Raw genomic sequence first — 111,550 nt, forward strand, 5'->3', positions numbered from 1 at the left:
CCAACGATACGCGGCGAAATACCGAACAGCAATCCCTTTGAAATCAACAAGTTACCTGCCCATGCCCGCGCCGTTGCTGGGGAAGCGAACCGTCACTTTTGACACTGAAATCAAATGGACCCCTTCACGTCTGCCAAAGGTGCGGTGGTGAGACACATGTCGGGCCGTTGAAGGGTGAGCATCCCAAGGCCCGCGATCAAGACTGAATGCCTCGTGATCTGCCAGTCGGATCGCCACTCCGCCTGCCGTGTTCGAGCGAACTTGCGAGCTTCTTTGACGGTGGGGCAGAAGAGCAGGGCGTCGCGCAACTCCGGTTTGTGCGGCATGAACTTGGCAGCCTCGTACCAGTGCACGAGCGAGAGGTAGACCTGCTGCCGCCGCGCTTCACTGCCCGCAGGCTTTGCCCACGGACCAAGAATTGGAGTATTGAGTAGGTCCTCGAGCGGCCGCATTCCGTCCACTGTATGGGCGTCCACCACAGGCAGTGCCCGAATCTATGACACCGGTGAGGTGCGTTGGCGAGCGAACTGGTGCCGTGGTGGACGCCATCCTTTGACCCTGGCGCGACTGGCATCCAGAATCGCGCGTACTGGGCATCACTGCCTTGCGCTGGTCCTGCACCAGCACTCACCTTGTCCTCCTCACTGCGAAGCCGTGACGGGGATCTCAACGCGGCAAACGCCGCAGCCGCTTCGCGCGAGCCCTACGGGCCGTCGTGAGCCGCGGCTTTCCACCACCACAGAAAAATCAGGGAACGGACATGGCACGAAACCACTTCGCCATCGAACCGCCCGGAAGGATCCGGATTTCCATTCCGGGCTACAGCCCCGAGGACAACCTCAAGGAACAAGCCAAGCGCAGAAGCGAAAAGCGGAAGCGCCAGCAGCGCCGCGACGAGGCCGCGGCCGCCGAAGCGCGAAAGCGACAGGAGGCGGCGGCGCGTGAGCGTCTTCAGCAGTCGCAGTCGCCGCCTCTGGCCGGCGATGACGACGTGGAAGCTCTGAGCCGCGCAGCTTCACAAGCCGAGGAAGCCTTCTCGCGTGACCTCGCCGCTGCGTTCAGTGATCCCAAGGAGGTTCGTCATGCGAATGAATGAACCTGGCCGCTGGCCACACGGGACGCCCGAACGGCTGGCCGAGTACGAAGAGTTGATGCGATCGGGACTTGCCGTCGACGTGACCCACAAGGCACCGAAGTGGTTTTCCGGTCCCGTGGCGATCGAGGCGAGCTGCTACGACCGGCTGGTCGCGTGGCATGCCGAGGCACAACGGCGACTTCGTTTGCATCTCGATGAGGCACAGCGTTTGGTGCACATGCTGGACGCGAGCGGGATTGCGATCACGTCGACCGGCGGCTGCTTCATCTGCAAGGCCGTTGACGCTGCTGGGCGGGACGTTCAACCCGAGCGTCACGTCCTCACATTGACCAACTATGGCGGGCCATCCCAGCCTGCTTGGTTGATCCACGGATAGGGGCGCATCTCCTTCCCGGCAACTACGGGACTTCTTCGCTCCGGCGAAGAAGTCTTCTTCAAACGGTCACGGACCTTTTGAAAAAGACAGTGCGCGCAGCGCGCTGCCTCGTTACCTCAGGCCCTCGCGCCTGAACCGTCGTTCCGCGTAAAGCGGACCGACATCTACCAACCCCCTTGCGGCGACAGCGCGCTTCCCGCAAGGGAGGCACCTGTCGCCGCTTTTTTTCTTTTCCCCTAAGGAGAGCGATGACACGAGTGAGAGATCACGCGCAGGAACGAGCGGACGCCGCCTGGCTCTGCGGCCTGACATTGGAGGACTTCGAGCCGCCCTCGGCTCCGACTCCGGTGGCGCAGGTTGCCAGGGCAGTTGCGGCCGTGACGCTGGACCTGGCCGACGCCCGCACAAGCGGGGAGATCGGAGACGTACTTGGCGACGAGCCGAGCTACGAGACGGAAGCGGACTTCGCCGGCGCCGCCTTGGCGGCCTGGGACGGAACCATTGAAGCAACGGACTACGCAGAACGCAAGGTCCTGTGGCCGCTGTTGGATCCGTCGGAGTACGCGCCGTCAACGTCGGTGACGAAGCGCATCGAAGACAACATCAGCGCCATCCGCCTCATGCAGGCCATGGTGCAGGAGAAGCGGACGCCTACGGCGGCCGAGATGGCGCAGCTGCTGCGCTACTCGGGCTGGGGCGGTGTTGCGCGCGTTTTCGGTGCCGACGGCTCGAAGGCGCAGCCGCTGGCAGAACTGCGCGAGCAGCTGAAGGCCTGCGTGGGCGAGCGTGAGTACGCCGCGCTGCAATCCAGCGTCAACACGGCGTTCTACACGCCGCCTGAACTGGTGCGTTCCATCTGGCGCATGCTGCAGCACCTTGGCTTCGAGGGCGGCCGCATCTGTGAACCCGCCGCCGGCGTGGGACATTTCGTGGCCAACATGCCGCCGGAGATCGCGCGCAAGTCGAACATCACGGCCGTCGAGGTCGACCCGACGAGCGCCGCGATTCTCGAGACCGCGTTCGCCCCCTTTGGGTTGCAGGTGCAAGCCTGCTCCCTCGAAACGGCGAAGCTGCCAATCGGCTTCTTCGACCTTGTTGTGGGCAACGTGCCATTCGGCAACTTCAAGAGCAACGACGCGACCAAGGCGCCCTACGCGCAGTGGTTGATTCACAACTGGTTCCTGGCCAAATCCATCGAGATGGTTCGCCCGGGCGGGCTTGTCGCAGTCATCACGACGCAGGGCACGCTCGACAGCCAGACCGATGCGCACCGCAGGTGGCTGAGCGCACATGCGGAGCTCGTTGCGGCGTTCAGGCTGCCGACAATGGCTTTCGAGGCACACGCCAAAACCGAGGCCGTCGCCGACATCCTGGTGTTCAAGCGCCGCGAGATTCCGGATTTCGCAGCGTTGGCTCCGTGGTGTCAACTCGGCACCGCGGAAGCGGAACTGTTCGCCGCGGGAGAGTCGGTCTCGGTCTACTCTTACAGCCGCCAGACTGGCAGCTCGGGTCAGCAGCGCCAGACCATCAACCGCCATTTCCGCGAGCATCCAGCATCCGTGCTGGGCAAGCTGAAGTGGACGAGCACGCAGCATGGCGAGGTTGCCAGACCGGTGTTCGACGGTTCGATGGAGGCCTTGTGCGCGCAACTGGATGCACAGGTCGACCAGCTGCCGTCCGACATCTACCAAGCTGGAAGCGACGCCACCGAGTCCGTCCCTACGGCACCCATGGCGCGGTATGCGAACACGGAAGACGCCCGCCCGGGCGCGTTCGTGGTATCCCGCGGCCGCATCTGCGTGTCGGAAGGCGACGAGCTTCTGGATGTCGACGGGCTCTACACCGGCACCGCGCGCAGGCGCCTGCTGGGAATGATCGAGATCCGGGATGCCGCTATCGCGGTGATCGAGCATCAAGCTCGCTCGGAGGACGACGGCCCGCTGCACGGATTGCAACAACGGCTCAATCGCGCTTACGACCACTTCGTGGGACAGCTCGGCGCGCTGAGCACCAGCGCGAACAGCCGTGTCATGAAGGGAGACCCAAACTGGCCGTTGCTGCTCGCGCTGGAGATCTACGACGAGGAGTCCGAGACGGTTACCAAGGCCGACATCTTCACGAAGCGGACCATCGGTGCGCCGAACATTCCGTCGAAGGTGGACACCGCCAAGGACGCGATGCTCGTGAGCCTCTCGTTGTTCGGGCGGATCGAGCTGGCTGACATGGCGAAGCGTACGGGCTTGCCCGTGCGTGAGGTCCTGGACCAGCTGCGCGCGGAAGGGCTGGCCTACCGCGATCCGTCACACGGCCGCTGGGTGCCGGCAGACGAATACCTGTCCGGGCACATTCGCGAGAAGATCGCGCAGGCCCGTGCAGCAGGACCTCAGTATGCGGCGAACGTCGTAGCGCTGGAAGCAGTGTTGCCGGCGGACTTGGGCCCGAAGGACGTGGAAGCACGTCTAGGCGCGCCCTGGATACCTTGCGACGTCATCAGCCAGTTCGCCCGCGAGCTGGTGAAGGACACCCGCAACGAGGTGAACGTCGACTTCGACAAATCCACGGCGACGTGGTCCGTCAAGACGCAGTATTCCCCGGAATACGTCGGCGACCGGACGTTGCAGACCATGAAGTGGGGCACCTCCAACCGGTGTGCCCTGACCCTGATCGAGGCGGCGCTCAACCAGCAGCCGCCCACCATCACCACAACGGTGGACAACCGCCAGGTGGTGGACACCCAGGCCACGTTCGCCGCGCGCGAGAAGTGGCAGGCCATCCGCGACGAGTTCCGCATGTGGGTGTACCGCGACGACGCGAGGCGAGACCGGCTGCTCAGGATCTACAACGACCTGTTCAACCAGCTGGTTCCACGCAAGTTCGACGGATCGCACCTGCACCTCCCGGGCATGAGCAAGGTGCTCACGCCGGCGGCGCACCAGAAGAACGCCATCTGGCGCATCCTGGTCAGTGGCAACACGCTGCTCGCCCATGCGGTGGGTGCGGGAAAGTCGCTCGAGATGATCGCGGCGGCCATGGAACTGAAGCGCCTCGGCAAGGCGCGCAAGCCTTGCCACGCGGTGCCGAACCATCTGCTGAGCCAGTACGTGGCGGAGGCGGTCCGCCTGTATCCGCAGGCGCGCATCCTGATGGCGACCAAAGAGGACCTGCACGGCGACCGTCGGCGCGCCTTCGTGGCGCGCATTGCGACGGGCGACTGGGACTCTATCGTGATGACGCACTCGACTTTCGAGAGGTTGTCACTCAGCCCGGACGTGCAACGCGGGTTCATCGACAGGATGCTGGAAGAGGCACGGACGATGATGTCGCTCACCGAGGACCGCGGCGCCAAACGCTCCATCAAGGAGATCGAAAAGCGCATGAAGGATCACGAGGCGCGAATCACGCGTCTGGTCGAAGGCGGAAAGGCCGACGACCTGAATGCCGTATGGTTCGAAGAACTTGGCGTGGATTGGGTCTTCCTCGATGAAGGCCACTACTACAAGAACCTCGGCCGCCTGAGCAAGATGCCCCGGATCGCCGGCTTGCCCAACGTGTCGTCGCAACGCGCTTTCGACGCATTCATGAAGACCCGGCTCATCATGGAGGCGCGTGGCGGCAAGGAAGAGGGAGTGGTTCTCGCAACCGCGACCCCGATCAGCAACTCGATCGCCGAGATGCACGTGATGCAGCTGTTCCTGCAGCCGGAAACACTGAAGCGCTTCGGGCTCTATGAGTTCGACGCGTGGAGTGCCAGCTTCGGTGAGGCAGTGACCGGAATCGAGCTGGCGCCGGATGGAAGCGGCTTCCGCACGGTGACGCGCTACTCGCGCTTCATCAACCTGCCGGAACTGATGTCCGTGTTCCGGATGGTGGCGGACATCTGCACCAAGCAGATGCTGAAGCTGCCTGTGCCAGCCGTGATGGGCGGAAAGCCGCAGGTGATAGTGGCCAAGCCCAGCGCGACGCTCAAGAACATCGTGGCCGAATTGGTCAAACGCGCAGACGACATCCGAAACCGGCGTGTGCGTCCCGAGAAGGACAACATGCTCGCGATCACCAACGACGGCCGCCGGGCCGCGATCGACGTGCGGCTGGTTGACCCCAGCCTGCCGGCGGATCCGGACGGAAAACTGGCGCTGTTGGCGCGCAACGTGCACCGCATCTGGCGGGACGGCGCGGAGCGCAAGCTCACCCAGCTCGTGTTCAGCGACATCGGAACTCCCGGAGCGCCCGGGTTCTCGGTCTACACCGAGATCCATCGGATGCTGATCGCGCTTGGCATTCCCGCAGGCGAGATCGAGTTCATCCAGGACCACGACAGCGACGCCGCGAAAGCGAAGCTGTTCAAGCGTGTGCGCAATGGGCTCACGCGAATACTGCTCGGCTCGACCGCCAAGATGGGGACGGGCACGAACGTACAACGTCTGCTGAAAGCGGTGCATCAATGCGATGCACCCTGGGTGCCGGCGGCCGTGGAGCAGCGTGATGGGCGCGCCGAGCGGCAAGGCAACGAGAACGACGAGATCGAGCTGTGGCGGTACATCACCGAAGGCTCGTTCGACGCGTACAGCTGGAACCTGCTGGACGTCAAGGCGCGATTCATCGAACAGGTGATGACCGCTGACCGCGGCCTGCGCAGCGTGGAGGACATCTCCATCACCGCGATGACGTATGCGGAGCTCAAGGCGGTTGCCTCGGGCAACCCTCTCGTCATGGAGAAGGCGACTGTCGATGCGAAGGTGCAACGGCTGGCCATGGCCTACGGCGAATGGGAAGACTCCCGCTGGAGGATGGGACACCGAAAGGCGAACCTGCAGCAGCGCTTGGCGTGGATCGACAGCAACGTCGGTCTCGTCGAGCAGGATGCCAAGCTGGCCGAGAACTCCTCGGCCGCGACACCGGTATCCGCCAGCACTCCGCTGGTGGGTGCCGCGATCGCGGCTGCAGGAGAGTCGGCAGAGGCTATCGGGCTCGCTTTCCGCGAGGCCGCGAAGCAGCGCTACCAGGGCGACTTCGCGCAAGTGAACGGGTTCGGATTGTCGATCTTCGTGCCGTACCTGAAGGCGCCGGCGGAGCTGGTGGTCCGGGCGCCCCACTCGGGGCTCACGGTCACGGTGGACCGACCGAACATGAACGACGTGGTGGGCGTCGGGCGGAAAACGCTCGACACGATCAGGGCGATCGCCCAGGACCCCGCGAAGCTGCGCGACGAGAAGACGAGGAAAACCTCGGAACTCGCCAGCGTCGAAGTCCTGATGGAACAGGAGTTCGAGCATCGTGATGAGCTCGCGCAAGCGCGTGCGCGTCAAGCCGAGATCGAGGCGCAGTTGGACCTCGACAAGTCAACCACGGGCAGCCAGGAAATGGCAGCCGAACCCGCCTGATATGGCGGCATCTCTTTGAAGGCCTCCCGCTTGCGCGGGAGGTTTTTTTTTGGCCGGAGGGCTGGCGGCCGAGCGTCTAAGCGCCGCCGCCAACGCCGTCGAAGAAGTACGGCGGCAATCGGACCGTGAGTCCGCCTTGCGTCACCTGAATCTTGGCCAGCAGCGCCGCGTCGATGTCACTGTTCTCGAGGTCCATCCAGAACCCGTACACCGTGCCGTCCTCTGACGCTTCTTCGTGGATCTCCACGTCGACGAGCTGCTCCGCTTCGCCGAGCGAGAGGTTCAGTTCGTCGGCCAGTGCCTCCGCGAGGCTGCGGCTGGGCGGCTCCTGCTCGCGCCGATAATTGGGGTCGAGGCTGGCGCTCGTGACCTGGTAGTCGAAGCTCCAGAGCGAGTAGCCGGACCTTCGGGTCGAGAGAACGGCTTCGACGTCGATCCGGTGACCGACATACGGCCGGTCGCGATCGATCTCAAGCGACACGTGACCCTCGACCTCTTCGTCGAGCACTTCACCGGTGCCGGGAATGCTGGCCAGTTCCACGCCGATCAGCGGCATGTAGATCTCGCTCAAGCCTGCATGGTTGGCCGACGTCATCTCCCCGGTGACAGGGCCTCGGTTGACCGTTGCCTGGTCCACGAAGTCCTGGACTGCGTTCAAGAGTGAGTCGAGCGAGCGGTGCACTCGCACGCCGGGCAGCTTCGCCACCAGCGCATTCACCATGACCTTGGCGACTTCATCGCTGGAGACGCCCACGGCGAGCTGTGCCACGCGAGCGTCGAGCGTAGCCATGTCGATGACGACGTGAGCGTTTCGCTCGCCGGTCAGATCCCCGTCGCTCGATGCTTGCAATGCTGCAAGCGACTGAAATCCCAGGGCTGCGGCAACCAGCTGCTGTGCGTGGCCGAGCTTGATCGGATGGGGTGAGCCCGCGGTGGCGGTGCGGATGGCGTGTGCAACGCCGGAAATGTCAAACTTCATGCGAATCTCCAAATTCGGCACGGGTCGATCGAGCGCTTACTCGTCCCGCGCCCTGCGGAGTGCATGGGTTTGGAAAAGGAAAAGCGAAGGTAACCGGGTTGCTAGTCGCCTAGCGTGTCTGGTATGAGCCGCTCGAAGCTCAGGCGGACGCCTTGAGCGACATTTTACGCCTGTACTACGCAGCCGGGACTGCGGCCGAATTTCGCCTCCACCGTCTCGCGCAGGCGGTGTATTTGTCACAGGTTTTCTTGGAGTGGCGCTGCGTCGGTGCCCGACAATGAAGCCCTCCCAACGTCCTTCCCCAAGGACCTTGAATGCTGCCCTCGGGTGGCATTTTTTTTTGGGCGATGCGGCCGCGAGCGGGTCGAACGCGATCGTTTGCCTCACGCCGGCAGCGTCGCTACAGTCGTCGCACGTCTCCCCAGTGGAGCGGACAGCAGCTGCTGTCATTTGACCTGTCGGCGTGTCGCCTCACGGCGACCCCCGGCACGGCGACCGCGCATAGCCGCGGCGTCGACCTTCCCCGGTGCCTCGGCCGCATCCCTCGTGGGTTGCGACGCCACGCATCGGAATCACCATGTGGTAACCACCGTCTGCTCGCGCTTGGCGCCGGCGGACCGTAGCCACACAACCCTCGCGGGGCACAAAGCCCTGGGGGGCGAGTGCTCCGCTCACAAGGAGCACTTTTTGAGACAGCATCTTCAGCTGCTCGCGCGTTCGCCCGACATCTCTTCGATCTTGGCCCTGCGAAGCCTGGCGCCATGCGAATGGGGCGAATTCGAGTCGACCGACCGCGAGCCTCCTGTCACGGTTCGAACCGAAGGTGAGGGCGTCGAATCCCGGCGCATGCTCGTCATCGGCGAGAGCGTGGTGGTCACGACGCGCTGCGTCGGCGACGACGTGGAGATCTCCGTCACCAACGCACAGATGCCGGACGATCTGCGCGCGGTGCTGGCCGCGGCTGGCATCCCTGCGCTCGCACATGGGCGGCCGCTGCGGATCTGCGCCGAGCAGTTCTTTACGCGGCTCTGTACGCTGGACGCCGGCTGGGTGCTCCTGCGGCGGATTCGCAATTGCACGGGACCCGACCAGGCTGTGTCGATTGCGGTGCAGGTGCTGAACCTGGGCCTGCGGTGGAACCAGAACCAGGCGGCGATGTGCAACCGCGGAGAGTCGCCAGCCAGCCTTAAGGTCGCGCGAGCGCTGCAACAAGAGTCCGAGGAATTGCTCAAGGAGCATTCCGGATGGATGACCTCGTTGCGTCTGCTTGACGATCCACGGGGCGCCGCAATCGAGATCGGCACGCGCGGCTTCGATCATCCTTGTTCGTCAGCGGCGCTCATCTTCGATTGGCGACCAGCGCCTTGCGCGTCTGGCGAGCCCGTTCCCGTCGTGCGACACGGAAGCGGCCGGTATGCAATCCGGCCGACGAAACTGAAGCCTGCCGTGCTCGACGCGCTCAGTGCGGCCGTCGTGAGCGGCCACGAAGTGCGGGTGGTGCAACGGCTATCGAAAGCGCTATACGCGAACGCGAACGACGTGCTGCAGACCTTGGGAGGAGAATGGAGTAGTGCCAAGCAGGCCCACGTGTTTCCTGGGTGTGCCGCTACCGCGTTGAACAGCGTGATGGCCTCGGGTGAGCTTTACCGCCGCGAGGACTTCGAGTTTTTCTGGACAGCCGAGGAGACTGCGCGGCGCGTGATCGCGTTGGCGCGGCTGAGGCCCGGCATGACAGTGCTCGAGCCGAGTGCCGGTGACGGTGCGCTGGCGCGTCCCGCTGCCGACATCGTCGGAAAGCAAAACGTGAGCGTCTTCGAACTCATGCCTGAGAACGTGAAGCGGCTGCGAGAGCAGGGTTTCGCGATCGACGCCCCGGTGAACTTCCTGGCCACGGAGCCGACACCGACCTACTCGGTAGTGATCATGAACCCGCCGTTCTCCGGAGGCCGGGACATGGCGCACATCCAGCATGCGATGCGCTGGCTGGTACCGGGTGGGCGTCTGGTCGCGATCGCGTCGACCAGCTGGCGGACGCAGAGGTCTTCCAACGCGGAGCGGTTTCGGACTTTGCTTTCGGAACTGGATGCCGATGTCGCGGAGTTGGATCGCGGAGCGTTCAAGGAAGCGGGCACTGACGTGCCCACAACATTGATCGCGTTCAACGTGCGCGGTGCTCCGGTCGGTCCGGAGTTGTCGCTGCCCGCCGCGCGTGTTTCCGCACGGTTGGCACCGTCGCCTACGGTCTCCGTGGCGGCGCAGCTCGAGTTCTTCTAACAGGCTGCCGGCGGGTCATCCGCGCGCAGGCAGGATGAAAGTTTGACGGGGCCCCGGCGTGATGCCGGGGCCCCGTTCCCTTTTCAGCTGAGAGACGGCGAGACCGTGATCAGCCAGCCGTCGTGAACGACCACGTGCGATCGAACGGAACGCGACCCGACGCATCGGCAGCGGACCCCTTGAAACGGACGGTGTACCGCGTGTTGGCTTTCAAAGCACCCACAGGAATCAGGTAGACCTCGCTGGCCTGCAGGAGCGGCGCTTCGCGGTTCGTCACCTGCACCGTCGGCACGGCCGCACCCACGTCGTCGGCGAGTTGGAAGCTCTCGACGGAAACGGTGCTGCCCGGGCGCGCCTGGAAACTGATCGGGAAGCCTTTCACCGCGATGCTGGGTGCAGGATCCGGTGCTTCGCCTTCCATCGTCGCGGCCACCGCCGTTTGACCGTTGGCCGGATAGATTGCCGACCACGTGAGGGGCAGCGGGCTGGCGGTCGTGCGCATGCCGGTGTTGTAGACGCACACACGCAGCCGGAAGCCGTTCGAGTCGGTGACCTGATCGCTCACGCCGACCCCGATGTTCTCCACCTGCGGATTGAGCAGGCCGGCGCGGTGAAACACCGTGGCAAGCAAGCGCGTCACGCAACGCGGCACATCCGGCTCGTAGCTCGGAAGCACACCGTACAGCGAGCCGGAGACCTCCGAGACGAAATAGTCGCTGCGATAGCCTGCCGTCTGCGCGCGCGCGGAGGGCGTCGTGCCGGTGAAGCCCGCGGTCCCCGGCGTCTGGTAGTGCGCGGTCAAGGTGCCATCCGGCTGCGTCGTGTAGAGCACAGCATTGGCCATGCCGCCGGTGTAGTAGTTGGCCAGCGAATAGCTCGCCTGAGACTGCGCCGCGGCGCTGAGGGATGCCACTTCCACGGCGTCAACACCGCCGGAAGCGCGGCGCGCGACGTTGATGCCGTCCAGCGTCGCAGCCTTCCACGCGTCGACGCAGCTGTTGATGACCAGATGGCATCGGAACACCTCCAGCGGAGCGACCGCGATGACCGCGTTGTTCGTCAGCGGCCCGAGCAGGTATACCGTGCCATTCGCGACACCGAGGTAGTTGCCCGGCCACTGGTAGTGGCGGTACTCGAAGGGACTGGCAACGCCGTCCGTGGACGGCCCGTAAAAGTGCGCGCTGTATGCCTTCTCCGCCCAGTTGAAGAAGGCTTGGGCCGTGATCTGCGTCGGGGCGGCGGCCGCCCGAAGAGGTTGCTGCTGCGCGAGCGGCGCGGGCCGATCCGCTGCGGCGGCGGATTCGGGTTCACCCCCTCCGCATGCCGTCAGGCCGGCCGCGAGGCAGGCGACCGCAACGAAGTCTCCTGCGCGGCGCCACGCGGGCGCCTGACGACGGTGTCGTTCTTGCACTATTCCATCCTCCACTGATTCGATGAATTATCGGGTAGCCGCAATGCCAGACCGTGATCCTAGCTTCGCACGGAAACGAGTTCGTGCAAGTGGCCGCGAGACGAGGTTGTTGCTCGCGTTGGATGGCGATACTGCATCTGGAAGGAGACCGGCAAACTTCCGGTGCCGGACGCCGCATTTTCTTTCAGGCGGCTGCACGACTTTGGTCTTGACCCGTGCACTTCTTCCCGTAGCCTGAAATTCAGGAGGCACGGAATCATCCATGAACGGCATTGACGGCAACACCCTCGACAAGATCGCACAGGCCAGCGAGCTCGTGATCAGAGCTGCTGCGGTTCTCGGCACTTTGAGCGACGATCAGCAGCGCGCGGTCCACGCAGCCACCCAGGGTCACCTGCCGCACTCGCTGGCGGGCTTCCTGCGCCATGCGCGCAAGCTCTCGCCGGCGGTGGAGGAGAGCCTGCGGACGCACCCCCCACTCGGGCTGCGCGAATTCTGGTACTAGCTTGCGGGCGTCTCGCCTGGCGCCGGGACCACGACGTCCAGGCCGTTGGCAGCGAGCACGCACAAAATCTCGTGCAGATCGGCATCGTCGTGATCTTTCGTGTGCGGCGAATGCCCGACGACGATCTTCGGTTGCGCGCAAAGCTCGAGCATCACCGTCTGGTTGGGTCGCGAGACCCGCCGGGCCCGAATCGGTCGAGCAAGTGACTTGAGATGGCGCAGCGCGTCCCCTCCCGTCGCGACCTCCGCCGTGGGCGAGTTCACGCGCACGAATACGCGCGTGCGATTCACCGCGCGCACGGGATCACGCAAGAACAGCACCGTCTCGTCGTCACGCAGTCTCATTCCTCATCATCCTTTGGGCGGTTGGGACCGAGGCTGCAGCGCATCGTCGGTCGTGCGCTCGCGCACGGACATGCCGATCGTGCCGGTGGCCAGCCGCCTGCAAATTTCCTGCACCGCAAAGTCGCGACTCGCTCCTTTGACGTCGACGGGCACCCAGACACGCAGCTCGTCGTCCACCAGGCTCGCCTCCAGCAGCGGCAGGCCCGCAGCCGTATACGGACCAATACCGTGAAGTTCACGCCGCCAAGTAGAAGTCGCCGCCTGGGCGGGCGCGTCGAGCCGGGCCCGCAGCTGCTTGCAGAAGTCGCGGGTGACCGGAACCGGTGGGAGCCGCTCAAGGTAGGCCAGCACGTCGCGCAGCAAGCCTTGGCCTGCGCGCAGTTCGTCCAGCGCCGCATTCAGGCGTGCTTGATCGGTGCTTGTGTCCATGGGGAAAGGTCGCGGGTGGGGTGTGCGCGGACAGCATACCGGCTCGCCAACCAGCACCCGGGCGTGGACCATGTCTCCCTGTGGGCCGGTAGGCGTGGCCGGGCCCGTGACGAGGCTTCTGCCGCAAGCGATCAATTTTCGTTCGTGCGCCCCGCGCGCCCTCGACGGAAGAGTGCCAGCCAATCCCATCTTTACACGCGGGCGCGTGCCCTGCAAACCGACCGTGGCGACTTCGACCTCCCTGCCTGATCGACCGGGCCCTTTTTCCCCCTTCTTCTCCCTTCCTCTCCCTACATCATGCGCCGCGGCGGAGCGGGCCGAACGGGGCTCCGAAAAATTCGAAAACCGTCATCAAGGGGGAGGCGTTTCGTCGAGTGGGCCGCATCCGCGTGTAAAGATGGGTTATGGGGTTGACGATGCTCATTTTCCAGCTACCTTAAGTACATGACAAATTCCAGTTGGCCGGTTGGCCAGGGCCGCATCGACATCCCCGCCGACGTCGACTACATCGCGTTGGTGTTCTCGCGCGACGAGGTAACTCAGGGCGGCGTGGGCCGCGCCGTCGACGATCTCCTGGCGCTGATTGAGGACGATCGCCTGCGCAGGCAACTCACCCACGGGGTGTTCTTCAGCTTCGAGGGATGGGACGCGGACCCGCGCCCCATCCACCAGATCCCGGAATGCCGGCGCTACTTCGCCGCGCTGCACCAGCAGTTTCCGTACTGGATGCACTTCCTGCTGCCCGAGCCGCGCATGTGGAGCGTGGTGCGGACTTTGCTCGTGCGTGCCGACACCGAGGGAATGCAGGAGGGCACCTCCGACGCGCGCGTGTCGATGGAGGAAACTCGGGCCATCATTAACAGCATGCTGCTGCCGCTGAACACGCTGCACGCCGACATGGGCCTGTCGATGCAGGAGCGCAACCAGATCTTCGACACCTCGCTGAAGGCGATCCAAGAATGCCTCAAGTAGCGGCGGACCAAGACACCAAGGTGCCCGCGGCGGCCGAAGTGTTCGAGAAATGGATGCAGAACAAGATGCGGCGCGACAAGGGCGGCTGCAGCCCCGAGTCCGTGCCGATCTACCGGGCCATCTGGGACGCCTGGCTGGCCTGGCTCACCACGCAGGACGTCGCACCCGGGCCCGGCGAAGCGTGGAGGCGAGCGCAAGCTGCCCACGTGCGCAAGTTCATCGAAGGACCGGCGCCGGCCGAGGGCAAACGCCGACGAGAGCCAAAGAACGAAGCGCGCATGGCGAACTACACGCGGCAGCGCTACTACAGCGCCTTGCGCGACATCTACGACTTTGCGTGTGACCGCAAGCGGCTCTGGTGCGCTGCGAATCCTGCGAACGGCGACAAGTTGCCTGAGGAACACCGCATCAACCTGCGCGACCGCACGTCGCAGGTGCTGCCGCCCGGCGTGCTGCCGATGCTTCGGGATCCTGAGCAGCTGGTCAAGCTGCTTCCAAAGAAGGCTGAAACCAACTGGTGGATCGACCGTGATCGGGCCGTGGTTGCACTGCTCGCCCACTTCGGCCTGACCAAGAGCGAGCTGATCGACCTGAAGGGCCACGATCTGAGGCGGCAGATGGGACGCGTGTACGAGCCGCACGAGCAGCTGAGGCTCGACGAAGAGCCGAACTCGATTCTCCTCAACGTGTATGCGCCCGATCGCACCGCCAAGCGCCTGGGCGCACCTTTCGAGCTCACGCACGAGGTGCTGGTGATGGTGAGGCCGTGGCTGTTGCAGCGTCGGCGGCTGCTCGCGGCGCAGCGCACGCGCATGATCGCCGGCCAGCGCTCCGCCGATCGCATGCCCGCGCCAGACGAGCAGCAACCGCTTTTTCTCGCCCGCATCCCAGCGAAGGAAAGTGGGTGCCTGCCCGCCATGGAAGGCAGCACCGTCTACCAACTCGTGAATCGCTGCCTCGGCCGCGCTTACGCTATGCCGGAGGTGTCGAAGCACCTCGATGCGGAGGCGATCGTGGCCATGGGACCTGGGATCGTGCGCAACTCAGTCATCCGGCACTGGATCGAGACGCTGGGCGCCGCACAAGCCGCGGTGCTGGCCGGTATCAAGGAGCAGCGCCACCTGCGACACCCGGACGCGGTCCCGGCCGCCGCGAGGCCGACTGCCAAGTCCGGCACGCCTCGCGTGGAAACGCCGCCATAGGCCCCCGCCCCCGGATCGCAGGCGGGGCGCTGCTTAGAATGCCCGCCATGCCGAACATCGCGAGCGCTCTCAAGGACGAAATCACGCGGCTTGCCCGCAAGGAACTTCGTGCAAGCACTGATACCCTGAAGAAGGCGGTGGCCACCTACAGGTCGGAGATCGCCGCGCTCAAGCGCCGCGTGGACCAGCTGGAACGCCAGCAAAAGCGCACGACGAAGGTAGTGGCGCGCGCGGTGCCGGCGGAGCAGCCGCGCGATGATGGGCAGCTGCGCTGGCGTGCCTCTGGTTTCGCCCAGCACAGGAAACGCCTCGGTCTTTCCGCGCATGAAGCCGGCACTCTCCTCGGTGTGAGCCCGCTGACGGTCTACAAGTGGGAAAGCGGCCAGGCCAGACCGCGCGCGCAGTACCTGCCGGCGATAGCGCAATTCAGAAGCCTGGGCAAGCGCGAAGCGGCAAGGCGTCTCGAAGAGCTTGCGGCCTAGTGCGGTCCGTGGCGGCTATCAAAGTTTCCGGATTCGCTTCCAGCGGTGCATCGCTGTGATCACGGTGTCGCCTTCCGCGACGACAGGCACCGTTCTGTTGAGCGAATCCCGATAGCGGCGCCACAGCGGCGCGGGGCATTCGTTTTTAAGGAACGGCAGCTCCTTCTTCGAGACGCGATACATGGCCGCGCGTCCAGTCGCCTTGATGGCCACGCCATGGTCCATCACCATCGCCAAGAGCGCGTCAGGAATGCCCCGGCGCTGCTGTTGTTCGACTGCATGCTTTGTCTGTCTCATCGTGCGTTTCCCTTCGGGGTGAACGCGACTTCCTCGAGGTCATCGAGATCGAGCGCGGCGAGCAAGGCGTCCGTCTCACGCACCAGTACCTTGTTGGCTTCGCTGCCTGGCACCTCTTCGTCCGCGAGGAAACAGCTCACCCCGTGGAACTCCTCAGGCATGGACAAGGCATACAGGCCGGTGCCATGCCGCTCACGCACCGCTTCGCGCAGGTAGTAGAACGGATCGCACATGGTGCTCGCGATCGCGCGCAGCGGGCTGACCTCGGTCGGCTCCAGCGCCGCATCGAAGTGCGATCCGGTGTAGTGGCTTGGCAGCTCGAAGTACTTCAGGAATCGCGGTGTCGACCGCAGGCAGACGAGCAGGTAGTTGATGAACGCGTCACGGACCAGGTTGTGCGCCTCGACGGCCGCATTCAAGTCAGCGGCGACCTGCTTGTCGACGACGATGTTTACCGGGCGTGTGCCCATGCGCTTGAGCTTGCCGGAGATGTAGGTGCGTGCGATCGACGTCAGCCGCTTGCCCTGAAGATCTTGGCGCAGGTAGGGGATCTCGCTACCGATGACCTGATTGAGGAAGGCGTCGCGCTTCAGGAAGCATCCGCGCATGTCCTGGTCGAACCGCTCGAGCAAGCCCTCCTGGATCTTGGCGGTGATTTTCGTGGTGCCGTCCACGGCTTCGTCGTGTGTGGTCTGTGCTTCTTCCATGGACACACGATAGGAGGGGTGATCTCGGTTTCGGTGCAAGTTGTAGCGGGTTGAGTTGCGCGTAAACCCTCGCGTCCTGCAGAGGACCCATACCTCTCATGGCTTCGCCGAACGGTGCTTCTCTTTAACCCTGCCGCTGCGTCTGCCGTGAGTTCCCTCCGCGAGCTGGTGTCCTGAATGTGGCCCGTGATCGTGTTCTAGAGCACCCTTTTCCAAACCGCCAAGGATTCCGCAGTCCTCTGCCGAGCGGCCATCCGAACAGCCAGCACGCAAAGCGCGCAGCTCGCCCTCGAGCACCTTGAGCTCCTTGATTCGGTTCACGATATGACCAATGTGATCGTCGAGCAACGCATCGACCTCCCCGCAGCTCTCGGTGGGAGCGTCCTTGTAGTGCAGCAGGACGCGGATCTCATCCAGCGTCATGTCCAGGCAGCGGCAATGACGGATGAAAGCCAGGCGGTGGACGTGCGCGTCGTTGTAAACGCGATAGTTTCCTTCCGTGCGCGCTGGCGTTGGAAGCAAGTCTTCCCGCTCGTAGTAGCGGATGGTTTCGACCTGCGTTCCGGTGGCAGCCGCCACTTCTCCAATTTTCATTTCATGCCTCAGCTTGACTCTGAAGTGGCTACAGGGTTTCCAATTAGGCCATGGATACGAAAACCCCGCCCAAAGAAGCGGACTGCTGCAGCTCAGCTGTATGTGCTGTCCCCGCCACCGCCGATGTACCCGTAGGAGGGCGCCGCTTTCGCATCCCCACCATGGACTGCAGCGCCGAGGAAGCCGAGGTCCGCCGCGCGCTGGAGCCGATCCTGGGCATCAGGTCGCTGAACTTCCAGTTGACCGCCCGCACGCTTGGTATCGACGCCTCCGATGACGCATTCCCGCTTGCACTGGAGGCGATCAAGAAGGCGGGTTTCCACCCCGAACCCATCGTCGGCCCGGACACGGTGGAAGCGCAAGCCCGGGAAGGGCATGGCGAGCTGCACGACCAAGACCACGACCTTGGAGCGGGCGTCGCTCGGTTGGCGTTGGCTTTAGGCGTAGCCGTGGCGGCCGAGGTGACCGAGTTCCTCGCCCCCGAAACCCTGCTCTGGAAATTGGTCGGCATGGCGCTCGCCGGCGTGGCGATCTGGCTTGCAGGTCTGGACGTCTACAAGAAGGGCATGGCGGCACTGCTGCGGGCCAAGCTCAACATCAACGCATTGATGTCGGTCGCAGTGACAGGTGCCTTCCTGATCGGGCAATGGCCGGAGGCCGCCATGGTCATGGCGCTGTACGCCATCGCCGAGCTGATCGAGGCGCGCGCCGTCGATCGGGCGCGCAACGCGATCAAAGGCCTGCTGGCGCTGGCACCAGAGGAAGCCCTGATGCAGACGGCGGACGGCCAGTGGCAGCTCACACCGGTGGCCCAGGTTCCGCTGGAAGCCACGGTCCGGATCAAACCCGGTGAGCGGGTCTCGCTGGATGGCGTCATCACCAAAGGCACCAGCGCCATCAACCAGGCGCCCGTCACGGGCGAAAGCATCCCCGTCGACAAGGCGCCGGGCGACCAGGTCTTCGCAGGCACCATCAACGAGACGGGTGAACTCGAGTTTCGCGTGACGGCGTCCGCCAGCAACACGACGCTCGCGCGCATCATCCACGCCGTCGAGCAGGCCCAGGGCACGCGCGCGCCGACGCAGCGCTTCGTTGACCGATTCGCCGCCATCTACACGCCGGCGGTATTCGCGCTTGCCGTCGCTGTCGCTCTGCTCACACCGTTCCTACTGGGCCTGACCTGGCTGGAGGCGCTCTACAAGGCGTTGGTGTTGCTGGTGATCGCCTGTCCCTGTGCGCTCGTCATCTCCACGCCGGTCACGGTCGTCAGCGGCCTTGCCGCCGGTGCGCGCCGCGGCATCCTGATCAAGGGCGGCACATACCTGGAGACGGCCCGATCCCTGAAGACCGTCGCCCTCGACAAGACCGGAACCATCACCGAAGGCAAACCGAAGCTGGTGGAGTGGCGCACGTGGAACGGTGGTGATGAGGCGCTGGCCAAGAGGCTCGCTGCCAGCCTGGCCAGCCGCTCCGATCATCCGGTTTCCCAAGCCATTGCCGCAGGCCTTGATGGCGAGCGCGCATCGGTCGAAGACTTCAGCGCGCTACCCGGACGCGGTGTTCAAGGCAAGGTCGACGGCAATCAACTGCTGCTCGGCAACCATCGCGCCGTGCATGAGCGCGGTCTCTGCGGGCCGGAACTGGAGGCCGAGCTACGCCAGCACGAGAAGCAGGGACGCACCGTCACGTTGTTGGCCAAAGACGATGTGGTACTCGTCATCTTCGCCGTCGCGGACACCATCAAGGAAACCTCGCGCCAAGCCATCGCCGACCTGAAGGCCCTGGGCGTTACACCCGTGATGCTCACCGGCGACAACCTCGCCACGGCCCAAGCCATCGCGGCACAGGCCGGCATCGAGGATGCACGCGGTGACCTGCTGCCCGAAGCCAAGCTGGAGGCCATCAAGGACATGCAGGCGCGCTACGGCGCCACCGGCATGACCGGCGACGGCATTAACGATGCTCCCGCGCTCGCGCAAGCCGACATCGGGTTTGCCATGGGCGGCGCCGGCACAGACACCGCGATGGAGGCGGCCGATGTCGTGATCATGAATGACGACGTGCGCCGGGTTGCAGAAACTGTGCGCCTCTCGCGTCGCACGCACGCAGTGCTTTGGCAGAACATCACGCTCGCGCTCGGCATCAAGGCGGTGTTCCTGGTGCTGGCCGTGTTCGGCAGCGCGACGATGTGGATGGCCGTCTTCGCCGACATGGGCGCGAGTCTGCTGGTGGTGGGAAACGGCCTGCGGCTGATGCGGGGAGTGCATGACACGTCGACCAAGGCTGCGGCGCATGTGGAGCAGGCCCATGCCTAGCAATCGCGAACAACAGCGACGTGTCTACGCGCGCTTGCTCGCGGGCTTCCGCAATAGCGAAGGCATGAGCGCGAAGGATCGGTGGGAGTGGCTCATGGCCGCCCACATCGTCGGCCAGATGGATTTCAAACTGCATGTCCACAGCCACTGCGTCATGCTCCGCTATGCCGCCCAAACTCGCGACTGGCCGGAGGCAGCGGGCCAGTTGTTTCGCTTGGCACTGGTCCCCCTGGGCCACGCGGTCGGCAGGCTCCCCGCAGGCAACATCGGACGCGCGACGGTGAACGCATTCAAGCCCATGCCGCTGAGTCCGAGCATCCACAAACTGATCGCCGAGGCACGGGAGGCAGTTCTAACGAAAGCCACTCAAGACTCGGTGAAAGTGTGATCCTGATAGGATTCCGCCCCATGCGTCGCATTTGGATCCTGTTGCTTGTGCTGATGCTGCCCCTGCAAATGGCTTGGGCGGCCGCGCACGGCTATGCCCATGACGCAAACGCCACGGCGCACGTGCGCGTCGAATCTCAGCTCAAGGTCGACGTCGCTGCAAGCTCGGATGTCGCGATCGATCAGCAGGCCGAGGCCAATAGCCATGGCTGCTGCGACATGGCGCACACCTGTCACGGCTCGGCCACCATGATGCCGACGTCGGTCATTGAGCTTGGCACCGATGCCCGGAGCCTCCTGAATGCCTCGGATGGAGCGTTCATGCTCCAGGTGCTGGCCGCTCGCCACGACCGGCCAAATTGGGTTCCCGCCTGAACGGCGGGCCCGCGACCTTGTTCCCCTCACCCTGATCGCTGGTTCCGCCGAAACGTCTTTCGTGACTTTCGGAGAACTGGATGCGTTTGTATTTCCCAAGGCCTTGGGCCTTTGTGGCGTGTTTCATCGCGGCTGGCGTTCATGCGCAGCCGGCGCCAACCCTTCGTGATTCGACCGAATCGGCCTGGGCGCTGACGCCACAGGCGCGCTCTGCACAAAATCGACAAGCCGAGCTGGAAGCGCGCGGGCGCGCTGCGTCTTCCTTGCTGGCCGGCCCTCCCAGCGTGGGCATCTCGCATCGGACGGACCGCATCGGCAGCAACGGTGGGTTGCGCGAGACGGAGGCCGAACTGTCGGCGCCGTTGTGGTGGCCGGGCGTGCGCAGTGCCAACGCGGCGCAGGTCGAGGCCGATCGCGTCGCGTTCGAGCGTCAGCAGTTGCTCGCCAAGGCGAAGGTCGCGGCGGAGGTCCGGGACTTGGCCGCCCAGGCCGCGCTTGCGCAGATCGAACGCCAAGTTGCCCTGCGCAAGGCCGAAGAAGCGAAGGTCCTCGCGGCCGACGTGGCGCGGCGTGTGAAGGCCGGCGAGTCGGCTCGTGTCGACCAGCTGCAGGCTGAAGGCTTGTTGCAGCAGGCCGCAGCGACACAGTCGCACGCCGACGCTGCGCTCGCTCGCCTGCAGGGCCTATGGCGCGCGCTGACCGGCTTGGATCGTATTGCGACGCTGGACGAATCACCGGGTCAAGCCGGAGAAAACGCCGCTGTCGCAGCGGCACAGGCCGCCGTGCATGCTGCCCGGGCCAAGTTGCAGCTGACCGCCGCCGACAAGCGCGACCCGCTTGAGGTGGGGGTTGGTGTCACGCGTGAGCGTCCGGCCTTTGGCTCGGCCAACGAGCGTTCGATGAAACTGTCGCTTCGCATACCCCTGGGCAGCGAAGGCCGCAACGCGCCCAAGCTGGCAGGCGCGCGCGCCGATTTGGATGCAGCCGAAGCGGATGCCGAGGCCGTGCAACGCACCGCCGACGCAGAGCGGCTTTCCGCGACCGGCGAACTCGAGGCGGCGAGGCGTGCAGAGGTGGCCGCGGCGCAGCGCGCGCGCATGGCTGCCGAGGTCCAGGCTCTTATCGCGAAGTCTTACCGCCTCGGCGAGAGCGACCTGCCGACGCGTTTGCGCGCAGAGACCGAGCGATTCGAGGCCGAATTGGCCCATGCACGCGCGCAAGTGGAGACACGCCGCGCCATCTCCAAACTCAATCAAGCCTACGGACTTCTTCCATGACGGACCCATCGTTTCTGAACTCACTTCTTCAAGGCGTTCGGCTGATGGCGCTTGTCGCTTCAATCGCGGTCGCTCCAGTGTTCGCCGACGACGGGCACGACCACGACAAGCCGGCCGCTGCCGGCGCGGCCAGTCCGCGCGTCGAAGCCCACTCGGATCTGTTCGAACTGGTTGGTGTCGTCGACAAGGGCCAGATGACCGTCTACCTAGACCGCTACGCCACCAACGAGCCCGTGCTGGGTGCCAAGGTCGAGTACGAGGCCGGCACCAACAAGGGCGTGGCCGCGCCGCAGGCCGACGGCACTTACCTGATCAAGTTCGATGCACTCGCGAAGCCGGGCGAGTTGCCGTTCTCGTTCACCGTCAGCGCGGGCTCCGACACCGACCTGCTCGCAGGCGAGCTCGACTTGAAGGATCCGCACGACCGCGCAGGCGAGGGAACCCGCTCCTGGCTGAAGTGGCTGGGGTACGCGCTGGCCGCGGCGCTCACCCTGGCCCTGGCTGTGTTCCTCACGCGCAAGTACAAGACCACGCGCAGTGCGCGCCTGAACGGTTGAACCAGATGATGAAGCAGACTCTTTCCCTGGCTTTGCTCTGTGCCTTGGTGATGCCCGCGTGGGCAGGCCCAGGTCACGACCACGGCGACTCCGCGCCGGCGGCCACCAGCAATTCGCCGAAGCGCAATCCCGACGGCAGTGTCTTCCTGCCCAAGACCTCGCAGCGGCAACTGGCGGTGCGCACGATCGTGGCCGAGGCCAAAGCGGTGCCGCAGACGGTTGAACTCACAGGCCGCGTCCTGATGGATGCCAACGCCGGTGGCCGCGTCCAGCCCACACAGGCTGGTCGGGTAGAGGCGGTGGACGCTGGCCTGCCTTCCTTGGGACAGGCCGTGCGCAAAGGCCAAGTGCTCGCCATCGTGCGTTCATCGGCCGGCGCGATCGAGCGCGCCAACCAGCAGGCGCAAAGCGCCGAACTCGCCGCGCAGCTAGAGCTGGCACGCCGCCGGGCAGCCCGCTTGGCGCAGCTCGAGGGGACCGTCCCGCAAAAGGACATCGAGGCCGCTCAGGCCGATGTTGGCAGCCTGCAGCAGCGCTTGGGCGCCGTGCGCGGCTCCGTGACGGCCACTGAGCAGTTGGTGGCACCCATCACCGGCGTCATCTCGGCGGCCAACGTGATGGCTGGCCAAGTCGTCGATGCGCGCGAAGTGCTCTTCGAGATCGTCGATCCGAGTCGCCTCGTGGTCGAAGCGCTGGCCTTCGACGTTGCGCTCCTGAGCGGCATCGCCTCGGCCAGTGCCTCGCCGGCCGCTGGCGTGAACGTTCCCCTGCGGTTCGTTGGCGCCGGACGTTCACAGCGCGAAGGCGCGATCCCGCTCACATTCCGCACCGCAGGCAACGTCGCAGTGCCTCTGGCTGTGAACCAACCCGTCAAGGTCGTTGTGCAGACCCGCACGCCGATACAGGGCGTGCCGGTCCCCGCCGGCTCGGTAGTCAAGAACCCGAGCAATCAGGACATTGTCTGGGTTCACACAGGTGCCGAGATCTTCCAGCCGCGGCCGGTGCGCGTCGTTCCTCTCGATGGCGCACTGGTATCGGTGGTCGACGGCCTGAAGGCCGGTGACCGCGTGGTGACGCAGGGTGCATCGCTCGTGAACCAGGTGCGCTGACGATGTTCGAGAAACTGGTTCATTCCTCGCTGCGCAACCGCCTCATCGTGGTGGTCGCCGCGATGATCCTGATGTTCTACGGCGCGTTCACGCTCACGCAGATGCCGGTGGACGTGTTCCCAGACCTGAACAAGCCCACGGTGACGGTCCAGGCCGAAGCCGGCGGCATGGCCCCCGAGGAGGTTGAACAACTGATCACCGCCCCGCTGGAAACCGCCATGGGCGGCATTCCCGGGGTGGAGAGCATCCGCTCGGTCTCCAGCGTCGGCCTCGCCTTCGTTTACGTCACCTTCGACTGGAAGACCGACATCTATCGCGCTCGCCAAATGGTTGGCGAACGCCTGTCCGTCGCGCGCGAACAGCTTCCACCCGGCATCGAGCACGTGGCCATGGGGCCGGTGAGCTCGATCATGGGCGAGATCATGTCGGTGGCGCTTCCCATCGATGCCGCGAAAACCAGTCCGATGGCGGTGCGTGAGTACGCCGACTTCGTGATCCGGCCACGACTGCTCACGATCCCGGGAGTGGCCCAGGTGATCCCCATCGGGGGCGAGGTGCGCCAGTACCAGGTGCAGCCCAACACGGCACGCATGGCAGCCCTCGGCGTCACGGTGGAGAACATCGAGGCTGCGCTGAAGGGCTTCTCGTCCAACACCAGCGGCGGGTTTCTGGAACTCAATTCGCGTGAGTACCTGATTCGCAATATCGGCCGCACGACACGCATCGAGGACCTGCAACGACTGCCAGTCGCCTTCCGCAACAGTCAACCCATCAGCCTGAACCAGGTGGCCACGGTCGTCTTCGCGCCAGCGATCAAGCGGGGCGATGCCGGCTACAACGGCAAACCAGCGGTGTTGCTCGGAATCCAGAAGCAGCCCGATGCCGACACGGTGAAGCTCACGCAGCGGGTGGAGGAAGCGCTGGACGGATTCAAGAAGAGCCTGCCGGCCGGGATGGGCGCGCCCATCGTCACCATGCGACAGGCCAGCTTCATCGAAGCCTCGGTCAACACGTTGCAGGGCAAGTTCCTCGCCGCGGCGATGGTGGTTGCTGCCGTGCTGTACTTGTTCCTCATGAATGTGCGCACGACGCTGATCGCGCTCACGGCCATTCCGCTGTCCGTGATGATCACCGTGCTGGTGTTCCGTTACTACGGTTTTTCGATCAACACGATGACGCTGGGCGGCCTCACCATTGCCATCGGTGGCCTGGTCGATGACGCAGTCGTCGGCGTGGAAAACGTCCTGCGACGGCTTAAGCTCGATCGCACGGCACATCCGACCGGCCGCATGGGGCCTTTGGAACTGATCGCGCGAGCCACGCTGGAGGTCCGGTCCGCGATCCTCTACGCGACCGTCATCATCGTGCTGGTGCTGCTGCCGCTGTTCTTCCTGCCTGGCATTGAAGGGCGGTTGATGCAGCCACTGGCCGTGGCCTACATCGTGTCGCTACTCGCGTCCATGCTGGTGTCGGTCACTGTGACTCCGGTGATGGCCTACTACCTCTTGCCCAAGATCAAAGGCCTGGATCATGGCGACACGCGGGTGCAGGCCTGGGTGAAGGCGCGCTACGAGAGTGGCCTGCGCCGTGTGCTGGAGCGACCCAAACCCTGGCTGGTAGGCGGCGCCGTGGCCGTTGCGTTGGCGGCGCTTTCCGTGCCGCTGTTTCCGACCACGTTCCTGCCGCCCTTCAACGAAGGCGTTGCCTTGGTCGGCTTGCGGCTGAACCCAGGCACGACACTCGCGGAGACTACGCGTGTCGGCGCCGTCGCTGAGATAAACCTGCAGACTGTTCCCGAGGTCGAGCACGTCGGCCGCCGTTCCGGCCGAGCCGAACTCGACGAGCACGCCGAGGGCGTCCACGTCTCCGAAATCGACGTGAAGTTGAAGCGCAGCGACCGCAGCGTGGAGGAGATCTACTCTGATCTGCGCAGCAAGGTGTCGGCACTGCCGGCCGCCATTGGCATCGGCCAGCCGATCAGCCACCGTATCGACCACATGCTCTCGGGCGTGCGCACGCAGATCGCGGTCAAGATCTACGGCGACGACCTCGACACACTGCGCGGCCAGGCCGAGGCGCTGCGCCAGCGCATGTCTTCGATCGAGGGTGTCGTGGACCTCGAAGTGGAGAAGCAGGTCCTGACGCCCCAGATCAAGGTCCACGTCGACTATGACCGGGCACTCGGCTACGGCCTGCCGCCGGCCAAGCTGCTGCGCGAGCTGCAGATGATGATCGACGGCGAGAAGGTGACCCAGATCGTCGAGGGCAGCCGCCGCTTCAACCTGGTGCTGCGCCTGCCGGAGTCTGCGCGTGGCATCGAGGGCCTGCGCAACATCTTCATCGACACGCCAGGCGGACGGGTGCCGTTGTCTCAGCTCGCGACCGTAGAAGAGTCGGACGGGCCCAACCAGATCAGCCGGGACGACGGCCGCCGCCGCATTGTGATCTCTGCCAATGCGCAGGGCCGCGCGCTCAGCGACGTCGTGGCCGATATCCGCAAGTTGAGCGCGGAGACCAAACTGCCCCAGGGCTACTTCATCACCATCGGCGGGCAGTTCCAGGCGCAGGAAGATGCCAGCCGCCTGATAGGCCTGCTATCGATCGCATCGGTTGGCCTGATCTTCCTGATCCTTTGGTCGCGCTACCGGTCGTCGGTGCTCGTGATCATCATCATGGTGAACATCCCGCTGGCGCTGGTCGGCGCCGTGTTCGGCCTGTGGCTCTCCGGGCAACCGCTGTCGGTGGCGGCGCTCGTGGGATTCATCACGTTGGCCGGCATCGCGATCCGCAACGGGATCATGAAGGTGTCGCACTACATCAACCTGTGCGCCTTCGAGAACGAAAACTTCGACGACCAGATGCTGGTGCGAGGCTCGCTGGAGCGGCTGACACCCGTGCTCATGACCGCGCTGGTCGCGGCACTGGCACTGGCCCCACTCCTGTTCGAAGCCGATCAGCCGGGCACCGAGATCCTGCACCCGGTGGCCGTGGTCATCTTCTTTGGCCTCATCACTTCCACCCTCCTGGACTCGTTCCTGACCCCTGCCATGGTCAAGCTGTTCGGCCGCAAGCCGATCGAAGACCTGGTGGAGGACTCAGGCAGCGAAGTCTTCTAGTTTCTATCCACGTTCATGAAAGGAACCATGCAATGAAGTTCGCCACCATCATCATCAGCGCCTGCATCGCCTTCACCGGAACCTCGGCCTTTGCCCAGAAGAAGGACGATCACACCCCGAAGCACGGTGGCATCTGGGTGGAGACCAAGGCGCTCGATTTCGAGATCGTCGCCAAGCCCGAGCTGATTCAGGTCTATGTCGGGGACCACGGCAAGCCGGTGAAGCTCGACGGCGCGAAGGGCAAGGTGACCCTGCTCAACGGCTCCGAGAAGAGCGAGGTCGAGCTCGCGCCCACGGTCGACAAGCTCGAGGCCAAGGGCAGCTTCAAGGTCGCCAAAGGCACCAAGGGAATCGTCAGCGTGACGCTGGCGGGCAAGCCGGCCGCGACCGCGCGCTTCGAGGTGAAGTGATGGCCCAGCTCAGGCTTGCGTCGCTGCTGCTCGCCCTCGCGGTAAGCGGTTGCGCGTCATCCGTCTACGACGGGAAGTACGCATGGGAAGACGGATGGCGCGAAGCGAAGGTCGAGAAGGTCGGGCTCGCGTCCGACCTCGGCGACAGGAGCTACTTCGACTGTCGCCACAAGATGACCACGGATCAGGCCGCGGCGGGTCAATTCGCCGTGCTCGGCCTGCAGCACATGGGACGGCATCGGCACCAGATCGTGCCCGTCGATCCGACAGCACAGCCCGCGAAGGGCGCGGAGGTGCTCACCAACGTGCGCCGGTGCGATGCGCCGGTGGCGCGCCAAGGGCGCCAAGGCCATCATCAGCGTGGCGCTGGCGGGCAAATCGGCCGTGACGGCACGCTTCGAGGTGAAGTGATGCACCCGATCGCGCGCGCCGAGGTGCCGTAGTATGAAGCGGCGTGTCGCAACAGTCCTGCTTGTGCTGGTTGTGGCTGCCGCAGTCGCAACCGCGTTTCTTGAGCCGGCGCAGCTTTCCGGTGGAGAACCTGGTCCATCCGGCCCGGCTACTCTTCTGGCCGCGACCGCGGCGCCAGCCGAAATTCTGATCAGGCCGCACTCACCTGTACTCGGGGCCGCAGAAGCGCCGGTGACCGTGGTGGAGGTTTTCGATCCGTCCTGCGAAGCCTGCCGTGCGTACTACCCGCATGTGAAGAAGATTCTTGCTACCCATCCTGGCAAGGTCAAGCTGGTCCTCCGGTATGCGCTCTTTCACAAGGGATCGGACGTTGCCGCAGCGCTGCTGGAGATGGCGCGCATGCAAGGCAAGTACGAGAGCGCGCTGGAGGCGCTGCTGGATCGACAGCCGGAGTGGGCGGCGCATGGCGCACCCGACCTCGCGTTGGCCGCGCGCATCGTGCAGGGTGTGGGGGTGGACGTCAGCGCGCGCAAGCAGCAAGAGGTGCTCGGTGCCGTGCAGCGAATCCTGCAACAAGATACCGCTGACGTGAACGCGCTGCAGATCGAGCGCACGCCGACCTTCTTCGTGAACGGCCGGCAGCTCATCACGCCTAGCCATCAGGCTCTCGGCGAGGCGGTGGCGGCTGAAGTTGCAAAGCATGCGCGATGACTTTGCGCGTGAACTCCCGCTTCAGCGACGTCGGAGAGCCTGGCCGGTCACTTCACTTTCGTGACGACGTAGTCCTTGCCATCATGGGTGAATTCAACGTCGACTTGCTTGCCTTCGCCCAACTTGGGGTGATCGCGGATTCGGTGCAGTTTGTAGCGGTTTGATATGCGCGCAAAACCTCGCGGTGCCTCCTATGGCCAGCGTCCGGCGTCGAGCTGAGCTCTGTAACGAACGTGTTGAACTTGGTTGGGTGGAAGCGCGCCAGTCGCTCGCGGCCAAGAAGCCCGCCGACCAATGTGCTTGAAACGTGTCGCCTCACCACAAGCGCGACAAGTCTCAGTAGAATCGTCAGTTCATGTCGCGTTTTCGGCTCTTCCTCGCTTGGCTCATCGTGGCCGCTATCCCCTTGCAGGGATTGGCGGCTGCGTCGATGCTGTTTTGCGGGCCTGGGCCGCACCATGCTCCGGTGCAGGCGGCCGCCTCCCAACAGGATCAGCTGTCGCATGCCAGCAATGGTGATGCCGCGCACGATCACTCCAAGCACGCCGACGAAGCGAAGAACGAGGCCAAGGACGAGGCCAAGAAGGTCGGCGACAACACCAGCAAGAAGCTACCTGCCGCATCGCACAAGTGCGCCGTCTGTGCATCGTGCTGCAACCTCGTCGCCGTCGCTGAATTCCCCGAGTTTCTGGAGTTCACGGCACTACCCCAGGCAGCGTTGGCTGAACCCTTCGTGCTGATTCACCCTCGACCTTCCCAGGTCCCCGACAAACCACCTCGCGCCTGATTGCATCCAAGAGCGCCAGCTTGACTGGCGCCGCGGGTGCTTTCGTTCGTCCGCCATGCCGTTCCGGCGATGGCGGTACATCCCCATGAACAACGCGAGGTTCCCATGTTTCAACCCATGCTGGCCCTATGGCTGGCGGTCTCATCGGGTCTGTTGACGCTGGCAGCGTCAGCCCAGACTCCAGCGGTTCCACCGGCGCGCGCCGCCGCGTCCGCCCTCGTTGCACGAACACCGGCCACGCCGGGCGAGTACCGCTCCGCCCTGGAGGGCTACCAGCCCTACAGCGAGAACAAGATGGTGCCCTGGAAAGAAGCCAACGACACGGTTGGCAAGATCGGCGGCTGGCGAGCCTACGCAAAAGAAGCGACCGAAGGGCAGGGACAACAATGGCATGCCGGCCACGCCGCGCCCGCGGCGAGTGCGGCCAAGCCCGCCGCAAGCCAGGCCAAACCCTAGAGAGCGAACGAAATGCAAAGAACCTTCCGTCTCGCTGCTGTGGGCGCGGCCGTGCTCCTCCTCGCCGGATGCGCGAGCGTCAACATCGATCAAGCCCTGCAGGAAACCAACCAGTCGACTCAAGGCTTCACCCAGGGCAAGCTGGAACTCAGCCGAACCGAGCAGCAGCGCCAGTCGCGCAGCCAGCTCAGCGAACAGCTATTGGCCAAGCCCTTGACCATGGACGACGCCGTGCAGCTCGCCCTTGCGAACAGCCCGTCCATGCAGGCGCTGGTGGCGCAGAGCTGGGCCGACATGGCCGCCGCCAACCAGGCTGGGCGTATCGGCAATCCCGTCTTCACGTTCGAGCGCATCCGTGCCGGCGACGAACTGGAACTGGGGCGCCTGCTGTCCATCGGCCTTCTGGACCTCCTCACGCTGCCCCAGCGCCAGGTGATTTCCCGCAACCAGGTTGCCCAAGCCAAGATTCAGATGAGCGGCACCGTGGTCGAGCAAGTGAGCCAGGTCCGCCAGTCCTGGGTTCGCGCCGTCGCCGCCCAACAGTTGCTGCAGTACGCCGACCAGGTCAACCGGTCGGCCCAAGCCAGCGCGGAGCTGGCCAGGCGCATGCAGCAGGTGGGCAACTTCACCAAGTTGCAGCGGGTACGGCAGCAGGCCTTCTATGCCGATTCGGCGGCGCAGCTGGCTTCGGCGCAGCATGCGGTCACAGCCGCGCGCGAGGAACTGGTGCGCCTGCTCGGGTTGACGGACGCGCAGGCGATGCAGCTCAAGCTGCCGGATCGCCTGCCGGATCTGCCGAAGGAGCCGAAGGCGGGCACGGACGTCAGCGCGTCGGCGCTCCAGCAACGGATCGACATTCAACTGGCCCGCCTGCAACTTGACGTGGCCGGGAAATCGCAGGGCCTCGCGCTCTTGAACAGCTTGCTGGACGTCGAGGCCGGGGTCCGCCGGGATACGGTTTTCGACACCGCCTCTGGTCAGAAGAGCCATCGCAGGGGCTATGAGCTGGAGATCCGGCTTCCGATCTTCGACTGGGGCGGCGCCCAGCGCGCCAGCATGAACGCGCAGTCGCTGGCCGCAGCCAACCGGTACGAGGCCGTTGTGCGCTCAGCGTCGTCGCAACTGCGGGAGAGCTACTCGGCATACCGTACGGCCTACGACCTGGCCAGGCACTACCGCGACGAGATCGTGCCGCTGCGCAAGGTGATGGCCGAGGAGAACGTGCTTCGCTACAACGGCATGCTGATCGGGGTGTTCGAGTTGCTGGCCGACAGCCGGGACCAGATTGCCAGCGTCATGCAGGCCATCAACGCACAGCAGCAGTTCTGGCTGGCCGACGCGGGCCTCGCCTCTTCGATCATCGGCAAGCCGCTCGCCATGGGCGCAACGCCGGTTTCCACCAGCACCACAAGCGGCTCCGCAGGGCCGGGCCACTGATGGCTCGCCGCCCAACACACAAGAAATCACATGACCAGCAGACGCAACTTCTTATCCGGCGCCGGTGCGATCACGGGCGCCATCGCCGCCGCCTCGGTCAGCAAGGTCGCCATGGCGGCATTGCCCGAACCGGCGATGCAGACCAAGCCCGACACCATGCCGCCGCTGGTGCCCAACACCGGGCGGCACTACAACCCCGTCGTCACGCTCAATGGCTGGACGCTGCCCTGGCGCATGAACAGCGGCGTCAAGGAGTTCCACCTGGTCGCAGAGCCGGTCGTGCGCGAGATGTCGCCGGGGTTCAAGGCGCACCTGTGGGGGTACAACGGCCAATCGCCCGGGCCGACCATCGAAGTCGTGGAGGGCGATCGCGTGCGGGTGTTCGTCACCAACAAGCTGCCCGAGCACACCAGCATCCACTGGCACGGCCAACGCCTGCCAAATGGCATGGACGGCGTGGGGGGGTTGAACCAGAAGGCGATCGAGCCGGGCAAGACCTATGTCTACGAGTTCGTGGCACGACGCCCAGGCACCTTCATGTACCACCCTCACGCGGACGAGATGACGCAGATGGCGATGGGGATGATGGGGTTCTGGGTGACCCATCCCAAGGCCAGACATCCGCTGATCGACGAGGTGGATCGCGACTTCGTTTTCCTGCTCAACGCCTACGACGTGGAGCCAGGCGCGTACACGCCCAAGATCATGACGATGCTGGACTTCAACCTGTGGACGTTCAACAGCCGCATCTTCCCGGGCATCGACTCGATGAACGTGCGCAAGAACGACAAGGTGCGCATCCGCATCGGCAACCTGACGATGACCAACCATCCCATCCATCTGCATGGGCATGAGTTCCTGATCACCGGAACCGACGGCGGGCCGACGCCTAAGAGCACGCGCTGGTACGAGGTGACGGCGGACGTGGCCGTGGGCCAGATGCGCCAGATCGAGTTCCTGGCCGACGAGGAAGGCGACTGGGCCTTCCATTGCCACAAGAGCCACCACACGATGAATGCGATGGGCCATGACGTCCCGACCATGATCGGGGTGGACCACCGCAAGGTGGTCAAGGACATCGTCAATCTGGTGCCGGACTACATGGTGATGGGCGAACGCGGCATGGCCGACATGGCCGAGATGACGATGCCGCTTCCGGACAACACCGAACCCATGATGGGCGGACAGGGTCCGTTCGGCTCTGTCGAAATGGGCGGCATGTTCACCGTCGTCAAGGTCAGGGCCGACCAGAAGCCTGGCGACTACAAGAACACCGGATGGTTCAAGCACCCGCCCGGCACCGTGGCCTACGAGTTCAAGGGCGAACTCCCCAATCCTGCGCGCTTCCAGTCCGAAGGCACTGGCTCCATGCCTGCCCGAGGAAAGCCAAAAAAAGATGTGGAAGTCCAGATTCGTAAACCCTCATCCGGCCACTCCGGCCACTAACCCGGCGAATCCGCCAACCGTGTCATTGAAAGGACATTCGAGATGAAACGTAGGAAAGCTTTTCTCGCCGCTGCGTTGATTGGCATGCCATTGGTCGTCTTCGCTCACGAAGGCGAAGATCACAAGAAGAAAGCCGGGCCCGTCAAGAAAGAACAGAAGGACTGGGGCATCGCGGGCGACGCGAAGGCCGTGAAGCGCACGATTGAGGTCACGATGACCGACAACATGAGGTTCACGCCGGACAAGATCGAGGTCAAGCAGGGCGAGACCATCAAATTCGTCATCAAGAACAACGGCAAGATGATGCACGAGATGGTCATCGGCACGAAGAAGGTGCTGGACGAGCATGCGGCTCTGATGATCAAGTTTCCGAATATGGAGCACGAAGAGCCATACATGACGCATGTGGCGCAGGGAAAGACCGGTCAGATGATCTGGAACTTCAATCGTCCGGGCGATTTCGACTTCGCCTGCCTGATCGCCGGCCACTATCAGGCCGGCATGGTCGGAAAGATCAAAGTCGTTGCGACAGGGAAAGGCTGACGGGTATGGAACCGGCCACAAGCACAGAGTTCGCCGTCTGCCGTCGCGCGGTTGTTGCTGCGGCCGCGGGCAGCATGTTGCTCGCGGTTCATGCCCCGGCCTCGGCGAAGTCGGTCTTCGCAGAGGTCTGGAAAGACCCGAACTGCGGCTGCTGCAAGGACTGGGTGGCGCACCTTGAGGCCGGCGGCTTCAAGGTGAAGGCCAACGACACCGGCAACGACCGCATTCGCGAGCGACTGGGCGTGGACCGCAAGTATGGGTCATGCCACACCGCGCTCGTTGGCGGCTATGCCATCGAGGGTCACGTTCCGGTGAAAGAAATCCGGCGAATTCTCAAAGAGAGGCCGGCCGCGCTGGGACTGGCCGTGCCAGGCATGCCGATCGGATCACCGGGCATGGATGGAGGGCCCTACGGGAACCGCAAGGATCCCTACAACGTGATGCTGCTGACCAAGGACGGCGGTGCCACGGTCTATCAACGCTACGAAGGGAGTAAATCATGAAAGCCATCAAACATGCACTACTGTCCGCGGCCGTCGGCGCTGCCGCTGTCTTGCCGTTGACGGTTCAGGCGCAAGCCAATGCAACTGGCTCCGCCGCGACCGCCAAACCGGCGGCGGGCGAAATGACCGAGGCCGAAGTGCGCAAGGTCGACAAGGACAGCAAGAAGATCACGCTGAAGCACGGCGCGATCAAGAACCTCGACATGCCGCCCATGACCATGGTGTTCGGTGTCAGCGACGAAAAGCTTCTGGACAAGGTCCAGGCAGGCGACAAGGTTCGCTTCACTGCTACCGGGGAAGGTGGCAAGTACACCGTGACAGACCTTCAGCCGGTCAAGTAAGGGCGGCGCGGCCGATGGCCCATGAGATGTTCAAGATCGCCAACGCCTCGCAGGAGACGTTGAGCATCATTTTGGTGGGCGGCGGTTTGATGGCGCTTTTCTTGGCCGCGTTGACAGGGTTTCTGATCTGGCGCGACAAGCGCCGCGGCTTGGGAACGCCCAGGCAGCGCGGACTTCGCACACGCAAGTCTCGAAGACGGTGACAACGCCGCGGGGACTTGCCTACGAGTGAGTGACGGACGCCCGTGCGGGCGCTTCGAAGGGAGTTGGGGCAGCAATCAGCGCCAGGCGGTGCTGAAGGAGTCGCGGCGTTGTGTCGTGCAACCTCGCTCGGCGGTTCAATCTTGTTTTGGAGAAACCTATGCCCCACCAAAAGTACCTCTCGTGCATCGAAGCCTGCCACGCCTGCGCCGTCGCGTGCAACCATTGCGCCGCATCCTGCCTGCAGGAGCAGGACGTAAAGATGATGGCGCCCTGTATCGCGCTCGACATGGATTGCGCTGCGATCTGCCAACTGGCCGCCGCGGCGATGGCCCGTGGCAGCGAACATGCGAAGGCCATTTGCGGCCTGTGCGCCGACATCTGCCAGTCGTGCGGCGCCGAGTGCGCCAAGCACGACATGGAGCATTGCCAGCAATGCGCGAAGGCGTGCCATCAGTGCGCCCAGGAATGCCGCAAGATGGCGGCGATGGCCTGAATTCGGAAACAACCAACAAACACCAAGGAACACTGAAATGACTCAACAACGCAGACACATCATGGCTACGGCCGCAGCTGTGATCGCACTGACCGCCGGCCTACTGCAAACGGCCGTTCAGGCTCAGACGAGCAAGCCCGCTCACCCGAGCGGACACAGCACCACTGCCAGCACCGCCCAGCCGCCCTCAGGCGGCATGGACACGAAGGCGATGATGAAGGAGAACAACGACAAGATGGCTGGGATGTCGATGACCGGCAAACCTGACGTCGATTTCGCGATGATGATGCGCATCCATCACCAAGGCGCGATCCAGATGTCCGAGGCCGAGCTCAAGGACGGGAAGGATGCGGAGATGAAGAAAATGGCCCGCAAGATCATCTCCGACCAGAAAAAGGAAATCGCGCAGCTCGACAAGTTCCTGGCGAAACAGGGCCACTCGATGGACAAGATGAAGAAATAGCGGAGCCGGTTTTGGCACTCCCGAACCTCGATCCGTGAGTGCTGCGAGCGGTCGTGAAAAGCTCCATAGTCCATGATAGTCCGGCTCCTGCCGGGTCCGGGCCATGGCTTGCCCAACACCAAGGAACAAGGATGAACAGGTCTGTCCACGATCACACCTCGCATCAGAGACATCAGCATCACGAGCCGATCCCCGGTGCTGCTGACCTCAAGGACCCCGTGTGCGGGATGGCCGTCAAGACAACCTCACCACACCACATGGAGCATGACGGGGCCCCGCTCTACTTTTGCAGCGCCGGCTGCAAGTCCAAATTCGCCGCGGACCCGAGCAAGTACCTCACGGCACATGGCCCGGTACCGTCCCCCGCCGATGCAGTGCCAGCGGTTGCGGGAACGGCCGATGCAGTGCCAGCGGTTGCGGGAACGGTCTACACCTGCCCAATGCATCCTCAGATCCGACAAGACCGCCCAGGGGACTGCCCGATCTGCGGCATGTCATTGGAGCCTCTCCTGCCGACACTGGAGGACGACGAAAACCTCGAGCTGAAGAACTTCAGCCGGCGGTTCTGGTGGACGCTGCCGCTCACGATCATCGTGACCTTGCTCGCGATGTTCGGGCACCAGGTCGGCAGGTTCAGCGTGTCGGCCCAAAGCTCGATCGAACTCGCGCTCTCCCTGCCCATCGTCTTGTGGGCCGGCTGGCCGTTCTTCAAAAGGGGCGCGCAGTCGGTCGTCAACCGCAGCCCGAACATGTGGACGCTGATCGGGCTCGGGACGGGCGCGGCTTTCGTGTACAGCGTCGTTGCAACGGTGGCGCCGGGCGCATTCCCGCCTGAGTTTGCCTCCATGGGCCGGGTAGCCGTCTATTTCGAAGCGGCCGCCGTGATCATTTCGTTGACGCTTCTGGGTCAAATGCTCGAGCTCAAGGCGCGGTCGCAGACGTCGGCAGCGATCAAGTCGCTGTTGGGCCTGGCGCCGAAAACGGCACGTCGTATCAGGGCCGACGGTTCGGAAGAAGACGTACCCCTGGCCAACGTCCACATCGGGGATTTGCTGCGCGTTCGGCCCGGTGAAAAAGTTCCGGTGGACGGCGTCGTTGTCGAAGGCAGCAGCTCCGTTGACGAATCCATGCTGACTGGGGAACCGATGCCGGTTTCAAAGCGGGCTGGCGACAAGTTGATCGGCGCCACGCTCAATACGTCCGGTGCCTTGACCCTGCGCGCGGAGAAGGTCGGCTCCGCCACCGTGTTGTCCCAGATCGTCCAGCTGGTCGCGCAGGCACAGCGCTCGCGCGCGCCGATGCAGCGAATGGCGGACCAGGTGGCGGGCTACTTCGTCATGGGCGTGATCGCGATCGCCCTGGTCACGCTGCTGGTCTGGGGCTTCATCGGCCCGCAGCCCAGCTGGGTCTACGGCCTGATCAACGCCGTCGCGGTATTGATCATCGCCTGTCCCTGCGCGCTGGGACTGGCCACGCCGATGTCGATCATGGTGGCCACCGGGCGGGGAGCCACTCAGGGGGTGCTGTTCCGGGATGCGGCCGCGATCGAGAACTTCCGCAAGATCGATACCCTGATCGTCGACAAGACCGGCACCCTGACGGAGGGGCGCCCCGTCTTCCAGAGGGCCATTGCCGTCCCCGGGCGTACCCCGGATGAGGTGTTGCGCCTGGCGGCCAGCCTGGATCAGGGCAGCGAACACCCGCTGGCAACGGCCATCGTGCAAGCCGCCAACAAGCAAGGCCTCGCGCTCGCGAAGGTCGATGCGTTCGAGTCCGGCTCGGGCATCGGCGTAACAGGGACGGTCGATGGGCAATCCCTGGCGTTGGGCAACACCGCTTTGATGGAGCAGATGGGGGTGGACAGCTCCAGCCTGAAACGTGAGGCGGAAGACCTGCGGGGCCAAGGCGCAAGCGTCATGTACCTGGCGCTGGGCGGTCGGTTCGCCGGGCTGCTGGCGGTGTCGGACCCCGTCAAGGCGAACACGCCGGAGGCCCTTCAGTCGCTGCATGCGGCCGGCATCAAGGTGATCATGGCAACGGGAGACGGATTGACCACTGCTCAAGCGGTGGCCAAGACACTGGGCATCGATGAGGTCCATGGCGAGGTCAAGCCCGCGGACAAGCTCGCGCTGGTCGAGCGCCTGCAGGCGCAAGGCAAGGTCGTGGGCATGGCCGGCGACGGGATCAACGACGCCCCCGCGCTGGCGAAGGCCGATGTGGGCATCGCCATGGGAACCGGAACCGACGTGGCCATGAACAGCGCGCAGGTGACGCTCGTCAAGGGCGATCTTCGCGGAATCTCCGTCGCGAGGCAGCTCTCCGACGCGACCGTTGCCAACATGAAGCAGAACCTCGGGCTCGCCTTCGTCTACAACGCGCTGGGCGTGCCATTGGCAGCGGGAGTGCTGTACCCGTTCACCGGGATGCTGTTATCGCCGATGTTCGCGGCCTTGGCCATGAGTCTCAGTTCGGCCTCGGTCATCGCCAATGCACTGCGGCTGAGAGGTGCCGAAGGCACCGCCCGGCGGCCGGGCAGGTAGGTCTTGCTTGACGCCGCAACATGCAGCGTGCCGGCTCAAGTGGCTGGACTGGAGCGGGACGAGTCAGCGATGACGCGAATGGCTCGGGCCACCGCCCTTCCCAGTTGAAAACCACGCTCCACGGGCATGATCCACGCATTCTGCAGGCCACGAGCCCATTGAGCACCGGCCTCAAGCGAAGCAAAGAAGTGGACATTGCAGCAGAACGTAGTCTGGATGGACGCATTGGGCGCCGACACCACGATCGATATCACTGCTGTCGAGGGCATCGCAACGCCCAACTTGTCCGGCGAGACTTCCAGAGAGATCGCGGCTCCCGTGACCGGGCAGCTTGAGCGAACCCTGGCGGGTTTTTCGAGCAGTGCCGGTAAAAACAACGTGTCCAATGCGCACCAGGCATACAGCTTGCGGCCTTCGACCTCAAACTGGTGCGGGGTTTCGCGGAGCGTCAATGCGTACCCGACGACGTTGCCCTCGTCGTCCCATTCGACGCCGTTGGCTTGCTTCAACAGGATTTCCGCTTCGCTGCCAGCGGCCAGGCCGGCGCGTTCGGCAAGCGCGCCGGCGCTCACAGGCTGTCCCTTGGACAACTCGCGCAGCAGCGCAATGAGGATGGGCGCGAAGCCTTCGGCGCCATTGGGCGCCGACAGGTGCTGGGCGAGATCGTTGGCCAGCCTTTCTTCCTCCATCACATCGAGCTCCTTTCTCTAGCCGGCGCAGCACGACAGCTGGGAGACGTCCTTCGTGAAGGTCTGGGCGGCCAGCTTCAAGCCCTCCACCATGGTGAGGTAGGGGAACAGCTGGTCCGCCAGGTCCTGAACTGTCATGCCGGCGCGCAGAGCCAGTGCCGCGGTCTGGATGAACTCGCCCGCTTCAGGCGCGACAGCTTGTACTCCGAGCAGGCGCCCGGACTGCGCTTCAGCCACAACTTTGATGAAGCCGCGGGTATCGAAGTTGGCGAGCGCCCGCGGTACGTTGGGGTAGTCGTACTTTTCGTGCAGGTTGGTGCGCTTTGCTCCGAGAACCCGTTGCACGACAAGCACTTACGATTCAGGCTCTTGCGAGGGCTGCGGGTTCTTCGTGCAGATTGGTGCGCTTCGTCTCGGGCACCCCTGCGAGGCCGGACCACGCGGTCTCACGCGATCAGCCCGGTCAGACCTCGTCGCTCCGGTCGCGAAACTCCAGCTTGAACTGCCAGCCCTCGAAGGTCGCAACCATCCGTCCAAGTTCGTCCCAGGAGAGCTCACTGCCATCGACTACGACCATCGGCACACCATGATCCTCCTCGGGATCGCTGTCGACGGTCCCCAGCAGCACCAAGCCATCGTTCACCTGCAGTCCGAGGTCTGTGTCCTCCAGATGCGTGAGAGCCAATGCTCGGCGCATCTTGCCGATTAGCTTGCCCAGCAACTCCAGTGGGTCGTCGTCAGGCTCCCCGATCACCTGAAACCGATAGCCCGCCGGGCTGCCATCGCGCAACTCGAACGCGTCGATCGCCAATCCGGTGCCGCACAGCCAGCTGCGAAACCGGAACTCGTGCTCGGCGCCGCGACCGTCGACCATGCGCACAGGTTCGAAGACCACGTGCTCAAACCCCTGCAGCCCGAGGCGGCTGGCCGCGGCCCCATTGAAGCATCGGCCGCAGAGCTTCCTGTAGCCGCCTTCCATCGAACCGTAATTCACGACGTCGTGGGCGGGCGTGGGCTGATGGCAGGCGTCGCAGATGATGGTCTGCATGGGTGGTGATCTGCGAGGAGGCAGGCCGACTGTAGGCTACGACCGCGGCGCCGCGAACCGATCGACCACCTGCTTGGCGCGCCGCGCATCGTCGGTGTGCAGGTACATCGAGGTCGTGGCCAGCGAGGCGTGTCGCAGGTTGTCGCGCACCGTTGTCAGCTCGGCGCCACCTTGGAGGAGGTGCGTGGCATGCGTGTGCCTCGTCCAGTGCGGCGTGGCCTGCCGCAACTTCTCGGCGAGGGCCGGGGTGCCTTCCTCCACGACGTCGGCTGCAGTGCTGAAGAACCGCTTCATCACCCGCCACAGGCGCCACGAGGAGATTCCGCTGCCATCTTCTCCAAGGCTGCCAACCAGCGGGGTCGATGGACGCCACTTCGAGGGCATCACGGGCAGCCCCCGTTGAACGAGGTAGCGATCGAGGGCGGCGCGGGCCAGCGGCGGCAGCACGACCTTGCCGGCCTTGTGGCCCTTGCCGACGACCCGGATCCACGTGTCGCCGTGCGGGTCCGAGTCGATCGCGCCCAGTTGTGCGCCCACGAGTTCGCTGATTCGAAGGCCCGTGGCGTAGGCGAAGTCCAGCATGAAGCGCAGCCGCTGCGCGGCCGGCTCGCTCCAGCCGTAGGACCACTCCAGGCCGTCGGCGACGACCCGGACGAGCTTCCACTCGTGCTCGGTGAAGGCGTGAGACGTGTCGAGCTGCGCCGGCCGGCCGCCTCGCACCTTGACGCCGGCGAATGGGTTGGCCAGCACGTAGCGCTGCTCGATGAGCCAGCGGTACAGGGCGTTGAGCACCGACAGCGCGTAGGCAGCCGAGCGCGCCGAGAGGTCGCCCGCGAAGGGACGCCACGCCGGCGACGACCTCGGCTGCGGGGCGCCGACCCAGCGCGCTCGCGGGCCTGGGCGACGGAGGAAGGCGCGGTAGGCAATGGCATCCTCGGTGGTCAGCGACGACAAGGCCCGCCCGCGCTCGACGATTGCCCACAGGATCAGCCGTTCGGCCTCCTTGCGGTAGGAACGCTGCGTCGCCGCCGACTCGTGCAGCGACAGCCACGCGTTCACGGCCTGGTAATCGTTGCTGGCGTCGAGCGCACAGCTGGCCCGGGGCGCTCGGAAGGTGCCCCGTGTGCCATCGACGTCTTCGGGCACGACCAGCCGCTCCCAGGGGACCAGTTCCTGGGCCTGTTTCAAGGTCACCAACGCGCGAGCGCGTTCAGTGAGCGCGGGATGCTGGGCAAAGAACGCCTCGACCTGGCGGGCGCTTGCCGGCCCGAGCCCCGCGATGCCTGCCCACCAGCGCCGGCGCCTGGGAACGCGCAAGGTCAAGTCGGCCAGCGTGCGGATGCCCGCCGCGTGCAGCACGCCCACGAGCCGCACGGGTAGCCAGCGCTCGACGGCGTCGCCGATGAGCGGCTGCGGAGGCGGCATCCCGCGCAACGTCTCGATGGCGGCAGCGGCAGACTTGGCGAGTTTCCGATCGGATGGGCTGACCGCCGTCAACGTGGCGGCCAGGTTCGCCTGCGCACGGCTCGTCGCGAAGGCCGCCAGCTGGCGTTTCACCCGCCCGATCACCGAGCGCGCCGATGCGCCGGCAGCCCGGCGATCGGGCAGATAGCGATCCACGGCGGCGCGGCTGGGAACCCCTTGAAGCCAGGCGCGGAATGCGGCCAGCGCAGCCTCGTCCGGCCAAGCCGGGTCTGCGGGCATGCTGGGTGGCGCTGACAGCGCGTTTTCCATGCACGCTAGTTTAGATCCGTGGCAAGCATGCAAAGCTAATGTCGTTTATCTTGGTATCACTGTCGATGAACATGCTCGCCAGCGAACTCTCACCGCGGTGAGAGTCTCGGCTGCCCAGGAGGCAGGTGCAGCCAAGATTGAGGCTCCATAAAGCTGCCGCTCGCGAAGACCAGCCATCGGCCATCAAGAGTCATTCGGTGGTGCCGCCGGTCAGTGGTCGTTCGACGCAGCGACCGATCCTCAGCGGAACTTCAGCGGTTTGAACAGCAGACAGTCATCTGGGCTAGTCCAGTCTTGACTGGTTGCCCTGCCGAGCATGCTGGGCGCAGCGCAGGACCGCTTCGACGAGCGGCGCGATGGACGACGGCGGAGACGGCGACACGCTGCTAACGTTGATTTCGCACAGCACGTAGCGCCGCGCGCCATCGGCCTTCGCATCGCCCAGCATGAAGTCGCAGTCCCACAGCAGTGGCAGTTGTTCGCGCGCCAGGCCGACGCGCTCGCGCAGCAGCGTGATCCAGGTCGACTCCAGTTGCTGCTTCAAGTCCTGGAAGCCGGGCAGCTCAGGGCCGTGGTACAGACGCGGCCCCGGCACGGGCGCATCGGGGTGCAGCGCGTTCACGGCCTGCAGGCCGAAGCCTGTGACGCGGTCCTCCACGAGGTAGGCGCGCACCATGCCTTCGGGCAGCCGCGCTTGCCAGGCCTGGTCAATCATGTGGCCGCCGCCCTCCGGCTCGAAGTAAGGCGCCAGCGTCGCCTTCAGCGCCGGCATGTCCATGTGCTGGGGCTTGCTACCGCGCTGGGCGTGCTGCACGGTCAGTCCGCCGCCGGCAGACGCTTCGACGCGCCACACGCCGATGCCGCTGTGGCCACGGTGCTGCTTGAGCACGCGCGCGCCCTGCCGCAGCCGCTGCGGCAGTTCGGTCTCCAGCTGCGCCAGGCTGTCGATGCGGTGAACGTCACTGCCAAAGGGCAAGTCGCGGGTCTCGAACAGCACGTCCTTGGTACCCAGGCGCAGGATCGCCTCGGGGTTCGCACTGACGAGCACGCCCGCCGCCGCCACTTCACACAGCAGCGCATCGAGCCGGTCGCGGCGGCGGCCGTCCTCGATCGGGTTGCACCACACCAGCACGGCCTGCACGCGGCGCAACTGTGCCGCCACCTCGTCGGCGAAGTCATCGTGATAGATCGCTGGCTCGGCCGTCACGCCTGCGGCAGCCAGCGCTTCGAACAAGGCCGCGAAGCGGCTTGCTGCAGGGTCTGCGCGGTCGCGGGCGGCCCGGTCGCCGGGATAAAGCAGCGCGACACTGGCGGCGCGGGGGCCGGTCATGACGCAGGGCTCCCGGGCTTGTCCACCAGGGGCCTGCCCGCAGCCTGCCAGGCGTCGATGCCCCCGACCAGGTAGCGGGCCTTCAAACCCGCGGCCTGGAGCCGCAGGGCCGTGACGCGGCCCACCTCGTGCCCGTAGACGCAGTACACCAGCAGCTCACGGTCTGTCGGCAGATCTGCGGCCCAGTTGGGTACATCGGCAGGGTCGCACCAGCGCGCACCGGGAATCATCGTGCGCGCGTTCTCGAACACACCTGCACGACGAACGTCGAAGACCAACGCATCACCCACTTGGTCCTGGTTCGCGCCGAAGGGCTCGCCTGCCGCATGCACCGCCCGCTGGTACCGCCCATAGACTGCTGCCCAGTCGATGTTGTCCATGAATGCATCCACGTAGGCGCCCGCCGCCGCGCCGAAGTCCATGTGATAAGCATGTTCGTACATGTCGAGCGCCAGGATCGGCACGCCGCCCGCCACCATGTGCGTGTGGTCGGCCGCCCACTGGTTGACCAGCGTGCCCTCGCGCGGCTGGAACACCAGCAGCACCCAGCCCGACCCGCCGCCCAGGGCCTTGCCCATCGCGATGAACTCCTCGCGCCAGCGTTCGATGCTGCCGAAGCTGGCTTCCAGCATCAGCTTCGCAGCCGGCTCCATCGTCACGCCATCGCCGCCCAAGCTAGCGAAGTACAGCTCATGCAACAGCATCGAGTTCGTCGCGATCAACTCTTCGCGCTTCAAGCCGTTCAGCTGGAAACCGGGCGCCGTGGCGAAAGGCGTTGCCGCGAGATCCTGGCGGATGGCGTTCAGCCGCTTCACCGCTCCCGCGTAGTTGTTCTGGTGGTGGCTGGTGATCAGTGCGGGCGACAGAAGCTTCAGTGCGGCCGGGTCGAACGGCAGGTCTTGCAGGCGTGCAGTCATGGAAACTCCTTCAACGGATCAGGGGAAGCAGCCAGGTCGACAAAAGGCCGATGCCTGCGCAGGCACCGAGCAGCGGAATCACACCGACCTTGAATCGGAACAGCGCCACCGCGGCGGCAACGGTGATGACGGCCGAGAGCGCATCGAAGCGCCCGCCGAAGCCTTGGGGCCAGAGCACGTGGTACGCAAAGAACATCGCCAGGTTCAGGATCACCCCGACGACGGCCGCCGTGATGGCCGACAGCGGCGCCGTGAAGCCCAGCTTGCCGTGCGTGGCCTCGACCACCGGCCCGCCCGCCAGGATGAACAAGAAGGACGGCAGGAAGGTGAAGAAGGTGACCACCGCGGCGGCCACGGCGCCGCCGAGGAACGGTGCCTCAGGACCGAACACCTGCTTCAGCCAGCCGCCAACGAAACCGACGAAGGCCACCACCATGATCAGCGGGCCGGGTGTCGTCTCGCCCAAGGCCAGGCCGTCGATCATCTGCGGGCCGCTGAGCCACTGGTGCGTTTCGACCGCACCCTGGTACACGTAGGGCAGCACCGCGTAGGCACCGCCGAAGGTGAGCAAGGCGGCCTTCGTGAAGAACCAGCCCATCTGCGTGAGCGTGCCCTGCAGGCCGTTGAGAGCGATCAGCACCGCCATCGCCAGCAGCCACAGCCCGATCCCGAAGCCCAGGACCTTGGCCAGGTGGCTGCGAGAAAGGCGCGCGTGCATCGGCGTCGGCGAGTTGTCGTCGATCAGCGCAGGCCCATAGCTGGCCTTGGCGCTGCCATGCCCGCCGCCCAGCGCAAACACCTGCGGCCAGCGGCGTGCGCCGAAGTGGCCAATCAACGCAGCGGCCAGCACGATGGCCGGGAACGGCGTGTCGAAAGCGAAGATCGCCACGAAGGACGCGGCAGCGATGCCCCACATCCAGCGGTTCTTCAGCGCCCGCGTCCCGATGCGATGGGCGGCGTGCAGCACTAGGGCTGTCACCGCTGGCTTGAGCCCGAAGAAGATGCCGGCGACCAGCGGCACGTCGCCGAAGCGCAGGTAGACCCACGACAGCGCGATCAGGATGAACAGCGACGGCAGCACGAACAGCGCGCCGGCCACGATGCCACCCCAGGTGCGGTGCATCAACCAGCCGATGTAGGTGGCGAGTTGCTGCGCCTCGGGGCCGGGCAGCAGCATGCAGTAGTTCAGAGCGTGCAGGAAGCGCTGCTCGCTGATCCAGCGGCGGCGCTCGACCAGCTCGGTGTGCATGATCGCGATTTGGCCGGCGGGCCCGCCAAAGCTGATGAAGCCGAGCTTGAGCCAGAAGCGGAAGGCCTCGGCGAAGCTCACCGAGGCGGGTGCGGCCGGAGTAGCGGGAGGGCCAGCCGAGGCTTCGGGCACGGGTGTTGTGGCGGTCGTCATGCCGGGGCTCCGGGGGCGGCGTGCAGGGCGTCGAAGACCGCCGCCGCCGCCAGGGTCAGTTGATCGTCATCGGCGTGAACCTCGCGCAGACCGGCGAGCACAGCCTCCAGGCCGGCGGCCTCGGGCACCGGGATGCCGCCGATGTCCAGGAAGTGCACAACGCGCGCGATGCGCTGCAGGCGCGGGTCTGCGTCCAGGCCAAAACTTGCTGCCAGCACCTCGAAGGTGACACGCGCGCCGACATGCGTGAAGCGCGCGCCGTCGTAGTCGAAACCCAGTGTGCCGCGAGGCGCAGGCGTGGACCCGGCGGGATCGGCCAGCCAGACGAAGCGCGCTTCCGTATCGATGAAGCGGCGGATCAGCCAGGCGCAGGCCAAACGGTCAACCCAGGGTCGAGCCCGTGTAGCCCAGCGCCTGCCCTGGAACTTGCGCGGGTCCAGCCGTGGGATGCCGTGCGGCGCCTGTGCCACCGGTTCGCCGCGAGAGAAGCGCGCATCGAGCGTCTCTCGCAGCGCATCGAGTTCGGCCTGCGCCTGCTCGGCGGCGGCACCCGGGTAGTAGTCGATGCGCACGAGTGCATGCAGCGCCTCGGAAACGGCGCGCCAACGACGACGCGCTTCAGTCTCGGGCAATTCAGGCAAGGCGGCTGCCAGCGTTTGCGCTTCAGTGCGCCACTGACCGTAGGCGTCGGTGCGGTCGAACAACGCCAGGATCTCGGTGCGCTGGGCCTCTTCGGAGGCGGACAGCTCCAGCACGCTGGCCTGGCCGCCATGGGCCCGGACCTCGGTCACCAGGGGATCGAAAAGAGCCTTCTTTGCGTCAGGCAGGACATAGACGCCATCTCGCATCGACCCGCAGCCCAGCGTCTTCAATGCACGCCAGACACGCAGCCGCACTGCGCTTGGCTGCGTCGGCAAGGTGAGAAAGAGCACGCTCCACATCTGTGAAGCATACGATACAAACCAAGAAGTATTTGTTTCTCAATACTGGAGATTGAACACCCGCTTGGAACCGCGAGCGTCTGCTCTAGATCAGTGGAGTGATGGTCAGCACTTGGCCTGTCTTGCAAGTTGCGACCGACAGCTGTCCACCCGCGGCGACCGGCAGCAATGGGTCGGCCACTGCCGACCGCGGACGTCGGCTATCCGGTCGCTCAACTTGGGCGTCAGCTTTCCGGCGGTGAGATCGCGCATCCGACCGGCGCTGGCCGCGCGCGAGCGCCGCGCGGCTTGTACCTGCGCCTATCGCATCGGGACGGTGCTGCGCTGCCCCTTGTCCACGATGACGAACTCCAGAAACACCAACTGCTCCGTCGTGCTGGCATTGCGATGCGCGTGAACCATCCCCGGGCGCACGTGCAGGCTTTCGCCTGGTTTGAGCGTCACCGGATCCTTTCCTTCCTCCTGCCACACGCCCGATCCCTCGAGCACGTAAAACACGACGTGCGAGGGATGGTAATGCTTCGGGTTCTGACCACCGGGCGCGTAGGTGGTGTGTAGAACACGGAACTCCTTTCCCGGCATGGTCGCGTCGTCAAACACATGGCGCGCTGCCGCCGTAATGCCGGACCGCACTCCGTTCGCGCCGGCGAGGGATTGGCTACCTACCACGGTGGGCGCCATCAGGACGGCAAATAGGGTGAGCAACTTGTTCATCACGCTTCCTTTGCGGTGGTCTGCCTGCAAGAGCCATACATTACGCACTTTGCTATGCTTCCGGTATCGCATTTGTCGATCTTGGTATCAACATTCTGTTATATCGATGGACACTTTAGAGTTGGTGCTCAGGCGAGTGACGTTGCGTGAGTTGCGGCTGCTGCAGGCAGTGGCGCGATCGGGCAGCATCCTGAAGGCCGCGAGCGAGATCGGCCTGACGCAGCCTGCCCTGTCGAAGTCCATTCGGGAGCTCGAGGCTACGTTCGGGGTCCGGCTATTCGATCGCAACAACCGCGGCGTCAGCGTGACGCCGCAGGGCGAGATCCTGCTGCGACGCGCCACGGGTGTTTTCGAAGAACTCCGTCAAGCTGTGGACGAACTGCAGTCCCTGGCCGATGCAGCCCGCGGCGAACTGCGTCTAGGCGGCACGCCGGCGGTGTGCGCTGGACTCTTGCCGCACGCGATAGGTGCGGTTCGGAGTAACCGCCCTGGATTCCGCTTTCATGTCGCCGAACTGGATTCAGGCAAGTTGGCAAGCGAAGTCGCGGGTCGATCCGTTGATTTCGGGATAGGACGCGAGCACGTTGAGGGAAGCGGCGGCGACCTGACGTTCGAGCGGCTGTTCGATGATCACCTTTTCATCGTCGCGGGCGCGCAGCATCCCTTAGCCAGTAGAAGGTCTGTCAGTCTGGAGGAGACTGGGCTCCACCCCTGGGTGCTGCCATCGGCGAACGGGGCCGTCACTGCGCAACTCGAGGCACAGTTCCGCCTGCAGGGCCTGAGCCTGCCAGACCCTGCGGTCACAACGATGTCTATGCTGGTCCGCAGTGAGTTGGTTGCGACCCATTCATTCCTCACCGTGATGTACGGCTCGATCCTGCGATTCGGCAACTTTCCCGCGTCCTTCCGCGTTCTCCCGATCGATCTGCCGTCGGGGATTCCCGTCGGCATGTTTCGCGTGAGGGGTCGCACGCTTGCGCCCAGCACCGAGGTGTTCATGCAAACGCTGCGCGACGTCATCCGGCCCATGCAGTCGTTGAGGGCAAAGCACTTACGGGGAAAGAGCCTCTGACGCCGACGATCGCATGGGTGCGAGCCATAAACATCAGGAAGCATGATGTCTGCTTCTGGCCGAGTGTGTGAGATTACGAACGGCCGCTTCGTAGAAGCGAAACATGAAAAGCGATGGCTCGCCGTCCGGCTGCTTCGGAGCAAGCCGGCTGGCAGGTTTGGGTCGGACTCGATCTTAGGATTCGCGACGCGAACGTCTGGTACATCCACGAAGCTGACTACCAGGGCCGAGCGTCACTCATGCAGCGCATCGCTGCCCCTTGGCTCCCCTTATCCACCAGCGCTGGACGCCCACGAGTCGCCGCGCGCTTACCACGAGTCGTCCTTCGTCGACGTTTCAGACGGCGGACCTCCAAAGCTCAGTGGGCGATGAATGTGGAGGCCGACGTTGCCTTGTCGCCGCCGGCCTCGGAACTCCCGATCACTTCGACCCTGATCGGAACAGCGACGACGCTGCCGAATCTTTGCGCCTGGGTTGCGTCCATGCGCAAGGAGACCACTGACGTGGACGTGCCGGCCGGCTCCACAACCACCGCAGCGGAATGCTCTGCGAGGAGTCGGATGCCGTCCGCACCCTCGACGAAGGCGTGGACGTCCAGACGTCGCGGTACCAAGCTCGCATTCATCACCCGAAGCCGGTAGACGTTCTCGATGCCTCCATCGGGCAACTGCCTGGACATCACGCTGCGGTCGCGGATCACGTTGAGACGAAGTTCCGGCCTGGCGAGGAAGGCGACGATCACCCCCACGCCCACCAGCGCCAGGCCCGCTCCGTACGCGAGCACGCGACCCCGGCGGTGCGCTGGACGTTCGCCAGCGCTCGACAAGGCCTGAAAACTGATGAGTCCACGTGGCGCCTTCATCTTGTCCATGACCCCGTTGCAAGCGTCGATGCACAGCCCACAACTGATGCACTCCGCCTGCAAGCCCTTCCGGATGTCAATCCCGACCGGGCAGACCTGAACACACAGGGTGCAGTCAATGCAATCGCCTTGCCCAATCGTGCGTGCATCGGAACCGCGGGTACGCGAGCCGCGCGGCTCGCCGCGTGCGACGTCGTAGGTGATGACGCGCGAGGCCGAATCGAGCATCGAGCCCTGGAAGCGGCCGTACGGGCAGGCGTGCTGGCAGATCTTTTCCTTCAACACGCCTGCATGGAGGTACGTCGCCGCGGCATAGAAGAGGATCCAGAAGCCCTCCCAGGGGCCGAGGGCGAACGCCGGAACCGCAGCGGCGAGCGCACGAACGGGCGTAAACCAACCCACCAGCGAAAAGCCGGTCAACAAGGCGATGCCACCCCACGCGAGATGTTTGGTGCCGCGGCGCGCGATCTTCTGCATGGACCATGGCGCGTCATCAAGGCGCATGCGGGCAAGCCGGTCACCCTCAGTCCGGTGTTCGACCCAGGCAAAGATTTCGGTGTAGACCGTCTGTGGGCAAGCAAAACCGCACCACACTCGACCGTACAGGGCGGTCGCTGCGAAAAGGAGCAGCGCGCTGAACACCAGCACGCCGGTGAGAAGGACCAGATCCTGCGGGAAGAGAACGGTCCCAAAGATGTAGAAGCGACGGCCTTCAAGGTCGAAGAGCACCGCCTGTCGCCCGTGCCAGTTCAACCAGGGCATGCCGTAGAACCACAGCTGAGTTGCCCACACCATCGCCCAACGCCAGCGCGCGAACACGCCATTCACGGCCCGAGGCTGGATATTGCGGCTCGCCTCGATCCCGGGCAGGCCGGCCGCAGGAAGGATGGGGATGACGGAGTGGGTGCGCGACATGTCGAAACCGACCTCATGCCGGCCCGCGCGGGCGATACCTTGATCGTGGACAAACGCAGACTGAACGCCAAGGCTCAGCGAAACATCATTTCGTGCGTATCAGTTTGGCCGCCAAGGTGGCTGGTTACCCCGCATTCGGCCCCGACTGAACCGGTCTGCACCCGGCCTGCGGCCCGACAATCACCTGCTCACCAACCGGCGATCTCGATGACGCCGCGCCCATGCCCCCCTCGACCACCGCCTTGTCCCCAAGCTCCGCTCACGCTCAGGCGTCCCTCGACAACCTGAAGGGGATAGGCTGGATGGTGGCGGCGATGGCCGCGTTCGCGCTCGAAGACGCCTTCGTGAAGGCGGCCGCTCGGCACCTTCCGATCGGCGAGGTGCTGATGCTCTTTGGTCTAGGCGGGATGCTGGTGTTCGCGGCGTTTCCGAACCGTGGAGGCGCGCCCTTGTTCCATCGGGCAGCGGTCTCGGCGCCAATGCTGGTGCGCGCCGCGTTCGAATTCGTGGGGCGGCTCTTCTACGTGCTGGCGGTTGCCCTAACACCGTTGTCCTCGGCCACAGCCATCTTGCAGGCCACGCCGGTACTGGTGGTGCTCGGCGCGAGCGTCTACTTTCGGGAACGGGTGGGCTGGCGCCGCTGGACCGCGGTGGTGGTCGGCTTGCTCGGCGTGCTGGTGGTGCTCCGCCCCGCTGCTTCGGACTTCTCCGTGCTGTCGCTGCTGACGCTCATCGGCATGGTCGGATTCGCCGGCCGCGACCTCGCAAGCCGTGCCGTCCCGAAGGTTCTCGGCACGAGGCATCTGGGCTTCTACGGATTTCTCACCGTGGTCCTTGCTGGTGCGCTGTATGGCGCGTGGGACGGGCGAGCATTCGTGCAACCCGCTGCCGGGCCGGCTGCAGCGCTGGCCGGTGCAGTGGCGATTGGTGTGCTGGCGTATGCCTGCCTGATGAAGGCCATGCGCACCGGCGATGTATCGACGGTCACGCCCTTCCGCTACACCCGGCTGCTCTTCGGCGTTGCGCTCGGTGTCGCCGTGTTCGACGAACGCATCGATGGTCCGATGCTTGCCGGCTGCGCCATCATCGTCGGTGCCGGACTGGCGATCGCCTGGGATGGCCGGCGCCGTCGCGCCTGAGCCGCTGCACGCAGTTCGTGGCTACGCCATCGAAGCGGCCATTTCGCCCAGCTGACGCACCGCGCCATCGATGCGTGGGTCACCAGGGTGACCCACGTTCAGCCGCAGGTGATGGGTAAAGCGTCTATCGGCTGAGAACAGGACGCCGGGCGCGGAACTGATGCCAGCAGCCATGGCGCGGTGGTGCAACGCCAGCGCGTCGACCGTCGGGGGGAGTTCGAGCCAAAGGAAGTAGCCGCCGCGCGGTTGCGTCACCCGGGTGCTGGCTGGAAAGTGCCGCAACACCAGTCGCCGGACCCGTTGCTGCTCGTCGGCCAGCAAAGCGCGCAGTTGACGCAGGTGGCGGTCGTAGGCCCCTTGGCCGAGATAGTCCGCGATTGCAAGCTGTGGTGGCAAGGACGTCGCCAGCGAACTCATCATCTTCAAGCGTTGCACATCGCGCGCGAAGCGGCCGGCCGCCGCCCAGCCGACCCGGTAGCCCGGCGACAGGCATTTGGAAAAGGACGAGCAGTGCAGCACACCACCAGTCGTATCGAAGGCCTTCGCCGGCGGCGGTCGCCGCAGGTCGGCGTACAACTCACCGTACACATCGTCTTCGATCAACGGCACGCCGTGGTGGGCCAGCAGATCCACCAGCGCGCGCTTCCGGGCGACCGGCATCAAGGCGCCGAGCGGATTCTGGAAGTTCGGCATCAACCAGCAGGCCGCCACCCGCTCCCGCGTGAGGACCGCAGCCAGCGCGTCGAGGTCGACTCCCTCGACAGGATCCGTGGCGATTTCGACAGCGCGGAGCTTCAGCCGTTCGAGCACCTGCAGCGCTGCGTAGAAGGTGGGCGACTCGATGGCGACCACATCGCCTGGCTGGGTGACCGCCTGCAGGCAGAGGTTGAGGGCCTCCAGTGCGCCGTTGGTGACCACCAGTTCGTCTGAGGCGAGCGGCACCCCCTGCAACGCGTAGCGCTTGCGCAGGGCCTGTCGAAGTGTCTCGTCGCCGGCTGTCAGCGCGCTCGTGACCTGCTCCGGCTTCAGCCGTCGCATCGCGCGGGCGCCGCTTCGTGCCAGGGCGTCGACCGGAAAGAGACTTCCCCTTGGAAACGCAGAGCCGAGCGGCACCACCGCCGGATCGCGAGTCGACTCAAGCAGATCGAACGCGAGGGCACTCACCGCCACTTCGGTCGCCTCAGGACGCGGCACCGCGGGCTGGAGGCTTGCGCGCAGGCTCCGCTTGGGCGCCGAGACGTAGAAGCCGGACCTCGGGCGTACCTCCACCAGGCCTCGCGTTTCAAGCAGGCCATAGGCCTGGAAGACGGTGGACGGACTCACGCCGCGTCGATGACAGGTCTCGCGCACCGACGGCAGCCGCTCACCCGGCTTCAGCAGGCCATCGCTCATCGCCTGCGTCATGTCATCGGCGAGTTGCTCGTAGCGTGTCGGGTGCTGGGGCATCGGCCGGCGCCTGCCTGATCCGGTTGACGTTGGGAGTTTCTGCATCTTACCGATCAGAGTCATCGGCGCGACCATTCCGGGATGGAATCCGATACTGCGATCCGCTCCCGCTCCGTCGTCCGCGCTGGCTCCGACGCGCTTCGGCTCGTCAGCGACTCGGGCATGCTCCGACTGGGTGTGCCCGCGGAATACGGCGGGGCAGGCGGCGATCTCTCGGCTCTCGTGCAGGCGGCGCGCGGCCTGGCGAAGCGCGACCTGGCCGCCGCTTGGGTGTTCCGCGCGCAGCGGACCGCAATCGAGCTGCTCCTGCGTGCGGACAACGTGGGCCTTCGAGAGCACCTGCTGCCACAGTTGCTGGCTGGAGACCGCGCCGGGACCTTGCCCGTCGGGCCGGAACCGATGCCGCTGGTTGCGATGGAGGCCGGCACTGCATGCCGGCTGTACGGCAGGTACATGCGGGTGCCGAACCTGCAGTGGTTTGGCTTTTCCATCGTCGCGCCGGTTCGATTGAGCGACTCGGTCGAGTGGATCATCGTCCGCGGCGAGGAACAAGGATTGGGCGTCGGCATCGACGAGGGTGCGCCGTGCCCGCATGGCAGTCGCACCGCGAGTGTGACCTTCGACGACGTGTTCTTCCGCATGGACGAGTGGCTTGGCGGTGCCGCGCTGTGGGGGCGTTGCGCTCCAGTCGCCGACGCCCTTGCCGTTGCCGTGCCGATCCCGGGCGCTTAGGGTCGCAGTGGCGCTCCGCCTCAGCGGGAGCGCAGAACGTCTAACGGTGTTGACGCCGACCGAAAATTGACCCACCTGCAGCCATAGTGCCGATCCAAATTTGACCCGGGTGTTCAACCTACCCTGCCTTCTTTTTGAGCAGGGGAAGAGGAGTGATCACCATGGCCATGATTGGCAAGGTTCGGCGGATGTACTTCCGCCAAGGCAAGTCCGTGCGAGAGATCGTGCGGCTGACGAGTTTGTCGCGCAACACGGTGCGCAAGTGGCTGAAGGCGCCGCTGGAGGGCGAGCCGCGGTATCGACGCAGCGAGCGGCCTGGCAAGTTGAGCGCCTTCCACGAAGCGCTGCAACTGGCGCTGAAGGCCGATGCGCACCGCCCGCGCTACGAGCGGCGCACGGCACGTGCACTGCACGCGCAGATTCGCGGCGACGGCTACGACGGCAGCTACAGCCGCGTCACCGACTTCGTGCGTGCGTGGCGGCAGGGCGAAGGCCAGTCGGTGTCCGCCAACGCGTTCGTTCCGCTGCTGTTCGAGCTCGGCGAGGCGTACCAGTTCGACTGGAGCGAAGAGGGCCCGGTGGTCGGCGGCATCTACTACCGCATGCAGGTCGCGCAGCTCAAGCTGTGCGCGTCGAGGGCCTTCTGGCTGGTGGCCTACCCGAGCCAGGGCCACGAGATGCTGTTCGATGCCCACACCCGGTCCTTCGCGGCCATGGGCGGCATTGCCCGGCGCGGTATCTACGACAACATGAAGACGGCGGTGGACAAGGTCAGGAAGGGCAAGGGCCGCACCGTCAACAAGCGCTTTGCGGCCATGTGCGCGCACTACCTGGTCGACGCCGACTTCTGCAACGTGGCGTCCGGCTGGGAGAAGGGCGTCATCGAGAAGAACGTGCAGGACAGCCGCCGGCGCATCTGGATCGAGGCGGCCAAGCTGCGCTTCGGCTCCTTCGTCGAGCTCAACGCCTGGCTGGCAGACCGCTGCCGCGCGCTGTGGGCCGAGATCCGCCACCCCGAGCACGACCAGTTCAGTGTGGCCGAGATGCTCGAACACGAGAGGCCGCACCTGATGCCCATGCCAGAGCCCTTCGACGGCTACGTGGAGAACCCGGCGCGCGTGAGCAGCACCTGTCTCGTCACGGTGGCCAGGAACCGGTACTCGGTGCCTTGCGAGCTGGCCGGGCAGATGCTCAGCACGCGGCTGTACCCGGGCCGGATCGTTGTCGTGGCCGACGACAAGAAGGTGGCCAGCCATGAACGGCTCAGCGACCGGGGCCAGACCCGCTACGACTGGCAGCACTACATCCCGCTCGTCGAGCGCAAGCCCGGCGCCCTGCGCAACGGCGCGCCGTTCGCTGACATGCCCGAGCCGCTGCAGCAGCTTCGCTGGGCGTTGCTGCGCGACCCGGGTGGCGACCGCGTGATGGCGCAGGTGCTGTCCATCGTGCCGACCGCCGGCCTGGATGCGGTGCTGGTGGCGGTGGAACTGGCACTGGAAGGCGCACCGCGCGGCAGGATCGGCGCCGAGCACGTGCTCAACGTCATCGCCCGGCTGAATGCGGCACCGGCGCCGCAGAACGCGGCCACGGGGCTGCAGGTGGCCGACAAGCCACTGGCCAACACCGGGCGCTACGACAGCCTGCGCGGTCAGGCCAGCGCCGAGGAGGTCGACCATGCGTGAGCTTGCCGTCGAACTCAAGCAACTGCGTATGCACGGCATGGCCAGCGCCTGGAGCGATCTCATGGAGCAAGGCGGCAGCGCTGCGCTGGAGAGCTCGCGCTGGCTGCTGGAACACCTGCTGCAGGCCGAGACCACCGACCGCGCGATGCGCTCGATCAGCCACCAGATGCACACGGCCAAGTTCCCGGTGCATCGTGACCTGGCGGGCTTCGACTTCGATGTCTCGCCGGTGGACCGCAAGCTGATCCACACCTTGGCGGAGATGGCGTTCACCGACGCGGCGCACAACGCGGTGCTGGTGGGCGGGCCGGGCACGGGCAAGACGCACCTCGCCACGGCCATCGGCGTGGCCGGGATCACGCGGCACGGACGGCGGGTACGGTTCTACTCGACCGTGGACCTGGTCAACGCGCTGGAGCAGGAGAAGGCGCAAGGCAAGGCCGGGCGCATCGCGGCGAGCCTGCTGCGCATGGACTTGGTGATCCTGGACGAATTGGGCTATCTGCCGTTCAGCCAGGCCGGCGGAGCCTTGCTGTTCCACCTGCTGTCCAAGCTGTACGAGCACACCAGCGTGATGATCACGACCAACCTGGACTTCGCCGAGTGGTCCAGCGTGTTCGGCGACGCGAAGATGACCACGGCGCTGCTGGACCGGCTCACGCACCACTGCCACATCGTGGAGACGGGCAACGAGAGCCATCGCTTCCTGCACAGCTCGGCGGTGGCAAAGAAGCGCATCAAGGCGCGAGAGCAAGCGCGCAAGGCGGACAAGCAGGACAAGCCACCGCCAGCCGACGACATCTGAGGGTCGGCCGCGCGGGGGAATCCGCTACGGGCTACGCCCTTCGCGTCTTCCCCCGCGCGAACATCAATGCATCGTGGAGGTCAACGAACCAGCGATCGACCTACACTTATCCACAGCTGACCGCCTCGCGGTCGGTGTCCATCCCCGGGTCAATATTGGATCGGCAGGGTGGGTCAAAATTCGGTCGGCGCGGACACCCTTATGCTCAGTACAGCTGTGCTTTGGTCCGCGAAGCAATGATGACCTTGGCCGATGACTCAGGCTCCCCGATTGTTCTCCTGCGAAGCGCCGCAGACGGCGGCCGCGCAACCGTCTACTGCGCCGCCTTGGCCGCATGCTTGCGAGGCGGTGAGCGCAACCGATGCCTAGGTGTAGGCCGCATGCCATGCGCGACGGTCCTCCGAACAGCTCATGCCGTTTCGGCCGGACGAGCGCATACCCGCGCGGTCAGCCCTGACCTCCTACAAAACAAGGTGCTGCTTCGCTAGGCGACCAAGCCACCCGCATGCATTGCCATTCTCATGAGCCACGCAGCCAACACAAGGGCGCCGACGCTGCAGGCCCAGATACCAACAAGCCAAGCAATCCGAACAAGCCAGTTCGGTCGTCGCGGCGCTGTCCAAGGCGCTTGCATCAGTGGTAGCCCTCGCCGTGCCTCACCTTGCCACGGAACACCCAGTACCCCCAAGCGGTGTACATCAGGATGAGAGGAATGATGAGCAAGGCCCCAACAAGAGCGAAACCCAAGCTTTGAGGAGGGCCGGCCGCGTCCCAAATGGAGGTCGACGGCGGGATGACGTTGGGCCACAGACTGATGCCAAGGCCGCTGTAGCCGAGGAATACCAGGGCGAGGGTCAGGACGAACGGCATGGCATGACTTGTTTCATCAGCCAGGGCGCGTCTCAGCCACCACATCGCACCAGCTACCAGGAGGGGAACCGGTGCGAACCAGAAGATGTTCGGCAGGGAGAACCAACGCTCAGAGATGGCTGGATGCGCCAACGGCGTCCATAGGCTGATGATGGCGATGACCCCCAACAACACCCAAGACAGTCGGCGAGAAGCTCGACGCATGCGGCCCTGCAACGGGCCCTCGGTCTTCATCACCAGCCAAGTGCTTCCGAGCAACGCGTAGGTGAACACCAGCGAGATACCGACGAATACCGAGAACGGCGTCAGCCAGTCGAGTGGGCCCCCAGCGTACGCACCGTCCTTCATGGGAATGCCATCAAGGAAAGCGCCGAGGGTGACACCTTGGAAGAACGTCGCCAGGAGCGACCCGCCGGCGAAGGACTTGTCCCAAACCCGGCGCTTGCCAGCGGGCACCTTGAAGCGGAACTCGAAAGCCACGCCACGGAAAATGAGACCAACGAGCATGAGGATGAGCGGCAGATAGAAGGCGCTCAGCACCACGGCGTATGCAACGGGGAACGCCACCAGCAGGCCGGCGCCTCCGAGCACGAGCCACGTTTCGTTCCCGTCCCAAACCGGCGCGACGGTGTTCATCATCACGTCGCGGTCTTCCTTGCCATCGACCGCGGTGAAGAGGATGCCGATGCCGAGGTCGAAGCCGTCCATGACCACGTACATCATCACCCCGAAGAGGATGATGATGGCCCAGATGAGAGGCAGGTCGATGCCCATTTCAGTGCCCTCCTGATGGAGTTGCCGGTTCGACGTCAAGGCGCTCCGGCGCTCCCGACAGTGGTCGCATCGGCTGCCGCATCTCGCCCGGACCCCCGTCAACTGGGTGGGCGCTCTCACCGGTCAGAGGACCCTTGCCGATGATGCGCAACAGATAGACCGTACCCGCACCGAACACAAGGAAGTAGACAACCACGAAGATTGCAAGCGTCAGGGCGACCTGGTCCAAGCTGTGAGCAGAGACTGCATCAGCGGTGCGCATCACGCCGTAGACCACCCAGGGCTGCCGACCGACCTCCGTCGTAATCCAACCGGCCAGGATGGCCACGAGCCCCGCGGGGCCCATCGCCAACGCGTACCGCAACAGGGGCTTCGACGTGAAAAGCCTCTTGCGAAGATGCGCTATCAACGCCGAGACGCCGAGAAGAATCATCAACAGTCCTAGGCCGACCATGACGCGGAAGCTCCAGAAGACAACTGCGGATGGAGGTCGGTCTTCGCGCGGGAATTCCTTCAGCCCCGGAAACTGTCCGTCCCAGGAGTGCGTCAGCAGGAGGCTGCCGAGCTTCGGCACCTCGAGGGCGAAGCGAGTCGTCTCGCTCTCCATGTCGGGCCAGCCGAACAGGATGAGCGGCACCGCTTCACCCGGCTTGTTCTCCCAGTGGCCCTCGATAGCCGCAAGTTTGGCTGGCTGGTGTTCGAGCGTGTTCAGTCCGTGCAGGTCACCAATGAATGCCTGGATTGGAGCAGTGACAAGCACCATCCCCATCGCCATCGCCAACATCGTGCGCACCGGCGCGTTGTCTCGGCCTCTTAAAAGGTGCCAAGCCGCACTAGCGCCTACAACCAGCGCTGTCGACAAGAACGCTGCGACCACCATGTGGGCCAAACGATATGGGAAGGATGGATTGAAGATGACGGCCAGCCAATCCACGGGTACGACGCGCCCGTCGATGATTTCGTGGCCTTGAGGTGTTTGCATCCAGCTGTTCGACGCAAGAATCCACGTGGCTGAGATGAGCGTCCCAACGGCCACCATGACGGTGGACAGAAAGTGAAGACCCGGGCCTACCCGCTGCAGGCCGAAGAGCATTACGCCGAGGAATCCAGCCTCCAGGAAGAAAGCAGTCAGCACCTCATAGGCAAGCAAGGGGCCGGTGACGCCGCCGGCAAACTTCGAGAAGCCACTCCAGTTGGTGCCGAACTGGTAGGCCATCACAAGGCCGGAGACGACACCCATCCCGAACGCGACCGCAAACGCCTTGACCCAGAAGTGGTACAGGTCCAAGTAGACCTGGCGTTTCGTCTTGAGCCACAACCCTTCCAGAACCGCGAGGTAGCTCGCCAGGCCGATGGTCAGCGCTGGGAAGATGATGTGGAACGATATCGTGAACGCAAACTGGATGCGTGCAAGAAGGAGGGCGTCGACGTCCATTGTGTTTCTCCGTAAGGCACGCTGCTATGCCACCGCCATCCCCGTTGACGGCACACAGGCGCTTGCGCCTTGCAAGCCGGCCAGGAGCGCCTCCAAGGCAACTCTGGGCCCACGGTCGAGTCGGTCTTGCGTCACAGCACGGCCAGCGGCTCCAAGGTGGCTGTCAATAGTGGACACGAGGCCATTGCTCTCGCCGTCGTTCACGACTCGGCGCAGAGCGCCCGCGACAAGTGCAGCCTTCATCGACTCGGACAAAACCGTCAGTCGTTCAACAGCACTCTTTCCGTCCGAGAACAGGATTTCGTCTTCACGCAAGAAGACGTTCCGCAGTTCAAGTGCGACGCCCGAGCACCCCTGCGATGCATCATCGCGCTGGACGATACCATCTTCTTCGCTCTTGAGCAGCACCAACGCATAAGGCGTTCCAGTGCCAAAGGCCACTGGCACTGAGACTACGAACCAGTCGCGGTCCAGGTTCGGAAGCGCTGCGAAGCGGCCGGACATCCGCCAACCGCGCCCAGTGTCCCGGGCGTCGGCCAACGAGACGGCAGATTCACTCGGCCAGGATGCTGCACAGTTTCCACCGATGTGACCTTCGAGCAGGTCCGGCAACTGGTACTCCATGACGCCAATGTTCTCTGCCTGCAGGAGAGCCTCGATGAGCAACCGCTGTGACGCCAACAGAACGCCACTCTTCGGGTGCCTCTTGGCTACCGCCGCGACCGCGCGAATCACATCCTCCTTGGTGCCACCGTGGCCCCCAAGCGAACGTGGCACTCCCAGCCTGAACAGACCCTCCTTGCCCAGCTGGCGACGCAGGGTGGCGGTCGTCGGAGCAGGAAGTTCACTTGACATGAAGTACATCCAAGGAGGACACGGGAGCAGCAGAGTTGCCCCATGACTGGCGAATGAACGTGCTCACCGCCGCGATTTCGTCGTTGTTCAGCACTTGGCCGAATGGCGGCATGCCAAAGGGCTCAGGGTTGCCCGCTGTCGTCGGCATGAAGCCACCCTGTCGAATGACCTGCACCAAGTTGTTGTGTGAGGACAGGGTCACGGCTCGATTCCCGGCGAGGGCCGGATAGATGCCGGCTACGCCTTGGCCTTTGTCCCCGTGGCACGAGGCGCAGTGCTGGTCATACAGCTTCCCGCCTCTGGCAAAGACATCACCCTCTGCCCGCTTCACCTCGCGCGGCTCGTTGTCTCGCAGGGGGATGGACGCGAGGTAGCGAGCCATTGCGTCAAGGTCCGCGCCGCTCAGATACTGCGTGCTGGTGAAGACGACCTCTGCCATGGGTCCCGAGACGGAGGCGTGAGACACGACGCCGTCCTTCAACAGCTTCACCACCTCATCGCGCTGCCACGTTTGAACGCCAGCTTCCCTCGGGGTGGCCAAAGAAGGTGCGTACCACGTGGCGTCGGGCATCAGCCCTCCGGCGAATTGGGCATTCAGGCTCGTTCCACCGAGGAAGTTCCGGCCCGAGTGGCAAGCCGCGCAATGGCCGAGCCCTTGAACGAGGTACCTCCCGCGGTTCCATTCCGCAGGTTGCTCCGCCTGCGGCTCAAACGCGCCGGCGCGGAAGTACAGCGCTCGCCAGACCGCAAGCGCTGCCTGGGTGTTGTACGGGAAGCCCAGACGGTGAGGCTGGTTCGGCCGTTCCACGGCAGGCGTTGACTTCAGGAACGCGTAGAGCGCGTCGGAGTCTTCGCGTGTGACGTAGGTGAAGCTGGGATACGGGAATGCCGGGTACAGGAGCCGACCGTCCTTGGACCGACCGTGGTGCATCGCCCGCCAGAACTCGCTTGCCGACCAACTGCCGATTCCGGTCTTGACATCCGACGTGATGTTGGGCGCGACGACGACGCCGAACGGGGTATCGACACCACGGCCGCCAGCAAACGCTGCACCGCCGGTCGTCGTGTGGCATCCGATGCAATTGCCCGCGCGAGCAAGGTAGGCGCCGCGCTCTATCACCGAGGCCGACGCCGGCACGTTGGCAGGCCCCGGCTCTACAGGCGCCTCACCTCGCACATTCAACCAGGCTACCAGGGCAGTCAGCAGGACGACAAGGCCCAAGAGGCCGGCGAGCAGCGGGCGGAGCCAAGACCGTTGCTTGTTCGCGTTCGTCATTCGCCGCTCCCGCAGCGAATTGGAAGCGGCTCGCCGGAGCCGGCCTGAGGCTTGGTGTCTGTGGGCAGCGTTTGGGCCGAGAGCCAACGTGACACCGCGCCGACCTCTTCTGGCGTCAGCCGCTTGGCCACCTCTGCCATGCAGTCAGGCGCGATGGCCTTGCGAGAACCTGTGCGCCAGGCCCCGAGCTGCCCAATGAGGTAGTCCGCAGGCAGTGTCAGGAGCCCTGGCATCGCAGGCTGCCGTCCAGCCATGCTCGAGCCGTGGCATGACACACAAGCAGGCACGTTCCGCTCGGGCGCGCCCTTGAAGACTAGCTGCTCGGCAAGCTGGACTTGTTGGGCCGTCAGGCCGTGCGCTTGTACCGCAGGGTAGGGGAGGTTCAACTCGGCAAAGTACTTGGCGATGTCCTGCAGGTAGTCGTCCGACATGTGCTGCATCAGGTGGTTCATCGCCTGGTTGCGGCGACGTCCCTCGCGGAAATTCTTCAGCTGATTGAACAGGTACCCCTGCGGCTTCCCGGCGATGCGCGGAAAGTAGCCCGCGTTTGTCGCTCGGCCTTCCTTGCCGTGGCACATCACGCACGCCTGCATTCGCTGGGCCATGCTGTTTTGCACGGTTGCAGCCGCCGAGGCCGCCTGCGGGGCAGCTGTTTGCGAATAGGCGCCGAAGGCGATGAGCCCAAGGGCGGCGGCGGTGAGAGTCCGAGAGACGTTCATGTTGGCACTACGCAGGCGTAACCCCGTTGTGGGGCAATCCGGGCTCCTAATTGCCAAGCAAGTGGACGGCAACGTTCGCGAGCGTCCACAGCGTAAGACCGAAAACCGCAGCCAGTACCAGCGCGACGGCAACCAGGACCAGCGGTTTGACCTTCGCCAGCTCCTCACCCGCAGCCGCCCGACGGCGAATGCCGAAGAAGCTCCACAGCACCATCTGGATGTAGCTCAACGTTCCCATAGCAGCAGCACCTCTCTTTCCGCAATGAACTGTGCCAAACCAGCCGGGAAAATCCTAGGCTCAGTTCCGTGAAAAAAGTGCGTAGCAGATGCTCGTCACAGGGTGATTTGCCCAGTAGGTGGCAGCATTGCAGTACAGTAGTCAACCAAGCCGATAGGCCCATATCAGATGCATTCCGACTCTCCGACAACTGCACTGGTATGAAGCGCTACGAAGCTCTTGCACACAAGATGGCGGAGTCCATCGCCAGCGGTCAGCTTCGACCTGGTGACCGGGTGCAGTCGGTTCGTGAGGCGAGCCGCAGTCACGGCGTCAGCCCGTCGACTGTCTTTGAGGCGTACTACCTGCTCGAAGCCCGCGGGCTCATTGAGGCGAGGCCTCGTTCGGGCTACTTCGTGAGCCATGCCGCGACGAAGCAGGCGGAGCCCGACGCTTCGGCGCCGCACGCGGACGGGCGCCAAGTCGAGGTCTCCGAGTTGGTGTTTCAGGTCCTTGGACATGCCAAGAACAGAACGATGGCGCCGCTGGGGTCTGCGTTCCCGAGCCCGACCCTGTTCCCATTGCCGAAGCTCGCGCTTTCGCTCGGTAAAGCGCTGCGCCGTCTTGACCCGTGGCGAACAGTCGAAGACCTCTCACCAGGTAGCGCCGCTCTACGGCGGCAGATTGGTCTTCGGTACCTGGCAATGAGCTGCGGGGTCGACACGGAAGAGCTGGTCATCACCAACGGTGCGATGGAGGCTTTGAACCTCTGCTTGGAAGCGGTTACGAAGCCGGGAGACCTCGTCGCCGTCGAATCGCCGACCTTCTATGCAGCGCTGCAGGCGCTGGAGCGGCGCGGGCTTCGAGCTGTCGAAGTTGCGACTCATCCCCGCACCGGCGTAGACGTCAACGCGCTTGCGTCAGTTCTCGAGCGGCACCCGGTCAAGGCGTGCTGGTTCATGCCCAACTTCCAGAACCCGCTAGGGAGCCTGATGCCCGACAGCGCCAAGCAAAACCTGGTGGAGTTGCTGGCCAAGCATCAGGTCCCTCTCATCGAAGACGACGTCTATGGTGAGCTCTACTTCGGCAGCCAGAAGCCCAAGCCGGCGAAGGCATGGGACCGCGATGGGCTGGTTATGCACTGCAGCTCGTTTTCAAAGACCTTGGCGCCGGGGTACCGAGTTGGGTGGACAGCTGCCGGTCGCTTCACACAGGACGTCGCCAGACGCAAGCTGATGAGCTCGCTCGCGGCGCCGCTGCCCTCACAGGAGGGTCTGAACGAATACCTTCAGCATGGCGGCTACGACAGGCACCTGCGTCAACTGCGCGCGAAGCTGGCGAAGCAGCGGCATGTCGCGCTTCGTGGCATCGCCAAGTGTTTCCCTGCAGGAACCCGGGTGACTCAACCCGAAGGCGGCTACTTCGTGTGGGTGGAACTGCCGAAGTCGGTCGACGCCCTTGAGCTTCACCGCCTTGCGCTGTCTCACGACATCAGCCTCGCTCCCGGGCATCTTTTTTCAGCAGACCACCGCTACGAACACCACGTCCGCATCAACTTCGGTCACCCCGACGACGGCAAGTTCGAGGCGGCGCTGAAGACAGTCGGTGCGATTGCGAAGGCTCTTGTATAGGGGGCTGGTCAGCGTTCCGGCATTGCCATGGGTCTGACAAACACTATCGGAACTGCCAGAACGTCAGAGATTGTGCGCTCCTCAGCGGAACGCGGGGATTTTCGAGCAACTGCACTGAGTGAAGCACGTTGGCAAGCAAGGCTGAGTGCAAGCCCGTCACTTGGGGGGTACTTGAGCACGTCGAACGGTGCCGGGTCACATCTCTTGCGCAGTATCGTCAAGGCGATGACGATGAGTCATGCCTGAACATGACACTGGCATATGGCACAGGTGCTATACGAGGTGCACTCGTGTACTGCCAACACGGGGCTGGAAGCTCACTCACTGAACCGTGCTGGGGGCTGCGTGCGTCATGCCAGGCTTCTGATCGAAATCAGGCCGGGCTGGTGAGCGCAGGGCGCGTCACGACGCAGAGGTCGTGGTCGGCGCATGCGAGGAGGGGCCACGACACGGGGTCATGGCCGGCTCCTGGTTTCGGATCCGGATGGATCTGAATCGGCCCGGCACACGGAGGTGCCGGACAGGACACAAGGCAGGTAACGACTACGACGCCAGCTGGGCCGGACTTCAGGGCGACAGTAGCCACCATGAAGGCTGAGCAGACGCGATGTCCGCAGGAAGCCGGGTCAGTATGGGACGGGGTCCCTCGGTCGGCAACAGGTCCGAGGTCTCTTCGTGGCAATGCCCGCCCAAGCGACCGGCTCGGCCAACGCTTGGGAGGGCAGTTGAATCCGAGTCCTCCACGTCGATGGCCCGGAATGCGTCGCCGCCCGCTTGCAGGGCGTGCAGGTCGGCAGTCGGTTCGTATAGTGGGTGGATCAAGACCTCCAGCAGACCGGCTCCGCACTGTCCATGACCGTCGAGCGCTATGCCTTCACTGACTGCGAAGCAACCACGGCGGCTGGGGTGCCGCTGCGCATTCCTGCTGGCGTTCACCACGTCGAGCGGCGATCGCTGGTGTTCCGCGTGCGCCTGGGTGGCCGCGAGCTCGATCTGACCCTGGCCGAGTGGGAACGCCTGCTGCACGCGGGCTGTGTCGGGCCGGTTGTCGCCGCCGCTGATCCACCGGGGACCGGCGAAACCCATCCTGGGTGAAACACGCGAGGTGGCGAAGGCAGACTGGAACGTCTATGCGAGAGCGCTGGTCGCCGGACCCCGGCGACCACGGCAGTTGTGCTGCTGGAGTGGGCCAGCGACGTGGCGATGAGTGTCTACACAGCGGCCCTACACAAGTACCCGGACTCGGCCACAAGCAGTCGGTGGGTGGTGCGCCCGAAAGCGGTCTGTCCTGACATGCTGCCCGGGCTTCACTTTCCAGGAGCGGCTTATCGAGTCACTGCCTCGATCAGGGCAGGTTGGCAAAGCGCACGTCGGCCCTTGGTGATGAGTAACCGCGTGTTCCGAAGGCCCGACGCTCTACATTTCAAGTGGGCCGTACATCAGCGGGTAGCCTCGGCAGTTGCAGATGCCCGGGCGATGAACGCCAGCAAAGCGGGCGTTGACTGTTTCTGGCAATGAACGACCAGATGACATTGCCGAAGTTGCCGCGGTAAGGTCGTAGCGATGCGGCACAGGCGCCCGGCCTCCAGCGCGTCGTTCACGACCCAGGTGGACAGGCAAGCGACACCCAGCCCTTCCTGCGCGGCACGCTGGATGGCTTCCGAACTGCCCAGCTCGATGCTGCGCCTGTAAGAGCTCAGATGGGGCAGCAGGCTCTGGTCTGTGGCCTCCCGCGTGCCCGAGCCCGATTCGCGAACCAGCCAAACCGCCTCACGCAGGGTGCGCAGGGGTACACGCTCGCCTGCCGCGCTCGAGCGTGCCAGCGCACTGTCGGGTGCAGCCACGACCACCATCTCGTCCAGTAGCCATGGCGTGACCACCAGCGCTGGCTGGTGACAGGGACCCTCGATCAGCCCCACGTCGAGTTCGAAGGCGGCCACGGCATCGCAGATGGCCGCCGTGTTTCCGATCACGACTTTCGATCGCCAGGCGGTGGCGCTGCCGGGCTGCTGCGCCCCCATGAAGCCGGCGAGCAGCCTGGGCAGCACATAGTTGCCGATCGTCGTGCTGGCGCCGATGCGCAGAGACTGCGCCTGCGCGCTGCCGTCGCGCGACATCTGCTCGATGCCGGCCGCACCGTCCAGCAAAGCCAGTGCCCGTGGCAACAAGGCCCGACCACTGTCGTTCAGCAGCAGGCGCTTGCCGGCGCGGTCGAACAGGCGCAGTGACAACAAGCGCTCCAGTTCATTGACCGCCGAACTGGTGGCCGATTGCGAGAGCGCGATCTCGGCGCTGGCCGCCGTGGTGCTGCCGCTGCGGGCCACCGCCACGAAGATCTGCAGCTGGCGCAACGTGAGCCGCAGTACGTCCATCGGGGTTGCCTTTCTTTAGCGATCGGATCGGTTGATCTTACGCAGATAACCCGTTGGACCGATCGCAGGCCAAGTCCGAGACTCGCCTTGGTTTCCTCCTCTTGCCTGAATACCTGCATGAACACCACCGCACTTCGACGCACCACCGAGTCTGCAGCCGCAACGCCGCGCGCCTGGCCCCGCCTGCTTCCCGGCCTGGCCCTGAGCGGCGCGCTGGCCGCTGCTGGCGTGGCGCTGGGCCGCATCGGCTGGCTGCAGGATCACGGCTTCAGCGCGCTGACGCTGGCCATCGTGTTGGGAATGATCGTCGGCAATACGGTCTATCCGCTGGTCCCGCGCCTGGCTGCTGCCAGCGGTGCCGGCGTCAACGTCTCCAAGCAGAACCTGCTGCGCCTGGGCGTGGTGCTGTACGGGCTGCGGCTGACGGTGCAGGACATCGGCCATGTCGGCATCGCCGGCGTCGCCATCGACGCATTGGTGCTGGGCTCGACCTTCGCGCTGGCCTGCTTCATCGGCACGCGTTGGTTGGGCCTGGATCGCAAGACGGCGATGCTGATCGGCGCCGGCAGCTCCATCTGCGGCGCCGCCGCGGTGATGGCTGCCGAGCCAGTGGTCAAGGCGCGCGCCGAGCAGGTGACGGTGGCCGTGGCCACGGTGGTGGTGTTCGGCACCTTGGCGATCTTCCTGTACCCGGCGCTGTTCGAACTGAACCAGCACTGGGCGCTGATTCCGGGCGGCGCCAACGGCTTCGGCATCTACGCCGGCTCAACCATTCACGAGGTGGCCCAGGTGGTGGCCGCGGCGCGCTCGGTGGGCCCGGACGCAGCCAACTCGGCCGTTATCGCGAAGATGGTGCGGGTCATGATGCTCGCACCCTTCCTGGTGATGCTGTCGGCCTGGCTGGCGCGCGACGAAAAACGCCACGCCAACACGTCAGCCGCAATCGACCAGGCCAAAGGCAAGCTCGCCGTGCCCTGGTTTGCCTTCGGCTTCGTCGCGGTGGTGTTGTTCAACTCGCTGCAGTGGCTGCCGGCCTCGGTGGTGGCGGTGACGACTGAGATCGACACCGCACTGCTGGCCATGGCCATGGCCGCGCTTGGCCTGGCCACACACCTCGGCGCTATCCGCACGGCCGGTGCCAAGCCGCTGCTGCTGGCGCTGATCCTGTTCGGCTGGCTGATCGTCGGCGGTGCTTTGATCAACCGCTGGGTGCCGGCCCTGCTGGGCTGAAGCCTCGAACTCACGGCCCAACGGAATACGCAGCCGGCATTCAACGTCCACCAGAGCAAGCCTGTTTCCCTTTTCATCCCTTCACGAAAGACATCCCATGCATACCTTCTTCCGCACCACCGCGCTTGCCTTGTGCAGCAGCTTCGTCCTCGTGGTGGCCAGCCTGCCTGCAGGCGCCGCCGAAGCCGCCCCGGCCCGCGTCACCTTCGACGGCCAGATCCGCAACAACTCGCTGGCACTGAGCCCCGACGAGTCCACCGCCGTCGTGTCCTACAGCGAACGGCCCGATCTCATCGTTTACGACCTGGTCACCGGCGCCGTGCGCGGTGTGCTGCGCGGCTACGTCACGCCGCGCAACATCGTCTTCGCGCCCGATGGCAAGAGCTTCTATGTCTCCGACAGCAGCCTGGGCACGGTGACGCGCCTGGACACGGCCACGCTCAAGCCGCTCGCCACCGCGTCGACACTGGCCGCCGGCCCCGGCGCCTTCGGCACCGCGCTCAGCAAGGACGGCAGTTCGCTGTATGTCAACAACCAGGCCAGCAGCACGGTGACGCGTCTGGACACCGCCAGCGGGCAGGCCAAGGCCGTGATCACCGGCTTTGCGCAGCCGCGCCAGGGCGTGCGCCTGAGCCCGGATGGCACCAAGCTCTACGTCACCAACTTCCTGGGCGACAAGGTCACCATCGTCGACACGCAGACCGACAAGATCGAGGGCGAGATTACGGGCTTCAACAAGATTCGCGCCATCTCGGTCACCGCCGACGGCAAGACCCTGTTCGCGGCCAACAGCGGCAGCAACGACATCGCGGTGGTGGACATCGGCGCACGCCGCGTCACCGGCACCGTGCCGGTGGGGCGCGACCCCTACGGCGCCGCGCTCACGCCGGACGGCCGCTTCGTCTACTCGGGCAACCTGGCCGACAACACGGTGTCGGTGATCGACGTCGCCACGTTGAAGGTGGTCGCCACCATCGCCGGCTTCAAGCAGCCGCGCCAGGCCATCGTCTTCACGCGCGACGGCCAGACAGCCTACGTGCTGAACGAGGACCTGAGCATCTCCAAGGTCGAGCGCGCCGGGCAGCGCATCGTCGCCACGTTGGCCGCACCGCAGGCGGTGGCAGCGTACTGAATCGCCGGCCCACGGCCCAGGATGAAGCGCCTGAGCCGGCGTCCGCTGATCAGCGTGACTCCGCGCTCAATGCACCTGGAAACGTCGGTCGCGGCACCGGCCGCATCCGCCCTCGCTGGAGGGTGTGGAGCCCATCGACACAGGCGCCCCGGCCATGGCGCAAGGCCAAGCACTTTCAAAGCTTGCGCAAGCGGTGGAACGCTGCCCCGCGGTGCTTTATTCCAGTGGCCGCTGAACATCCACGGGCGGCGTGCCGCGCCCCGGGATGGCGGCAGCGGTGAAGGGGTGAAGGATTTTTTGCGTGGATCGGAATAGACCGCACACAGGTTCCGTCTGCCCTTGTGTCGGGACCTCACAGACCCTTCATCGACCACCGATCACCCCTCAGTTCACATCAAACCCTCAACGGAGCCCACCATGTTCAAGAGCCTCGCCCGCACTTTCACCTTCGCCGCTACCGCCCTGACCCTTGCCGCCGGCAGCGCCTTCGCCGCCCCTTCCGACGACGCCCGCACGCACTTCCAGGCCATCGCTTCGGGCGACACGCAGATCGTGATGCGCGGCTACGCCGACCAGGCCCAGCTGAACTGGGTCGGCGGCCCGCTGGACGGCACCTACGCCACCACCGACGCCATCCGCGGCACCTGGGAAAAGTTCGGCAAGGCCGTCGGCCCGCTGAAACTCACCATCGGCTCAATCGAAGAGTCGGCCAACCCCAAGGGCGCCACCGTCTCGGCCAACGTCGTCTTCGAAGGCAAGATGCCCATCAAGGTGCGTTACGTGCTGACCTACCGCGAAGGCAAGATCGTCAGCGAAACCTGGCAGATCGACCCCAAGCTGGCAGTGGCTGCGGCTTACTGAGCCACCCGCTCAGCCCATCAGCACTCTACCCAGGACGCCCCCATGAAACATCTCCCCACCTTGGCCGCGATGCTCATCGCCACGGCTTCCTTCGCGGCGCCGCCGACGAGCGCCATGGCGGCCGACGTGCCGGCCAAGCTCGCCAACGGCGTGCTCGTCGACGCCAAGGGCATGACGCTCTACACCTTCGATAAGGACATGGCCAGCAGTGGCAAGAGCGCCTGCAACGGCCCCTGCGCGACGCTGTGGCCGCCCGCGATGGCCGCCGCCAGCGACCAGCCCGCCGGTTCGTACACGATCGTCGTTCGCGACGACGGCTCGCGCCAGTGGGCCTACAAGGGCAAGCCGGTCTACACCTACCAGGCCGACCAGAAGCCCGGCGACCGCGCTGGCGACAACTTCAAAGACGTCTGGCACATCATCAAGGAATGACCTCTGTCGACGATCCACACCCAGCCCCGCACGCCGCGAGCCGCCGATGCAAGACGACTCCAACCTGCTGAGCTGGGTGCCGCGCCTGCGCCGCTATTCCCGGGCGCTGGTGAACAACCATGAAGATGCCGACGACCTGGTGCAGGACACGCTGGAGCGGGCCTGGGCCAAGTCGGGCCTGTGGGGCGGCGTGGCCGATATGCGCGCCTGGCTCTTCAGCATCATGCACAACCTGCACGCCGATGGCGTGCGCCGGCCCAGGCTGCACACCGTGACCATGGACGACGACACCCCCGAGGTGCCGGTGGCGCCGACGCAAGGTGACAGGCTGGCGGTGCTGGACCTGCAGGCCGCGCTGGACCTGCTGCCCGTCGAGCAGAAGGAAGTGCTGCTGCTGGTGGCGCTGGAAGACATGGCCTACGCCGACGTGGCGCAGGCCCTGGGCATTCCTATCGGCACGGTGATGTCGCGCTTGTCGCGCGGCCGTGAACGCCTTCGCGGCCTGATGGAAGGCCGCGCCGAGCCCGTGCGGCTGAAGGTCGTCAAATGACAGCACAACGAAGCACCCCATGAGCACCGATCGCCCCCCACCGCCCACCCCCCCGGTCACCGACGCCGACTTGCATGCGTTCGTCGATGGCCAACTGCCCGCAGAGCGCCAGACCGCGATCGCTGCTTTCCTGGCCGCGCGTCCCGACGACGCGCAGCGCGTCGAGGCCTACCGCGCGCAGAAGCGAGAACTGCACGCACTGTTCGACCCGGTGCTGGACGAGCAACCGCCTCAGCGCCTGCTCAAGTCGGCGGGCCCACGCGCCGTGTCGCCGACGCCCTGGTACCTGCAGCGCCTGGCTGCCGGGCTCGCCATCGCCGTGATCAGCGGCGCCACCGGTTGGGGGCTGCGTGGTGTCGGGCCTGGCGCCGGTGCCGGTGTGGGCGGTGCCGATGCGGCCCGCACGGCGGCCGTGCAACAGGCCCCGGGTGGTTTGACCTTGGTGTCTGCCGGCGGCTTTGCGCAGCGTGCCGCCGTCGCGCACGCCGTCTACAGCCCCGATGTGCGGCGGCCCGTGGAAGTGGACGCGGCGCACGAAGACCAACTCGTGGCCTGGCTGTCCAAGCGCATGGGGGCGCCCATGAAGCCGCCGCACCTGCAGAGCCAGGGCTACACGCTGGAAGGCGGGCGCCTGCTGCCCGGCGGGCAGGGGCCGGTGGCGCAATTCATGTACCGCAATGAACTCGGCAGCAAGCTGACGCTGTACGTGTCCAACGATGTCGCTGACCTGGGAAGCGCCGCAGGGCCGGGCGGCGCTGCGAAGCCGGGCGCGAAGAATGCCGACACCGCCTTCCGCTTTGCGCAGGAAGGCGCCGTCAACGTGTTCTATTGGGTCGACGGACCCTTCGGCTACGCGCTGTCGTCCGATGCCGACCGCAGCGTGCTGGCGCGGGTGTCGACCGAGGTCTACCAGCAGCTGGGTGCCCCGCGCTAAAGGCGACAGCAAGTCCCGCGGCGCAGGTGGTTTGCACCGCCATGGAATGAAACGCCCTGCGGCGCGCTCTTGGCTGCGAGCGCCTGACGCACCGACACCGCCCGTCGTTGGGTGCGACGTCACGCGTCACACGCCGCCGTCCACCTTTGCACTGAACACAGAAAGCACCCATGAGCACACAACGTCGCGACATCCTCAAATACTCGCTGGCCGCCGCTGCAGCCAGCGCGCTTCCCGCAGTGCAAGCACAGGTGCCAGCCGCACCCGGCATCGGATCAGGTACTGGAGCAGGCCCCGGCATCGACCCGCGCGACCGCGTCTTCATCACCAACGAAGACTCCAACACCCTGGTGGTGATCGATCCCAAGACGAACACCGTCGAGAGCACGATCAACCTGACCGGCTTCGACGAAGACCCGCGGCCGCCCTTCCGCTACGTCACCGCCGGCGTGGCGCCGACGCACGCGGCGATGATCCACAAGCCGCTGTACCACGGCTGCATCGACGCCCACGGCGCCGTGCCCTCGCCCGACGGCCGGCTGCTGGCCACCAGCGGGCGCGGCTCGAGCAACATCTACCTGATCGACGCCGAGCAGCGCCGCGTCATCGGCAACACGCCCAACCCGGCAGCCGGCCCGACCACCAACCCCGAGCGGCTGAGCAGCGGCCTGCTGCTGGGCCGCGAACCGCACGAGCCCACCTTCACGCGCAATGGCAAGGAGCTGTGGGTGACGCTGCGCGGTGAAGACCGCATCGCCATCCTCGACGTCGACCGCGCGGTGCGCCAGTTGAAGGGCGCCGACAGCCCGGGCTCGACGGCCGTGCGCCAGTTCCTGCCGACGCTGAACGGCCCGGCGCAGGTGTGGTTCAACCGCGAAGGCACGCTGGCCTTCGTGGCCAGCCAGAAGGTGTCGCAGGCCGACGTGTTCCGCGTCAACCCGGGCGCCGACGGCCACAGCCAGCCGCAGCGCGTGACGACCCTGGACATCAGCGCGCAGGACAAGCCTGGCTTCACGCCCTTCATGAAGACCACGCCCGACGGCGCCGAGGTGTGGTTCTCGCACAAGCTGGCCGATGCGGTGTCGTGCCGCTCGACGCAGGGCGGCTTCGACCTCATCGACAGCGTGCCGCTGGGCATGGGCGCGCGGCCCAACCACGTCGAGTTCGTCAGCAACGCGCGCGGCAGCGTGGTCTACGCCAGCCTGGCGCGCATCGACGATGGCGGGCCTGGCGGCGTGGCGTCCAGCCCCATCGCCATCATCGACCGCAGCGCGCCGGCCGGCCAGCGCAAGGTGGTGGGCACCTTCTTCAGCCACGGCCGCGAGTCGCACGGGCTGTGGACCAACCCCGAGAACACGCTGCTCTACGTGGCACACGAACAGGACGAACTGCCGGGCACGCCCAACGCCGGCCAGACGGTGTGCAGCGCCTTCGACGTCAGCGAACCGCTCAAGCCGGTCTTCATCGCGCAGATTCCGCTGGGCAACCTGGCGCTGCCTTCGGGCGCATTGCGCAACAAGAAGAGCATCAACCTCGTCTACGTGCGCGTCGGGGCGAAGGGGCAAACCGCATGAAGGGCATGAAGGGCATGAAGGGCATGAACGCCGGGGACGGCAGCGCCTTCGAGCGCGAGATGGATGCATCGATGATGCGCATGATGCAAGACATGCACGGCCCGGGCTATGTGGGCCAGGCCGACATCGACTTCCTGGCGATGATGATTCCGCACCACGCCGGCGCCATCGACATGGCGCGGCTGGTGCTGCAGCACGGCCGCGACCCCGCCACGCGGCAACTGGCCGAAGAGATCATCGCCGGCCAGACCATCGAGATCGAGAGCATGACGCGGCGGCTGGCGGCCTTGCGCAAGCAATCGGGCGCGGGCTCGGCGGCCGAATTCCCCTCACTGGGTGGCACGCGGGGGCCTTGATTGCCGGGCTCAGGGTAAGCACCGACGATGGCCGTGGAATGAACCCCAGCGCTGGCCGCTCTTGATCACCATGCTCTTCCAGTCTGCCGAGTCCCGCTACAACCAATGGGTGCGTGAGCACTACAGGTTCCTGCTGCGCAGCGCCTGGGCGCTGACGGGCTCGCGGGCCATCGCCGAAGACGTGGTGCAGGACTGCTTCGCCAATGCCTGGAAGCACCGAGAACAGTTGCGCGATGCGGCCTTGGCACGAGCCTGGCTGTTCCAGATCATGCGTCGCGCCGTCTTTCGCCAGGCTGCACCGAGCATGCAGTCACTGGACGACGAAGAGCTGCCCGATCAGGTTGCGCCCGACGCAGGGCTGGACGACAAGCTGGATGTGGTCAAAGCACTCGCAAGGCTGGCGCCCATCCACCGCGAGGTGCTGGTGCTGTTCTATTTCGACGACATGCCCACCGCGCAAATGGCCGAAGCGCTGGAGATCGCGCCCGGCACGGTGCTGTCGCGCCTGGCTCGTGCGCGCGACGCGCTGAAGCTGGCGATGGGCGTGCCCTTGCAGGCCACCACCCAAGCGTCCGATGTCGCCACAGGCGCCCGCGTGACGCCGCTGCGCAAGGCCCGGCCATGAAGCCCGCAGCCCCCTTTGGCGAACCCGAAGACAGCGCCTTCGATCTGCGCGCACGGGCCGAACTGGCGCTGGCCTTCGAGGCCACCGACGCTCCACCCCAGCTCTACCGCCGGCCGCAGCCGCTGCTGGCGCGGCGGGCCTTCCAGCGCGCCGTGCTGGGCCTGCTGCTGGCCGGCAGCGGCAGCGGCGCGGTGTTGGCCATGCGCCCGCCCGCGCTGGTGCGCGGCGCCATCGAACACGAATACAACGAGCGCACGCTGCGCGGCAGCTTCATGGACGCTGCGCCGCTGTTGCAGCACCTGGGCCTGGCGTCGCAAAAGGCCGTGCCTGGCTTCCCGCAGCTGATGCGGCCCTGCGACATCGACGGCCACCTCGTCTACCACCTCACCACCTTCTTCGAGAAGGGCGGCATGGTCACCGTGTTCGCCTTCGACGCGCCGATGGCGATGCAGGAAGGCAGCGGCTGGTGGGGCAACGTCTACTGGCAGGTCGTCACCTCGCGCGACGGCAAGCCCCTGGTGCTGGTGTCGCAGCAGAAGCGGGCGCTGGCCGTGGCCCGGGCCAGCTTCGGTGCGACCGCCGCTGTGCCCCACGTTACTTCCCAGCTGACGCCCCAGCGCACCCCCAATCCCCCCCGGGAAACGCCACGCAGCGCCCCCGGCTGAACCCATCACCCCGAGGAGACACGATGAACGACAAGCTCTCGATGAACCGCCTGCGCCGCAGGTTGCTGGCCGGCGGCGCCGGCGCGTTGGCCACCGCCGGCCTGGGCACGCTGAGCCGGGGCGCCTGGGCGCAAGGCACGACCGAGCTGCCGTTTGTCAACGGCCAGCGCAAGCTGGTGGCCTACCCCGAGAAGCGCCCGCTGATCGTGCTGACCTCGCGCCCGCCGCAACTGGAAACGCCGTTCGAGGTCTTCAACGAAGGTGTGATCACGCCCAACGATGCCTTCTTTGTGCGTTACCACAACGCTGGTCTGCCCGGCGAAATCGACGCCGACCAGCACGTCATCAAGATCGGCGGCAGCGGCGTCGGCAAGCCCTACGCGCTGACGATGGCGGCGCTGAAGTCCGACTTCAAGCCGGTCGAGGTGGTGGCCGTCAACCAGTGCTCGGGCAACAGCCGCGGCTTCTTCAACCCGCGCGTCACCGGGGGCCAGTTGGCCAACGGGGCGATGGGCAATGCGCGTTGGCTCGGCGTGCCGCTGAAGGACGTGCTGGCGCGTGCCGAGCCGAAGAACTCCGCGCGCGAGGTGACCTTCAACGGCCTGGACATCGCCCTCTTCGGCGGTGGCGATTTCGTCAAGGCGCTGCAGATGAACCACGCCATGGACGGCGAGGTGATGCTGGCTTACCAGATGAACGGCGCCGACATTCCGATGCTCAACGGCTACCCGGTGAAGCTGATCGTGCCGGGCTACTACGGCACCTACTGGGTCAAGCACCTGTCGGAGATCGAAGTCGTCGAGCAGCCCTTCGAAGGCTTCTGGATGAAGCCCGCCTACCGCGTGCCCGACAACGATTGCGCCTGCGTCGAGCCCGGAACCACCCCGTCGGCCACGCGGCCCATCGGCCGCTTCAACGTGCGCTCGTTCATCACCTCGGTGGCCGACGGTGGGCGGCTGCGCGCCGGCCAGCAGACCGTGGTGCGCGGCATCGCCTTCGACGGCGGCCAGGGCGTGCGAGAGGTGGCGTATTCCACCGACGGCGGCCAGAGCTGGCGCGGCGCCATGCTGGGCGCCGACCTGGGCCGCTACTCGTTCCGCGAATTCACCTTCGGCTTCACTCCGGAGAAGGGCAGCCACGACCTGCGCGTGCGGGCCTGGAACCGATCTGGCCAGAGCCAGCCGATGGAGGCGCTGTGGCAGCCTGCGGGCTACATGCGCAACGTCGTCGAGTCCGTCAAAGTCACCGCCATCTGAAGGGTCCGAGCATGAAACGCAACAATTTCGTGCCCGCGCTGGCCGCTCTCGCCTTCGCTGTCGCCACCCTGGTCGCCAGCCCCGCGGCGCTGGCCGCACCGAAACGCATTGAACTGCCGGCCGATGGCGTGGTGCTCAAGCCCAGCGCGCTGCCGGGCTACGCCAAGGCCCAGGCCATTTGCGCTGCCTGCCATTCGGCCGAGTACATGCAGTACCAGCCGCCCACCGCACCGCGCGCCTACTGGGATGCGATGGCCAAGCGCATGAAGGTGGTGTTCAAGGCGCCGATTGCCGACGACGACATCCCGCTCATCGTCGATTACCTCGTCAAGACATACGGCAACGAGCAATCCCGGTAGGGAGGTGCGAAGGTCCGCTTTGCCCGATGACGATTGTCGGCATTGGGTCGATTCGAGTCGACCGTCCCGGCGATCTGCTTGCCGTAGACCGGTCGTTGACCACGGCCCCGTGTCGAATCGAAGCAAGCGGCGGCGTCAGTTCGAGCCGAACTCGCCGCCCAGGATCGCGACGATGTCCTGGCGCTCACCGAGCAGCCGCACCACGTCCAGATGGTTCCCTCGCTCGAAGTAGCACCACACCAGCGGAAACTTGCCCACCCGCCACGTCCTCAGCCCTGGTATTTCAAGCAAGTTCCCCAGCCTCGGCGAGCCCATGCGCGGTTCGAGTTCAACCTGATCGAGCGCCTGGTTCGTGGCCTTAGCCACCTTCATCGCCAGGCGGGTGCCGCCTTCCTTTCGGTAGTACCGGACCTCGCCCTGCTGGTCGCGCAGCGCCTGCGGGCGCAGAACCGCCGGCTTCAATCGATCTCGCCGCGAGCGATCGCCAGCAGTTCCTTCTCGTCGGCCTTGGTGCGACGCCGACCGGGCCCGGACGCCAGCCCTTCTTCGATGAGGTTGCGCAGCCGCTGCTTGGCCTGTTCTTCCTGGTCGCGCCGGACCAGGTCGCGGATGTACTCGCTGGTGTTGCCGTAGTTGCCGGCGGCGACCCGGTTGTCGATGTACTCACGCATCGACTCGGGCAAGGCGAAACTCATGGTCTGGCGGCTCATGTCGCAATCTTGGGTTGTTTGACAACGGTTGTCAACACGTACTGCCAGCCTGCACCCTCACAGCTCAGCGATTGCAGACGCCGGTCACGATGCCGCCCGAGATGCCTGGCTCGACGCACGCTCGATCAGCGCGGCAGCGAACTTCTCGACCCCGAACCTCATCGTGCCGCGGAAGTTGATGTGCGAGAAGTGCGCTGGTCCGATGCGGCGAAGCCAGTCGTCTTCCACCTCGATCTTGTCCCGCCTGAGCCGCTCGACCACCTCGTGCATCCGAGCAGTGTTCCAGGCCAGCACGATGTTCGTCAGCAGTGCGTGCGAGCCAGAAATCGCCTTCATCTCGTCGCGCCGCCGGCCGCGCTCGGGCGCCACCTTGCCGGAGTACACCGCGCGCTGAAGCTGATGCACCGACTCGCCGCGGTTCAGCAGGGTGTGGATCTCGCGCCGGAAGTCCTCGATGGCGATGTAGTCGCACAGAAACACGGTGCGCAGCAACCTGCCCAGGTGCTCTGCGGCCCGGTGCAGCGGATCACCCTGGGCTGCCGACCCGAAACGCTGCAACGCCAGCGTCGCGGAGACACGGCCGGACCGGATCGACGCCGCCAGGCGCAGCAGTTCGTCCCAACCGCGCTCGATGGCGGCCATGGAAACCCGCCTTATGGTGACGGCCTCCAGGCCCTCGGGAACGGTGAAGCCTCGCGGCAGGTAGAGCCTTCTCTCGGCCAGGTCCCGCAGCCGTGGACACAGATCGAAGCCAAGCAGCTTGGCGATGGCCATCGCGGGGTTCGTGTAGCCATGGGTGTCGACCGCGAGCAAGGAGATCCGGATCCGATCCGCCGCGCTGTTGTGCTGCTCGATGCCTTCGATGGCGACACCGGCCTGCCGCTCGTTCAGCACGATCGGTTGGTCGTACACGATGCCCCATCGGTCACGCACGTGGGTGTACAGGCCGGCGGCATAGGTGCGCCTGCGTGGATCGACACGGGCGTTCCACAGGTGGCGGGAGGCGTCCAGCGACATCATGTCGGCCGAGGCCTTGTCACCGTCGCCCCAGAGAGCCGCGATCGGGATCCTGCTCTGGAACTCGGCCACGCGCTCGTTGGCGCGTCGCAGCCGTCCGCCGCCCTCCAGCGCACGCATGGCCACCGTGACCTGCGCTGGCTCGAGCCCGGGGATCATCGAGGCGACGCCCCTGGCGTCGGCATCGGTGCCATGAGCCAGCAGGGCGCCGTACAGAGCCACGAGCTCGCCCGGGGACTGCGCGCGGTGGCCCAGCAGCGCTTCGCTGTACCCGGTGGCGGCATCCACCTCCAGCAACAGGTCCGGGAACTGCACGCTGCCGATGAACTTGTAGATGGTCTCGAGGGTGCGGACCGGCTCGGATTGATCGGCCAGTGACGTCATCGCCGGCAGGTGCAGCATGCCGTCGGCACGGATCTCGATCTTGCCGCGTCGCTGCGCCTCGGCCACGGCGGACATGCCGGCCACGAGGTTGGCCAGCAAGGGCTCCAGGAACTCGGCCGCCGACGTGGGCATCCCGAGCAGCTCGACCTGTTCGTCGCGCTGCACAGCCCATTGCGCCGGCGGGATGAGCATCTGGTCTCGCTCGCGGAAGCTCAACGAGTGGTCCAGCCAGACGCTGCCGCGACGCAGGCTCTTGCGCAGCGACATCATCGTGCAGGCCTCGTATGCCCGGTACCCCGAGCGGGGGTCGAGGTCCCGCACCAGCCCATGCCAGGCTGCGCCCACATCTGGGAGCGCGACGTCTTCCTTCATCTCGGTCGCCCCAACGCGCTGCAGTTCTGCCCACGCCTTCCACTGCTCGAATCCCGGATCCCCCTCCCGCCCACCGAACTCCAGATCCTTCAGTGCCGCCAGGCAGGCGTGCACGCGCTGGCCGTCTTCGGTCAGAGCCTTGCGCACCTGCGATACGAAGCTGCCGCCTGCGGTCTCGGCCAGTTCAGCGAGGAGTTCCCTGGCCTCGATGACGCGGGATTGCCAGGTCTTGGATTCGTCGTGGAGAACGGCTCGCGCCTTGGCAGCTTGCTGCACGAGGCTCGTCGTGCTACGAGCACGGTTCGACTGGGCCTTATCCGCTGCCTCGCGGAACAGTTGCTGGCTGCGTCGGCTGGACTGCAGCAGCGCCACGTCGGTGAGTTCGAGCAGGGTCACCCGCAGGAAGCAGACCAGCTCGATCAGCTGGCGCGACGGCTTGATGTCCCGCGTCTTCACGGGGCGCCGGGCCTGGACTTGTCGGGCGTAGGCCTGCTGCTTGGCCAGCGATACGGCACTCAGATTCCAGTCGTGGACGCCGAGCGCTTTCAGGTAGCGGACCTTCTCGAGGGTCTCGGCAAGCGTGCTGGGGCCGTGGCGCTTCGGCGGCGTCTTCAGCCACTCCAGGTGCGTGCCGTCGCCGTTCGGTCGGGCGCTGTAGGCAGAGTCGATCACCTTGCTGGCGGCGCCAGGCGGCACGGCAGCGTTCACGTCTCTGAGGATCTGGGCCTCAACCGCTGCGAAGGCTCCTCTGGCCCAGTCCTGCAGGCGGCGTGCGCCGGGGATCAGGATGCGACGCGTGAACAACCACTGGCAGGCCGATTGAACGAGGTCATCGGAGTGGGAGGCGTCGGCGGCCTGAGCCAACAGCGTGGCTGTCAGCGCGGCATCGTCGTCGGACTCAAGTTCGCGCAGGCCGAGGTAAGTCTTGGCCCAGAGCTGGTGCTTCGAAAGCGTCTGCCGGCGCTTGTAGATCGAACGCAGGCTGGCGATGGACGGCTGAGAGACCGCCAGGGCCTCGGCAGTCTTGCGCAGGAGCGTGCGAGGCAGTACGTTGAAGCCGTCCAGCGGTCGGCCGGCCACGCGCATGAACAGCAGCATCAGCGCCGCCGGCAGGCGATGGTCGCTGCGGAACTGCGCCCGGATGGCCACAACGTCATCCGAGAGCAGCGTGAAGAACTGCTCCAGGTCGAAATCGCTCAGGCGAGGCGGCAGGGCCTCCTGACCGACGAAACGAAGGGCGAACGCGGGCATGGCATCGGGCAAAAACGGGTCGGCAGCCAATGTACGCCTGCGGTCGCCGCTGGCTCAGTGGCTCCGGCCTTTGGGAGCGGAGGCATCGCACGGAAAGCCGCATGGATGCTGGGGTTCAGGCGAATGCGCACCAATCTGCACGAAAAGTACGACTACCCCGATGAGGTCTGGTACGCGCTGGGCGATATACGCAATGCCCTGAGGCACGATGAGCCCATACTCACCGAGCAGACCGCGGATCTGGTTCGCCTGAGCGGTTCTGCCCTTGACGAAGCCCTGGCGCACACGGTGCAGCGACAGGACCGCCTGCTGTTCGATGTTCTTGATCGGCACGAAGCGCATCGAGGGTCGAGCAACGGCCTCGCAGATTGCCTCGGCGTCAGCCGCATCGTTCTTGTTGCTCTTCACGTAGGGCTTGACGAACTGCGGTGCCATCAGCCGAACGGTGTGCCCCAACGCCTGCAGCTTTCGCGCCCAGTGATGCGCGCCGGAACACGCCTCCATGCCGATCAAGCAGGCGGGCAAATTGGCGAAGAACTCGGCGACCTGGTCGCGCTTGAGCTGCTTACGCAGTTCGACCTTGCCGTGTCGGTTCACGCCGTGAACCTGGAAGACGTTCTTGGCCAGATCGAGGCCAACTGTCGTAATCTGCATGGTGGACGCTCCTTCCGGATCGAGTGGTTGCTGACACCTCCACTCTGGCACATCGCGATGCCGCTATCGGGTGGGGGCGTCCATCCCATTGCTTACCCTGCGGGAGCAGGGCGGCTACTTCAATCGATTGCGCGCTCAGGTGGCAGGCGATGGTGGGCACGTGGTCACTCGATTCGGCGAGCAACTCGATCAGCTACGGCTAGACATCGAGGAGCAACGGCTGGAAGTCGTCAACCGCGCTCACGACGCGTCCGACAGCCAAGTGCTAATGTTGAGATTCATCCCCTACATCAAGGGACGGCCTCGCCTTGCGGCTACACCTGATCGGGAGGCGGCAGACGGCGAGACCGCCGGACCGCCTGCTTGGCGGTGCCGCCACTCCACTCCGCAGATGCGCGAACTCAGCGAGCTGAGTGCGATTTTCGCGACACCTGCAGAGGGTGGCACCTACATCCCCGGCGACCCCGCCACCATGCCAAAGATCTTTGAAGTAGCGAGAGAACGCGGCGTTCCCAAAGACCGCGCACGGCAGTACCAAATCATCCTCTGCGGCCTACAGGTGGGTGGTCGGCCGAGAAATCCGGATCACCCCGTCGCTCGCACGCGCGGGCGCCGCACGTAGATCAGGCCGCGCAGAACCCTCTGACCTTTTACTTGTAGGGCCAGAAACTGTGAGTCTTGTTGTCGCACGCCGGTTCGACAAGCATCAGAGCGGTTGACCACTCGAATGTCACCGATGGCTTCTGACCCTCCGCAGTTTCTGAATCGGCGACGTTGATGTCCCCGGGAGTGGTGTAAGTTTTTAATGTTTTCAAGGCGCGAAGGGCGTAGCCCGAAGCGCCTGGAGAGCAGAGGTCATTCCTTGAACGGGGGTGGCCATCGTGATTCCGGATAGGGTTGAGGTGCGAATACCAACCTTGATCCTTGCAAAGGAAACCACGATGACCACCGCTACTATCGCATTGACCGAACTGGCCGAGAAGGGAGCCGACATCGACGTGCTGCGCCAGATGGTGCAGTTCATGGCCCAGCGGCTGATGGAGCTCGACGTCGAGGGGCGCTGCGGCGCCAGCTACGACGAGAAGAACCCCGAGAGGCTGAACAGCCGCAACGGCTACCGCGAGCGCACCTGGGACACGCGCGCCGGCAGCGTGGAGCTGAAGATCCCCAAGCTGCGCCAGGGCAGCTACTTCCCCGAATTCCTGGAGCCGCGGCGCACGGCGGAGAAAGCCCTCACCGCGGTGATCCAGGAAGCCTACGTGCAAGGCATCTCCACCCGCTCGGTGGACGATCTGGTCAAGGCGCTGGGGATGAGTGGGGTCTCCAAGAGCCAGGTGAGTCGCCTGTGCGGCGAACTGGACGAGCGCGTGGGCGCGTTCCTGAACCGCCCGATCGAGGGCGACTGGCCGTACCTGTGGATCGACGCGACCTACGTGAAGACGCGCGAGGCCGGGCGCATCGTGAGCGTGGCCGTAATAGTGGCTGTGGGAGTGAACATCGAAGGCCAGCGCGAGGTGCTCGGGCTGAAGGTCGGAGCCAGCGAAGCCGAGCCGTTCTGGACCGAGTTCCTGCGAAGCCTCAACCGCCGGGGCCTGCGCGGGGTGAAGCTGGTGATCAGCGACAGCCACGAGGGCATCAAGGCGGCCGCCTCGAAGGTGCTGAAGGCCACCTGGCAACGCTGCCGGGTGCACTTCATGCGCAACGCACTGGCGCACGCGGGCAAGACGCAGCGGCGCATGGTGTCGGCCGCCATCGGAACGGTGTTCGTTCAAGACTCCGCCGATGCGGCGCGAGCGCAGTGGCGATCGGTGGCCGATCAACTGCGCGGCAAGTTCCCCAAGCTGGGAGCGCTGATGGACGAGGCGGAGAACGACGTGCTCGCCTTCATGACATTCCCCCGGGCGCATTGGGCGCAGATCTACAGCACCAATCCGCTGGAGCGCTTGAACGCCGAGATCAAGCGGCGCACCAACGTCGTGGGCATCTTCCCCAATGACGCATCGATCGTGCGGCTCGTGGGCGCGATGATGCTCGAGCAAAACGACGAGTGGAGTTTGAACCGCCGCTACATGCAACTTGAGGGCCTGCAAACCCTGAGCGATACTGCGCCCACTCGGCTGCCCGCTGTGGCTCGCTGAGTGACGTGCATCTCAGCTCTGTCCGGGCTGTGAACTTACACCACGTCATGGGACACAACCTTGGCTCCCTGCAAGATCACCAACTGAGTGTCGGCACTCGACCGCAGCCGCGTCGGGCGCCAACACACCTCAGTGCGACTGTTGTCGAAGGGAATTTGGCGCGGTGGTTGTTACGGCCCCCCGTGGAGAGAGGAAGGAGCCGATTACGTGTTGGCGCCCGCGCGCCAATCCGGTAACGCAGCACCCTTTTGGACTGCCCGAGTCATCGCCAGAACCAGACCGAGATAGCGGGCGCGCTCCCGCAAGGTCGTGGGACGCGTCCACTCACGCAGGCCGAGGCGGTCAACCATCTGCTCCAGCATCGCGTCCAGTTCGGGAGCGTCACGCCAGACCGGAACTTGCAGGTTCGGTTCGCTCCTGCGCAACTGCTCCTTCAGGAGGTCGCGGCCGTAGACCGCCTTCAGCAGCCAATGCGGCTCGCGCTCGGTCGCCGGATGCTGGCGGAACATTTCTGCGGGCGTCAGGTCGAGTTCAACGATGTGCGGCATGGATTTCTCCCCGTGTCTAGTGTCTCAAGCTTCTCACGTCTCTCCCTCCCGTCAAGACCTGTCAGGAGACCTCGCATGCCTTTTTCAATGCAACCCGGAGCCGAGCCCTTCGGGCACCGCGAAGTCACCAGCTTGCCATGCAGTCGACTCGACGACTGGCTCCGGAACTACCTCGGCGCGTGGAACCGCTGGCGCAACAGTCGACGGCACGCCGGCATGAACTGCCTGTCCCGTGAGAAAGGTCGCGCCAATGCGGGCGGCCACCGCGAGCTCCCTGGCCCGGGCGCCCTCTGGCAGCGACTGCAGCCAGCTCCAGGCGGGCTCCATGCCTTCATCGATCGTGATGCGGTGCTGCACTCGTTTCAACGGCAAGGCGCGACGACGTTTGACCACTGTGTCGCTCCTCAGGCGGCGCCTTGCCGGTGCATGATCTCGCCGATCACCTGAAAGCCGCGAACGTTGGAGTAGATCGGATCCTTGTCGATCTTCACGCCGGCAGCGATCGACGGGTTCTGCTTCCGAAGAAACTCCCCGAATACGTTCGCGCCTCCACCGGTCACCAGGATTTGGTCCATGGTGTCGATCCGCCCGGCGACAGAGATCATTTTCGCGATGCACTCATGCAGCACCGCGTCGATGGTCTTCCGATAGTTCGCGAGCATGAAGGTCTTCTGGCCAACTTTGAAGGACTCGGCATTGGCGCGGATTGCCGCATCCACCCGTTCGACCACGGAGTGGTCGTTCAGCCACTCCGGCTCGATCAGCTTGATTACAGCGCTCGCGCACGCGAGCATGCCCTTCGGATAAGCCCCAGCTCGCTGCCACAGCGCCTGTCGGCCTTTCGTGACGAACCAGTCGAACGTCCCACCGCCAGCGTCGAGTACGAGGGACATCGCGTTGGCCAAGTCCGTCGATGAGCCCCAATGAACCACCGCACCCTGCGGTTGCGGCACCACGCGGACGCTCTCGACGGTGATTCGCCGCTCGATTTGCCCGTTGCGGCCGATCAGGTGTTCGCCGCGCATGCGCTGCGCCAGGCGCTCGTGAAACTTCGCGTAGGTGTTGCAAGGCAGCCCCACGACGAGCAGGTTGATGGCCAGCTCGTCCGCCTTTTCGTCGATGGCCATGTAGTGGAGGGCGCCCCGCGCCATCGCCAGATACTTGTCCGTCGTGCAGTAGTCCTCGCCGAAGGCTCGCGGCTCGTCGGGCGACACGTAGACGCCGGCCCCGCGGCCGACGAAGTAGTTCACGCCTGCGATTGACACCCAGCATCCGTCGGCCGTCGTCTTCGTTTCGTTTTCGACGCCGCGGCTAGTTTCCTGACGCGGCGCCAAGGACTGGAACATGGCCGCCTTGATCTCGTTGCCAGTGCGCTCGCCGAGCGTGTACTTGGTGTTGAAGTAGCCGACGTCGATCGCGCGGACGTCGACTTCGGCGCTTGTCGAATCTCGTTTCATGAACTCTCCGTGTAGACAGCACAAACTCGTGCGTCGCGAATTCTGTGGATCGACAGCTGCGACGGCAAACGATGGCGTCCACTTGCCTGCAAATCAGAGTCCGCATAGGGCCCAATGCAGGCTCTACAAACGCGGTGCGAGCACATCGTGAGTCCGCATAGGGCCCATTGCAAGCTTCAAGTTCGCGGCCGCGTGTGCGGCACCAGCTGCGTCGCAAAGGACTGCTGGGCATCACGCCTCGCGATTAGAAAGGGCTGGGGCGAACCTGGTCTGCTGCGTCTTCGCGCGTTCTCCACTACGATGCGCGCACCTGCTTTTCCCTGATCTCCAGGGGTCCATACGTGGTGCTGTGGATAGGCCAAATTCCGGTTTCTCATCCCATACTGAGTGAAGCCAAGAACCAGCAACGACGCGGGTTGCAGCTATATCGTCACACCCTGCCGCCCTACTCACGGGCGCGTGGGGAACTGGGGATCAAGGTGCTGCGGATGACGAGTTGCTCACAGGTGGACGTGATCGTTTGCCTGGACGGCGACACCGCAACAGAATTCGCACCGTGTTCTTCCTCCGGGAAGCTCGAAGGCAAAATGCCTTCCAACCCCGCAGCATTGCGGCAACCCGCCTGTACAGGCAGCCCTGAACGCGTTGTGCGTTCTTGAAGCCAGACCCGAAAGGGCTGGAAGCGGTGTCTCCTTTCCGAGGAGGCGCCCGCAGCAAACTCATCCTAGGCCCAGACCGGGCCTGTCACCGGCGATGTTCCCGCTACGGGGAGCTGCCGCGTGTGGACGCGTCTTCGACGCATGGCAAAGCTTCTTACCTCACCACGTTCCTCGCCCTTTCCGGTGGCAGTCGACCAAAGTTGTCGACGCTGCGCCGGCCGTCGCGTAGGAACTTGGAGCGCCCGCGAAGTCCGGGCGTGAGGTCGAGATATCTGGATTGGCTGCACTGACGCAGTCGATCCCGGGATGGCCCCCCTTGAGGCCCCGGCAGTTTGCGCTGTCCGGTCAACCCCCCTGGTGCCACTTCACGTGCCAGGGTGCTTCCCACGCCAAGGGAAGTGTCACGCGGTGTTCGCCCCCCGCATATGTGGCAGGAGAGTTTGCTCACGTTCAGGCGCCTCATCGACTTCGCAGTACCCGCAGTTAGCCAGTCCGCTCCGTAGCCCGCTTCGTTTCGCGCATGCCAATGCGGATGCCCCCGCGTCCTCATCGGCACGCGCGACCGCGCGTGATCCCAGTAACGAGACCAAAGGACTTTCATGCAATCTGTACCCAACCCGCAACCCAATCCAGGCACCGGTAAAACCGTCGCGCCCGACGTTGCGGACCTCTTCGCCTCGCAAGGCAGCGCCATCCCGACCAGCGAGGATGACATCGTTCTTCCCAATGCCCGCGAGGTGAACCGCGCCGAACGCGCCCGACGCCAAGCCGAGAAAGCACAGACCGCTTCGAGGAAGGCTGGTGAAGGCATCTTCAAACGCACGCTCGATGCGGTGTGCAAGAAGCATGCTGGCGATCCGCTAAAGCAGGTGGCAGCTTTCCTCGGCCAAGTCCAGATACCGTCTGGCACCGGCAACAAGCGCACGATCGGCGAAATGACATTGACCCACTACGGCAAGGTACTCGGTCAATCGATCGGGGAGTTGTACAGCGCGCGCATGCCCATCCAGAACCTGTCCGAGTTCGGGCAGAAGCACATGCTGGCCCTGATCCGGCTGTGGTTGAAGCGCCCGGACACGGTCGACACCATCAAATGGCGCGTGAGCATCTGGAGGCGAACCCTCACACTGACCGGGAAGCCGAAAGCGATTCCCAGCGGCCGCGCCTGGTCGGAAATCCTTCGCCAAAACGGGCTCAGCGGTGCGAATGTGAGCCGGGCAACCATCCCCGACCTTCCGAAAGGCTGGCGCGACCTCGGGGTGGACCCGAAACCCCTTATTGACGCCATCCGCGACGAAGAACCCGTCGTCGGTGCGCAGCTGGACATGATGCTCGCGTTCGGGCTGCGAGTGAACGAGTCGGTGCAGATCGAGCCCGCCGACTCGGACGCAGACGTCCACCTCTCGGTGCATCGCGGCACGAAGGGAGGCAAACGCCGCAAGGTCAAGTTCAGCGACGATCCCGAGAAGGCGGAATGGCAACGCCGCGTGCTGGCAAACGCCAAAGCGCTTGCTGCAAAGCATCCCAAACGAAGACTCGCCATCCGGGGCCTGACGCTCAAGCAAATGAAGGAACGCCAGCGGTATCTCGTGCGCAAGTACGGCGCGTCCAAAAGCGTGCTGGGCATCACTCCGCACGGCCTGCGCCACCAGTTCGGCACGGACCTGTTCAAGGATTTGACCGGCATGCCGGCACCGGTGCTCGGACTCTTGCCGAAGGCCGCCTATGACGCGCGGGTCGAAGACGTTCGAAATGCCTACCTCGAGATCTCGCGTCAGATGGGACACGAGCGCCCCAGCATCTCCAGCGCCTATGTCTCCACGCCCACGCACGTCGGCAAGCTCGAAATCAAGCGGCTGCACACCTGGCTCACCCAGCTGGGAGACGGCGCCGGCGAAGCGTTCCGCACGGCTGGCGCGACCGAGGCGTGGCTGGTGGGAAGTTGCGCAGATGGCTTGCCGGTGCTCGACGGCGATGCAATGCAGATTGCCGTACGCTTCGGTGACGTGGACCTCACCCTGTCGGCGCTCGCAGAACGCATCGGCGAGCTGCGTAAGGTGATCGAGCAAACCGTGAACCTCAACGTCAGCGTCACCTGCTGGGCGGAGGCTCACCGTCCAGTGGACGGCGCAGAAATCAACTTCTGAGCCACACCGGGCCCGGCGCCGCCAGCGACGCTCGACATGCCAGTTGGGCGGGTTGCGGCAGCCGGGTCGCCGGGTATTCTTCCTGTATGGGAATGCAATTCGCTACAGGAGCTACCGTGGGGACAGGCGAGGATCGGTTCTGGCAGGAGGTCGGCAACCAGCTGAACCCGGGCTGGCAAATCCACCTTGGGCCGGGCGGCGTTCAGGTTCCGCTCGCCTCGCAGGACACGTTCCTCTACCTGTTCGACACGGCCACAATGTGGATCACCGGTGGCGCGACCCTCTCCTCCGAAATGCTCCGCGCGCGGCGCGAGCTCCAGAAGCTCAAGATGACGCCGGCACAGGTTGCCGGGCTCGCCGCAGAACCCATCCTCGAGTGCAGTCAGGCGCAGCTCACCGGGGACCATCCCAAAGTCCGGCTCGCCATGACGGCGGCTGTCTGTTCGGTCACCGCCACCGGCACCTGGTCGGCCGTGATGGACCGCATCGGCAGCCCCGCTGGCCACTGGATTTGGATGGTGTATCGCCTTCAGGACGGCGAGTCGCTGGGTCGGCCAGTGTTCAGCCAGGGCCCGCGCGTCTTCATGCAGGAGCCGGACCTGCACCGGGCGCTGCGCACAGCACTGGCCAGCGATCTCGGCAACCCGAATTCGTCGGTGAGCCAGATGGTGCGCAAGGGCGGCGGAGCCGTCTTACACCCGACGCTGCAGCAGTGGCTCGCGGAAAGCCGGTGAGGAAGGTCACGCGCATCCGCGCCGCGGGCCCTGATCACCAGGTGGTCACAGCCGAGGGCGGGCAGGGCGGCTATCGGCGCAAGCCGTGTCCGGGATGTCCGTGGCGCGTCGAGAACGACGGCAGCTTTCCGGCGGAGGCGTTTCGCCACAGCGCGGAGACGGCCTACGACCTGAGCACGCATGTGTTCGCCTGCCATGAGTCCGGTGTCGAGAGGCCACACACCTGCGCAGGCTTCCTTCTGCGGGGAGCAGACCACAACCTCGCGGTGCGTCTCGGGCTTCGGTCAGGTCGGTTCGGATCCGACGTGCGCGAAGACGGCGGAGCGATGGCGATCGCCAACGGCGTGCCCGCCGATGACCCGGTCCTTGCACCTTGCCGCGAAGGCCGCTCCTGCCGGTAGCACCAGAAGGCGTTCTTCCTGCCAGGTGAAATAGAATCGACGCCGAGCGCTTCCTCCCGCGCCGGCCGGCCCACGTTGGCGAACTTGTTTCGACGAGACGGAGACGCGATTCTTCGGCTCCATTTCTGGCACCGAGCAAGTGGGCTGCTTCCGGTGTGAGGAATGCGAGATGAAGAAACCGCCCACGGCCACGAAGGTGGCGTCGATGAAGCGCGCCGCGAAGGTGCTCGCGCGTACCCAATCCATTTCCCACAGCGAGGCCCTCGAGCGCTTGGCGCGCGAGCAGGGCTATGCCAGCTGGCACGAAGTCACGTCTTTGCGCGGCGCATCTCCAGCTGACGACGAGTTCCCCATCGACCCGCCGTTGCCGAAGAACTTCGACGACACGCCGAACGAGGATCGCTCGAAGCGCCAGATCGACCAGTGGTGGCAGCGGCCCTTCCTGCTCTCCAACTCGAACGGCGGCTACACAGTACGTGCGCTAGATGGAGGGGCGTGGGACAGATCGACTTTTTACGGCGATGCGCCTGATCTTGAGTCGGCAAAACAGTTGGCGCGCGCCAAGCTTGCGAAGTGGCGCGGCTACCTTGATCAGCCCAAGGCGCTGTTCGACGACGAGTTCCGGATCATGTTCCTCGACCCAATGCGTCCGCGGGAGCCTCTGGTCGTCGTCGACGTTGTCGATGGCACCTCAGAAGCAATGGCCGCGTGGCAAGCGGCCTGGGATGGCCTGAGCGACCACGAGCGCAAAGGCCGGATCGCGCGGGCGAGAGAACGTGCCCGGCACGTGCCCAACTACGATGCAATGGACCGGTTCGTGCGGCGCGACATCCTGCGTCCATCGTCCCCGGAGATGGGCTACTCGCAACAGGCCGCCTGCCTGCTGCTCTGGCGCTGGAGGGATGTGGAGAGCAATACTGCATCTGGATCGCTGATCGAGATCGGGCATTACCTGACGCCCTTCATGCGCAAAGGCACTCTCGAAGATCTGCGAGAGTTCTTGCGTGGCCTTGGCAGCGTCACAGCACCGGCCGCCGGCAAAGCACAGGCGGATCGTGTGCCGGTCGTCCGCGAGATGCTTTTCCACGCCGTGCCAGGGCATCCTGAGCGGGAGACTTTCGAAGCTCGCCTATCGCCCGCAGTTTTGGAACGCACCCCGCGCGCCAGACGGCGCCTTTCGGAGGCAACTGCTTCTTAACGGCGGGCGCTCTGTGCGCGAACGTCATCGTTTGACGTCACACTGGCATTGATGGAGCATGCGGGCACTTTGGCATCCGCCAGAGAGCGCGCGTCGAGCGCGACACACACCATCCACCCTGCCCGGGCAGACCTGCCCGCAGGGCAAGTTTCGTTCGGGCTGCGCGGCTACCGGCCGCAGAAAGCAATCCCACATGAGCGAAACAATCAACACGCCTCGCCAGGAGACCGTCACTGCAGGCATCAGCGAAGCCAAGCTTCTCGGCTCCCTGAAGCACCTCTTCGCAAGCAGCTTCTCCGTCCTCGGCGAGCTGATGCAGAACGCCAGACGTGCCCGTGCGAGCGGCGTCACCTTCGACTTCGACCCCGACCAGAAGACGCTCACCGTGTGCGACGACGGCACGGGCATCGCTGACTTCCAGAACCTGGTCGTGCTGGCCCAGTCGGGCTGGGATGACGAGACGATGCTCACCGAGAACCCCTTCGGGATGGGCCTGTTCAGCGTGCTCTTTGCCTGCGAGGAAGTCACGTTCCGATCCCGCGGCCGCAGACTTCGCGTCAGCATCGACGCAGTCGTTGAGAAGCGCGCGATCGCCGTCGACGTCGACGAGAGCGCCCCGGTGCAAGGAACACGGATCGAGATGCGCAACCTCGCGCCGAATCTGCTGCCGGCGAAGCATGAAGTGCCCTCGGCCGGCATCGTCGGCTTGGCCCGTTACGAGATGGTCGAAGAGCTGCGCGCCTACGCCCAAGGCTTCGCCATCCCTGTCCGCTTGAATGGCGAGGACCTGCCGCGTCCTTTCGCGCAGGAGAACATCCCTGGCGAGAAGACGGACATCGGCTTCGTGTCGGTGTACGGCATCCACCGGGCGCCGGACCGGCAGGTCGTCATGGTGAACGCGCACGCCTACAACGTGTACTTTCTGCAGGGGCTGCCGATCAACGGCAGTGCGGTCCGCAACGGCACCCCGTGCGTGATCGTGCACCTCGACAACGCATCGTTCATCCCGAAGATGCCCGACCGTGCCCACCTCTACGATCAGGAGCGCGCCTTCAAGCGCATCTCCACGTCGCTGACGGAGCTCGTCGAGCGCTACCTTGTCGACCGGAAGGCCAAGCTCACGCCCAAGGAATTCGCGTCCCGCCACTGGACGGAATGCAAGGTGTTCCGGCGCTTGGACCTGATGAACGACGTCCCCTGGATCCCGGCGAGCCTCTTCTTCCGCATCGGAGCGATCCTGGAGAGCTCGGAGCGGATGATGGATCGCTGCACGGCGCTCGCTACGACGGCGCAGGGCGACCCGGAAGCACACCTGCTTTCTCGCGAAGACGTGGAGCAAGGCAAGTTCCGGATCTGGCGCAACACGCCGTACGCACCGTCCGCGAGTCGCGCGGCAGCACTGCTGCTGAAGGTGATGCAGCGCGAGGAAGTGCTCGCCCTGGCGGACAACCTGCCCGAGGGTCACTGGCTCAACCTGTGCACACCGGATTGCGAGGGGTTCACGTTCGACGTCCACGCAAGCGGCTGTGCTGGCAAGGCGGACTACCATGCCGGCGACTGGATGTCGAAGGTCACGATCCAGCTTGCCAGCCAGGCCGAGATCGTGATCAACGATCCCGACCAGCGGATGACACCGCTGCGCTGCATCGTGGAAGACGACTGGCTGCTCCTGCCGGCCGGCTTCACGGAGCGCAAGGCCTTCAACGCGGACTTGCCCTTCGGCGATCATGAAGCGGTCTGCCTCGTGATCGGGCGCGGCATCCGCTGGGACCATCCCGTGGATGCGCTGTCCTCGTACACGGACGAAAACGACGAGTACCGCGACGACTGGCAGGAGAACAGTGCACGCCTGTGGAACGCGCTGGTCTCCGGTCTGCGCGGTGACAGCATCGCGGACCTGGTGGCCACGGCGCTGAACACCTGCACCGAGGTGGTCGCGTCCGAATGCCATTTGCCGCACATGGCGGTGGTGCGAACGACGCTCGCCGAGCCCGGCACGCGCGTGCGCAACGCTCCCCGCATGGAGGTCGTCTGCCTGCAAGACGACGCCTTCTGGGAGTCGTTCGCCGCGAGCTTCGATTCGGCAGGGGACACCGCACTGAAGCAGCGGCTGCGCGACGCTTTCGTCGCCACCGTTCGTCCGGGAGAGATCATCCGCACTGCGGAATGATCGCCGGCTCCGCAACAACCTTGAAAGGCCGCCCTCCGGGGCGGCCTTTCGCTTTTGGGAATGGGTGGACGTGATCTGTTGACGCGTCGAGCCACCGAGGAAGAAACTGCATTCGTGGCTACCTGATTTCTCGGGCCGCCTCGAAGGCGAAACGCCTTCCAAGAACTCTCGCAGCGGGCATCCCGCTGCAGCGGCGCACCAGCCGCCAACTCGCAGCCCGTGCGGCCCGCCCGCCTTCGCTGCGTTCCACCACCCCAACACGCGCACCGCGCTGTGCCTAGCCATGCCATCGGTTTCCGTCGGCATCGCTAGGCGCTGCTCCGCTTCGGACAGACCTAACCCCGCCGACGCACTGGCGACTTTTTCAGATGGAGAGTTCACATGCAAACCTTGATCCTCGGCCGATCGACACCCGCGTTCCGTCCGGCCTCGCCGGGCACGTTGCCGCCTTCGCAGTCCGCTCCGCCGGCGCCCATTGACCGCGAGGTCGCTGCGCACTACCTCGGCTGTCTCGAGCGGCGCCAGGCCCTCGAACGCACTCGCGCCCTGGACTTCTTCCAGCAACTCGTCACCCGTTGATCAAGGACCCCTGCCATGAACTCGAACCGTTCCGCTTTCACGTGCCTGACCGCCGCAGATCTCGCCGACATCGCTGCCTCCCTGTGCTCGTCGATGTTCCGCGCTCACCTGGACACCTGGCGTGATGCGCTGCAAGGACGCGCGGAAGGCGCGGAGGGGGTGCCGGAAAGCTACCTGATGGCGATGCGAAAAGTCATCTCCGCTGAAGCCGCCGACCGCAGCATCGACTTCGAGGACGCGATCGCGGCGGTCATCGCAATCCACGCCCTCGGTACGACAGCGGCACGCGACACGGCTGCCCATCTCCTTCAGGACCTTCAGCTTCTCGGCAGCGAGACGGCGACCGTGCTGGCCGCAGCCCTGATGGTGCACGAGCCGGATGCCGGCGCCGCAGCGCGGGTTCAGGGCATCAGCCTGCTTCGCGCGCTGCGCTTGAACAGCCCTCGCGTCGACGTGCGCGCGCACGCAACGCTTCTCCTAGCAGATGCCTACCGGTGCGGCTTCGGGATCGAAAAGGACGTGCAGGTGGCGTTGCACCTGTACAGCGTGGCGCTCGAAGAGGGCGGCTGCGGCACGGGTCGCGCTCACTTTCACCTGGGAACGTGGCTGCTGCGAACACCCACGGAGGGCGAGAGATCCCACGGTCCTCGAATTGCGAAGGCGGAGAAGCACTTCCGTGACGGAACTGATGCAGGCTGCATGCGCTGCGTCGCCGCGTTGGGACTTCTCCATGCGAAAGGCCGAGCGAACCATCCGGATGTCGAGCTGGGACGCGAGCTGCTCGAGCTCGCCGCCAACGTCGGATTGGTCCCTGTCATCGACCAGTACGCTGATGCAGCGCCGGCGGTGCCGGCAGCGATCACGTTCCACCGCGGCAAATGGCACCGACGAGCCCGAGGAAAGAGCCTGAATTTCGTCCAGGGCCTGCGCAACCTGCTGCGCTCTTCGTTCCAAATGGCATAGAGGTGCCACGATGAAGAACCTCGTGAACTTCTTCCGCACCGATCTTTCCGATGACGGCGCTGATCGGCTGCCGCTGCCGTCGGCACCCCGTGGTCGTGCCTACGCTGCCCAGCCGGACCGATTGCGCGGCGAGCACGCCCACGCCGGCCGCTTCCTGCCGAAGCCCTCTCGCGTGCTCATGGGATTCGTCCAGCCGCGTCTGCTTCCTGCCGCGTAGCACGTTTGGCGCCTCTGCACGCGGTCGCGTGCACCGCGCGCCAGCCCGTATCTCCGCATCCCCGCAGGCGCCGAAGTGCGCCTGTCCGACTTCTTGGAGGAGAACTCTCCGTGCAAGACGCACTCAGCGTGGACCTGTACGTCCAGATCAAGGAATGGCTCTTGAACAACGATCCTGACGCCCACCGGATGCTGGCATGGGCCAGCACGGTGACAGCGCCCACGACGCCTGAGGCGCTCGCCGGGGAGATCGTCTGGGTTCAGCTCTGCGCGGGCCGCTCGACTCAAGCTGCGCGCACCATCGAACGGAAGGTTCGACGCGCGCTGGACGCCGGGGAACCCGTCGTCGAGGTGTTCGGCTATCGCGCGAAGGCGGCAGCGATCGAGCAGGTGTGGCGAGAGCGCTCGATGAACTTCGCGGCGATGCGCGCCGCGCTGGATTCCGGAAGCCCACAGGCGATCATCGATTGGTGCGCCAGCCTTCCGTTCATCGGGGATGACACCAAGTACCAGCTCGCGAAGAATTGCGGAGTGAGATCGGTTTGCAAACCTGATATCTGGATGTGCAGGCTCGCTGGGCTCGCTGACCGGCCGCGTCGTCCACTGCGAGAGCGGTTCGCCCGCTGCCAGGCGATGGCACAACAGCTTGCTGCAGGCACCGGAGACAGCGTCGCAGTGGTGGATTCCCTCCTGTGGCAGGCTGCGAACAAGGGCCTATTCGAGGTGACCTTCGATCCGCACCGCTTTCGCTTTCACGCGCGAGCCCCACGGGGTCGAAGCATCTTCGCTGCGGCCGGCGAAGTCCTGCCGCCGCCCATTCCCACACCGGGCACTAACCTTGACACGGGCCCCGCACGTGAGAGCCTGTCCTGACAGCACGAATTTGCAAGGGAGACCAGTCGTGTCCGACAACGAGAGTGCAGGCGGCGGTGAGATGAATGAAGCGCAGGGAAGGGTTACGCTCGAGCGGTGGCTGCAGGCGAACACGCCCAACGAGGACGTCATGGAGGCATGGCGCATGCTGTGCGCGACGTTGGACGCCACGCGCGGCGGCACGGCAATACCCACTGGCGCGATCCACGAAGTGTGGACACGTACAGGCGGTCTAGCGTGGCCGCGCGGAGGAGAGACTCGGCCGGCTCTGCGCATCACACCGTGCGAGACATTCGGCGCCCGCGGGCGGACCTGGGCGCTGGCGGCCGATCAGCGGGGAACGCTTCTGGAAGCTGCCATCGAGGACTTGGACAGCCCGCCGTCTCCGACGCTCGAAGCCCTTTCACAAGACCCTGCGACGCCTCGTTGGCTTCTGCAAGCGATTGCGGGACTCGGCCAGCGCGATCCGGTGAAGGCGGCGGCCGAAGCGTCCGTTCTGGCTCGCACGCTCGCGCAGCGCGCCGAGCAGGTTGTGGCGGAGAGCGGCGCGCTTCCCGGGCAAAGCGGAACACCATGCTGATCCCCGGCATCATTCCCGACCAGTTTGCCGTGCTGGTGGACTGGATCCGGGAGCGAGAAGCAGTGCGTGTGCGCAAAGAGGCCGGGGAGCCGTGGCCGTGGACGCACAACGCGAACCTTCGCGCCTTCCGATGGTGCAACGTCCGTCGCATGGACGATCGCGTCAGCAGGGAGCTGTTCACCAGCTGGTATGACCCCGCGGCGACACACGCCGAGCAGCTCATAGCCGCCACCATGGCCAGGCTCGTGAACTGGACCGATGCCCTCTTGGACTCGATGCAAGGTGCGCGGTTCGACTGCCAGCTGTTGCCGCAGGCACGCGCGCGTCTGCATGCGCGCGCAGAACGTGGCGACAAGGTGTTCACGGGCGCGTACATCGTGCCAGGCACACCAGGCCGTTCGAAGGTCGACAGCATCTGCGATGTCGTGAACCAGGTATCCGCGCAAGCGCAGCAGCTGCTCGCGCCCAGCATGCGCGGGACTTGGGAAAACCTGCTGGCGCTGGACGGCCTGGGCAGCTTCTTGGCCGGTCAGATCGTGGCGGACCTCGCCCACCTTCCCGCCGGCGCAGCGTGGCCCGACGCACAGACGTGGGCACCCGTGGGCCCGGGCAGCGCGCGAGGCTGGAATCGCCTTACAGGAATGCCTGTGCACCGGCACGTGTCGCAGTCGGAATTCGACGTGGCGTTGCCAACGGTGGTAGCCGCGCTGGAGCAGGCCATCCCAGACATCTGGGTGCAGCGCAAGCTCAGCGCGTTCGACGCCCAAAACTGCCTATGCGAAGGCGACAAGAACTTCCGCCTGCTCCTGAACGAGGGGAAGGTACGCGCTCGGTACCACCCGCCAGCGACGCAGAGCAGCCTCGCATTGCACGTGTGAGCCCCATCATGCACAAGGTGATCGACATCACACCCGTGGCCACGGCAACCGGCCTGTCGGGGAAACAGCTCGGCCGGTGCGACGCCTGCCCGGAGAACTGGTACTCGGCACCAGGCGGGCAGCAGCTCAAGCCGTATCCCCACTCGCGGTGCCTCGCACTCGCCCGCGACATCCCCATGGTGCTCGACGTGAAGGGCTCCTGGATGTACAGCGAGAAGCCCACAGATTGCCCGCGGCTGCCGACACCGAGCCGATGACAACGCAGACGCGCGAGCGATGCTTCGCTTGTGACCGCGTGATCCGCGACAGAAATCCTCTGAGAGCAGACACCCGCGACGCGCAACTGGTGTTCGTCGGCAGCGACTGTTATCGCAAGATCGTCAACGCCGACGACGACGGCTACCAGCCACCGAAGGGAGGTCCGCGCCTGTTCGCGCTCCCGGCCGGGGCTGCGCCAGCCGGCCGATAGAGTCAGGCGATCGGCAACTGCCGAAGTAGCCGCGTGGTGATGGATCGGTAGCCGTTTTCGAGCCGAGGTGCTACCAGTTGGAACCAGTCCGCAGCCAGCGCGCCGGCGAGACATTCCTCGATCTGCTCCAGCGAATACTCGCCGCTGCGCACGATGCTCAGGTTGTGGTTCACCGGAAGGACGCCAGCCGGGATGTGAACAGGTCGCAGGTTCTTGGCGATGCGAGGAACCAGCAGGGAGGGACGAGACAGGTCGAAGCCATGGAACGGCTCGGGCGGCAGCCACGCGCAGGATGCCCGCCGGCCGCGGGCACACATGCGGGGCATGGTTCGCTCCAGGTGATCGAGCACGGCCTGGGGTGGCCGCGCGTGGGGTGTTGTCGCAACGGCGAATCTTGTCGGCTCGCGCAGCTGCCCGTCGCGGACATCGTCGGTGTCGATCGCAGGCACCAGATGCTCGCGCGGCAGGCCTTCGGCGACCGCTGCGTCGACGAGGAAGATCCCGGCTGTGCCGAGCCAGGGCGCGAGCCGGATGGAGCAGACATCGCCCAAGGTGCGACCTGTGGGCGCTTCCGCCGCCGTGGCGATGCCTGGATAGATCGGCGCCGCGGTGATGGGCACGCCCTCCGCAGACTTCAGCACGACGGCACACGGGTGCACGCGGGGCGGACTCCCGGCACGCCGCTGTTTCGGGCGGTAGAACGTGGAGTTGACGTCCAGACGTTCAACATGGGCAAGGCGGAAGAAGCGGCCGACCTCCTCGCGCAGCCGCGCCGCGCCCTGGTTCCCCAACCATCTGTCACTCGTCACGAGCGCGAGCTCGCCACCTGGTCGCAAGACTTTGGCGGACCTGTCCATGAACGAGTGGAGCAGGTCGGCGCGGGCGTATTCAGGCACGAGCCGGGTGTACTCGTCGCGGAGCAGCTCGGGCACATTCAGCATCCTCGAGTAGGGCGGATTGCCGATCACGACGTCGAAGGTCGGTGCACGCGGGCCGTCCGTGAGGAAGTCGCCGCACCGCACGAGCTCCCGAGCGATCTGGCGAGCTCGGTCCGGCGCATAGCCGAACTCGCCCAGCACGGCCGCGACGGTGCAACGGGCTTGCTCTGCCGCAAAAGGATGGATTTCCCACCCCTGGATTCGCGCGAGGAGTTCCGCGTCGTCAAGCTCGGAATGACGTTGCAGTAAACGCGCGAGCGCGCGCCGAAGGAAGGCTCCGTCACCGCAAGACGTATCCACGAGGGCTCTCGTGCCGCATGGCCAGCTCACGCGGTCCAACAACGCGTCCACGACAGGCTCGCAGGTGTAGATCGCCGTCGCGAAATGGAGTTCGTCGATCGCCGATGCGCGCTCGTCACGTTGGAATAGGTCTGCTGTCGATTGCATGAGACCACAATCTCACACGCGACACGGAAAGCAAGGCGATGCCGCGTGGTTGACAACACCTCGTCGCGTGCGACTCTGTCTTCATGTACGTCGACCTTTCGAATCGCGCATCGGGCGCAGCTTCTCTCACGCCCCGCTCCAACAAGCCGGAGGTGCGCAATCCACTGTTGGCACTACCCAGCGCGGCCCGCGCCGCGGACATGCCGGCACCGGCGCGCGACTGGTTGCTGGCCCTGCTGCAGGACCTGCGGCGCGAGGCCCAGGAGCGGGCCAAGAAGGCTTGGGCTACGCGCAAGCCACCGCTGGCCTGTTACTGGCTCGCGGTGGCGGTCTACGCAGGGCACATCGGCCGGGTGCTTCGCCACTTCACAGGACCGGCCCACCATGGGTGAAGCAACAGCGCTCGCGGCCGTGCTGGCGGTGTACCAGCGCAGAGGCGAAGTCGCCAACGACTGCCTCTACGCCGAGGTCAAGGAGTCCTTGGGATTCACGGACGACGACTACGCGCGCCGGGAAACGATCGGGCGCGACACGAGAAAGCACTGCGTGGCCACGCGCGCGATCCGGTGGTACCAGCAGTCCCTTCGGCGCATGAATCTCGTCGAGCGAGTTCCTGGCCGGCGCGGGGTCTGGCGCTTGCGCGGCGCGCTGGAGAAGGAGCTCACGCCCGCGGCCGCCGGCATGACGCTCGTCGGCTTCAGCACCCAGCTCGGCGTCGCGCTGTGGTCGTCCTGCGACGTGTTCAAGGGCATCACCGAGCCCTGCGCGCTGATCCTGACTTCGCCTCCCTATGCACTCGCGAAGCCGCGGCGCTACGGCAACCCGCCTGAACGCGAGATCGTGGAGTTCATCGTCAGGTCGCTTGAGCCGATCGTGAAGAACCTGCTGCCAGGCGGTTCGGTTGTCGTGGTGACCGGCAACGACGTGTTCGTGTCAGGAACTCCGGCTCGAAGTCTCTACGTGGAGCGCCTGGTTCTGGCATTGCATGAGGAACTGGGGCTCGCGCTCATGGATAGGCTGGTCTGGCACCAGAAGAACAAGGCTCCGGGGCCGATGGCTTGGGCCAGCGGTACACGGCAGCAGCTGAACGTGGCCTACGAGCACTGCCTCTGGTTCACGAACGATCCGATCCGTTGCTTTGCGGACAACCGGCGAGTGCTGATGCCCCACAGCGAGCAGCATCGCAAGCTGATGGAAGCCGGTGGCGAACGTCGCGACCTGAGCTCGGCCGACGGCGCGTACACGCTCAGGGCGGGTCGCTCGTTTGCGCAAAGCACGCCGGGCCGGATTCCACGCAACGTCCTGGAGTTCACGCAGCATGGTCGCGAGATCGCGGAGGCCCGGCGCGCCGTCCGCGCCTTCGGATTGCCGCTTCACGGCGCGGTGATGCCGCTTGGCCTCGCCGCGTTCCTGATTCGGTTTCTGACGCGCGAAGGGGACCTGGTGGTAGATCCGTTCGGGGGCTTCGGGACCACAGCGCGCGCGGCCGAGGATGCAGGCCGGCGCTGGCTAATGACGGAACGCATCGCGGAGTACGTGGTGGGACAGGCGATCCGCCTGCGTGACGCAGCTGGGTTCAGGAACTCCATCCCACTCGACCTCAACCACCGCCTGTCGTTCGCGTAGCGGCGGCCTTCGATTGCGCGCACCCTCGCTCACACGCGTCTCGTCGCCCTTCCAGGCGCTGTACTCAGGGAAAGCCCGGATGCCCGCCTTCAGGCGCCCGACAGGTGACCGACAGTTCGCCAAGCGAAGATTCATGCAGGGGAGCCGGGCGTATGTGGATTTCCACAACGTAGAAGCCACACTTTCAGACGGCGATGCACAGAACTATTGTTGCGTCCGCAGTTCGCTGAAGGAGACAAGATGTTGGTCCTTACAGTACTCACCCGCTGGAGACAAGCCCGCCCCGGCGCGCGCGTGGCCCGTGGCGCGCACCAGACGCCGCGTCGTTCCGAGGCCGCGGTCGGATGCTTGCAACTCTCCGAACTTCGGGACCGGACACGAGACGTCCTGCGAGATTGCACCGGCGTCGAGGCCGATCGCCTTCGCATCCGAATCGGCTGTGCAGCCGACGCGAGCGACCTGTGGCTGATGCGCTGCGACATCTTCCAAGTGGTGGCGAATCAGCACCTGCAAACCGTCGCTGCCAACAGGATCAATGACTTGCTCCCCGCCTTCGACGGCTGGTTGCCGCGAAGCCTGCTCGCTCCCGTCGCTGATCGCGGGTGCGTGCAGGACGCTCCATGGGATTGAAAGGCTGCCAGGCCTTCCCGTGAACAGCACAACGGCGGCGGCCGCGCCTAGAATGGGTTTCTCTTTCTGGAGGCCGCATGGACAAGAACCACTCCCTCACCAGAGCGCAACTGGCGCTTCTTGCCGTTGCGGCGCTGCTCGAACTCGTGCTGGCGGCAGTGTTCGGCTGCTCGGCGTTCGAGATCAGCGACGTGACGCGCGGAACGCTGCAGGCATTCTCCATCGCGGTCGCGTTGCTCAGCGTATCGATCCTCATCGAGGACCAGGTCGTGAGGCCTCTGCTGCAGCTCGCGCAACGCCGCAATCGCGGCACCGCGGCCTAACTCTGTCATGCCCACGAGCGACACCGCGGCGCCTTTGACGGCGCAGATGGAAGCTGTTGTCGAGCGCATGCGCCGCACCCAGAGCGTGGCCATCGTTCGTGTTGGCAGCCAGTGGTGGGCTGCCGAAGCCGATGCCGAGCAGTCCGGCGACTGGGGCGAGGTCGACGGACGGTTCCGCCCGCGATTCGCGGCATTCCAGACCAGCACGGTCGCAGCCTTGGTCGCTCGCGGCGTGCTGCGCTTCAAAGGGCCCAAGCGCAAGCCCACTTGGCCCCCGTACACGCCTACGCATTTCCGCGCGGAGTTCCGCTACACCTGACACGAATCAGGTTCCAAATGACGTAGGTTGGTACGAAGCCCACGGTACCGCGCACCGACCCTGCCCCTAGCATGACCATCACCCCTTCGTAGGGGGATGCCAGCCAGGAGGCGTATGGGCCATCTCCAACCGATTTCATGCACGTCGATCGCCGCCGCGACCGACGCGCCACCACATCCTCGCGGGTGACTCGATGCTGACCGAGATGATCTCCCTGATCGCCCGGAATGGCATCTGGCGTGCGGCGGGCCACACCGAGTTGCCCTTGCTCTCACGCGAGGCCAATCCGGTTTCCAACCAGCTGCTGGTGGTCGCCGGCGGCCTCGCACTGGCGCTTTCGCGCTGCGCCGCGGAAGACCACGCCAAGCTCTATCCCCGAGCCGCACAGCTCTACACGCTCCTGCGCAGGGAGCTGAAGATCCACGGTCGGACCAGCGCGAGCTCGTCGCTGATCCTGGAAGCATTCCACGAGACGAGCGAAATTCTGGATCCGAACACACGCCGCGCGTTCCAGAAGTGCCTGGAGGCCCGGTCGCAGTTCGATCGCGCGAAGGCCCTGCAGCGCGAGCCGGTGCGCAGCCCGGAAGGGGCCTACACGAGCTTCGTGCCGATGTCCGAGGATGCGCCTACGTCGGCTCCGCATTCGTCCGTCAAGCGTTCAACGGCGTCGAGCTAGCCATGGACCTCGATTCTTCATTGCTGGCAGTGGTTGTCGACCGAATCACCGGCCCTACGGACACCGGGCACTACCTGGCCAGCTACGTTCTCGTGCACGGCGACGAATTCTGCGGCTACACCAAGGTGTTTCTGGCGGCGCCAGCTGACACCTGGTCGAGTGATGCGATCATGAAATGCGCTGGCCGGCCGGGAGCATCACCCGCCGACGCACTCACCGAATCCGAGAAAGTGGCGTGCAAGCTGTTGCGCGCGACAGACCCACGCTACGACATCACATTCGGGCTCGCACTGGCGAAGTAAGCTGAGTCAGGCCGCGGCGATCCGCCCGGCAGCAACGAACGCTTCTCGAACCGCCGGGTACAGGATGCCGAGACCGTAGTCGTCTTCAGGATCTTCGTCCTCGAAAGCCTTCACGCCGTGGTTGCGCAGCACGGCGTAGACCATTGCGCGATCCATCGGCAGGTGCGCAGTCGCATCCCTGTAGCTGATGTCGTTCGACGCACACAGGTCGGCCAGCGCCGCTCCCACCGCCTCATCGGCGATCTCCACGTCCCCCTGCAGGCGCGGCGCCGGCTGGAGGACTGGAACAGTTTGCGCGGTTGCTCGAGAGAGATAGGCGAGCTGGCGCGCATGCCAATCGACCATCGCGAGCGCGCGTGCGAATTGTGTTCGACCCGTTGGTGTGGAGCGCCGGACCGAGTAGTCCCAGGCCATGGAATCCACCGAGCGAATGCGATGAAGCAAGCCGCGCTCGCGCAGCGCGCGCAAGGCGCCTCCTTTTGCGCCATACAGATGCAATCCGACTCCGGGCACCAGCGCCCGGTCCAATGCGGCCACGATGGCGAAGAGCCCGTCCGGTCCATGCAGGTGTCGGCGGCACACCGAGCCCACGCCCACCAGCGGCGCATCTGCGGGTATGCCCATTTCCTCGGCGCAGCGGACGTACTCGTCCGCAAAGCGTCCCTGGAGCACGGGAACCGGCGCGTCGCATCCCCTCTTGCTGGCTTCGTTTCGGCATTCGAAATAGCGCGCAATCGTCATGTCGATTCGGAGGCGGCGTGTGCCGGCATCGCCGGCGACCTCATCTTCAACGCACAGATCCATCGCGCTGTGCCACGTCCACGGGCCAGCGGAGACCAAGTCGTAGTATTCCCGCACCGTCCACCGGTAGTCGCCGTACAACGCGCTCGCGGTGAAACCGGCCGAGTCGAGGCACAGGTCCGCTTCGCGGGGCAGAGCTTGCGCCGCGGCCAGCTTGAATCCGACGAACTCGTGGTTGCGGTCGACGCGGGCGAACGCATTCGCCGACAGCATCATCGGCAGCCCGGATGCAACACCGTAGTCGAGCAGCTCCCCGCTCACCAGCGGCATTCCGACGCGGACGAGAGGCGAGTGCGTCCCGAGCGGCGGCATCATGCGAAGGCCTCCTCGAGTTCACGCAGCTGCTGCGCTTCCACTTCGGATTCCGCTATCTCAGAGCAGGACCGCGCGTCGAAGGCGTTGTCCGCACCGCCCAGCGTCTTCGCGAGCAGCAGGAACTCCTCGCGGCGAGCACGGACCACCCGGAACTCGGCGTCCACCACGCCATTCACGCGTGCCCACTGGTTCCACGCGAAGCTGCGGCCGAGGCCGACTGTGGTCTTCGTGCTGGGGAAACGATCGGACGTCGCGACCATCTCCTCCCACGACTTCCCGCCAAACTCCACCGCATCGAAGCGGCTGTGGCGGCCTGTGAGCGCCACGCGTTCCATGTGCAACGCCTGTTCGAACAGCTCGGGGTGCATGGCGGCGAGCCAGTAGAGCTCCCAATGCTTCGAAGCGGGGCAGAAGAAGCACGCCGACTTGATCGGCACCATGTCGACGCCGAGGAAGCGCGCGATCGCGCTCACGCAGTCGCTGCGGACCCACCCAAGCAATTGAAGCGGATAGACGTAGTCGAATGGGCTTTCGACGTCGGCCACGCGTTTCGCGCGGCGCGTGTCTGCTTTGCTGCAGTCGTACCCGATCAGTTTGACCACCTTCTGCCCAGCGGCCTTCGCTTCCACCCAGACGGCGTGCTCCGGCCGCGCGTTGGGCCCGGACCGCGCGCCCATGAGGAACTGGTCCTGACAGTGCGCTTTCCATTTCAGGCTGCAGCTGCTCATGCCGAATGCCAGCGACGGAAGCGTTTCATTGGCCAAGCAGTTGCCCAGCAGCGTCGTGTATCCAGTCGACGGCAAGGTCTTCGTGCGCACCACGTCAATCGGCGGCCACCCCCACAGCGCGAGGACCGCCTGCATGCGATCCAGGTGTGCAAGCGTCTCAGGCTTCTCGCCGCCGGTATCGGCGAACGTGATCACGTGGGGCCTCACGCCCGCGACGCGAAGCGCGACCATCATTGCGGTCGAGTCGACACCGCTTCCGAAGCAGAGCGCGATCAGCCGGCCATCCAACGCGTCTCGTAGCGCGCGGATCTGCGCCGCGGAAAGAATGGCGTCCGTGGCAGATGGAGAGAAAGTGAGATCCATGTGTTGTTGTCGGTTCGATTTCTTTCGAACCATTCAACAGCACTTCTCTCGATGTTCAAGTGCGTCCCACGACTTCCTTCTTGATGCGCACGCCTTGCGCGTGCATCATCCGTCCACATGAGTCCAATGACGTCAGACGAAGTAGAGAAGCCCGGCCCGTACTGGTATCAGGACGACGCCATGGGTTCGCCGCGCGAGAAAGTGCAGGTTGTACGAGAGGGCGGCGTGCTCTACGTCCGCTTTCGTGACGACGACCTTGTGGAACCGCCCTTGATCGACCTCATTCCCTTGGCGGGAAACTTCACACCGATCTGACTCGCCGCGCGGCTATTCCGCTGATCCGAGTCGAGCTGTTGCAAACCTGCCGACCCAGTTGATCTGCAGTGCGCCGGCCCGCTTGAGCGCGTAGACAGTCCGGCTACGAAGGTAGGGCGTGCCTTCCCGGAAAGCCGAACCCGACGGGCAAATCCAGTGCCCGCCTTGTGTGCGCTCGACAGAGCCGCCGCATTGGACGATGAAGTCCAAGCCCCGCTGCAATTCGGCATCAGCCCCGTCCGGTCCCGGGCCTGGAAGCTCACGCGGGCCATCGCCCCCCGCCTTTTGCACTATTACCAAAATTTGCTCTCCCGCCTCATCTCCATGTTGTAGGTCCGCGCGCCCCGCGCGCATCACGAAAGGCAGGACCATACTCGAACGAACGAACAACAACGAAGGGACCGCTGTTCAGGGCGCGCAGACCGCGCCATCCCAGCAGGTATGGCGCCACTCCCATGGAGGTACCGGTTTCGGCTGTGCCCACAACCCGCGGTGTGCAGCCCGGGCCTCTTCCTGAGCATCGAGCACGGTCCGGTCACGCAGGTACCGCTTGTTCGCAGTGTTCGCCCACGCGAGCCCCGCGCGCACGAGCTCCTTGTTGACGTGGCTGCCGTTTCGGTACAGATCGCACACCGACCGTCCGTAGCGGTCCTCGTCGACGCAGCGCATGCTCACGCCCGGCTTACCCTCGACCTGCTCGGTCAGCCACTTGGTGGATTGCACGCTGAAAGGCTGGCCCGGCTTGCCGTATCCGTGACTCATTTCGGGGGCGTCGATGTTCGCCAGCCGCACTCGCTCGCGTCGTCCGCGAACGGAGACCGTGTCGCCGTCCAGAACACGCTCGACCACGACAGGCTCGCCAGGTCCGGACAAATCGGACACCGAAGGCTTGCTGCCCCCTGCAACAGGGAAGGGTAGTCCCGCCGCGAGCGCCGTGACGGCCGCCAACGCGGCCAGGGTGATTCTGCGAAGCATCTGCTCTCCGAATTGATGATGTCGCTCCAGCCTGCCGCAGACTCGCGAAGTTTCAAGGGCGTGGTGCTTGATGCCGTGACTTTCTTTCAGCAAGCTCCAATCGGCAAGTGATGGCGTTCACGAGTTTCGACCGCCGCTCATATCCGCGTTTGCTGACCACGAGCTCGACCGGCCACCTGCCCTGAACGCTGCGGTGGACCTGATCGTTTGCGAGCACACGCAGGCCCTCATAGAGTGCGCGCACTGGATCACCAGCCGTCGGTTCGTTCCGACCTTCAACACCGCTGTCGGCGAAGTTTTCGCCTGCAACAACGAGCCACGAGCTCACCCAACTACATGGAGGTGCACTTGCACTCTACAAATGTCGCGCCGCTGCATGTGCGCAGCAATGTTGACCCGATGATGTATTCGCTGCAGCCCGTCCCGCTGCGCCGCGCCTTCGCCCCGGCAGCGTTTGCCGAGGCACACGCGATGCCGGGCGGTCGCGTCATCGACCTGCATCCGGACGATGCGTTCCGCGTTGCCAAGTACCTTGAGCGCAACCGTGCCGTGGCGCTCACCAGCGACGGCGCGACCTTGTTTGCGCTGCAAGACGGCGTGCTCGTCGAGTGCGCGCCGTCTGCGCACGCTCTCGCGCGGCACACCATCGACGCTCAGTTCATTCCCATGGACTGGGTTGGCGGCCAGGCGGTTCCGTCCGGAGCGCCGGAACGCGTCGACATCACACACGCGGTGATGCAGATGCCCCTCGCAACGCTGCATCAGCTCACCGACGGATCGCCCGAGGCCAATGCGCTCGTGGATCCCGAGGATCGAGCCCACTACGGCCCGCACCAGGTGGTGTGTGTCGCCGCGATCACCCATTACTTCGGCTGCGATCTGGTGTCGATCACGAGCGAGATGCAGGCCTGCGCAACACCGCGGCGTCCTGCGTCGCTTGTGCTCGATGACACCGACCAGGAACCGCTGTGGATGCTCAACATCGCTTCTCGGCCGGCGCGCAGTTTTTCGTGCCGCGCCGGCGACATCATCGAAGCCATCCGGAAGGCCGGAGAAATGTTCCCCGGCCTTCCGGTATCGGGGGCCTTCAGCATCGCCTGACGTTTTCCCCAACACCTTACCCGCTCGCAAGCCCGCCCCGAAAAGGCGGGCTTGCGTCGTTCTGGCTTCCGAATCCCCCCATTTCCCCGGGCTTTGACCTCCAAACGGCGTGTTGCCGCCTGACGCTTTGCCACCGACGCTCGAATAATTGGTTGCAGCCCTCATGCGGGCTGAAAGGAAAGTCGCTGTCCATGTCCGCCACTGCTGCCGCCGATGCACTTCTGACACACGATGCCATCGACGCGTTGATGGCACACCCGTTCTGGGAACGACTCGACCCGGAGCTCGAACGCCTCATCCAGCACCTCCCGCAGCAGGGCCCGAAGTGCGAGCGGACGACGATGCTCACGTGGATCTATGGGCAGCAGGGCGTCATGAGCTATCTGGAACTCGTCGACCGCATCACGATCGAGGACATTCGCCACAAGAAGCGCCATGTCCGCGGCTATCTGCGTGGGCTGGAAAAGCTGCAGCTGGTGTCGATCGTGAACTTCCCTTGCAAGGACGGAGAAGAGCCTGACGAAGAAGGGGTCCTGGGCCCCTCGAGCATGGTGAGCTTGACGTGGCTGGGGATGGTGTGGATGAATCGCGCCTGGCAGGCGCGTGCACGTTTCCACCCTGGCTCGCCGAAAGCCGTCCTTTGGGTCCATTCGCAGCTGGTCGAAGAAGAGGACGACGGCAAGGCCAATGAACCCTATTGGGTCGAGAACATGCCAAACCGCGTCGACGGCGAGGCTCCAGCGAGTCGCATCGCGCGGCTCAAGGGCGCGGCGCCGGGGATCACGTCGGTGTTCGACCTGGCGGGCCCGAAGCGCCGCCGATAGGTCGCCCGCGCGTCCGGGGCAGGGCGGACGCTTTCCTGCGGTTTTGACATCTCGTGTGTGCGTTGGAACCCGATGCCTGCGCGCTTTCGAGGACGACACTGGAATGGCTGATCGCTCAGCCTGCCGTGGCCGGTGCCACACACTCCAAATGACTCCCACTACCCGCGCTAACCCATCCCAGCACAGCGTCACTGCCGCTGGCGAGCGGATTGGACAACAGCAACTCGTGACAGAGTGGGAGCTCGCGCCGATACAGCGCGCCCTGATGAATGCCCGCGAGAAGTACAGCTACGCGCTGTGCGGCTGCCGACCGGAGTCGCTGAAGCTCCAGATTCGATTGCGCGCAGGCAAGCTGCATCTGGCGGTCTGGCCTGACGAGGGACCGAAGCACGACACGCTCTGCATGTTCTTCCGTGACGAGCTGGTCGAATCTCCCGCTCATGGAAGGCAGTCGCAAGCCGCAGACGAGTCTTCCACCAGCCGCACGAAGCCACCCGCACCGGCCGTGCCTTTCCTGGGCGGCAAGAGGACCGCACTGCAGCTTGCGAGTCGGACCGCACCAGCGGCCGCAGGCGTCGAGGTGCTCAACGTGCGCGGGCTCCTCATGCGCCTGTGGGATGCGGCGTCGTTGTGCCGCTGGCATCCCAATTGGACCCGGGATTGGGGCAGGGCGCGCCATGAACTGCTCAAGGCTGTATCCGGATTCACGCTGAACGGGCAACCTGCTGAATCCGCTGTCTTTGCGCCACGGCCTTACCGCGAGGCCCTACAGGAGCAATTGAACGCGGAATGGGATTTCTTTGTCGATGCCGTGGGACGCCGACGTGACGGTGAGCTGCGAGTTCTCATCGCGCCTGTGCGTGGATTCACACCGGGCTCACCCGAAGACGCACAGATTCTGCTGCGCCATCTCCGCGTGCCATTGGGGCTCTCGACGGCATGCGCTGAGTTCCTGCGTCGTGAGTGCCGCAACGCGCTCAGCAACTCCCGGCTCGCTGCCGACGACGGTGGCCAACGGCCTGAACTGGTTGGCATCTTTTCTGTGGAGAGAGGCCGCGGCTCACATCCCGTCGTCGCACGTGCAGGATGGTTGATGGGCGTGCACCCCGGCACGTACATGCCAGCCCAAAACGAATACACGGTCATGCTGGTGGACGCGCTGCTGGCCGGCCGGTATGCGTTCGAGTTCATCGCGAGCGACGCGCCTCCGTCACAGCGATCCGCGCCCGACTGGCTGGTGCGGCACGTCCGCGGCCCCGACGGGTCGACCGTCACGCGCGCCGCCCTCGAGGTCCTCGACCGCGGAGCCGCGCCGGCCTTTCGCGAAGCGCGCAGCCGCATTGCAGAGCACATGGCCGCGCACGGCGTCCCCACGTGGACCTGGGTGCCGCAGGGACGAAGAGGCGAACGCCGCGTTCCGCCGCTGCCGCCCCCCGACTTTCAGCACGCCGCCGAAGCGGCCCGAGTGCTGCACGAGCTCCAGCAGATGCCCTGCGCGGACTACGCGCTCGGCGCCAGCCCCAAGTTTCATCAACCCCAAAGGACCAACGCATGAACGACGACAAATCCACCATTGATCCGGCGATGACGCCCCTCTTCATCGGAACCGGCGTCGAACTCGAAGGCATGATCCGCCACAGCGGCCCGGTCGGAGAGAAGGCCGTCGTGCTCGGCAATTTCAAGGGCGACGTCGAGTGGAACGGCATCCTGCAGGTGCCGAAGGGCGGCAAGCTGGTCATCGACAAGTCGCTGCGCGTGCGGGAGATGGTCGTCGGTGGTGAGATTGTCGGTGCCGGCGACGAGGTCGTCGTCGAGACCGGCCTGCTGCGTGTCGGCGAAAGCGGCGTCATCGACGTGGCACTCGTGCGCCTCCCGGTGGGCGGGTTGGAACAAGCGCGGGGCTCCGTGATCAACGCGCAGCTGCGAATGGTGAAGGACCACCACTTTGCCCTCGCACCCCAGGTGGACGACACCCCGCCCGTTGCCGCGCCGGCGGCCAGCACGTCACCGACGCTGGCTCTGGTGTCTTCGAACACGCAGACTCCGGCGGAAACCGGTGAAGCACTTCACGATGCGGGCGCGGGCGCGGCCTTGATCGAACGCGATGGCGGCGATGCCGCCGCTGACGCAGCCTTGGTTCAAGTCGAGACCCGGAGCCACGCGGCATGAGACATGCGATTCTGGGCGCCTGCCTCTGCCTGGTCGCGCAGTGGTGCGCGGCCGCGCAGGGAACAAGCCTCGAGGACGCGGCACGGGACGCGCTGGCCCAGAAGAAGTACGCGCAGGTGATTGCGCTGTACGAGCCGTCGATCGTCGCCGGCGATGCGCTGGGCGACCTGGCCCACTATCGACGGGCCATCGCGTTCAACCAACTTTCGCGCCCCTTGGAGGCGTGGCAGGCACTTTCAAAGGCCATCGCCGCGAATCCTGCCGGGACGTTCGCAAGCTCCAGGGCGCGGCTGGACGACTTGAAGGCCTCGATACTCGCACGCTGCGCGGAAGCGGGGCACGACGGATGCGAGGTTGCAATCGAGCGGGGAGCTGGACCCGCACCAACGCAGCCCACTTCAGGCGAGCCGCCCGCGGCCGCAGCTGTTCGACTAGCCGACGCCGCGCCGCAGACAGCCTCCGTCGAGTCGAAACCGGTCCTTGAAGGTGGCCTGCCCGCGACGCCTCAGCCGCGCGCCGCGCCGACTGCCGCGATTGAGGTCTCGAAGGCAGGCGATTCCACGAACGGCGTGTTGCTCCTCCTCGTCGGAATCACACTCGCGGTGGCCAGCTGGCAGGCTTGGATGACGCACCGGCGTGACCGTCGATTTCCAGCCGGGCAACACGGCCTGGAACGCTTGCGCGACGACGTGGGAGCGATGCTCTTGCACCTCGCGGCCGCCGGCCACGACAGCAGCTTGCGCAGCAGGCTTCAAGAGCTGCTCCCGTTGCTCGAGCAAGAAGCTGGACGCTCGGCCTACCGCTCCACCGGCGACGGCAAGGTGTTGATTCCCGCCGACCAGAAAGCGACGGCGATGGCTCAGCACCTCGCGCGCAATCCTCCGGACGCACTCAGCTCGCCACCCGGTGACATCGAGGCCCTGTTCAGGCGCCCCGCCCGTTGAATGAGAGAAAGCACCATGACCATTCCTGTACCCGCTGGACCCCGCACCCGAGGCTCCCTCGAAGGCCTGCTCGCTCGCGCGCGCCTCGGCCCCTGCGCCGTATTTCCGGCCGGCTTGCGTTTCGAGGGCTCAGCACAGCTGCCCTGCAACGTCATCGTGGAGGGCAATGTCGACGGCACTCTGGATGTCGCTGGCGAAGGGATCTTGCATGTCGCGAACTCCGGCGCCGTGGTGGGAACGCTGAACTGCCCCGATGCACGCATCGACGGCACCGTGGACGGGGAGATCAACTGCCCGGAAGGTGCAGTGGAGATCTCCGCAACAGCCCGCTGCAGGGTCAAGGTCCACTACCGTGAGCTGAGCGTCGCGCGCGGCGCCGAAGTCGAGGCGGACTTCATCGCCACGGGGGTGCAGCATGGCTGACCTCAGTGATGTGCGCGCCGCGTTGTCGGAGCCCGTTGTGCTGGTTCCTGCAGGCACCACTCTCGTGGGCCGAACCACGTCCAGCACGCCCCAGCATTTGGTCATCGAGGGTTCCTATGTCGGCTCGATCGAGCTGGCACCGAACAGCCGCCTGGTGATCGCCGAGAGCGCGGACGTCCAAGCCGAGCAGCTCAAGGCCTCGACGATTCTTCTCCTCGGACGATTCGAAGGGCACATCGACGCCGAGGCGGTTGAAGTCGGCCCTCGCGCGAAGGCAAGAGGCAGCATCCGGTACGCCACCAGCTTCGCCTGCCAGCCTGGCGCGAGACTGAGTGCCGGCGTCGAGGGCCCCGAAGACGGAGACGCGTGAGGTCGATCAGTCCGTCAAGGTGCATCGGGCAGCGACGATTGGCGCGATCGCCAGCCGCTCCTGCTGCCCGCTGACCCATGCCGCCCGCTGGGCGTCATATCGGAACACGCGACCTGTACGCGACTGCGTGAGAGCGCCGGTGACGACGAACAAGATGTAGCGGTCCTGATGCTCCTGCATCTTGGCGAACTCGTTGGGCGTCAACTCGACGCACACGTTTTGCCCCGACAGTCCCTTCACCTCGATCATGATGGGCCCCTCGGAATCGACTGCTTCGATGTCCCAGCCCTTCGCCTCCTTCGAGACGTCCACAGCCCTGTCGAAATAGGCCATTGCCAGATCCATTGCCGCCTTTTCCACTTTGAGGCGCGTCTCGAGGTCCGGCTGGCGCGGACTTCCAGACCGGCCGGTGGACTTGTGTTCCGCCCGGCGGTATCTCGCGATGAAGGCGCGGATCTCGGAGACCTTCTCCGGGTGCTCTTCGGCGTACCAGAGCGGCGACTGTCCCACACCCCCAGCTTCGCGCTTCGCCGTGGGGATCACGATGCGCCGGTCGGCGACCGGCAGGGCCACCGCCGTGCTCGCCGGCGCGCTGATCGCTGCGCTCACGGTCAGCACGCCACGATCGTGCGTGAACACTTCCCGCCGGTGCACCGAAGCGTCCTCGTACCAGCCAACCACCTTCAACACGTTCTCCGCGGGATCACGCGAGATGAACACCACGAGGATGTGCTCGACATGCTCCGCGCTAGGGCCGGCGCCGAGGCGACTGATGTTGATCTGGGGACTCCGCGGCACATACCCATAGACGCGGCCATCGGTGTCTGCAAAGTTCCATTGTTCGTGGGCGTCAGAAGCCGGATGGCCCTCACCCCAGAAATACTTGAAGTTGTCGGCGACAACGGGGTCATCGTCAGCGGGGCCGGCGTAGCGCTGCATCCAAGCACAGTTCACCAGCAGGATGGGTGCAGTCATGACGTCGAACGCAGGACGTGCCGCGCTGCTTCCGCTGCCGCCGGCGTCACGGACCCGCGGCTGCCATCGCTGCAATGCGGTCTCGATCTCTTCCGCGCTCGGCTGCCAAACCTCGCCCCGCACCAGCACTGCGGTCTTCCGGGCTTCGTCGATCGCCGCCACGTGCCACGGGACGCGGTCCTGCACACGGACGCTCACCTCGGATGTGCGGTCCCGGACAACCAGATCCTCCACGCTCCACCGGTTGATTTGGAGGAACGCGAGCATGGGTGTATGACCTCGGAACGCCTCGCGGATGATGGCCGACCTCCGCTGCTCGCGGGGAACCTCCAGCGGCAGCCACGGCTTGCCGCTCCTGCGGTGATCGCTGTCGATTTCCTCCACCGCGAACCATCGCCCCGCGGCGCCAACTTCGATCGACTCGCTCCAGACCGTGATCGCCGGCGTCATGCCGCGCCGGCGCCAGGCCCATTCGAACTGCTCGCCCTTCGTGGACACGTCCACGTTGGCAAGTTTGAGCGTCTCCGTGATTCCGCGCGAGCGCCCGGCCAGGCGCTGTTCCTCGACGTAGTCGAAAACCGTTCGTTCAACTTCCCAGTCCATGGTGGTCCTCCGTCTGACGCGAATTTACCCGGCACCGCGCCGGGCCGTAGACTGCTGGTCATGGACAAGGCCAAACCTCCGCACTACGAGGCCGCTATGGGCCGGGACGAATCGGTCGCAGCGCTGCAGGATCTGATCGCGCGTTTCGAGCGCGGCGAAGTCCATTGCGCCGCCTTGCGGCTGTTCAAGCCGGACGGCTCCTGGGAAGATATCGTGGTCGGCGGCGACGAGAACGAACAGGCCGCCGCGCTCGCCGACTTGCAGCGCATGCACCAGCGCTCGAACTGAACGGAAATTCCCTCACCAACGCACCGACACATGTCTGTTGCCGGTCGTCGCCGAACGCCATCGATTGACGGCGTTTCACAGACCGAGTGCAATACAGGCTGATTTCGGAGCAATCCGTCATCGTCAGCCTCGAGCTGACATCTACCTTGCCCCTGCGGGAACCATGTTCCCGATGGGGGATGTGGCCATCCCGCTCAACCCCTTCCCACTTAGATG

At 65.2% G+C, this 111,550-nt stretch carries 116 protein-coding genes and 1 pseudogene; 78 read left to right on the top strand and 39 right to left on the bottom strand.

The features are described from left to right. Positions 1 to 110: 110 nt before the first annotated feature. Complete coding sequence (locus H8R02_RS23460; RefSeq protein ID WP_187083940.1) at positions 111 to 452, bottom strand: NADAR family protein; 342 nt, start codon at positions 450 to 452, stop codon at positions 111 to 113. Positions 453 to 760: 308 nt separating this feature from the next. Between H8R02_RS23460 and H8R02_RS23465 the strand changes: the two genes are divergently transcribed. The 3 genes from H8R02_RS23465 (at position 761) to H8R02_RS23475 (ending at position 6,853) form a co-directional block, all read left to right on the top strand. Continuing rightward, the gene (locus H8R02_RS23465) at positions 761 to 1,096 is read left to right on the top strand and encodes a hypothetical protein (protein WP_187083941.1); all 336 of its coding nucleotides are present in this window, start codon (positions 761 to 763) and stop codon (positions 1,094 to 1,096) included. After that, positions 1,083 to 1,472 (top strand): hypothetical protein, encoded by a 390-nt coding sequence (locus tag H8R02_RS23470; RefSeq protein WP_187083942.1) that lies wholly within the window; start codon positions 1,083 to 1,085, stop codon positions 1,470 to 1,472. Before H8R02_RS23465 ends, H8R02_RS23470 begins: the two co-directional genes overlap by 14 nt. Before the next feature lie 248 nt (positions 1,473 to 1,720). Further along, entirely contained in the window at positions 1,721 to 6,853 is a 5,133-nt protein-coding gene (locus tag H8R02_RS23475; protein ID WP_187083943.1) for a helicase-like domain-containing protein, read from the top strand. Positions 6,854 to 6,929: 76 nt separating this feature from the next. On the opposite strand, the gene H8R02_RS23480 is transcribed toward H8R02_RS23475, so the two are convergent. Further along, entirely contained in the window at positions 6,930 to 7,832 is a 903-nt protein-coding gene (locus H8R02_RS23480; RefSeq protein WP_187083944.1) for a hypothetical protein, read from the bottom strand. A gap of 687 nt (positions 7,833 to 8,519) precedes the next feature. Here H8R02_RS23480 and H8R02_RS23485 point away from each other — a divergent pair. Beyond that, positions 8,520 to 10,106, top strand: coding sequence for a class I SAM-dependent methyltransferase (locus H8R02_RS23485; protein ID WP_187083945.1), 1,587 nt, complete (start codon positions 8,520 to 8,522; stop codon positions 10,104 to 10,106). 109 nt (positions 10,107 to 10,215) lie between these two features. Here H8R02_RS23485 and H8R02_RS30855 read toward each other — a convergent pair whose 3' ends face one another. After that, a complete protein-coding gene (locus H8R02_RS30855; protein WP_187083946.1) occupies positions 10,216 to 11,517 on the bottom strand; it encodes an Ig-like domain-containing protein in 1,302 nt (433 codons plus the stop codon). A 262-nt stretch (positions 11,518 to 11,779) separates the two neighbouring features. On the opposite strand from H8R02_RS30855, the gene H8R02_RS23495 reads away from it, so the two are divergent. Further along, the gene (locus tag H8R02_RS23495; protein WP_187083947.1) at positions 11,780 to 12,022 is read left to right on the top strand and encodes a hypothetical protein; all 243 of its coding nucleotides are present in this window, start codon (positions 11,780 to 11,782) and stop codon (positions 12,020 to 12,022) included. Here H8R02_RS23495 and H8R02_RS23500 read toward each other — a convergent pair. Together H8R02_RS23500 and H8R02_RS23505 are read right to left on the bottom strand one after the other, a co-directional pair. Beyond that, positions 12,019 to 12,366 carry a hypothetical protein gene (locus tag H8R02_RS23500; protein WP_187083948.1) on the bottom strand — a complete coding sequence of 116 codons (348 nt, stop codon included), beginning with the start codon at positions 12,364 to 12,366 and terminating at the stop codon, positions 12,019 to 12,021. The two genes, H8R02_RS23495 and H8R02_RS23500, sit on opposite strands and share 4 nt — an antisense overlap. A gap of 6 nt (positions 12,367 to 12,372) precedes the next feature. Further along, positions 12,373 to 12,795, bottom strand: coding sequence for a hypothetical protein (locus H8R02_RS23505; RefSeq protein WP_187083949.1), 423 nt, complete (start codon positions 12,793 to 12,795; stop codon positions 12,373 to 12,375). A gap of 444 nt (positions 12,796 to 13,239) precedes the next feature. Between H8R02_RS23505 and H8R02_RS23510 the strand changes: the two genes are divergently transcribed. From H8R02_RS23510 to H8R02_RS23520, 3 genes are read left to right on the top strand one after another with little or no spacing between them, the layout of a single operon-like run. Then, entirely contained in the window at positions 13,240 to 13,767 is a 528-nt protein-coding gene (locus tag H8R02_RS23510) for a hypothetical protein (RefSeq protein WP_187083950.1), read from the top strand. Beyond that, positions 13,755 to 14,969: a hypothetical protein gene (locus H8R02_RS23515; RefSeq protein ID WP_187083951.1), complete on the top strand. Its 1,215-nt coding sequence runs from the start codon at positions 13,755 to 13,757 to the stop codon at positions 14,967 to 14,969. Before H8R02_RS23510 ends, H8R02_RS23515 begins: the two co-directional genes overlap by 13 nt. Positions 14,970 to 15,016: 47 nt before the next feature. Further along, the gene (locus H8R02_RS23520) at positions 15,017 to 15,451 is read left to right on the top strand and encodes a helix-turn-helix domain-containing protein (RefSeq protein WP_187083952.1); all 435 of its coding nucleotides are present in this window, start codon (positions 15,017 to 15,019) and stop codon (positions 15,449 to 15,451) included. Between the two features lie 18 nt (positions 15,452 to 15,469). Here H8R02_RS23520 and H8R02_RS23525 read toward each other — a convergent pair whose 3' ends face one another. The 3 genes from H8R02_RS23525 to cadR all read right to left on the bottom strand — a co-directional run bounded on the left by H8R02_RS23525 (position 15,470) and on the right by cadR (position 17,049). Continuing rightward, on the bottom strand, positions 15,470 to 15,748 hold the full coding sequence (locus H8R02_RS23525) for a hypothetical protein (RefSeq protein ID WP_187083953.1): 279 nt from the start codon (positions 15,746 to 15,748) through the stop codon (positions 15,470 to 15,472). Further along, positions 15,745 to 16,455: a hypothetical protein gene (locus H8R02_RS23530; RefSeq protein WP_187083954.1), complete on the bottom strand. Its 711-nt coding sequence runs from the start codon at positions 16,453 to 16,455 to the stop codon at positions 15,745 to 15,747. The genes H8R02_RS23525 and H8R02_RS23530 overlap by 4 nt, the downstream gene beginning before the upstream one ends. A gap of 96 nt (positions 16,456 to 16,551) precedes the next feature. Then, positions 16,552 to 17,049, bottom strand: a complete 498-nt coding sequence (cadR, locus tag H8R02_RS23535; protein WP_187083955.1) for a Cd(II)/Pb(II)-responsive transcriptional regulator — start codon at positions 17,047 to 17,049, stop codon at positions 16,552 to 16,554. A gap of 50 nt (positions 17,050 to 17,099) precedes the next feature. On the opposite strand from cadR, the gene H8R02_RS23540 reads away from it, so the two are divergent. The 21 genes from H8R02_RS23540 to H8R02_RS23640 all read left to right on the top strand — a co-directional run bounded on the left by H8R02_RS23540 (position 17,100) and on the right by H8R02_RS23640 (position 36,930). Further along, the gene (locus tag H8R02_RS23540) at positions 17,100 to 19,364 is read left to right on the top strand and encodes a heavy metal translocating P-type ATPase (RefSeq protein ID WP_187083956.1); all 2,265 of its coding nucleotides are present in this window, start codon (positions 17,100 to 17,102) and stop codon (positions 19,362 to 19,364) included. After that, positions 19,357 to 19,752 carry a DUF3703 domain-containing protein gene (locus H8R02_RS23545; RefSeq protein ID WP_187083957.1) on the top strand — a complete coding sequence of 132 codons (396 nt, stop codon included), beginning with the start codon at positions 19,357 to 19,359 and terminating at the stop codon, positions 19,750 to 19,752. Before H8R02_RS23540 ends, H8R02_RS23545 begins: the two co-directional genes overlap by 8 nt. Before the next feature lie 20 nt (positions 19,753 to 19,772). Beyond that, positions 19,773 to 20,126, top strand: coding sequence for a hypothetical protein (locus H8R02_RS23550; protein WP_187083958.1), 354 nt, complete (start codon positions 19,773 to 19,775; stop codon positions 20,124 to 20,126). Between the two features lie 80 nt (positions 20,127 to 20,206). Next, entirely contained in the window at positions 20,207 to 21,403 is a 1,197-nt protein-coding gene (locus H8R02_RS23555) for a TolC family protein (protein ID WP_187083959.1), read from the top strand. A 44-nt stretch (positions 21,404 to 21,447) separates the two neighbouring features. Next, positions 21,448 to 21,960, top strand: a complete 513-nt coding sequence (locus tag H8R02_RS23560; RefSeq protein WP_187083960.1) for a hypothetical protein — start codon at positions 21,448 to 21,450, stop codon at positions 21,958 to 21,960. 5 nt (positions 21,961 to 21,965) lie between these two features. After that, positions 21,966 to 23,069, top strand: coding sequence for an efflux RND transporter periplasmic adaptor subunit (locus H8R02_RS23565; protein ID WP_255429529.1), 1,104 nt, complete (start codon positions 21,966 to 21,968; stop codon positions 23,067 to 23,069). Between the two features lie 2 nt (positions 23,070 to 23,071). Continuing rightward, positions 23,072 to 26,185: an efflux RND transporter permease subunit gene (locus tag H8R02_RS23570; protein ID WP_187083961.1), complete on the top strand. Its 3,114-nt coding sequence runs from the start codon at positions 23,072 to 23,074 to the stop codon at positions 26,183 to 26,185. A 32-nt stretch (positions 26,186 to 26,217) separates the two neighbouring features. Further along, positions 26,218 to 26,595, top strand: coding sequence for a hypothetical protein (locus H8R02_RS23575; protein WP_187083962.1), 378 nt, complete (start codon positions 26,218 to 26,220; stop codon positions 26,593 to 26,595). Next, on the top strand, positions 26,595 to 27,038 hold the full coding sequence (locus H8R02_RS23580) for a hypothetical protein (protein ID WP_187083963.1): 444 nt from the start codon (positions 26,595 to 26,597) through the stop codon (positions 27,036 to 27,038). Before H8R02_RS23575 ends, H8R02_RS23580 begins: the two co-directional genes overlap by 1 nt. A gap of 1 nt (position 27,039) precedes the next feature. Further along, positions 27,040 to 27,717: a DsbA family protein gene (locus H8R02_RS23585; RefSeq protein WP_187083964.1), complete on the top strand. Its 678-nt coding sequence runs from the start codon at positions 27,040 to 27,042 to the stop codon at positions 27,715 to 27,717. Positions 27,718 to 28,072: 355 nt separating this feature from the next. Then, a complete protein-coding gene (locus H8R02_RS23590; protein WP_187083965.1) occupies positions 28,073 to 28,504 on the top strand; it encodes a hypothetical protein in 432 nt (143 codons plus the stop codon). A 36-nt stretch (positions 28,505 to 28,540) separates the two neighbouring features. Beyond that, positions 28,541 to 28,960 (top strand): hypothetical protein, encoded by a 420-nt coding sequence (locus tag H8R02_RS23595; protein ID WP_354004968.1) that lies wholly within the window; start codon positions 28,541 to 28,543, stop codon positions 28,958 to 28,960. A 12-nt stretch (positions 28,961 to 28,972) separates the two neighbouring features. Then, the gene (locus H8R02_RS23600; RefSeq protein ID WP_187083966.1) at positions 28,973 to 30,397 is read left to right on the top strand and encodes a TolC family protein; all 1,425 of its coding nucleotides are present in this window, start codon (positions 28,973 to 28,975) and stop codon (positions 30,395 to 30,397) included. Between the two features lie 30 nt (positions 30,398 to 30,427). Next, entirely contained in the window at positions 30,428 to 31,843 is a 1,416-nt protein-coding gene (locus tag H8R02_RS23605; protein WP_187083967.1) for a multicopper oxidase family protein, read from the top strand. 42 nt (positions 31,844 to 31,885) lie between these two features. Beyond that, positions 31,886 to 32,386 (top strand): cupredoxin domain-containing protein, encoded by a 501-nt coding sequence (locus H8R02_RS23610; protein ID WP_187083968.1) that lies wholly within the window; start codon positions 31,886 to 31,888, stop codon positions 32,384 to 32,386. A 5-nt stretch (positions 32,387 to 32,391) separates the two neighbouring features. Continuing rightward, positions 32,392 to 32,889: a DUF411 domain-containing protein gene (locus H8R02_RS23615; RefSeq protein WP_187083969.1), complete on the top strand. Its 498-nt coding sequence runs from the start codon at positions 32,392 to 32,394 to the stop codon at positions 32,887 to 32,889. Next, positions 32,886 to 33,230, top strand: coding sequence for a copper-binding protein (locus H8R02_RS23620; protein ID WP_187083970.1), 345 nt, complete (start codon positions 32,886 to 32,888; stop codon positions 33,228 to 33,230). The genes H8R02_RS23615 and H8R02_RS23620 overlap by 4 nt, the downstream gene beginning before the upstream one ends. A gap of 26 nt (positions 33,231 to 33,256) precedes the next feature. Further along, positions 33,257 to 33,433: a hypothetical protein gene (locus tag H8R02_RS23625; protein WP_187083971.1), complete on the top strand. Its 177-nt coding sequence runs from the start codon at positions 33,257 to 33,259 to the stop codon at positions 33,431 to 33,433. A gap of 158 nt (positions 33,434 to 33,591) precedes the next feature. Beyond that, positions 33,592 to 33,927 carry a four-helix bundle copper-binding protein gene (locus H8R02_RS23630; protein WP_187083972.1) on the top strand — a complete coding sequence of 112 codons (336 nt, stop codon included), beginning with the start codon at positions 33,592 to 33,594 and terminating at the stop codon, positions 33,925 to 33,927. Between the two features lie 37 nt (positions 33,928 to 33,964). Continuing rightward, positions 33,965 to 34,390 carry a DUF305 domain-containing protein gene (locus H8R02_RS23635; protein ID WP_187083973.1) on the top strand — a complete coding sequence of 142 codons (426 nt, stop codon included), beginning with the start codon at positions 33,965 to 33,967 and terminating at the stop codon, positions 34,388 to 34,390. A 131-nt stretch (positions 34,391 to 34,521) separates the two neighbouring features. Continuing rightward, positions 34,522 to 36,930, top strand: a complete 2,409-nt coding sequence (locus H8R02_RS23640; protein ID WP_187083974.1) for a heavy metal translocating P-type ATPase — start codon at positions 34,522 to 34,524, stop codon at positions 36,928 to 36,930. A 35-nt stretch (positions 36,931 to 36,965) separates the two neighbouring features. Here H8R02_RS23640 and merB read toward each other — a convergent pair whose 3' ends face one another. From merB to H8R02_RS23685, 9 genes are all read right to left on the bottom strand, one after another. Continuing rightward, entirely contained in the window at positions 36,966 to 37,619 is a 654-nt protein-coding gene (gene merB, locus H8R02_RS23645) for an organomercurial lyase MerB (RefSeq protein ID WP_187083975.1), read from the bottom strand. Between the two features lie 18 nt (positions 37,620 to 37,637). Next, complete coding sequence (locus H8R02_RS23650; RefSeq protein ID WP_435531301.1) at positions 37,638 to 37,973, bottom strand: oxidoreductase dimerization domain-containing protein; 336 nt, start codon at positions 37,971 to 37,973, stop codon at positions 37,638 to 37,640. Between the two features lie 109 nt (positions 37,974 to 38,082). Continuing rightward, entirely contained in the window at positions 38,083 to 38,667 is a 585-nt protein-coding gene (locus H8R02_RS23655) for a cytochrome c3 family protein (RefSeq protein ID WP_187083976.1), read from the bottom strand. Positions 38,668 to 38,703: 36 nt separating this feature from the next. Beyond that, entirely contained in the window at positions 38,704 to 40,401 is a 1,698-nt protein-coding gene (locus tag H8R02_RS23660) for a site-specific integrase (RefSeq protein WP_187083977.1), read from the bottom strand. Between the two features lie 283 nt (positions 40,402 to 40,684). Beyond that, positions 40,685 to 41,731, bottom strand: coding sequence for a Cj0069 family protein (locus tag H8R02_RS23665; RefSeq protein ID WP_187083978.1), 1,047 nt, complete (start codon positions 41,729 to 41,731; stop codon positions 40,685 to 40,687). After that, positions 41,728 to 42,648 (bottom strand): Fe-Mn family superoxide dismutase, encoded by a 921-nt coding sequence (locus tag H8R02_RS23670; RefSeq protein ID WP_187083979.1) that lies wholly within the window; start codon positions 42,646 to 42,648, stop codon positions 41,728 to 41,730. The genes H8R02_RS23665 and H8R02_RS23670 overlap by 4 nt, the downstream gene beginning before the upstream one ends. A gap of 10 nt (positions 42,649 to 42,658) precedes the next feature. Continuing rightward, entirely contained in the window at positions 42,659 to 44,050 is a 1,392-nt protein-coding gene (gene chrA / locus H8R02_RS23675) for a chromate efflux transporter (protein ID WP_187083980.1), read from the bottom strand. Beyond that, positions 44,047 to 44,991, bottom strand: coding sequence for a chromate resistance protein ChrB domain-containing protein (locus H8R02_RS23680; protein WP_187083981.1), 945 nt, complete (start codon positions 44,989 to 44,991; stop codon positions 44,047 to 44,049). The genes chrA and H8R02_RS23680 overlap by 4 nt, the downstream gene beginning before the upstream one ends. 300 nt (positions 44,992 to 45,291) lie before the next feature. Continuing rightward, positions 45,292 to 45,705, bottom strand: a complete 414-nt coding sequence (locus tag H8R02_RS23685) for a dimethylsulfonioproprionate lyase family protein (protein ID WP_056183915.1) — start codon at positions 45,703 to 45,705, stop codon at positions 45,292 to 45,294. A gap of 106 nt (positions 45,706 to 45,811) precedes the next feature. Here H8R02_RS23685 and H8R02_RS23690 point away from each other — a divergent pair, with 106 nt between their 5' ends. Beyond that, complete coding sequence (locus H8R02_RS23690; protein ID WP_056183916.1) at positions 45,812 to 46,777, top strand: LysR family transcriptional regulator; 966 nt, start codon at positions 45,812 to 45,814, stop codon at positions 46,775 to 46,777. 358 nt (positions 46,778 to 47,135) lie between these two features. Here H8R02_RS23690 and ccoG read toward each other — a convergent pair whose 3' ends face one another. Next, positions 47,136 to 48,554 carry a cytochrome c oxidase accessory protein CcoG gene (gene ccoG, locus H8R02_RS23695; protein ID WP_187083982.1) on the bottom strand — a complete coding sequence of 473 codons (1,419 nt, stop codon included), beginning with the start codon at positions 48,552 to 48,554 and terminating at the stop codon, positions 47,136 to 47,138. Positions 48,555 to 48,775: 221 nt separating this feature from the next. On the opposite strand from ccoG, the gene H8R02_RS23700 reads away from it, so the two are divergent. Beyond that, positions 48,776 to 49,693: a DMT family transporter gene (locus H8R02_RS23700; RefSeq protein WP_255429520.1), complete on the top strand. Its 918-nt coding sequence runs from the start codon at positions 48,776 to 48,778 to the stop codon at positions 49,691 to 49,693. A gap of 21 nt (positions 49,694 to 49,714) precedes the next feature. Here the strand turns inward: H8R02_RS23700 and H8R02_RS23705 are convergent, their stop codons facing one another. Further along, a complete protein-coding gene (locus H8R02_RS23705) occupies positions 49,715 to 51,139 on the bottom strand; it encodes an aminotransferase-like domain-containing protein (RefSeq protein ID WP_187083983.1) in 1,425 nt (474 codons plus the stop codon). 81 nt (positions 51,140 to 51,220) lie between these two features. On the opposite strand from H8R02_RS23705, the gene H8R02_RS23710 reads away from it, so the two are divergent. The 3 genes from H8R02_RS23710 (at position 51,221) to istB (ending at position 54,358) form a co-directional block, all read left to right on the top strand. After that, a complete protein-coding gene (locus H8R02_RS23710; protein WP_187083984.1) occupies positions 51,221 to 51,871 on the top strand; it encodes an acyl-CoA dehydrogenase family protein in 651 nt (216 codons plus the stop codon). A gap of 161 nt (positions 51,872 to 52,032) precedes the next feature. Continuing rightward, positions 52,033 to 53,553, top strand: a complete 1,521-nt coding sequence (gene istA, locus H8R02_RS23715) for an IS21 family transposase (RefSeq protein WP_187083985.1) — start codon at positions 52,033 to 52,035, stop codon at positions 53,551 to 53,553. Further along, on the top strand, positions 53,546 to 54,358 hold the full coding sequence (gene istB / locus H8R02_RS23720; RefSeq protein ID WP_187083986.1) for an IS21-like element helper ATPase IstB: 813 nt from the start codon (positions 53,546 to 53,548) through the stop codon (positions 54,356 to 54,358). Before istA ends, istB begins: the two co-directional genes overlap by 8 nt. A 484-nt stretch (positions 54,359 to 54,842) precedes the next feature. Here the strand turns inward: istB and H8R02_RS23725 are convergent, their stop codons facing one another. The 7 genes from H8R02_RS23725 to H8R02_RS23755 are packed head-to-tail and all read right to left on the bottom strand — an operon-like array spanning position 54,843 to position 60,525. Then, on the bottom strand, positions 54,843 to 54,992 hold the full coding sequence (locus tag H8R02_RS23725; protein ID WP_187083987.1) for a DUF2474 domain-containing protein: 150 nt from the start codon (positions 54,990 to 54,992) through the stop codon (positions 54,843 to 54,845). Beyond that, complete coding sequence (cydB, locus tag H8R02_RS23730) at positions 54,992 to 56,002, bottom strand: cytochrome d ubiquinol oxidase subunit II (RefSeq protein ID WP_187083988.1); 1,011 nt, start codon at positions 56,000 to 56,002, stop codon at positions 54,992 to 54,994. The genes H8R02_RS23725 and cydB overlap by 1 nt, the downstream gene beginning before the upstream one ends. 1 nt (position 56,003) lies before the next feature. Continuing rightward, positions 56,004 to 57,437 (bottom strand): cytochrome ubiquinol oxidase subunit I, encoded by a 1,434-nt coding sequence (locus H8R02_RS23735; protein ID WP_187083989.1) that lies wholly within the window; start codon positions 57,435 to 57,437, stop codon positions 56,004 to 56,006. Positions 57,438 to 57,461: 24 nt separating this feature from the next. Next, positions 57,462 to 58,292, bottom strand: a complete 831-nt coding sequence (locus H8R02_RS23740) for an acyl-CoA dehydrogenase family protein (protein WP_187083990.1) — start codon at positions 58,290 to 58,292, stop codon at positions 57,462 to 57,464. Beyond that, positions 58,282 to 59,568: a c-type cytochrome gene (locus H8R02_RS23745; protein ID WP_187083991.1), complete on the bottom strand. Its 1,287-nt coding sequence runs from the start codon at positions 59,566 to 59,568 to the stop codon at positions 58,282 to 58,284. The genes H8R02_RS23740 and H8R02_RS23745 overlap by 11 nt, the downstream gene beginning before the upstream one ends. After that, on the bottom strand, positions 59,565 to 60,287 hold the full coding sequence (locus H8R02_RS23750) for a c-type cytochrome (RefSeq protein ID WP_187083992.1): 723 nt from the start codon (positions 60,285 to 60,287) through the stop codon (positions 59,565 to 59,567). The genes H8R02_RS23745 and H8R02_RS23750 overlap by 4 nt, the downstream gene beginning before the upstream one ends. Before the next feature lie 46 nt (positions 60,288 to 60,333). Continuing rightward, the gene (locus H8R02_RS23755; RefSeq protein ID WP_187083993.1) at positions 60,334 to 60,525 is read right to left on the bottom strand and encodes a DUF2970 domain-containing protein; all 192 of its coding nucleotides are present in this window, start codon (positions 60,523 to 60,525) and stop codon (positions 60,334 to 60,336) included. 200 nt (positions 60,526 to 60,725) lie between these two features. On the opposite strand from H8R02_RS23755, the gene H8R02_RS23760 reads away from it, so the two are divergent. Together H8R02_RS23760 and H8R02_RS23765 are read left to right on the top strand one after the other, a co-directional pair. Then, on the top strand, positions 60,726 to 62,135 hold the full coding sequence (locus H8R02_RS23760; RefSeq protein ID WP_187083994.1) for an aminotransferase-like domain-containing protein: 1,410 nt from the start codon (positions 60,726 to 60,728) through the stop codon (positions 62,133 to 62,135). A gap of 813 nt (positions 62,136 to 62,948) precedes the next feature. Beyond that, complete coding sequence (locus tag H8R02_RS23765) at positions 62,949 to 63,230, top strand: hypothetical protein (protein ID WP_187083995.1); 282 nt, start codon at positions 62,949 to 62,951, stop codon at positions 63,228 to 63,230. Between the two features lie 344 nt (positions 63,231 to 63,574). On the opposite strand, the gene H8R02_RS23770 is transcribed toward H8R02_RS23765, so the two are convergent. Then, complete coding sequence (locus H8R02_RS23770) at positions 63,575 to 64,507, bottom strand: LysR family transcriptional regulator (RefSeq protein WP_187083996.1); 933 nt, start codon at positions 64,505 to 64,507, stop codon at positions 63,575 to 63,577. A gap of 117 nt (positions 64,508 to 64,624) precedes the next feature. Between H8R02_RS23770 and H8R02_RS23775 the strand changes: the two genes are divergently transcribed. The 12 genes from H8R02_RS23775 to sorB all read left to right on the top strand — a co-directional run bounded on the left by H8R02_RS23775 (position 64,625) and on the right by sorB (position 74,481). After that, positions 64,625 to 65,737, top strand: coding sequence for a YeiH family protein (locus H8R02_RS23775; RefSeq protein ID WP_187083997.1), 1,113 nt, complete (start codon positions 64,625 to 64,627; stop codon positions 65,735 to 65,737). 97 nt (positions 65,738 to 65,834) lie between these two features. Continuing rightward, positions 65,835 to 66,869, top strand: coding sequence for a beta-propeller fold lactonase family protein (locus H8R02_RS23780; RefSeq protein WP_187083998.1), 1,035 nt, complete (start codon positions 65,835 to 65,837; stop codon positions 66,867 to 66,869). A 417-nt stretch (positions 66,870 to 67,286) separates the two neighbouring features. Continuing rightward, positions 67,287 to 67,730: a nuclear transport factor 2 family protein gene (locus H8R02_RS23785; RefSeq protein ID WP_054018145.1), complete on the top strand. Its 444-nt coding sequence runs from the start codon at positions 67,287 to 67,289 to the stop codon at positions 67,728 to 67,730. Positions 67,731 to 67,799: 69 nt separating this feature from the next. Further along, entirely contained in the window at positions 67,800 to 68,162 is a 363-nt protein-coding gene (locus H8R02_RS23790; RefSeq protein ID WP_054018144.1) for a COG4315 family predicted lipoprotein, read from the top strand. 46 nt (positions 68,163 to 68,208) lie between these two features. Then, complete coding sequence (locus tag H8R02_RS23795) at positions 68,209 to 68,712, top strand: RNA polymerase sigma factor (RefSeq protein WP_054018143.1); 504 nt, start codon at positions 68,209 to 68,211, stop codon at positions 68,710 to 68,712. Between the two features lie 19 nt (positions 68,713 to 68,731). Beyond that, positions 68,732 to 69,646, top strand: coding sequence for an anti-sigma factor family protein (locus H8R02_RS23800; RefSeq protein ID WP_187083999.1), 915 nt, complete (start codon positions 68,732 to 68,734; stop codon positions 69,644 to 69,646). 170 nt (positions 69,647 to 69,816) lie between these two features. Next, entirely contained in the window at positions 69,817 to 71,220 is a 1,404-nt protein-coding gene (locus tag H8R02_RS23805; RefSeq protein ID WP_187084000.1) for a YncE family protein, read from the top strand. Next, positions 71,217 to 71,576 (top strand): DUF305 domain-containing protein, encoded by a 360-nt coding sequence (locus H8R02_RS23810; RefSeq protein WP_187084001.1) that lies wholly within the window; start codon positions 71,217 to 71,219, stop codon positions 71,574 to 71,576. Before H8R02_RS23805 ends, H8R02_RS23810 begins: the two co-directional genes overlap by 4 nt. Positions 71,577 to 71,646: 70 nt before the next feature. Further along, the gene (locus H8R02_RS23815) at positions 71,647 to 72,201 is read left to right on the top strand and encodes an RNA polymerase sigma factor (RefSeq protein WP_187084137.1); all 555 of its coding nucleotides are present in this window, start codon (positions 71,647 to 71,649) and stop codon (positions 72,199 to 72,201) included. Continuing rightward, a complete protein-coding gene (locus H8R02_RS23820) occupies positions 72,198 to 72,866 on the top strand; it encodes a hypothetical protein (RefSeq protein ID WP_255429521.1) in 669 nt (222 codons plus the stop codon). The genes H8R02_RS23815 and H8R02_RS23820 overlap by 4 nt, the downstream gene beginning before the upstream one ends. A gap of 23 nt (positions 72,867 to 72,889) precedes the next feature. Then, positions 72,890 to 74,122, top strand: coding sequence for a SorA family sulfite dehydrogenase catalytic subunit (sorA, locus tag H8R02_RS23825; protein ID WP_255429522.1), 1,233 nt, complete (start codon positions 72,890 to 72,892; stop codon positions 74,120 to 74,122). Between the two features lie 11 nt (positions 74,123 to 74,133). Then, positions 74,134 to 74,481, top strand: a complete 348-nt coding sequence (sorB, locus tag H8R02_RS23830; protein ID WP_187084002.1) for a SorB family sulfite dehydrogenase c-type cytochrome subunit — start codon at positions 74,134 to 74,136, stop codon at positions 74,479 to 74,481. Between the two features lie 135 nt (positions 74,482 to 74,616). Here the strand turns inward: sorB and H8R02_RS23835 are convergent, their stop codons facing one another. From H8R02_RS23835 to H8R02_RS23850, 4 genes and pseudogenes are all read right to left on the bottom strand, one after another. Continuing rightward, a complete protein-coding gene (locus H8R02_RS23835; RefSeq protein WP_187084003.1) occupies positions 74,617 to 74,943 on the bottom strand; it encodes a type II toxin-antitoxin system RelE/ParE family toxin in 327 nt (108 codons plus the stop codon). Continuing rightward, positions 74,940 to 75,191 (bottom strand): type II toxin-antitoxin system ParD family antitoxin, encoded by a 252-nt coding sequence (locus H8R02_RS23840; RefSeq protein WP_187084004.1) that lies wholly within the window; start codon positions 75,189 to 75,191, stop codon positions 74,940 to 74,942. Before H8R02_RS23840 ends, H8R02_RS23835 begins: the two co-directional genes overlap by 4 nt. 84 nt (positions 75,192 to 75,275) lie before the next feature. After that, complete coding sequence (locus H8R02_RS23845; RefSeq protein WP_187084139.1) at positions 75,276 to 78,215, bottom strand: Tn3 family transposase; 2,940 nt, start codon at positions 78,213 to 78,215, stop codon at positions 75,276 to 75,278. Between the two features lie 159 nt (positions 78,216 to 78,374). Next, positions 78,375 to 78,869 (bottom strand): annotated as a pseudogene (locus H8R02_RS23850) (IS110 family RNA-guided transposase); the annotation flags it as partial. Between the two features lie 941 nt (positions 78,870 to 79,810). On the opposite strand from H8R02_RS23850, the gene H8R02_RS23855 reads away from it, so the two are divergent. Next, entirely contained in the window at positions 79,811 to 81,007 is a 1,197-nt protein-coding gene (locus tag H8R02_RS23855; RefSeq protein WP_187084005.1) for an IS256 family transposase, read from the top strand. Between the two features lie 203 nt (positions 81,008 to 81,210). Here H8R02_RS23855 and H8R02_RS23860 read toward each other — a convergent pair whose 3' ends face one another. The 3 genes from H8R02_RS23860 to H8R02_RS23870 form a co-directional block, all read right to left on the bottom strand. Beyond that, entirely contained in the window at positions 81,211 to 81,555 is a 345-nt protein-coding gene (locus H8R02_RS23860) for a hypothetical protein (RefSeq protein ID WP_187084006.1), read from the bottom strand. A gap of 84 nt (positions 81,556 to 81,639) precedes the next feature. Next, positions 81,640 to 81,948 carry a hypothetical protein gene (locus H8R02_RS23865; protein WP_187084007.1) on the bottom strand — a complete coding sequence of 103 codons (309 nt, stop codon included), beginning with the start codon at positions 81,946 to 81,948 and terminating at the stop codon, positions 81,640 to 81,642. A gap of 11 nt (positions 81,949 to 81,959) precedes the next feature. Continuing rightward, a complete protein-coding gene (locus H8R02_RS23870; RefSeq protein ID WP_187084008.1) occupies positions 81,960 to 83,012 on the bottom strand; it encodes a ParM/StbA family protein in 1,053 nt (350 codons plus the stop codon). Between the two features lie 1,258 nt (positions 83,013 to 84,270). Here H8R02_RS23870 and H8R02_RS23875 point away from each other — a divergent pair. The 13 genes from H8R02_RS23875 to H8R02_RS23935 all read left to right on the top strand — a co-directional run bounded on the left by H8R02_RS23875 (position 84,271) and on the right by H8R02_RS23935 (position 94,879). Next, positions 84,271 to 85,818 carry a tyrosine-type recombinase/integrase gene (locus H8R02_RS23875; RefSeq protein ID WP_187084009.1) on the top strand — a complete coding sequence of 516 codons (1,548 nt, stop codon included), beginning with the start codon at positions 84,271 to 84,273 and terminating at the stop codon, positions 85,816 to 85,818. Between the two features lie 116 nt (positions 85,819 to 85,934). Further along, a complete protein-coding gene (locus H8R02_RS30860) occupies positions 85,935 to 86,552 on the top strand; it encodes a hypothetical protein (RefSeq protein ID WP_187084010.1) in 618 nt (205 codons plus the stop codon). Continuing rightward, entirely contained in the window at positions 86,549 to 86,953 is a 405-nt protein-coding gene (locus H8R02_RS30865) for a DUF6283 family protein (protein ID WP_187084011.1), read from the top strand. The genes H8R02_RS30860 and H8R02_RS30865 overlap by 4 nt, the downstream gene beginning before the upstream one ends. 169 nt (positions 86,954 to 87,122) lie before the next feature. Then, complete coding sequence (locus H8R02_RS23890) at positions 87,123 to 88,151, top strand: P-loop NTPase family protein (RefSeq protein WP_187084012.1); 1,029 nt, start codon at positions 87,123 to 87,125, stop codon at positions 88,149 to 88,151. Positions 88,152 to 88,344: 193 nt separating this feature from the next. Next, positions 88,345 to 90,321, top strand: a complete 1,977-nt coding sequence (locus H8R02_RS23895) for an ATP-binding protein (RefSeq protein ID WP_187084013.1) — start codon at positions 88,345 to 88,347, stop codon at positions 90,319 to 90,321. A 381-nt stretch (positions 90,322 to 90,702) separates the two neighbouring features. After that, a complete protein-coding gene (locus H8R02_RS23900; protein ID WP_187084014.1) occupies positions 90,703 to 90,900 on the top strand; it encodes a hypothetical protein in 198 nt (65 codons plus the stop codon). Between the two features lie 15 nt (positions 90,901 to 90,915). Beyond that, complete coding sequence (locus H8R02_RS23905; RefSeq protein WP_187084015.1) at positions 90,916 to 91,863, top strand: SEL1-like repeat protein; 948 nt, start codon at positions 90,916 to 90,918, stop codon at positions 91,861 to 91,863. A gap of 10 nt (positions 91,864 to 91,873) precedes the next feature. Continuing rightward, positions 91,874 to 92,080: a hypothetical protein gene (locus tag H8R02_RS23910; RefSeq protein WP_187084016.1), complete on the top strand. Its 207-nt coding sequence runs from the start codon at positions 91,874 to 91,876 to the stop codon at positions 92,078 to 92,080. Between the two features lie 110 nt (positions 92,081 to 92,190). Next, positions 92,191 to 92,952 (top strand): hypothetical protein, encoded by a 762-nt coding sequence (locus tag H8R02_RS23915; protein ID WP_187084017.1) that lies wholly within the window; start codon positions 92,191 to 92,193, stop codon positions 92,950 to 92,952. 28 nt (positions 92,953 to 92,980) lie between these two features. Further along, positions 92,981 to 93,532 (top strand): hypothetical protein, encoded by a 552-nt coding sequence (locus H8R02_RS23920; protein ID WP_187084018.1) that lies wholly within the window; start codon positions 92,981 to 92,983, stop codon positions 93,530 to 93,532. Beyond that, positions 93,526 to 94,410 carry a nucleotide kinase domain-containing protein gene (locus tag H8R02_RS23925; RefSeq protein WP_187084019.1) on the top strand — a complete coding sequence of 295 codons (885 nt, stop codon included), beginning with the start codon at positions 93,526 to 93,528 and terminating at the stop codon, positions 94,408 to 94,410. The genes H8R02_RS23920 and H8R02_RS23925 overlap by 7 nt, the downstream gene beginning before the upstream one ends. Then, complete coding sequence (locus H8R02_RS23930; RefSeq protein WP_187084020.1) at positions 94,407 to 94,667, top strand: hypothetical protein; 261 nt, start codon at positions 94,407 to 94,409, stop codon at positions 94,665 to 94,667. Before H8R02_RS23925 ends, H8R02_RS23930 begins: the two co-directional genes overlap by 4 nt. Beyond that, positions 94,664 to 94,879, top strand: coding sequence for a hypothetical protein (locus tag H8R02_RS23935; RefSeq protein ID WP_187084021.1), 216 nt, complete (start codon positions 94,664 to 94,666; stop codon positions 94,877 to 94,879). The genes H8R02_RS23930 and H8R02_RS23935 overlap by 4 nt, the downstream gene beginning before the upstream one ends. A 2-nt stretch (positions 94,880 to 94,881) precedes the next feature. Here H8R02_RS23935 and H8R02_RS23940 read toward each other — a convergent pair whose 3' ends face one another. Continuing rightward, positions 94,882 to 96,264: an Eco57I restriction-modification methylase domain-containing protein gene (locus H8R02_RS23940; protein ID WP_187084022.1), complete on the bottom strand. Its 1,383-nt coding sequence runs from the start codon at positions 96,262 to 96,264 to the stop codon at positions 94,882 to 94,884. Positions 96,265 to 96,347: 83 nt separating this feature from the next. On the opposite strand from H8R02_RS23940, the gene H8R02_RS23945 reads away from it, so the two are divergent. The 7 genes from H8R02_RS23945 to H8R02_RS23975 all read left to right on the top strand — a co-directional run bounded on the left by H8R02_RS23945 (position 96,348) and on the right by H8R02_RS23975 (position 100,140). Beyond that, positions 96,348 to 96,656: a hypothetical protein gene (locus tag H8R02_RS23945; protein WP_187084023.1), complete on the top strand. Its 309-nt coding sequence runs from the start codon at positions 96,348 to 96,350 to the stop codon at positions 96,654 to 96,656. Further along, the gene (locus H8R02_RS23950; RefSeq protein ID WP_187084024.1) at positions 96,649 to 97,890 is read left to right on the top strand and encodes a site-specific DNA-methyltransferase; all 1,242 of its coding nucleotides are present in this window, start codon (positions 96,649 to 96,651) and stop codon (positions 97,888 to 97,890) included. The genes H8R02_RS23945 and H8R02_RS23950 overlap by 8 nt, the downstream gene beginning before the upstream one ends. A gap of 240 nt (positions 97,891 to 98,130) precedes the next feature. Beyond that, positions 98,131 to 98,520, top strand: coding sequence for a hypothetical protein (locus H8R02_RS23955; protein WP_187084025.1), 390 nt, complete (start codon positions 98,131 to 98,133; stop codon positions 98,518 to 98,520). A gap of 77 nt (positions 98,521 to 98,597) precedes the next feature. After that, positions 98,598 to 98,843: a hypothetical protein gene (locus H8R02_RS23960; protein ID WP_187084026.1), complete on the top strand. Its 246-nt coding sequence runs from the start codon at positions 98,598 to 98,600 to the stop codon at positions 98,841 to 98,843. Positions 98,844 to 98,850: 7 nt separating this feature from the next. After that, on the top strand, positions 98,851 to 99,162 hold the full coding sequence (locus H8R02_RS23965; RefSeq protein ID WP_187084027.1) for a hypothetical protein: 312 nt from the start codon (positions 98,851 to 98,853) through the stop codon (positions 99,160 to 99,162). A 193-nt stretch (positions 99,163 to 99,355) separates the two neighbouring features. Further along, complete coding sequence (locus H8R02_RS23970; RefSeq protein ID WP_187084028.1) at positions 99,356 to 99,838, top strand: hypothetical protein; 483 nt, start codon at positions 99,356 to 99,358, stop codon at positions 99,836 to 99,838. A 2-nt stretch (positions 99,839 to 99,840) separates the two neighbouring features. Next, entirely contained in the window at positions 99,841 to 100,140 is a 300-nt protein-coding gene (locus tag H8R02_RS23975; RefSeq protein WP_187084029.1) for a hypothetical protein, read from the top strand. 6 nt (positions 100,141 to 100,146) lie between these two features. Here H8R02_RS23975 and H8R02_RS23980 read toward each other — a convergent pair whose 3' ends face one another. Both H8R02_RS23980 and H8R02_RS23985 read right to left on the bottom strand, forming a co-directional pair. Beyond that, positions 100,147 to 101,256, bottom strand: a complete 1,110-nt coding sequence (locus H8R02_RS23980) for a deazapurine DNA modification protein DpdA family protein (RefSeq protein WP_187084030.1) — start codon at positions 101,254 to 101,256, stop codon at positions 100,147 to 100,149. Beyond that, positions 101,253 to 102,380 (bottom strand): hypothetical protein, encoded by a 1,128-nt coding sequence (locus tag H8R02_RS23985; protein WP_187084031.1) that lies wholly within the window; start codon positions 102,378 to 102,380, stop codon positions 101,253 to 101,255. Before H8R02_RS23985 ends, H8R02_RS23980 begins: the two co-directional genes overlap by 4 nt. Before the next feature lie 93 nt (positions 102,381 to 102,473). On the opposite strand from H8R02_RS23985, the gene H8R02_RS23990 reads away from it, so the two are divergent. Continuing rightward, positions 102,474 to 102,662: a hypothetical protein gene (locus H8R02_RS23990; RefSeq protein ID WP_187084032.1), complete on the top strand. Its 189-nt coding sequence runs from the start codon at positions 102,474 to 102,476 to the stop codon at positions 102,660 to 102,662. A 408-nt stretch (positions 102,663 to 103,070) separates the two neighbouring features. Here H8R02_RS23990 and H8R02_RS23995 read toward each other — a convergent pair whose 3' ends face one another. Continuing rightward, positions 103,071 to 103,730 (bottom strand): thermonuclease family protein, encoded by a 660-nt coding sequence (locus H8R02_RS23995; protein WP_187084033.1) that lies wholly within the window; start codon positions 103,728 to 103,730, stop codon positions 103,071 to 103,073. A 255-nt stretch (positions 103,731 to 103,985) separates the two neighbouring features. On the opposite strand from H8R02_RS23995, the gene H8R02_RS24000 reads away from it, so the two are divergent. The 7 genes from H8R02_RS24000 to H8R02_RS24030 all read left to right on the top strand — a co-directional run bounded on the left by H8R02_RS24000 (position 103,986) and on the right by H8R02_RS24030 (position 109,468). Beyond that, on the top strand, positions 103,986 to 104,738 hold the full coding sequence (locus H8R02_RS24000; protein WP_187084034.1) for a hypothetical protein: 753 nt from the start codon (positions 103,986 to 103,988) through the stop codon (positions 104,736 to 104,738). 191 nt (positions 104,739 to 104,929) lie between these two features. After that, positions 104,930 to 105,562 (top strand): hypothetical protein, encoded by a 633-nt coding sequence (locus H8R02_RS24005; RefSeq protein WP_187084035.1) that lies wholly within the window; start codon positions 104,930 to 104,932, stop codon positions 105,560 to 105,562. A gap of 148 nt (positions 105,563 to 105,710) precedes the next feature. Continuing rightward, positions 105,711 to 107,117, top strand: coding sequence for a DUF1173 family protein (locus H8R02_RS24010; protein WP_187084036.1), 1,407 nt, complete (start codon positions 105,711 to 105,713; stop codon positions 107,115 to 107,117). After that, positions 107,114 to 107,731, top strand: a complete 618-nt coding sequence (locus H8R02_RS24015; RefSeq protein ID WP_187084037.1) for a bactofilin family protein — start codon at positions 107,114 to 107,116, stop codon at positions 107,729 to 107,731. The genes H8R02_RS24010 and H8R02_RS24015 overlap by 4 nt, the downstream gene beginning before the upstream one ends. Then, positions 107,728 to 108,675: a hypothetical protein gene (locus H8R02_RS24020; RefSeq protein WP_187084038.1), complete on the top strand. Its 948-nt coding sequence runs from the start codon at positions 107,728 to 107,730 to the stop codon at positions 108,673 to 108,675. The genes H8R02_RS24015 and H8R02_RS24020 overlap by 4 nt, the downstream gene beginning before the upstream one ends. A 15-nt stretch (positions 108,676 to 108,690) precedes the next feature. Next, positions 108,691 to 109,098, top strand: a complete 408-nt coding sequence (locus H8R02_RS24025; RefSeq protein ID WP_187084039.1) for a bactofilin family protein — start codon at positions 108,691 to 108,693, stop codon at positions 109,096 to 109,098. Next, a complete protein-coding gene (locus tag H8R02_RS24030) occupies positions 109,091 to 109,468 on the top strand; it encodes a bactofilin family protein (protein WP_187084040.1) in 378 nt (125 codons plus the stop codon). Before H8R02_RS24025 ends, H8R02_RS24030 begins: the two co-directional genes overlap by 8 nt. A gap of 6 nt (positions 109,469 to 109,474) precedes the next feature. Here H8R02_RS24030 and H8R02_RS24035 read toward each other — a convergent pair whose 3' ends face one another. Then, entirely contained in the window at positions 109,475 to 111,046 is a 1,572-nt protein-coding gene (locus H8R02_RS24035; protein ID WP_187084041.1) for a protein NO VEIN domain-containing protein, read from the bottom strand. A 60-nt stretch (positions 111,047 to 111,106) separates the two neighbouring features. Between H8R02_RS24035 and H8R02_RS24040 the strand changes: the two genes are divergently transcribed. Beyond that, entirely contained in the window at positions 111,107 to 111,334 is a 228-nt protein-coding gene (locus H8R02_RS24040; RefSeq protein WP_187084042.1) for a hypothetical protein, read from the top strand. The last annotated feature ends 216 nt before the right edge of the window (positions 111,335 to 111,550 follow it).

This window comes from Ramlibacter albus (genome assembly GCF_014297445.1).
In the GTDB taxonomy this organism is placed as follows: Bacteria; Pseudomonadota; Gammaproteobacteria; order Burkholderiales; family Burkholderiaceae_C; genus Ramlibacter; species Ramlibacter albus.

Coding starts and splice junctions, on each gene's coding strand:
- H8R02_RS24010 (WP_187084036.1), top strand. CDS start 105,711: ATGACTCCCACTACCCGCGCTAACCCATCCCAGCACAGCGTCACTGCC.
- H8R02_RS23470 (WP_187083942.1), top strand. CDS start 1,083: ATGCGAATGAATGAACCTGGCCGCTGGCCACACGGGACGCCCGAACGG.
- H8R02_RS23910 (WP_187084016.1), top strand. CDS start 91,874: ATGAAGAACCTCGTGAACTTCTTCCGCACCGATCTTTCCGATGACGGC.
- H8R02_RS23875 (WP_187084009.1), top strand. CDS start 84,271: ATGCAATCTGTACCCAACCCGCAACCCAATCCAGGCACCGGTAAAACC.
- sorA (WP_255429522.1), top strand. CDS start 72,890: ATGAACGACAAGCTCTCGATGAACCGCCTGCGCCGCAGGTTGCTGGCC.
- H8R02_RS23750 (WP_187083992.1), bottom strand. CDS start 60,287: ATGAACGTCTCTCGGACTCTCACCGCCGCCGCCCTTGGGCTCATCGCC.
- H8R02_RS23815 (WP_187084137.1), top strand. CDS start 71,647: ATGCTCTTCCAGTCTGCCGAGTCCCGCTACAACCAATGGGTGCGTGAG.
- H8R02_RS23510 (WP_187083950.1), top strand. CDS start 13,240: ATGACAAATTCCAGTTGGCCGGTTGGCCAGGGCCGCATCGACATCCCC.
- H8R02_RS23505 (WP_187083949.1), bottom strand. CDS start 12,795: ATGGACACAAGCACCGATCAAGCACGCCTGAATGCGGCGCTGGACGAA.
- H8R02_RS23530 (WP_187083954.1), bottom strand. CDS start 16,455: ATGGAAGAAGCACAGACCACACACGACGAAGCCGTGGACGGCACCACG.
- H8R02_RS23690 (WP_056183916.1), top strand. CDS start 45,812: ATGGACACTTTAGAGTTGGTGCTCAGGCGAGTGACGTTGCGTGAGTTG.
- H8R02_RS23810 (WP_187084001.1), top strand. CDS start 71,217: ATGAAGGGCATGAAGGGCATGAAGGGCATGAACGCCGGGGACGGCAGC.
- H8R02_RS23940 (WP_187084022.1), bottom strand. CDS start 96,264: ATGCAATCGACAGCAGACCTATTCCAACGTGACGAGCGCGCATCGGCG.
- H8R02_RS23625 (WP_187083971.1), top strand. CDS start 33,257: ATGTTCAAGATCGCCAACGCCTCGCAGGAGACGTTGAGCATCATTTTG.
- H8R02_RS23795 (WP_054018143.1), top strand. CDS start 68,209: ATGCAAGACGACTCCAACCTGCTGAGCTGGGTGCCGCGCCTGCGCCGC.
- H8R02_RS23895 (WP_187084013.1), top strand. CDS start 88,345: ATGAGCGAAACAATCAACACGCCTCGCCAGGAGACCGTCACTGCAGGC.
- H8R02_RS23525 (WP_187083953.1), bottom strand. CDS start 15,748: ATGAGACAGACAAAGCATGCAGTCGAACAACAGCAGCGCCGGGGCATT.
- H8R02_RS23985 (WP_187084031.1), bottom strand. CDS start 102,380: ATGGTTCGAAAGAAATCGAACCGACAACAACACATGGATCTCACTTTC.
- H8R02_RS23905 (WP_187084015.1), top strand. CDS start 90,916: ATGAACTCGAACCGTTCCGCTTTCACGTGCCTGACCGCCGCAGATCTC.
- H8R02_RS23685 (WP_056183915.1), bottom strand. CDS start 45,705: ATGAACAAGTTGCTCACCCTATTTGCCGTCCTGATGGCGCCCACCGTG.
- H8R02_RS23870 (WP_187084008.1), bottom strand. CDS start 83,012: ATGAAACGAGATTCGACAAGCGCCGAAGTCGACGTCCGCGCGATCGAC.
- H8R02_RS23620 (WP_187083970.1), top strand. CDS start 32,886: ATGAAAGCCATCAAACATGCACTACTGTCCGCGGCCGTCGGCGCTGCC.
- H8R02_RS23970 (WP_187084028.1), top strand. CDS start 99,356: ATGCTGACCGAGATGATCTCCCTGATCGCCCGGAATGGCATCTGGCGT.
- H8R02_RS23670 (WP_187083979.1), bottom strand. CDS start 42,648: ATGACTGCACGCCTGCAAGACCTGCCGTTCGACCCGGCCGCACTGAAG.
- H8R02_RS23630 (WP_187083972.1), top strand. CDS start 33,592: ATGCCCCACCAAAAGTACCTCTCGTGCATCGAAGCCTGCCACGCCTGC.
- H8R02_RS23515 (WP_187083951.1), top strand. CDS start 13,755: ATGCCTCAAGTAGCGGCGGACCAAGACACCAAGGTGCCCGCGGCGGCC.
- H8R02_RS23755 (WP_187083993.1), bottom strand. CDS start 60,525: ATGGGAACGTTGAGCTACATCCAGATGGTGCTGTGGAGCTTCTTCGGC.
- istB (WP_187083986.1), top strand. CDS start 53,546: ATGCGTGAGCTTGCCGTCGAACTCAAGCAACTGCGTATGCACGGCATG.
- istA (WP_187083985.1), top strand. CDS start 52,033: ATGGCCATGATTGGCAAGGTTCGGCGGATGTACTTCCGCCAAGGCAAG.
- H8R02_RS23805 (WP_187084000.1), top strand. CDS start 69,817: ATGAGCACACAACGTCGCGACATCCTCAAATACTCGCTGGCCGCCGCT.
- H8R02_RS23565 (WP_255429529.1), top strand. CDS start 21,966: ATGATGAAGCAGACTCTTTCCCTGGCTTTGCTCTGTGCCTTGGTGATG.
- H8R02_RS24015 (WP_187084037.1), top strand. CDS start 107,114: ATGAACGACGACAAATCCACCATTGATCCGGCGATGACGCCCCTCTTC.
- H8R02_RS23935 (WP_187084021.1), top strand. CDS start 94,664: ATGACAACGCAGACGCGCGAGCGATGCTTCGCTTGTGACCGCGTGATC.
- H8R02_RS23820 (WP_255429521.1), top strand. CDS start 72,198: ATGAAGCCCGCAGCCCCCTTTGGCGAACCCGAAGACAGCGCCTTCGAT.
- H8R02_RS23800 (WP_187083999.1), top strand. CDS start 68,732: ATGAGCACCGATCGCCCCCCACCGCCCACCCCCCCGGTCACCGACGCC.
- sorB (WP_187084002.1), top strand. CDS start 74,134: ATGAAACGCAACAATTTCGTGCCCGCGCTGGCCGCTCTCGCCTTCGCT.
- cydB (WP_187083988.1), bottom strand. CDS start 56,002: ATGGGCATCGACCTGCCTCTCATCTGGGCCATCATCATCCTCTTCGGG.
- H8R02_RS23665 (WP_187083978.1), bottom strand. CDS start 41,731: ATGACCGGCCCCCGCGCCGCCAGTGTCGCGCTGCTTTATCCCGGCGAC.
- H8R02_RS23990 (WP_187084032.1), top strand. CDS start 102,474: ATGACGTCAGACGAAGTAGAGAAGCCCGGCCCGTACTGGTATCAGGAC.
- H8R02_RS23705 (WP_187083983.1), bottom strand. CDS start 51,139: ATGCCCCAGCACCCGACACGCTACGAGCAACTCGCCGATGACATGACG.
- H8R02_RS23615 (WP_187083969.1), top strand. CDS start 32,392: ATGGAACCGGCCACAAGCACAGAGTTCGCCGTCTGCCGTCGCGCGGTT.
- H8R02_RS23560 (WP_187083960.1), top strand. CDS start 21,448: ATGGCGCTTGTCGCTTCAATCGCGGTCGCTCCAGTGTTCGCCGACGAC.
- H8R02_RS23980 (WP_187084030.1), bottom strand. CDS start 101,256: ATGATGCCGCCGCTCGGGACGCACTCGCCTCTCGTCCGCGTCGGAATG.
- H8R02_RS24030 (WP_187084040.1), top strand. CDS start 109,091: ATGGCTGACCTCAGTGATGTGCGCGCCGCGTTGTCGGAGCCCGTTGTG.
- H8R02_RS23845 (WP_187084139.1), bottom strand. CDS start 78,215: ATGCCCGCGTTCGCCCTTCGTTTCGTCGGTCAGGAGGCCCTGCCGCCT.
- H8R02_RS23785 (WP_054018145.1), top strand. CDS start 67,287: ATGTTCAAGAGCCTCGCCCGCACTTTCACCTTCGCCGCTACCGCCCTG.
- H8R02_RS23640 (WP_187083974.1), top strand. CDS start 34,522: ATGAACAGGTCTGTCCACGATCACACCTCGCATCAGAGACATCAGCAT.
- H8R02_RS23585 (WP_187083964.1), top strand. CDS start 27,040: ATGAAGCGGCGTGTCGCAACAGTCCTGCTTGTGCTGGTTGTGGCTGCC.
- H8R02_RS23775 (WP_187083997.1), top strand. CDS start 64,625: ATGAACACCACCGCACTTCGACGCACCACCGAGTCTGCAGCCGCAACG.
- H8R02_RS23710 (WP_187083984.1), top strand. CDS start 51,221: ATGGAATCCGATACTGCGATCCGCTCCCGCTCCGTCGTCCGCGCTGGC.
- H8R02_RS23520 (WP_187083952.1), top strand. CDS start 15,017: ATGCCGAACATCGCGAGCGCTCTCAAGGACGAAATCACGCGGCTTGCC.
- H8R02_RS23465 (WP_187083941.1), top strand. CDS start 761: ATGGCACGAAACCACTTCGCCATCGAACCGCCCGGAAGGATCCGGATT.
- H8R02_RS23975 (WP_187084029.1), top strand. CDS start 99,841: ATGGACCTCGATTCTTCATTGCTGGCAGTGGTTGTCGACCGAATCACC.
- H8R02_RS24035 (WP_187084041.1), bottom strand. CDS start 111,046: ATGGACTGGGAAGTTGAACGAACGGTTTTCGACTACGTCGAGGAACAG.
- H8R02_RS23655 (WP_187083976.1), bottom strand. CDS start 38,667: ATGCAGACCATCATCTGCGACGCCTGCCATCAGCCCACGCCCGCCCAC.
- H8R02_RS23945 (WP_187084023.1), top strand. CDS start 96,348: ATGTACGTCGACCTTTCGAATCGCGCATCGGGCGCAGCTTCTCTCACG.
- H8R02_RS23605 (WP_187083967.1), top strand. CDS start 30,428: ATGACCAGCAGACGCAACTTCTTATCCGGCGCCGGTGCGATCACGGGC.
- H8R02_RS23790 (WP_054018144.1), top strand. CDS start 67,800: ATGCTCATCGCCACGGCTTCCTTCGCGGCGCCGCCGACGAGCGCCATG.
- H8R02_RS23740 (WP_187083990.1), bottom strand. CDS start 58,292: ATGTCAAGTGAACTTCCTGCTCCGACGACCGCCACCCTGCGTCGCCAG.
- ccoG (WP_187083982.1), bottom strand. CDS start 48,554: ATGTCGCGCACCCACTCCGTCATCCCCATCCTTCCTGCGGCCGGCCTG.
- merB (WP_187083975.1), bottom strand. CDS start 37,619: ATGGAGGAAGAAAGGCTGGCCAACGATCTCGCCCAGCACCTGTCGGCG.
- H8R02_RS23575 (WP_187083962.1), top strand. CDS start 26,218: ATGAAGTTCGCCACCATCATCATCAGCGCCTGCATCGCCTTCACCGGA.
- H8R02_RS23600 (WP_187083966.1), top strand. CDS start 28,973: ATGCAAAGAACCTTCCGTCTCGCTGCTGTGGGCGCGGCCGTGCTCCTC.
- H8R02_RS23660 (WP_187083977.1), bottom strand. CDS start 40,401: ATGGAAAACGCGCTGTCAGCGCCACCCAGCATGCCCGCAGACCCGGCT.
- H8R02_RS23770 (WP_187083996.1), bottom strand. CDS start 64,507: ATGGACGTACTGCGGCTCACGTTGCGCCAGCTGCAGATCTTCGTGGCG.
- H8R02_RS23955 (WP_187084025.1), top strand. CDS start 98,131: ATGTTGGTCCTTACAGTACTCACCCGCTGGAGACAAGCCCGCCCCGGC.
- H8R02_RS23590 (WP_187083965.1), top strand. CDS start 28,073: ATGTCGCGTTTTCGGCTCTTCCTCGCTTGGCTCATCGTGGCCGCTATC.
- H8R02_RS23580 (WP_187083963.1), top strand. CDS start 26,595: ATGGCCCAGCTCAGGCTTGCGTCGCTGCTGCTCGCCCTCGCGGTAAGC.
- H8R02_RS23840 (WP_187084004.1), bottom strand. CDS start 75,191: ATGAGCCGCCAGACCATGAGTTTCGCCTTGCCCGAGTCGATGCGTGAG.
- H8R02_RS23460 (WP_187083940.1), bottom strand. CDS start 452: ATGCGGCCGCTCGAGGACCTACTCAATACTCCAATTCTTGGTCCGTGG.
- H8R02_RS23760 (WP_187083994.1), top strand. CDS start 60,726: ATGAAGCGCTACGAAGCTCTTGCACACAAGATGGCGGAGTCCATCGCC.
- H8R02_RS23610 (WP_187083968.1), top strand. CDS start 31,886: ATGAAACGTAGGAAAGCTTTTCTCGCCGCTGCGTTGATTGGCATGCCA.
- H8R02_RS23545 (WP_187083957.1), top strand. CDS start 19,357: ATGCCTAGCAATCGCGAACAACAGCGACGTGTCTACGCGCGCTTGCTC.
- H8R02_RS23635 (WP_187083973.1), top strand. CDS start 33,965: ATGACTCAACAACGCAGACACATCATGGCTACGGCCGCAGCTGTGATC.
- H8R02_RS24005 (WP_187084035.1), top strand. CDS start 104,930: ATGTCCGCCACTGCTGCCGCCGATGCACTTCTGACACACGATGCCATC.
- H8R02_RS23680 (WP_187083981.1), bottom strand. CDS start 44,991: ATGTGGAGCGTGCTCTTTCTCACCTTGCCGACGCAGCCAAGCGCAGTG.
- H8R02_RS24040 (WP_187084042.1), top strand. CDS start 111,107: ATGGACAAGGCCAAACCTCCGCACTACGAGGCCGCTATGGGCCGGGAC.
- cadR (WP_187083955.1), bottom strand. CDS start 17,049: ATGAAAATTGGAGAAGTGGCGGCTGCCACCGGAACGCAGGTCGAAACC.
- H8R02_RS23890 (WP_187084012.1), top strand. CDS start 87,123: ATGAAGAAACCGCCCACGGCCACGAAGGTGGCGTCGATGAAGCGCGCC.
- H8R02_RS23925 (WP_187084019.1), top strand. CDS start 93,526: ATGCTGATCCCCGGCATCATTCCCGACCAGTTTGCCGTGCTGGTGGAC.
- H8R02_RS23860 (WP_187084006.1), bottom strand. CDS start 81,555: ATGCCGCACATCGTTGAACTCGACCTGACGCCCGCAGAAATGTTCCGC.
- H8R02_RS23475 (WP_187083943.1), top strand. CDS start 1,721: ATGACACGAGTGAGAGATCACGCGCAGGAACGAGCGGACGCCGCCTGG.
- H8R02_RS23965 (WP_187084027.1), top strand. CDS start 98,851: ATGCCCACGAGCGACACCGCGGCGCCTTTGACGGCGCAGATGGAAGCT.
- H8R02_RS23550 (WP_187083958.1), top strand. CDS start 19,773: ATGCGTCGCATTTGGATCCTGTTGCTTGTGCTGATGCTGCCCCTGCAA.
- H8R02_RS23950 (WP_187084024.1), top strand. CDS start 96,649: ATGGGTGAAGCAACAGCGCTCGCGGCCGTGCTGGCGGTGTACCAGCGC.
- H8R02_RS23745 (WP_187083991.1), bottom strand. CDS start 59,568: ATGACGAACGCGAACAAGCAACGGTCTTGGCTCCGCCCGCTGCTCGCC.
- H8R02_RS23500 (WP_187083948.1), bottom strand. CDS start 12,366: ATGAGACTGCGTGACGACGAGACGGTGCTGTTCTTGCGTGATCCCGTG.
- H8R02_RS23495 (WP_187083947.1), top strand. CDS start 11,780: ATGAACGGCATTGACGGCAACACCCTCGACAAGATCGCACAGGCCAGC.
- H8R02_RS23960 (WP_187084026.1), top strand. CDS start 98,598: ATGGACAAGAACCACTCCCTCACCAGAGCGCAACTGGCGCTTCTTGCC.
- chrA (WP_187083980.1), bottom strand. CDS start 44,050: ATGACGACCGCCACAACACCCGTGCCCGAAGCCTCGGCTGGCCCTCCC.
- H8R02_RS23725 (WP_187083987.1), bottom strand. CDS start 54,992: ATGCAAGCGCCTTGGACAGCGCCGCGACGACCGAACTGGCTTGTTCGG.
- H8R02_RS23480 (WP_187083944.1), bottom strand. CDS start 7,832: ATGAAGTTTGACATTTCCGGCGTTGCACACGCCATCCGCACCGCCACC.
- H8R02_RS24025 (WP_187084039.1), top strand. CDS start 108,691: ATGACCATTCCTGTACCCGCTGGACCCCGCACCCGAGGCTCCCTCGAA.
- H8R02_RS23900 (WP_187084014.1), top strand. CDS start 90,703: ATGCAAACCTTGATCCTCGGCCGATCGACACCCGCGTTCCGTCCGGCC.
- H8R02_RS23780 (WP_187083998.1), top strand. CDS start 65,835: ATGCATACCTTCTTCCGCACCACCGCGCTTGCCTTGTGCAGCAGCTTC.
- H8R02_RS23735 (WP_187083989.1), bottom strand. CDS start 57,437: ATGGACGTCGACGCCCTCCTTCTTGCACGCATCCAGTTTGCGTTCACG.
- H8R02_RS23700 (WP_255429520.1), top strand. CDS start 48,776: ATGCCCCCCTCGACCACCGCCTTGTCCCCAAGCTCCGCTCACGCTCAG.
- H8R02_RS23540 (WP_187083956.1), top strand. CDS start 17,100: ATGGATACGAAAACCCCGCCCAAAGAAGCGGACTGCTGCAGCTCAGCT.
- H8R02_RS24020 (WP_187084038.1), top strand. CDS start 107,728: ATGAGACATGCGATTCTGGGCGCCTGCCTCTGCCTGGTCGCGCAGTGG.
- H8R02_RS23555 (WP_187083959.1), top strand. CDS start 20,207: ATGCGTTTGTATTTCCCAAGGCCTTGGGCCTTTGTGGCGTGTTTCATC.
- H8R02_RS23570 (WP_187083961.1), top strand. CDS start 23,072: ATGTTCGAGAAACTGGTTCATTCCTCGCTGCGCAACCGCCTCATCGTG.
- H8R02_RS23855 (WP_187084005.1), top strand. CDS start 79,811: ATGACCACCGCTACTATCGCATTGACCGAACTGGCCGAGAAGGGAGCC.